Origin of the sequence: Nocardioides piscis, from assembly GCF_011300215.1 — a bacterium.
GTDB lineage: Bacteria > Actinomycetota > Actinomycetes > Propionibacteriales > Nocardioidaceae > Nocardioides > Nocardioides piscis.
Genome location: NZ_CP049866.1, coordinates 791,417 through 906,759, shown reverse-complemented (window position 1 = coordinate 906,759; position 115,343 = coordinate 791,417). Strand labels below are relative to the sequence as shown.

The following is a 115,343-nucleotide window of genomic DNA, read 5'->3' as shown; positions in this document are numbered from 1 at the left end:
CCTGATCGAGTTCACCGCCGCCGTCGCCAAGCTGCGCTCCAGCCACCCGACGTTCCACCGCAAGCGCTTCTTCACCGGAAAGACCGTTCGAACCGGCGACTCCGCCACGGGAGGGGAGCGCCTCAACGACATCGTGTGGCTGGCCCTCGACGGCAGCCCCATGGAGGACGACAGCTGGGAGGGCTCGAAGGCGATCGGGATGTATCTCAACGGTGACGGCATCGCCGGCAAGGACGCCCGCGGCAACACCATCACCGACGACCACTTCCTGCTCTACTTCAACGCAGACGGTCCGGCCGACGTGACGCTGCCACCCGAGGAGTACGCCGCGGCGTGGGACATCGTCATCGACACCGGCGGCTCGGCCGACTCCTCCGAGACGCTGGCGGCCGGCGCAAGCCTCGCGCTGACGACGCACAGCATGGTCGTCCTGCGTGAGCACGCGGAGCCGGAGCAGGAGCCGGACCACTCGGTCGCGGCCTCCCTGGCCTCGCTGGCCGACACCGGTGCCGAGGACAGCACCCCGGCGGCCGACCAGCGGCACCGCGGCGACGCCACCATCTGATGCGCGCCCCCGTCAGCACCTATCGCCTGCAGATCACCGACGACTTCGACCTGCATGCGGCGGCCCACGTGCTGCCCTACCTGCACGACCTCGGGGTGGACTGGGTCTATCTCTCGCCGCTGCTGGCGGCCGAGTCGCAGAGCAACCACGGCTACGACGTCTCCGACCACGGTCGCATCGACGCCGCCCGTGGTGGCGTGGCCGGGCTGTCGGCGGTCGCGGCCGAGGCCCACCGCCTCGGCATGGGCGTCCTGGTCGACATCGTCCCCAACCACGTCGGGGTCGCCCAGGCGAGCGACAACGCCTGGTGGTGGTCGGTGCTGACGCACGGCCCGGCGTCGGAATATGCCGAAGCCTTCGACATCGACTGGGCCGCCGGCGGAGGCCGCCTGCGGATCCCGGTAGTGGGTGACGACGACCTCGCCGAGGACGGCACCATCGCCAACCTCACCGTCGAGGCCGGCCAGCTGCTCTACCACGACAACGCGTTCCCGCTGGCCCCCGGCAGCGCCGACGACTGGACCGACGGGACGGACGGGCACGGGCCCACCGCGCAGGACGTGCACGCCCGCCAGCACTACGAGCTCGTGAGCTGGCGCCTCGCCGACGCCGGCCTGAACTACCGGCGCTTCTTCGCCGTCAACAACCTCGCCGCCATCCGGGTCGAGGACCCCGAGTGGTTCGAGCGCTCGCACGACGAGATCCGCCGCTGGTTCACCGAGGGGCTGGTCGACGGCCTCCGGGTGGACCACCCCGACGGGCTGCGCGACCCCGAGGGCTATCTCGCCGACCTGGCCGAGCTCACCGGCGACGCCTACGTCCTGGTCGAGAAGATCCTCGAGCCCGGCGAAGAGCTGCTCACCTCCTGGGCCACCCAGGGCACGACCGGCTATGACGCGCTCGCCCTCATCGACCGCGTCCTCACCGACCCGGACGCAGCCGAGCGGCTCGGCGCCCTCGACGAGCGACTCCGCGGCGGGCCGATCGACTGGCACCGGATGGTCCACGACAACAAGCGCGACGTCGCTGACGGCATCCTGCGCTCCGAGGTGCTGCGCATCGGCCGGGAGCTGCGCGTCGCCATACCGGACGCCCCGGCCGACACCGAGGACGCGGTCGCCGAGCTCATGGCCTGCTTCCCCGTCTATCGCTCCTACCTGCCGCAGGGCCGCGAGCACCTCGACCAGGCCTTCGCCCTCGCACGCGAGCACCGGCCTGACCTGTCCAAGACCCTCGACGTGCTGCTGCCGGTGCTGTCCGACCCGACCCAGCCGCCCGCGCTGCGCTTCCAGCAGACCTCCGGCATGGTGATGGCCAAGGGTGTCGAGGACTGCTCCTTCTATCGCTGGTCGCGGCTGACCTCGCTCAACGAGGTCGGTGCAGACCCGTCGGTCTTCTCGGTGGACACCGCCGACTTCCACGCCGCCATGGCCACCCGGCAGCGTGAGTGGCCGCAGGCCATGACCGCGCTCTCCACCCACGACACCAAGCGTGGCGAGGACGTGCGCGCCCGCATCACCGCGCTCGCCGAGGTGCCCGACGTCTGGGAGCATGCCCTCGACCGCCTGCTCGACCTCGTGCCGCTCCCCGACGCCGGCTTCGCCAACCTGCTGTGGCAGGCGGTCGTCGGCGCCTGGCCCGCAGCCGGGCTCGATGCCGACCTGCGCGAGCGACTTCACGGCTATGCCGAGAAGGCGATGCGCGAGGCAGGCGACCGCACCACCTGGACGGCTCCGGACGAGGCCTACGAAGCCGCCGTGCACGCAGCCGTCGACGCTGCCCTCGACCGGCCCGAGGTCCGCGCTGTCCTCGACGAGGTCCTCGGCGCCGTCGCCGACGCCGGCTGGAGCAACGCCCTGGCGGCCAAGCTGGTCGCGATCACCATGCCCGGAGTCCCCGACGTCTATCAGGGCAGCGAGCTGTGGGAGCAGAGCCTGGTCGACCCCGACAACCGTCGCCCGGTCGACTACGACTCCCGTCGACGCCTGCTCGAGTCGGTCGAGGCCGGCGAGCGGCCCCGCCTCCTCGGGGGAGTCGACGATCCCGGTCACGCAAAGCTGCTGGTCACCCGGGCCGCACTCCGCGCCCGCCGCGACCGGCCAGAGCTCTTCAGCGACTACACGCCGCTCGAGGCCCAGGGGCCCGCGGCCGGCCACGCCCTCGCGTTCGACCGTGGTGGCGCCGTCGCCGTGGCCACCCGGCTGCCGCACGCACTGGCGACCCGCGGCGGCTGGAGCGACACCGTCCTGCCCCTGCCCCCGGGCGAGTGGGTCGACGAGCTCTCAGGTCGGACCTTCACCGACACCGCGCCGCTCGCGGAGCTCCTTCGCGAACACCCGGTCGCCCTGCTCCTGCGTGCTGCGGCCTCGACGGCGCCGACGACCCGAGGACGCTTCGACGTCTGGGCGCCCCGTGCCTCGTCGCTCACCCTCGTCGCCGACGACACCCGCCTGCCGATGGTCCGCCGGTCCGACGACTGGTGGACCCCTGAGGACCCGGGCGCCGTCCCCCACGGCGAGGTCGACTACGGCTATGTCGTCGACGACGGCGACCGTCCGCTCCCGGACCCGCGCTCACGCCGCCAGCCCGACGGTGTCCACGGCCTGTCACGGACCTTCGACGCCGACGCCCACTCCTGGAGCGACCAGGGCTGGACCGGACGTCAGCTGGCCGGCTCGGTGATCTATGAGCTCCACATCGGCACCTTCACCCCCGACGGCACCCTCGACGCCGCGCTCGGCAAGCTCGACCACCTGCGCTCGATCGGCGTCGACTTCGTCGAGCTGATGCCCGTCAACGCCTTCAACGGCACCCACAACTGGGGCTACGACGGCGTCCTGTGGTCCGCGGTCCACGAGGCGTACGGCGGTCCTGCGGCCTACCAGCGCTTCGTCGACGGCTGCCACGCTGCCGGGCTCGGGGTGATCCAGGACGTCGTGCACAACCACTTCGGCCCCTCGGGCAACTACCTCCCGCAGTTCGGGCCCTACCTCAAGCAGGGCTCCAACACCTGGGGCGACCTGGTCAACCTCGACGACGAGGGCAGCGACGAGGTCCGGCGCTTCATCCTCGACAGCGTGCGCATGTGGTTCACCGACATGCACGTCGACGGGCTCCGCCTCGACGCAGTGCATGCGCTGTCCGACGAGTCGCCCACCCACCTGCTGGAGGAGATGGCGGTCGAGGTGGCAGCGATGTCCGCCCACCAGCGCCGCCCGCTGACCCTGATCGCCGAGTCCGACCTCAACGACCCGGTGATGGTGACACCGCGCGAGGCCGGCGGCCATGGCCTGGACGCGCAGTGGAGCGACGACTTCCACCACGCCGTCCATGTCGCCCTCACCGGCGAGACCGAGGGCTACTACGCCGACTTCGAGCCGCTCGCGGCTCTCGGCAAGGTGCTGACGAAGGGCTTCTTCCACGACGGCACCTTCAGCTCCTTCCGCAACCGTCCGCACGGTGTGCCGATCGACACCGAGACCATGCCGGCGTGGCGGCTCGTCGTGGCCAGCCAGAACCACGACCAGATCGGCAACCGCGCCCGCGGCGACCGGATCACCGAGGCCCTCGACGACGACCAGCTGGCCTGCGCGGCGCTCCTGACGCTGGCCTCCCCGTTCACGCCGATGCTCTTCCAGGGAGAGGAGTGGGCGGCCTCCACGCCGTTCGCGTTCTTCACCTCCCACCCCGAGCCCGAGCTGGGGCAGGCGACGGCCGAGGGCAGGCTGGCCGAGTTCGAGCGGATGGGCTGGGACCCAGCCGTCGTCCCCGACCCGCAGGACCCGGCGACGTTCCAGATGTCGAAGCTCGACTGGGACGAGGTCGCCCACGGGCGCCACGCGACCATGCTCGAGGTCTATCGCCAGCTGGGTCGCCTGCGCCGCGAGCTGCCCGAGCTCACCGACCCCGACCTGCGCAAGGTCGAGGTCGAGGTCGACGAGGAGGCCAGGACCCTGGTCCTGCGCCGGGGCGCGGTCACGGTCGTGGTCAACGTCGGGCCACAGGCGGCCGACGTCGCAGTGGCCGGAGCCAACGAGGTGCTGTTCGCGACGCCGGCCGGCGTCGAGCTGCGCGACGGCGTCGTCGGCATACCTGCGCATGCCGGGGTGCTGTTGCGTCGAGTGGGGTGACGCAGGCGATCAGCCCAGCACCTCGTCGACCCAGGCTGGGACCAGCTCGCTGGCGGGGCCCCGGCGTGACTCGTGGAAGTCGCTCGAGGAGTCGCTGCGGTCGAGGTTGAGCTCGAGGGTCTGCTTGCCGTTGCCGATGGCGTAGTGGACGAAGGCCGCGGCGGGATAGACCACGCCCGAGGTGCCGATCGAGACGAACAGGTCGCAGTCCCACAGTGCTTCCTCGATCGCCTCCATGTCGTAGGGCACCTCGCCGAACCACACGACGTCGGGGCGCAGGCTCGACGACCCGCAGCCGGGGCAGGGCGGGCGGTCGACGAGCGTCCCGTCCCAGGTGTGCCGCGCGCCGCACACCGTGCACCAGGCAGCCCGGAGACGGCCGTGCATGTGGTGGACCCTGCTCGTTCCGGCCCGCTCGTGCAGGTCGTCGACGTTCTGCGTCACCAGGTAGACGGCGTCGCCGAGCGCCGCCTCCAGCCGCGCCAGCGCGTGGTGCGCGGCGTTGGGGCGCACCCTGCTCAGCGCCGCGCGCCGCGCGTCGTAGAAGCGGTGGACGAGGTCCGGGTCGGCGGCGAACGCCTCCGGCGTCGCGACCGTCATCGGGTCGTGGCCCTCCCAGAGGCCGCCCGAGTCGCGGAAGGTGGCCACTCCGCTCTCGGCGGAGACGCCTGCTCCGGTGAGGACGACGATGCGAGTCACGAACCCAGTCCTACCAGCCGTGGCGGCGAGCCCCACCCATGAGGGTCCGCCGGGTTGTGCGGCCGCCCCCCGAACCGATAGGGAAGGCACATGGGAGCTGAGGGAATCGTCGAGTTCGTGGGTGACTGGACCGGACAGGTCGTCGCCACGTCCGTGCACGCCGGCCACGAGGTGCGCCCCGACCTGGCGGAGCTGATGGTGCTCCCCGAGGCCGACCGCTTCCGCGAGGAGGACCCCTACACCGACCGGATCGCGAGCGTCGTGCCCGACCGCGTCATCACCCACCGCTCGCGTTTCGAGTGCGACCTCAACCGCCCCCGCCGCGAGGCGGTCTATCGCACCCCCGACGACTGCTGGGGACTCAAGGTCTGGCGCGACGAGGAGCTGCCCGACGAGCAGTTCGAGGGCAGCCTGGCGACCTACGACGCGTTCTACGACGCCCTCGGGCCGCGGCTCGACGAGGTCGCGAAGCGCGGGCCCTTCGTCCTGCTCGACGTGCACTCCTACAACCACCGGCGCGACGGGGCGGACGCCCCGCCGGCTCCCGTCCAGGAGAACCCCGAGGTCAACGTCGGCACCGGCAGCGTCGACCACGACCTCTTCGAGCCGCTCGTCCAGCGGTTCATGGCGGACCTGCGATCGCGCGAGCTCGGCTGCGGGGCGATGGACGCGCGCGAGAACGTCGCCTTCGAAGGACGCAACCTCGCGTGGTTCGTCCACGACCGCTATCCCCGCATCGGGTGCGTCCTGGCGCTGGAGTTCAAGAAGACGTTCATGGACGAGTGGACCGGCGAGCTCGACCAGGTCGGGCTCGACTGCGCCCGCGCGGCCCTCGAGGCATCCCTGCCCGGGCTGCACGAGGAGCTGGGCCGACTCGGATGAGCGACTCCCCGCTGAGTGCGGGCGACCTCGCCGTCGACCACGCACTGGCCCAGCTGTCGGCGAGCATGAAGTTCCTGCTCGAGATCACGCCCGTCGACGCCGACGACCTGCGCGGGGAGTTCCTCGACGGTGACCTCGACGAGCCGGAGTTCACCTATCGCGAGCTCGAGGCCGAACCCGACGTCGTGGCCGCCGAGCTCGAAGCCATCGACGTCTCGTCGGTCGAGGACACCACGCTGTCGCACCTCCTGCGCGCGAAGCACCGCGAGATGGAGCTGCAGCTGGAGATGCTGCGCGCCCGCGACACCGACGACTTCCTGGCCCTGAGCATCGACCTGTACGGCGGCGTGTCACCCGCCCTGCGCAAGCAGGCCGAGGCCTTGCTGGCCGCGGTGCCGTCCGCCGAGGCCCCCGGCGACGCCCTGCACGCAGAGGAGTTCCTGGCGCTGGCCCTGGAGGAGATCGCGCACTATCGCGAGCAGGACCACGAGATCGAGATGCACGCCGAGGTCAGGCCCGACGTCAACGGCGTGATGGTGTCGGGGGACACCCTGCTCATCGGCCCGGAGTCGACCGTGCAGCGGGCTCGCGCGGAGGCGCTGCTCCACCACGAGGTGGGCACCCACCTCGTCACCCAGGTCAACGGCGCCGCCCAGCCGGTGAAGGTGCTGGGCGCCGGGCTCGCTGGCTATGACGAGACCCAGGAGGGGCTCGCCGTGCTGGCTGAGGTCGCCTGCGGCGGACTGACCGCGTTCCGGCTTCGGCAGCTCGCCGGGCGGGTGGTCACGGTGCACCGTCGGGTCGCCGGGGCCAGCTTCACCGAGGCCCACGACGCGCTGGTCGAGGCCGGCTTCCCGCGAGGCAGCGCCTACACGACCGTGATGCGCGTCTTCCGCGCCGGCGGGATGACCAAGGACGCGATCTATCTCCGCGGTCTCGTCGACCTGCTCGAGCACCTGCGCGACGGCGGCAGCCTCGACCTGCTCTTCCGGGGCAAGTTCGCCCTCGACGACCTGCCGCTGATCGCCGAGCTCGACGAGAAGGGCGCGCTGCACCCCCAACGCATCAAGCCTCGCTACCTGGCCGACCCGGCCGCCATACGCCGCATCGAGCTGGCGTCACAGACCATTGAGCTCCACCAACTCCTGGGAGGGACCCCATGAAGATCGGCTTCGTCGTCAACGACATCGCAACCGAGGACCCCCGCTACACCACCAACCGGCTCGCGATGGCCGCCAAGGAGATGGGCCACGAGGCGTGGTTCATGGGGATCGGGGACTTCTCCTACGAACCGGACGGCTCGCTCAGCGCCAAGGCGAGCATGGGCCACGCCAAGACCTACCGCTCGCTCCAGCGGCACCTGCAGGACGTGCAGAAGCCGGACGTCCAGGAGCTGATCGGCCTCGAGGAGTTCGACGTCGTCATGCTGCGCAACGACCCGGCCGACGACGCCGAGTCGGCGCCGTGGGCCAACAACGCAGGGGTGGCGTTCGGCCAGCTGATCGCAAGCTCGGGGGTGCTCGTGGTCAACGACCCGACCACCCTGGCGAGCGCGCTCTCCAAGGCCTACTTCCAGCACTTCCCCGAGGTGGTGCGCCCCCGGACCCTGATCTCGCGCGACGAGGCGCAGATCAACGACTTCATCAAGGACCTCGGTGGCAGGGCCGTCCTCAAGCCGCTGCAGGGCTCCGGGGGCAGCGGTGTCTTCCTGATCGACCGCAAGGAGGGGCCCAACCTCAACCAGATCATCGAGGCGATCTGCCGCGACGGCTATGTCGTCGCCCAGGAATACCTCCCCGAGGCCAAGAAGGGCGACATCCGGCTGTTCGTGATGAACGGCCAGCCCCTGCAGGCCGACGGCGCCTATGCCGCGTTCCGCCGCACCAACAACAGTGACGACATCCGCTCCAACATGTCGGCCGGCGGCAAGGCGGTGAAGGTCGCCATCACCGACGACATCCTGGAGATGGTCGAGGTCGTCCGCCCCAAGCTCGTCGCGGACGGGATGTTCCTCGTCGGCCTCGACATCGTCGGCGACAAGCTGATGGAGATCAACGTCTTCAGCCCCGGCGGCCTCGGCAGCGCCAAGGAGCTCAACGAGGTCGACTTCGCGCCCGTCATCATCGGCGAGCTCGAGCGCAAGGTGAGCATCCGCAAGCACTACCGCGAGATCGACAACACGACGCTGGCGACCAGCTAGTCGTCACCTGACGAGGCAGGGGCGCTTCGGGTCGAAGGTCCAGTCCGGCACGAGGAACTGCATCGCCGCGGCGTCGTCACGGGCTCCGAGGCCGTGCTCGAGATAGAGGGCGTGCGCCTCGGCGACCCGGTCGCGGTCGAGCTCGACGCCGAGCCCCGGTGAGGTGGGTACGGCGATGGCGCCGTCCACGACCTGCAGCGGCTCCTTCGTCAGGCCCTGCCCGTCCTGCCAGATCCAGTGCGTATCGAGCGCGGTGATCTCGCCGGGCGCGGCGGCGCCGACGTGGGTGAACATCGCGAGCGAGACGTCGAAGTGGTTGTTGGAGTGCGAGCCCCAGGTGAGACCGAAGTCGTGGCAGAGCTGGGCGACCCGCACCGAGCCGGCCATCGTCCAGAAGTGCGGGTCGGCGAGCGGGATGTCGACGGCGTTGGTGCGCACGGCGTCGGCCATCTGCCGCCAGTCGGTGGCAACCATGTTGGTGGCTGTCCGCAGACCGGTGCGCCGCTTGAACTCCGCCATCACCTCGCGGCCGGAGAAGCCGTCTTCGGCGCCGCAGGGGTCCTCGGCATAGGCGAGCACGTCGTCGAGGCCGTCGAGCAGCCGGACTGCCTCGTCCAGCAGCCAGCCACCGTTGGGGTCGAGGGTGATCCGCGCGTCCGGGAAGCGCTCGTGCAGGGCGGTCACGGCGGCGACCTCGTCCTCGCCGGGGAGCACGCCGCCCTTGAGCTTGAAGTCGCTGAAGCCATAGCGCGCTTGGGCAGCCTCGGCCAGGCGCACGATCGCGTCGGGGGTCATGGCCTCCTCGCGACGCAGTCGCTCCCAGTCGTCCAAGCCGTCCGGCTCGCGGAGGTAGGGCAGGTCGGTCCGGTCGGGATCACCAACATAGAAGAGATAGCCGAGCATGGGCACGCTGCTGCGCTGCTGGCCGTCGCCGAGGAGCTCCGCGACGGGTATGCCGAGGGCCTGCCCGGACAGGTCGAGCAGCGCTGACTCCAGCGCGGTCACCGCGTGGATGGTCGTGCGGAGGTCGAAGGTCTGGAGTCCGCGGCCCCCCTTGTCGCGGTCGGCGAACCGCGTGGCCACCTCGCGCAGCAGGCTCTTGTAGGTCGCGAGCGGCTGGCCGACGAGCAGCTCGGCGGCGTCCTCGATCGTGCCCTTGATCAGCTCGCCGCCCGGCACTTCCCCGACGCCCTCGCGGCCGTCGGAGTCGGTGACGATCGCGATGTTGCGGGTGAAGAAGGGGCCGTGCGCGCCGCTGAGGTTGAGCAGCATCGAGTCGTGCCCCGCGACCGGGACGACCTCGACCCCGCTGATCGTGGTGGCGATCTTCGTCATCGCTCGAGCGCTCCGTCGATGCGCCGGGTCAGCCCCCACGGGTTGTCGTCGCGCAGTGCCTCGGGCAGGAGGTCGGCGGGGACGTCCTGATAGGCGACCGGGCGCTGGAACCGCTCGATCGCGCGACTGCCGACGCTGGTGGTGCGGCTGTCGGACGTCGCAGGGAAGGGGCCGCCGTGGACCATCGCGTGGCCGACCTCGACGCCGGTCGGCCAGCCGTTGAAGAGGACGCGGCCGACCTTGAGCTCGAGGACGGGCAGCAGCTGCTGCGCTGCCTTCCGGTCTGCGGAGGCACTGTGGATCGTCGCGGTCAGCTGTCCCTCGAGGTGGTCGAGGCTGGCGGCGAGAGAGTCGGTGTCGGCGTAACGGACGACGACCCCAGCGGCTCCGAAGACCTCGTCGGTCACGCCGTCGAGGGTCGAGGCCTCGGCGACGACCGGGGCGGGGGCGTGCTCGCCGCCCTCGGTGCCGGTGCCGACGACGCTGACGCCGTCGGTCTCCTTGAGCCGACCGGTGCCGGAGGCGTAGGCCTCGGCGATGCCGGGGGTGAGCATCGTCTGGCCGGTCGTCGCTGCGACGGCCTCGGCGGTGGCCCTGAGGAAGGCGTCGCCTGCCTCGCCGGCAGGCAGGAAGAGCAGGCCCGGGTTGGTGCAGAACTGCCCTGCGCCGAGGGTCAGCGAACCGACGTACGCCTGGGCGAACACCGCGATGTCTCGCTCCGCGAGCGCACCGGGCAGGACGACCACCGGGTTGATCGAGGACATCTCGGCATAGACCGGGATCGGCTCGGGGCGCCTGGCTGCGGTCTCGGCGAGGGCGAGCCCGCCGTTGCGGGAGCCGGTGAAGCCGACGGCCTTGATCCGCGGATCCTTGACCAGTGCCTGGCCGAGCTCGAAGCCACTGCCCTCGTCGAGCAGGAACGCGAACGTGCCAGCCGGCAGGCCGCACTGCTCGACTGCGCGACTGGTGGCCTGCGCGACGAGCGTGCCGGTGCGGGGGTGGGCCGGGTGGCCCTTGACGACGACCGGGCAGCCAGCAGCCAGGGCCGAGGCGGTGTCGCCGCCGGCCGTGGAGAAGGCGAGCGGGAAGTTGCTGGCGCCGAAGACGGCAACGGGGCCGAGCGGGATCATCCGCTGGCGGACGTCGGGTCGCGGCAGGGGAGCGCGGTCCGGCAGGGCTGGGTCGATCCGGACGCCGAGGTGATCGCCTCGGCGTACGACCTCGGCGAACATCCGCAGCTGGCCGGTCGTGCGCCCGACCTCGCCGGTGATGCGTGCGAGAGGAAGGTGGCTCTCGGCGACGGCGGCCTCGATGATCGCGTCCTTGTCGGACTCGATCTCGGCGGCGACAGCCTCCAGGAAGGCGCCGCGCTGCTCGGGCGTGGTGGCGCGATAGGCCGCGAAGGCCTCTGCTGCCGCCGTGGTGGCGGCCTCGACCTCGGTCGTCGTGCTGGTCATGCGATCCTCCCGATCAGCTCGCGGAGCTCGGCGACCTCACCCTCGTGCAGGTCGGTCAGCGGCGGGCGCACCCGGCCACCTTCACGACCGACCGCGGTGAGGCCGGCCTTGACGATGGAGACGGCGTAGCCCTGGGTGCGGTCGCGGACGTCGAGGTAGGGCAGGACGAACTCGTTGAGTCGACGGTAGACCTCGACGCGGTCCTGGGCGCGGACGGCGTCATAGAAGTCGATCGCGAACTGGGGCACGAAGTTGAAGATCGCGCTGGAGTAGGTGCTCACCCCGAGCTGGAGGAGCGGTAGGGCGAAGGTCTCCGCGGTGGGCAGGCCGCCGACATACATCAGGCGGTCGCCGACACGGGCATAGGTGCGTGTCATCTGCTCGATGCTCCCGACGCCGTCCTTGAAGCCGATGAAGGTCGGGTTGCGGTCGGCGAGCGTCGCGACGGCCTCGTCGAGGAGGACGGCGTTGGCGCGGCTGTAGACGACGACGCCGAGGCTGGTGGCCTGGCAGACCTGGCTGACGTGCTCGACCAGTCCGGCCTGGCTGGCCTCGGTGAGGTAGGGCGGCATCAGCAGCAGACCGCTCGCGCCGGCGGCCTCGGCGGCCTTGGCCTGGGCGATCGCGTTCTTCGTGCTCCCCGTGGCGGGGGCCAGCACGGGTACGGCGCCGGCCACCTCGTCGACAGCAGCCCGGACCACCCGGTCGGTCTCCTCCGCTGTCAGGGAGAAGCCCTCCCCAGTCCCGCCCGCGGCGAAGAGCCCGGCGACGGGATATTCGGCCAGCCAGGCGAGGTGCTTGCGATAGGCCGCCTCGTCGAACTCCAGGTCGCCGCTGAAGTGCGTCACCGGGAACGAGAGGAGACCGCTCTTCAGCTGGGTCGCGAGGTCGGTCGGGCTGTACTCGGTCACAAGGCGTCCTAGTGTCGTGGCGGGCGGTGCTCACCACGCTAGGAGCGTGAACGATGCCTGTCCAAGGCTGATTTTGTATGCGGTGATGCAGTGCGGGTATGGCAACGGCCGGCGTCACGGCAGGCGGGCGCCAGGCGGAGTCAGTCGATCAGTCGGTCGAGGAGCTCGAACGACTCGTAGGGCTGGTCGAAGTCTCCGTAGTGGCCGTCGTCGCGGACGATCTGGGTGCCGCCGAGCCGTTCGAACATGGCGCGACCCTGCCTGTCGTCGCAGCCGTAGGGATCCGTGCGGGAGTTGATGAAGTAGAGGTCGCGGACGTTGGCCCGGATGGCCGCCCAGTCGTAGGCGTCCTGCAGGACGGGTTCGTCCTCGGTGTTGGGCTGTGTGCAGTAGCCCGCGACGAGGATGGCCTGGTCCACCGGCGTGTCGATGTGCTCGAGGATCGCGAGCAGCAGTGCGGCCCCGCCCGAGTGGCCGACCAGGACGGTGTTCGCGTCGAACCTGTGGTCGGCCAGCACCTTCGGCAGGAACGTGGTGATGGGCTCGACGTTGAGGGTGGGGTAGTGCGGCGCCACGACCGCGTAGCCGCGCGCAGCCAACCGCCCGCGCAGCCACGGAAGCCATGCGACGTCGGGGTGTGCGGCGGTGCCGTGGAAGAGGACCGCCTTGCGGTTCAGTGCCCGACCTGCGACGACGTGTTCTGTCATGTCGCCACCTTGTCAGGGTTTGGCCAACGGTCCACGAGGTCATGAAGGCGGCACGGTGCCAAGCGACGTCACCGACGGCGCCAGCGTGCCCGCCGTCAGTGCCGACTGCTCGGTCGCACGGTCAGCGTCTGCGCCATGGTGCCGAGCGGACCGTCCTCGTCGTGCAGGACGCTGCTGGTGACACCGACGCCGTGAACGCCGAAGGAGACCGTGGCGTCGAACCCGGTCCAGGCGCCGACGGGTTCGCGCAGCAGGTGCGCGGTGAGGTCGAGGTTGGGGAACGCGACGGCGCGGGGGTCCGCCCGGACGCTCATGCCGTTGACGATGTCGAGCATCGCGGCGGTGCGGGCGAGGGTGCTGACGGGCTCGCCGTCGACCAGCGCGACGTCGGTGGTGGTCCACACGACTGCCCGACCCGGCTCCTCCTGCCGGCGCCGGACCTCGGCTGAGGCGATGAAGCCGCCGGGCCACACGGAGGTGGGGTCCCACCCAGGGGTCTCGCGCGGTCCCGGTATGGCGGGGAGCCGGCCACCGGCGAGGGCGTCGGTCTGACCTGGGCGCATCAGCCAGGCTCGCAGCGTGACCGCGGTGCGGCCGTCGTGGCTGAGGGAGGCCTCGACGAGCTCGACCGTGCGGCCGGGACGCAGCACGCGGACCGAGGTGGTGACCTCGTCCATCGGGATGGTGCCCCAGATGTCGTAGGACAGGCGGGTGACGAGCAGGCGGTCCTCGCGGCGGCTGTCGCGGTCCTGCTCGGTCACGTGGGCAAGGAGACCGAGGGCGGGGGCGACGTGCTGTTCATCCGGGTTCCACGCCCCAGAAACGTGCTCGGTGGGTCGGTAGGTCGACAGTCCGGTGCGTTCGAAGTAGGGCATCAAGGTGTCTCCGGGACCAGTTGGCGTGTTAGCGCCAGGACCGCCTGCGGGTCCTCGACGTGCGCGTTGTGCCCGAGCCCCGAGAGCACGACCGGGTCGTCCGCCAGCGCTGCGAGGTCGTCATCACTGACCATCGGGTCGTGCTCACCGCGAGCCAGCACGACGGGACACGGAGCCTGAGACAGCAGGAGGGCCATGTCTGGCACTCCCACCCCGAACGTCGCCGGGTCCTGGGCGACCCGCCACCCGTCCGCGGTCTCGACGACACCGGCAGCAACCCGTGGGTCGTCGCCGGGCACGAGCTCCGAGAGCCCCGCCAGCCGCAGGTGCCGCTGCACAGCCTCGGCGCGAGAAGCGAAGAGCTGGACAGGACGACCAGCCAGCCGCTGCGCCCCGGCCACGTCTGACTCGGGCCAGCTCACCTTCACCCCGAACGCCACGACACCACGCACCCGCGGATCGGTCGCCAGCTCCAGCGCCACGACCCCACCCATCGAGTGGCCGACGATCACGACGTCCCGACCGGCCGGCAGCGTGGAGAGCACGGCGTCGGCGTGTCGCCGGAAGGAGTACGGCGCAGCCCAGTCCGAGCGCCCGTGGCCGGGCAGGTCCACGACCAGCCAGCCACCGGGCCAGCTCGCAGGAAGCAGGGCCTCGACACCGCCATACGCCCCGGCGCTCGCTCCCAGCCCGTGCAGCAGCACGAGCAGCGGTCCGTCGTCGCGACCGCCTGTTCGGGACCAGATCACGCGACCACGCTAGCGATGAGCCTGGGGATGAGTCGAGCGTCGTTGTCGATGGCCTCCTCTAGCGTGCGAAGCACCAGGTCAACCGGCCGAGACGGAGGAGGAGCAGAGGTGCGGATGCCGATGGCGACCCCACCCGCAGCCCCCGCTGCGGCCCCTGACGACTCCCTCCGCGCGATGGCGGGGGCCCTCCTCGCGACCCCGGTGGCCGCCGACCCCAAGGACTGCATCGACCAGCTCGACGCCCTCGAGCGTCTCAAGTCCGCGATCAGTGCTGCGCAGGCGCGCGTCACGCACTCGCTCGACCAGCACCGGCAGGCCCAGGCCGAGGCCCGTCGGATGCTGGAGCCCACACGGCGCTGGCCCAACCCCGACGCCGGGATCGGCAAGGAGATCGGCCTCGCCCGACGGGAGTCACCGCATGACGGCCGCCGCAAGCTCAACCTCGCTCGGGCGCTGGTCCGCGACCTACCGGAGACGCTCGCTGCGCTGGAGCGTGGTGACATCAACGAGCGCCGCGCCGAGATCATCGCCGGCGAGACGGCCGACCTGGAGGCCAGCCGGCGTCGGGCGGTCGACGCAGCCGTCAGCCACGACCTCGCCGGGTTGGGCGATGCGGACCTTCGCGACCGCGTCCGCCGTGAGGTGCTCCGCCGCGACGACGCGGGCTGGCTCGCCCGCCACGAGCGAGCGCGCGCGAAGCGCCGGGTGAGCGGCCGCATCATCGGCGACGGGATGGCTCGGCTCACCGCCCTCCTCCCGGCCGCTGACGTCGCCTTGATCATGACCTCCCTCAGCGACGCGGCTGAGGCTGCCCGCGCTCGCGGAGACGAGCGCAGCCGCGGCCAGCTGGTCGCCGACACCCTGGTCGGGCGCCTGGGTGGCCTGAGCCGCAGCGCTCCGCTGCCCACGGCCCTCAAGCTGATCGTGAGTGCCGAGACCTTGCTGGGCGACGGTCGCGAGCCGGGCTACGTGATGGGAGCGGGCTACGTCCCGGCGTCCGTGGCGAGGAGTCTCGCGCTGGCCGGAGCCCAGCACGCGAGCTCCACGATCCAACGGCTCTTCGCCATGCCGAGGACGGGAGCGCTGCTAGCCGTGGAGTCGGCGTCGAGCTTCTTCCGGGGAGGGCTGGCCGACCTCATCGACCTGCGCGACCGGCGGTGCCGCTCGCCATACTGCAACGCCCCGATCCGACACCGCGACCACGTGGTCTCCCGCGCCCAGGGCGGTGCGACCGACCTCGCCAACGCCCAAGGGCTGTGCGAGGCCTGCAACTACGCCAAGGAGTCACCGGGCTGGCGCCACGAGCCCGTCGCCGACCCACTGACGGTCACCGAGATCGTGGTGACGACCCCCACCGGCCACAGGCACCGCTCCCGGGCTCCCGATCCACCGATCGATCGCAGTGACCCCTCGCCACTCGAGCGCCTGGTCTCTGCGAGGTTGCTCGCGGTCGCTGGCTGATCACGACCTCAGGATCTTCTCCATCGCCTTGCCCCTGGCCAGCTCGTCGACCAGCTTGTCGAGACAGCGGATCTGTTTCATCAACGGATCCGCAATCTCCTCGACCCGATGTCCGCAGATCACACCGGTCACGAGGTGCGCGTCGGGGTTGAGGTGCGCGTCGGCGAAGAAGTCCTCGAAGGTCGTGCCCGCGGTGAGGTGTTCGGCCAGCGCCGACTCGTCGTACCCCGTCAGCCACTCGATCACCTGGTCCAGCTCGGCCTTCGTGCGCCCCTTCTTCTCGACCTTGGCCACGTAGTGGGGATAGACCGACGCAAAGCTCGTCGTGAAGATGCGGCTCACGGTCTCGACCCTAGGTCAGCCGACGCTCAGCTGGGCGAGCCGCTCCAGCGCCGACCTGGTGTGCGTGCTGAGCCGTTGACGTGCGTCGGTCAGTGCCGCGGACTGCGGATGGTCGGGTGGCAGCCGCGCAGGGTTGAGCGCCACGCCGTCGGCCCACTCCTTGATGTCGGGCTCGGCGGAGAAGGACATCGTGGCCCGGGTGCCCAGCACCGTCATCCGCGCCCACCCCGCCATCGTGTCCCCGTATGGCGATGGCGGACACAGTCGGTTCTTCTCGTCGTCCTCGGAGCGGGTCGCCTCGACATAGCCGATCAGGGCCGCACCGAAGCACGGGAACCCTGCCCGGATCGGCTGCAGCGTGATGTCCTCGGGCCGCCAGACCGGGACGAGTGGCGGATATTTCAGACCGTCGGCCGCGCAGTGCACGATGACGGCGTCGTCCGCCACCGCGACCGCCCCGTCGGCGAAGGTCAGCTTGCCCCGGTCGACGGCCACGACGTGCCCGCGGCGCACGACGTTCTCCAGCGTCCGCAGCTGCTCGAGCTCCCAGGTCGCCAGCGTCGGCGTCTTGGCCATCGTCGGCGTGACCGAGCGGTCGATCCGCAGCATCACGCCGGCGTCCTCCATCCGGAGGAAGAGGTCGTCGAGTGAGCTGGCCTCAGCACCCGCCTGCATGATGTCCGCGGCGAGCCCCAGGAAGATCTCCGGATCGGGCTGGACCCTGGCCCGGTTGAACATCCACGGGTCACGAGGCCGCACCCAGCAGATCGCGTCCGGATCGACGCCGTGCGCGAGCAGCCAGATGCACGCATCGGTCGCCGTCTTGCCGGAGCCGACGACGACATATTCGCTCGGCGCCTCCTCCAGGCGCGCGAGGTCGTTGACCGGCACGACGTGTGCGCCGTCGAGGACCTCGAACGGCGGTGGCTTCTCCGCCGGGATGCTGGGCGCGAGGTAGTGGGCATTGACGATCCGACACGTCGCTGGAACGTCGACCGCTTCTCCCGAGATGCGCGAGACGACCCTGTGCTTGTCGTCGAAGTCGCTGTTCGCGGCGAACTCGACCTGACCCGACTGCAGCATCCTGTCGAGCATCCGTGCGTAGTACGACGTGATCTCGCCCTGGGCTGCGCGCTCCTGGAGACCTTGCTCAGGACCGCTCTCCTGCAGGGCGCCGCCACCGAGCAGCGTCGAGGCGACGCCATAGAAGGCCGATGCCTGGTGCAGTCGCACGAAGGGATAGGCCTCCAACCAGTGCCCGCCCGCCCCGTGGCGGCGGTCGACCAGCAGCACGCGGGCGTCGCTGTGGTCGATCAACGCATCGGTGAACGCCATGCCCATGGCGCCCGCGCCCACCACGAGGTAGTCGACGTCCAACCTCCGCGTCATGGATCCACGATGGCACCGCCGAGCCGCCACGTCACCGTCGACATTGGGGATCGTCCCGGCAGTCAGCCGGCGAGCATCACGTCCAGCACGCGTCGGACGACCGGTGGCACCGACTCGCGCGACCAGACCGCATAGAGCTCCACCGGCCGCTCCGGGTCGGTGTCCAGCGCCGTGTCACCGCCGCCGTGGACGAGCTCCTTGAAGACCACGCCGGAGACGGCCAGCGAGGCGGCCGAGGCGGGAGCGAAAGCCAGTCCGCGGTCAGCCGCGACGAGCAGCATCGCGGTGAGGATCTGGTGGACGCGCTGCTCGATACGGGGATGGGCGTTGGCCAGGAAGCGCACCGACAGCTCGTGGAAGTAGCGCGACTGCTGCGGGTCGTAGCCGATGACCGGCTGGCCATCGAAGTCCTGTGGAGTCAGCGGCCGGTCCGACGCTGCGAGCGGATGGTCCACAGGCACGACCGCCATCAGGGCCTCGCGCAGCACGACGCGTGACTGCAGGAGGTCGGTGTCGAACGGTGGCCGGGCGAGGCCGATGTCCAGCTCGCCGCGGCGGATGCCGTCGACCTGGGCCAGTGTCACGCGCTCGGAGAGGAGGACCTCGACGTCGGGGAGGGCGGCGGTCAGCCGCCGCAGCAGCGGACCCAGGATCGAGATGGCCGACACGGCCGTGAAGCCCAGCCGCACCACACCGGCCGCGCCGGCATCGACCCGGCGGGCCAGATCGCCGGCGCCTTCGACCAGGTTGAGCAGCCGATAGGCCTCGTCGAGAAATGCCGCACCGGCACCCGTCAGCGCGACCCGTCGGTTGTCGCGCTCGAGCAGCTGCGCCCCGACGGTCTTCTCCAGCTTCTGGATCTGCCGTGACAGCGGGGGCTGCGTCATGCTGAGCCGGTCGGCCGCCCGGCCGAAGTGCAGCTCCTCCGCGACAGCGATGAAGCATCGCACCTGGTCGAGCGTGATCGCCATACGGTCAAGGTATCAAGCCATGCCACATCGGGCTTGGACGGGCATCGTCGACCAAACCTAGTGTCGGTGGTCACACCCCGGTTTCGAGACGGTCGCAGAGCGACCTCCTCAACCTCCGAATTAGGAGCACAGCATGCGCAAGAACCTCAGCCTTGCAGCGGTCACCACCGCCGCCGCCCTGGCCCTCGTCGCCTGCGGCGGCGTCGAGAACACCGCCGGCGGCGGAAGCGACTCGGGCGACTACCCGTCCGGCGCGGTCGAGATGCCGGTCGGTGCCTCGGCCGGCGGGTCCTCCGACCTGATCAGCCGTCAGGTCGCCCAGGGCCTTTCCGACGAGCTCGGCGGCACCTTCTCGGTGATCAACCGCGAGGGCGCCAACGGCGCGCTCGCCGCGGCCGAGGTCGCCAAGGCCGAGGCCGACGGCTCCACCATCTCGGTCCAGAATGCCTCGCTCTACGCCATCACCCCCCTCGCCGTCGGCGAGGACGAGGTCACCAACATCGAGGACTTCGACGTCGTCCAGGGCGTCTCTCGCGACGACTACGTGCTCGTGGCCAGCAAGGGCAGCGGCTTCACCGCGGTCGACGACTTCGCCAATGCCGACGGCAAGATCACGTATGGCACCACGGGCGTCGGCACCGGAGCCCAGCTCGCCTGCGCGCTGACCTTCAACGTCAACGACACCCCGGCCGAGGCGATCCCCTTCGACGGTGGCGCACCCGCGCTCACAGCACTGCTGGGCAACCAGGTCGACACCGCCTGCCTGCAGGTCGGCGAGGCGGTCGAGAACATCGAGTCCGGCAAGATCGTCCCGCTCGTCGTCTTCGGCCCCGAGCGCGTGGAGTTCCTCCCCGACGTGCCGACCGCGCAGGAGCAGGGTCTCGACGTCGAGGTCTCGCAGTACCGTTTCATGACCGTCCCGAAGGGCACCCCGCAAGACGTCCAGGACGCGATCGCCGAGGCGATGCAGGCGACCTTCGAGACCGAGGAGTACAAGGCCTTCAACGAGCAGAACAACCTCACCCCCCTCGAGGTCTCCGGTGACGAGATCGTGACCATGCTCGAGGAGGACAAGCAGCGCTACGCAGACCTCGTCGAGGAATACGGCATCGACCTCGGCGACGCGAGCTGACGCACCACCGGCGACAGAGGCGAGGACGACGATGACCACGCGCGAGCCTGAGACGGACCGGACCGACGAGCCCGACATCCTTGCCGAGCTCCAGGCCGAGGTCGCCCGGGAGCTGGCCGACGAACGGCCGCCGGCCGGTGGACCGGCCTACCAGCTCGTCTCAGCCGCCGTGGTCCTCGTCCTCGGCATCGGGGCCGCAGTCCTCGCACACGGCTACGGGCTCGGGTCGCTCCGGCGGCCCGGCCCGGGGCTCTGGCCCTTCGCCGTCTCGCTCGTCATCGTCCTCCTCGCCATCGTGCTGCTCGTCATCGGCCGAACCCTGGACGATGCGGAGAAGTTCACCCGGTCCAGCTTCCTGGTGCTGGCCGGTGGCGCGACCTTCGTCGGCCTTGGACTGCTGCTCCCCACGATCGGCTTCGAGATCCCCGCCCTCGCGCTCTGCGTCGTGTGGCTCCGCTTCCTCGGTGGCGAGTCCTGGCGCAGCACGATCGTGATCTCGCTCTGCACGACGGCGGCGTTCTACCTGCTGTTCCTCTACGCCCTCAAGATCCCGCTGCCCCACCTGCTCGCCTTCTGAGCCAGAGAGGAGACCCCCATGGACTGGAACGCCTTCCTCGACGGCTTCGGCGTCGTGACGCAGCCGACCAACCTGCTCTACTGCCTGATCGGCGTCCTGATCGGCATGCTGATCGGTGTCCTGCCGGGTCTCGGCCCGGCCGCGACGATGGCCATCCTGCTGCCGATCGCCTACAACGCCGACGACCCGATCTCCGCGATCATCATGCTTGCCGGCATCTACTACGGCGCGCAGTACGGCGGCACCATCACCTCGGTCCTGCTGCGGATCCCTGGTGAGGCGAGCTCGGTCGTCACCGTCTTCGACGGCTTCGCGCTGGCCAAGCAGGGCAAGGCCGGCACCGCGCTCGGCATCGCGGCGATCGGCTCGTTCTTCGGTGCCACCGTCTCGATCATCGGCCTGACGCTGCTCGGCCCGATCGTGGCCGGTTATGCACTGCAGTTCGGGCCGCCCGAATATGCCGCGCTCGCGCTGCTCGGCGTCCTGCTGGTGGCCACCGTCGGCAACGGCCACACGGTCAAGGCCCTGGTCGCTGCCGCGGTCGGGCTGCTGCTGGCCACCGTCGGCAGCGACAGCTTCACCAGCGCCAACCGCTTCACCTTCGACACCCTCCAGCTGCAGGCCGGGATCGACTTCGTCGTCGTCGCCATGGGCCTGTTCGGCGTCGGCGAGATCCTCTACAACCTCGAGGAACGGCACGGCAAGCCCCACGTCCCCGCCGCCATCGCCAACATCTGGCCCTCCCGCAAGGACCTCAAGCAGGCGTCGCCCGCGATCGGCCGCGGCTCGGTCATCGGCTTCTTCCTCGGCGTGCTGCCGGGTGGCGGCGCAGTGATGGCCAGCCTGGCGGCATACGCCGCGGAGAAGCGCATCGCCAAGGACCCCTCCCGCTTCGGTCGCGGCGCGATCGAGGGCGTCGCTGGCCCGGAGTCGGCCAACAACGCCGCCGCGACGTCGTCCTTCATCCCGTTGCTGACGATCGGCATCCCTGCCAACGCCTCGATGGCCATGCTCTTCGCGGCGCTCCTCGTCGTCGGTGTCACGCCCGGACCCCAGCTCATCGACGAGAACCCGGACCTCTTCTGGGGCGTCATCAACTCGATGTACATCGGCAACCTGATCCTGCTGATCCTGAGCATCCCGCTGGTCGGCGTCTTCGTGAAGATCCTGCGGGTGCGCCCGGCGATCCTGGCGCCGATCACGGCCCTGATCACGATCCTGGGCGTCTACACGATCAACAACTCCGTCTTCGACATCTTCGTGATGATCGTCTTCGGCATCGTGGGCTACCTGATGAAGAAGACGGGCTTCGAGCCCGGCCCGCTCGTGCTCGCCTTCGTGCTCGGATCGTTGATGGAGTCGAGCTTCCGGCGCTCGATGCTGATCTTCGAGGGCGACCCGACCGGCTTCGTCACCCGACCCATCTCCGGCACGATCCTGGCCTTCATCCTGCTCGTGCTCGCCCTGCCGCTGATCAGGCTGGCGTTCCGGCGCCGCTCGCCCGAGACCACTCCCGACCATCCCCCGATCGACCAGACTGAGCGCATTGATCAAGAAGGAGGCAGGCGATGACCGTGCTGATCGGCTTTGTGCCCACCCGTGTCGGCGAGGCAGCCCTCGCCGCCGGACTTGCGGAGGCCGCTGCGCGCGGCGACGACGTCGTCATCCTCAACAGCCCCCGCCGAGGTGCCACGGTCGACCCCGACCTGGTCGACGAGGGCGTCGAGGCCACGCTGCTCGACGCCGCGTCAGCGGTCGGCGTGAGCGCCACGGTCGACCACACCGACCACGGCGCCGACATCGTCGAGGCCTTCGAGTCCGCCATCGAACGCACCGGTGCCCGCCTCGTCGTGATCGGGATGCGCCGCCGCTCGCCGGTCGGCAAGCTGATGATGGGCAGCGACGCCCAGCGGCTGCTCCTCTCGCTCGACGTGCCGATCCTGGCCGTCAAGCCCGCCCGATGACGTCGCGGATCTCCCGGGTCGTCGTCACCCCCGTCGCGTTCGGCGACCCGCCGCTGCTCAACGTCGTGGGCGTCCACCAGCCCTGGGCGCTGCGTGCGATCGTCGAGGTCCACACCGACTCCGGCCTGCTCGGCCTCGGCGAGACGTATGCCGACGAGGCACACCTCGACCGCCTCGCAGCCGTGGCGGCTGCCATCCCCGGCGTCGACCCCTTCGACCTCGCCTCGCTCCGTCGGGTCGTGGTCGAGGTGCTCGGCCAGGAGACCGGCGGCGGCGGGGCCAGCTTCGGTGGCATGCTCGACGTGCGGTCGGCGGTCGAGACCGTCTTCTCCCCGTTCGAGGTCGCCTGCCTCGACCTGCAGGGTCACGAGACCGGCCGCCCGGTGAGCGAGGTGCTCGGTGGGCGGGTGCGCGACCGGGTGCCGTTCAGCGGCTACCTCTTCTACAAGTGGGCAGGCCACCCCGGTGCCGCGGACGACGCCTGGGGCGAGGCGCTCACCCCCGACCAGGTCGTGGCCCAGGCGCGGACGATGGTCGACGGCTGGGGCTTCGGCTCGCTCAAGCTCAAGGGTGGCGTGTTCCACCCCGACCAGGAGTGCGAGGCGATCGAGGCGTTGCGCGATGCCTTCCCCGACCTGCCGCTGCGGCTCGACCCCAACGGTGCGTGGACCCCGACGACGTCGCTCGAGGTCGCCGCTCGTCTGGCGGGTGTCATCGAATACCTCGAGGACCCCACCCCGGGGATCGAGGGGATGGCCGAGGTCTCCGCTGCGACCGACGTGCCGATGGCGACCAACATGTGCGTGATCGCGATGGAGCACCTGCCACCCGCGATCGCCCAGGACGCCGTCCAGATCGTGCTCTCCGACCACCACCTCTGGGGCGGCCTGCGCCGGTCCCAGCTGCTGGCCGGCATCGCCGAGACATGGGGACTCGGCCTGTCGATGCACAGCAATTCACACCTCGGGGTGTCGCTCGCGGCGATGACCCACCTCGCCGCGGCGACGCCGACGCTGACCTATGCCTGTGACACGCACTACCCGTGGAAGACCCAGGACCTGGTCAAGCCAGGCGTCCTGAGCTTCGAGGGCGGCTCCGTCGCCGTACCCTCCACCCCCGGCCTGGGCGTCGAGCTCGACCGCGACATGCTCGCGACCCTGCACGAGCAATACCTCACCTGCGGCGTCCGCCGACGCGAGGACACCGTCTACATGCGCTCCATCCAGCCGGACTTCACGCCCAACACCTCGCGCTGGTAGCCGCGTCTCAGGCCGACAGCCGGCGCCGGGTGTTGCCCAGGTGCACCCGCATGGCGGCGCGAGCGGTCTCGACGTCCCCGGCCAGGACGGCGGCGGCGATGTTGTCGTGCTCGCGCTGGACGCGGTCGACGTGGGCGGCGTCGCTCATCGAGTATGCCGACGCCAGCCGCGTCCGCGGCAGCATGATCATCATCGGGCCGAGCGAGTCGAGCAGGTCGAGGAAGAACCGGTTGTCCGACGCCGCGGCGATCGCGCGGTGGAAGGCGAAGTCGGCCTCGACGGCCCCTTCGTGACCGGCCGCCATGAAGGACTCGTGCGCCTGGGTGATCGCCTCCGCCGAGGGTGACGAGATGCGGGCCGCAGCCAGGGCGGCGGCCTCGCTCTCGACACCGATGCGGAAGTCGACCATCGCCAGCACGTCGTGCTGGTTGCGGATGGCCGAGGTCTCCAGCGTGAACGACGACGGCTCCGGTACGGCGAGCACGAACGTGCCGCGTCCCTGGAACGTCTCGACGAGGCCCTCCGCCTGGAGCCGGGCCACCGCCTCCCGCGCGACCGGGCGGGAGACGGCGTATTCGGCGATCAGCTCGGCCTCGGAGGGGAGCTTGGTGCCGGGAGGGAGGTCGCCGCTGAGGATCTTGTCCTTGAGTCCGGCGACGACGTGGTGGGCGCGGGTCTTCACGGGTGGATCATGCCCTCCGATCAGGCCGAGAAGGTCACGGTGTCCTGGGTGTGGGCGCGCATCTCGTCCGACAGCGTGAACCCGAGGCCCGGGCGCTGCGGCACGAAGATGCGCCCGTCGCGGATCTCGATCGACTCGTCGAAGAGCGGGTCGAGCCACTCGAAGTGCTCGACCCACGGCTCGGTGGGGTAGGCCGCGGCGAGGTGGAGGTGGATCTCCATCGCGTAGTGCGGGGCGAGCGCCAGTCCGTGGTGGGCCGCGATGGTCGCGAACCTGAGGAAGGGTGTGATGCCACCGATGCGCGGGGCGTCAGGCTGGACGATGCCGCGATAGCCCGCGTCGACCAGCGCCATGTGCTCTGGGACGGAGGTCAGCATCTCCCCGGTCGCGATGGGGGTGTCGAACTCGCGCGACAGGTCGGCGTGCCCGACGGCGTCCCACGCGTCGAGTGGCTCCTCGATCCAGACCAGGTCGTGCTGCTCCAGCTCGCGGCACATCCGGCGAGCGCGGGCACGGTCCCACTGCTGATTGGCGTCGACCATGAAGGGGGTGTCGCCGAGGTGCTCGCGCATCGCCGCGACCCGCTCGAGGTCGAGGCGCCAGTCGGGCTGGCCGACCTTGATCTTGATGCCCGCGATCCCCGTCTCCAGCGACGCCGACGCCTTCTCCTTCATCTCCTCGAGGGAGGCCTGGAGGAAGCCGCCGGAGGTGTTGTAGACCCGGCAGGAGTCGCGGTACGAGCCCAGCAGCTTCGCCAGCGGCAGGTCGGCCCGCTTGGCCTTGAGGTCCCACAGGGCGACGTCGAGGGCGGCGACGGCCTGGGTGGCCACCCCGGAGCGGCCGACCGAGGCCCCGGCCCACATCAGCGACTCATAGATCTTGGCGATGTCGCTGGGGTCCTGGCCGATCGCGGCCTCGGCGACCTCCTTGAGGTGCGCGAACTGAGCCTTGCCGCCGGCGCGCTTGGAGTAGGAGAAGCCGACGCCGCTCAGCCCCTGGGTCGTCGTCACCTCCACGAAGAGCAGCACCGTCTCGGTGAGCGGCTTCTGCCGGCCGGTCAGCACCTTGGCGTCGCTGACCGGGTTGGCGATCGGGAGGACGACGTGGGACAGCGTCAGGGAGCGGATCTGGTCGGACATGTGGAGTTCCTTCTCGTCGTGCCAACTTGTATGATGTGTTGTGAACTTATCCGACAAGTTGGGACGTGTCCAGAGATGGCTGCTCAGGCGACCGGCGTGACCAGCTCTCCACGAGCCAGGAACGCAGCGACGTTGTCGAGCACCAGGCGGGCCATGGCCTCGCGGGTCTGCACGGTGGCGCTCCCGACATGGGGCAGGAGCACGACGTCGTCCCGGCCGAGGAGGGCGGGCGGCACGTGGGGCTCGTCGGCGAACACGTCGAGACCGGCTCCGGCGATGCGTCCCTCCTCGAGGGCGGTCACCAGGGCGTCCTCGTCGACGACCGAGCCGCGGGCGACGTTGACCAGGAGCCCCTCCGGCCCCAGCGCGTCGATGACCTCCGCGTCGACCAGGTGCCTGGTCGACGCGCCGCCCGGGGTCAGCACCACCATGACGTCGCTCGCCGCGGCCAGCGCGAGCGGGCTCGTGTGATAGTCCCAGGGCACGTCCTTGGGGCTGCGCGAGTGATAGGCGATCGTCGCGCCGAACGGCTCGAGACGCTGCGCGACCGCCCGTCCGATGCGCCCCAGGCCGAGGATGCCGATGACCGAGCCGCGCACCTCCCGCGTGAGGGGATAGCGGCCGCCAGCGCCCCACTCGCCGCGGCGGACGAACCGGTCGGCCGCGCTCACCTGCCGCAGCACGTCGAGCACCAGCGCCACCGACAGGTCCGCGACCGCGTCGGTGAGCACGTCGGGGGTGTTGGAGACGACGATGCCCCGACGCCTGGCTTCCTCGACGTCGACGTTGTCGTAGCCCACGCCGAAGTTGGCCACCGCGGCCAGGTCGGGCAGCGCGTCCATCTCGGCAGCGCCGACGAGGGTGCCGCCGCCGGCGACGGCAACGGTGAGGCCCTCGGTGTGATCACCGACGTCGGCGAGCGACGGAGCGGCATGGTCTCGCACCAGTGCTTCCTCGAGGAACGGCATCAGGGGGCCGACGCGGACGACAAGGGGGTGGCTCATGCCGCCATCCTGCCTCGGGAGGTGTCGTGGACCTGCTGATCGGCTTCACCACGATCCTGGTCGTGATCGGCTGCGGTGCGGCCCTCGCGCACGTCGGTGTCCTCGACGTCACCTCCCAGCGCACGCTCGGCGAGATCGCCTTCTTCGTCGCCTCGCCGGCGCTGATGGTCGTGGTGATCAGCGAGACCGAGATCGGTGGCGCGGTCGCCAACCTCGCCGCGTCCGCGACGTCTCTGGCCGTCTGCTTCGTCGCCTATGCCGTCATCGTGCGCTGGCGCTGGCGACCGGATGCGGGCTCGCTCCTGATCGGCTCGCTGGCGTCGTCCTATGTCAATGCCGGCAACCTGGGGATCGCGGTGGCGGCGTATGTCGTCGGGGACACGACCGTGGTGGTGCCGACCCTGCTGGTGCAGATGATGGTTGTCCAGCCGCTCGCGCTGATGGTGCTCGACCGCGTCTCCGGGCGCGAGTCGGGTCCGTGGTCGGCCTTCCGGCGACTGACCACCAACCCCCTGACGATCGCCTCCGTGGTGGGGGTGGTGCTGGCCGTCACCGACTGGGAGCTGCCCCGGATCGTCGACTCGCCGCTCCGGCTGTTGGCCGGACTCGCCATACCGGCGATGCTCATCTCGTACGGCGCTGCGCTGCGTCTGTCACCGTGGCCCGGCCGGGCCGGCCACAACGCGGAGGTGCTGGTGGCCACCGTGCTCAAGATGGTGGTGATGCCGATGGTGGCCTGGGGGATCGGGACGGCCCTGGGGCTCGAGGGTGCTGTGCTGCTGGGGGTCGTCATCACGGCCGGGCTGCCGACGGCGCAGAACATCTTCCTGCACTCGACGCGCTACCGGACCGGCGAGGACGTCTCGCGCGAGACCATCCTGGTGACGACGCTGTGCTCACTGCCGGTGGCGCTGCTGATCGCGGTCCTGCTCGGCTAGCGCTGGTGCTGGCTGATCCCGTGGCTGGGCGCTGGGTCGGCGTCCTTCTCGAGCTCGGCGGCGACGGAGACGGTCAGCCCGCCGAGCAGGAAGCCGATGACGGCGGCGGCGAGGGTGTTGGTGTTCATCGTGTGCTCCTCAGGTCTCAGTGCTGGTGGTGGGCGTGGTCACCCGTGTGGCCGCCGTGGTCCTCGTCGCCGGCGCCCATCTGGAACTGGTGGGTGAGGGCGTGCCCCTTGCCCTTGTCGATGAGGTAGCGGTTGACCGGGAAGGCTGCGACGAAGGCAGTGGCCAGCGCGATGATCATTCCGATCCAGAAGATCGGGTTGACCAGGCCTGAGTCCATCGCCCCGGGGATGAGTGCCATCACGGCGTTGTCCACGATCTCCATCACGGCGATCGAGAGGGTGTCGGCGGCGAAGACGACGCTGAGCGCCGCGCCGAAGCCCAGGCCCGCCTTCATGAGCGGCAGGGTCGAGAGCGCATAGCCGAACAGGAAGGCGAGCCCGACCGCGAGCGCGATCGTGGCGCCGGTGCTGAGGCCGATGGCGGTGCCGATCATCAGCCCGGCGATCTCGCCGATGGCACAGCCGGTGAGGCAGTGCAGGGTCGCGTTGGCGGCCATGGAGTTGCGGGCGTCCATCACAAGGTCCTTTCGGTTGGCCATGCCTTGTGTTATATACCCTAGGGGGTAAGGTTGCAAGGACTACGACAGCACGAGAAGGACGACGCGATGACCGAGGCCACCGAGCACCAGCACAGCTACATCGCCAACAACACCAAGGCGGACTACCTCAAGCGGCTGCGCCGCATCGAGGGCCAGGCGCGGGGCCTGCAGCGCATGGTCGAGGAGGAGAAGTACTGCATCGACATCCTCACCCAGGTCTCGGCGATGACGAAGGCGCTCGAAGCGGTGGCCCTCGGGCTGCTCGACGAGCACATGGCCCACTGCGTCGTCAACGCTGTCGCGGCCGGCGGCGACGAGGCGCAGATCAAGCTCAAGGAAGCCTCCGACGCCATCGCGCGTCTCGTCCGCTCCTGACAACCACCAACACCCCTCACCCACATCGACCGAAGGAACCAGCCATGAGCCAGACCGCCACCTACACCGTCACCGGCATGACCTGCGGCCACTGCGTCAGCTCCGTCACCGAGGAGGTCCAGGAGATCCCCGGCGTCGAGAGCGTCGAGGTCGACCTGCCGACCGGAGCCGTCACCGTCACCAGCGCCGAGCCGCTCGACGACGCCGCCGTCAAGGCCGCCGTCGAGGAGGCCGGCTACCAGCTGGCATGAGCACCCCGATCCGGGTCGCCGGGTTCCTGGCTGCGGTCGTCGCGGCCTTCGCCCTCGCGCTGGTCGTCGGTCAGGCCGTCGGCCCGGTCGGCGGCGACGAGCCCGTGAGCGCCCACGGCGACGTCCACGAGCCGGCCAGCGAACCCGTCACGGCGACCACCGACGACATCCCTGGCGGGCTCATGGTGTCCCAGAGCGGCTACACCCTGGCTCTGGCCGAGCCCAGCACGCGAGCCGGGCAGGACAGGCCGGTCGCCTTCACCATCACCGGGCCGGACGGAGCCCCGGTCACCGGGTTCGAGGTCGAGCACGAGAAGCAGCTGCACCTGATCGCCGTACGCCGCGACTTCACCGGCTTCCAGCACGTCCACCCCGTCCTCGACGAGGACACGGGCGTTTGGTCGGTCGACCTCGACCTCACTCCCGGCAGCTGGCGCGTCTTCGCCGACTTCACGGCCACCGGGGCCGACGCGCTCACCCTTGGCGCAGACCTGTCGGTCGACGGCCGTCCCGAGCCGGCTACGCCGCTGGCCGAGAACCACACGGCCACCGTGGGCGACTACGAGGTCACCCTCGACGGCGACCTGCGAGCCGGCGAGGACGCGGAGCTGACCGTGCGCGTCGAGAAGGACGGCGAGCCGGTCACCGACCTCCAGCCCTATCTCGGCGCCTACGGCCACCTCGTCGCGCTCCGCGGTGGCGACCTCGCCTATCTCCACGTCCACCCCGGCGGCAGCACCGAGCCCGGCCCTGAGGTCACCTTCTATGCAGCCGTCCCCAGCGATGGGACCTACCACCTCTATCTCGACTTCCAGCACGACGGCGTGGTCCGCACCGCGGCCTTCACCGTGCGATCAGGAGGACACCCATGACCACGCAGATCGAGCTCGCGATCACCGGGATGACCTGCGCCTCGTGCGCCAACCGGATCGAGCGCAAGCTCAACAAGCTCGACGGTGTGGTCGCCACGGTCAACTACGCCACCGAGAAGGCCAAGGTCACCTTCGACCCCGACGTGGCGCCGGCGACCCTGGTCGAGGCAGTCGAGCAGGCGGGGTATGGCGCTTCGCTGCCCCGGCCGCCGAGGTCCTCCACCGACGTGGACGGGGCCCCTGGCGTCGAGCCCGACCCGGTTGCGTCCCTGCGCCAGCGGCTCCTGGTCTCGGCCGCGCTCACCGTCCCGGTGATCGCGATGGCGATGATCCCTGCGCTGCAGTTCACCAACTGGCAGTGGCTCTCCCTGACGCTGGCGGCTCCGGTCGTCGTGTGGGGTGCGTGGCCGTTTCACAAGGCCGCGTGGACCAACCTGCGCCACGGCGCGTCCACCATGGACACGCTGATCTCGCTCGGCACCCTCGCTGCGCTCGCGTGGTCGGTCTATGCGCTCTTCTGGGGCACGGCCGGCACCCCCGGCATGACGCACCCCTTCGAGCTCACCATCCAGCGCGGTGACGGCGCCGGCAACATCTATCTCGAGGCAGCCTCCGGGGTCACCACCTTCATCCTGGCCGGCCGCTACTTCGAGCACCGGTCCAAGCGCCAGGCCGGCGCCGCACTGCGAGCGCTGCTCGAGCTCGGCGCCAAGGAGGTCGCGGTCCTCGGACCGGACGGCACCACCGAGACCAAGGTGCCCGTCGAGCAGCTCGTCGTCGGTGACCTGTTCGTGGTCCGACCCGGCGAGAAGGTCGCCACCGACGGCGTCGTCGAGCGGGGGACCTCGGCCGTGGACGCCTCGATGCTCACTGGTGAGTCAGTGCCGGTCGAGGTCGGCCCCGGCGACTCCGTCGCAGGCGCCTGCGTCAACGCCGGTGGGCGCATCGTCGTCCGGGCGACCCGGGTCGGCGGCGACACCCAGCTGGCCCAGATGGCACGGCTGGTGGAGGACGCCCAGAACGGCAAGGCCCAGGTCCAGCGGTTGGCCGACCGGATCTCCGGCATCTTCGTCCCGATCGTCATCCTGCTCGCCGCCGCCACCCTCGGCTTCTGGCTCGGCACCGGCGGCGGGCTGTCGGCGGCCTTCACCGCAGCGGTCGCCGTGCTGATCATCGCCTGCCCGTGTGCCCTGGGCCTGGCCACGCCGACCGCCCTGATGGTCGGCACCGGCCGCGGCGCCCAGCTCGGGATCCTGATCAAGGGCCCCGAGGTGCTCGAGTCGACCCGCAAGGTCGACACCGTGGTCCTCGACAAGACCGGCACCGTCACCACCGGGAAGATGACCCTGCGTGACGTGATCGCGGCCGACGGTGAGGACCCGGTCGACGTGCTGCGGTTCGCCGGCGCGCTCGAGGACGCCTCCGAGCACCCGATCGCCCGCGCCGTCGCCGAGGGCGCCAGGGCCAGGCACGGCGCACTCCCCGAGGTTGACGACTTCACCAACGTGGAGGGGCTCGGCGTCCAGGGAGTCGTGGTCGAGGGCGAGACGAGCCACGCCGTGCTCGTCGGCCGGCCGCAGCTGCTGGCGGAGTGGTCACAGCTCCTGGGCGACGACCTGACGGCCGCGCTCGAGCAGGCCCAGGCCACCGGCGGCACTGCCGTCGCGGTCGGGTGGGACGGCAAGGCCCGCGGCGTGATCGTGGTGGCTGACGCGATCAAGCCGAGCTCGGCCACCGCGATCCGCGAGCTGCGCGACCTGGGCCTGCGCCCGGTCCTGCTCACCGGCGACAACCTCGTCGTCGCCCGCCAGGTCGCCGCCGAGGTCGGCATCGACGAGGCAGACGTGATCGCCGACGTGCTCCCCGCCGACAAGGTCGACGTCGTGAAGCGTCTCCAGTCCGAGGGCAGGGTCGTCGCCATGGTCGGCGACGGCGTCAACGACGCCGCGGCGCTGGCCCAGGCCGACCTCGGCCTCGCGATGGGCACCGGCACCGACGTCGCGATCGAGGCCAGCGACCTCACCCTGGTCCGAGGGGACCTGCGGGTCGCGGTCGACGCCATCCGGCTCTCGCGCCGCACGCTGGCGACGATCAAGGGCAACCTGTTCTGGGCCTTCGCCTACAACGTCGCAGCCCTGCCCCTGGCGGCCGCCGGCCTGCTCAACCCGATGCTGGCCGGTGCCGCGATGGCGTTCTCCAGCGTGTTCGTGGTCTCCAACAGCCTGCGCCTGCGTGGGTTCAAGGCGCAGTCGGCCGGGGCGGCACAGTAGCCCCGCGAATGCCGTCATGTGCGCACGCCGCCAACCCGTGTAGGGGTTCTGGCCCTCCCTGCCCGCGTCGAGGGGCCACAAGGCCTACACGTGCACGCCACTGTGCGGTGGCGACGCGCCACCGATCGGTACGGAATTTTCCCGCCAGCATGTCGTTTGCGTCGCCCTGTTGGTCTCGTCCACACTCGGGCCGTCCCCGTCCTCCGAATCGAAGGCTCCTCATGCGCTCTCCGAAGCAAGACTCCGCCGCGTTCACGCAGGCTCCGGAGGCGGTGTTCGAGGCTGCCCTCGGCGTCCTGCAGAACGCAGGCAACATGACGCTCCTGGCCGCGCACAACGGCGGTCGCAGGCTGATCGCGCGGGAGAGGCCCAAGATGTCGAACGCCAAGTTCCTCGACATCCGGGTGGAGGGCGACGCAGGGGCGGCGCAGCTGCATGTGACGGTTGGCACCGACCCTCGGACGCCGAAGGCGATGCTGGACGGGAAGGCCAACGCCAAGGTGTTGAAGAACTATGTCGCGAGCGTGCGAGGTGCCGTCGACGAAAGCAGCCCCGCTCCCGCGTCGCCGGTCGCGGACCACTGCCTGCAGAAGAAGACCGAGGTGCCGTGGGCGGACGCCGGGCAGGACCCGGAGATCGAGCTCGACGGCAACATCCGGGCCGCCTACGGGCTGTAGGTCTGCGCCAGCTCAGTAGTACCAGGGGTACGGCGACCAGTCCGGCTCCCGCTTCTCCAGGAACTGGTCGCGGCCCTCCTGGGCCTCGTCGGTCATGTAGGCCAGCCGGGTGGTCTCGCCGGCGAAGAGCTGCTGGCCGACGAGCCCGTCGTCGAGCAGGTTGAAGGAATACTTCAGCATCCGCTGGGCGGTCGGCGACTTGCCGTTGATCAGCCGCCCCCACTCCAACGCCGTCGCCTCGAGGTCGGCGTGGTCGACCACCCGGTTGACCGCGCCCATGCGGTGCATCGTCTCGGCGTCGTATTCCTCGGCGAGGAAGAAGATCTCGCGGGCGAACTTCTGCCCGACCTGTCGTGCGAGGTATGCCGAGCCGTAGCCGCCGTCGAACGACCCGACGTCGGCGTCGGTCTGCTTGAAGCGCGCGTGCTCGCGGCTGGCGAGCGTCAGGTCGGCCACGACGTGCAGGCTGTGGCCGCCGCCGGCCGCCCAGCCGGGGACGACGCACAGCACGACCTTGGGCATGAAGCGGATCAGTCGCTGGCACTCCAGGATGTGCAGCCGCGCGAGCCGAGCCTTGTCGATCGGGCTGGGCTCCTCGCGACCGGTGTCACCGGCTCCCGCGGAGACGTCCTCGTACTGGTAGCCCGCCTTGCCCCGGATCCGCTGGTCACCGCCGGTGCAGAAGGCCCACTTGCCGTTCTTGGCGCTCGGGCCGTTGCCGGTGAGGATCACGCAGCCGACGTCGGCCGACATCCGCGCGTGGTCGAGCGTGCGCAGCAGCTCGTCGACGGTGTGCGGTCGGAACGCGTTGAGCACGTCGGGGCGGTCGAAGGCGATCCGCACCGTGCCGTGCGCCCTGGCGCGGTGGTAGGTCAGGTCGGTGAGGTCCTCGAAGCCCGGCACCTCGTCCCAGGCGCTGGGGTCGAACGTCTCGGACACGCCTTCGATCGCACTCATGGCCCCGACCGTATCGAGTGGCCGGCCGCGGGCTCGCGTCAGGCGCGGCTGATGGTGCGGGCGAGTCCGAGCAGGTGGCCGAGCCGGGCGAGCTCGGAGTCGAGGAACTCCGGTCCACCGCGGCGACCCAGCACCACCAGGTCGCCGTCGAGCGGCGCGGCGCAGAGCAGGGTCACGTCGTCGGCAGGCAGCCGACAGGGTCGCTCCATCTCCGACCACGGTATGGCGATGGGAGCCGCCCCGGTCGTGCGCACGATCTCCCCCTCGGGGTTCACCCGCACGGCCCAGTCGACGCGGAAGGTGATCGGCAGCAGGTCGATCACCCGGTCGAGCGCGTGGGCCGGGTGGGCGGTCAGCTCCTCGACCACCTCGAGGTCGAGGAACAGGTTGCCGCCAGCGCCATACCTGCTGATCCAGAGCACCATGACGCCGTCCAGCGCGTTGCAGGCAGACACGACCGAGTCGGGCATCGCACCCGGCGTCATCTCGAGCAGGACGTCGTCGACTGCGGTGCCGTCGTGGGACTTCTCCACGATCTCGATCGCTTCGATGTCACCGCCGGCCTGACCGATCGCGGAAGCCACCCGTCCCAGCGAACCGGGGACGTCGGGCAATGCGACGCGCAGGAGGAAGGGCACGACGACAGGCTAGCGGTGGGTGGCCAGCCGCGCCCGCAGCCCGCTGGCGCGCTGGGCCTGGCGTTCGATCGCCGCCCGCACGGCAACCTCTGGCCCGATGATGCGGACCTTGGACCGCGCCCGGGTGACGGCGGTGTAGAACAGCTCGCGCGTCAGCAGCCGGGACTCCTGGTCGGGAAGAAGCACCGTGACCACGTCGGCCTGGCTGCCCTGGCTCTTGTGGATCGTCATCGCGTGCATCGTCTCCACGTCGCCCAGCCGTGACGGAGCGAGGATGAGCGGGTCGCTGCCGGTCGAGACCGCGACCCGCCGTCCCGCCGGGGTGTCGAGGATGACGCCGGTGTCGCCGTTGAAGACGCGCAGCGCATAGTCGTTGGCCGTGACCAGGATCGGACGGCCGAGATAGGCCGCCTCGTGGAGCGGGTCACCGGTCTCGGCGGTGAGCCACTGCTCGATACGGCGGTTCCAGTGACGCACGCCGAAGGGTCCGTCGCGGTGGGCGCAGAGGAGGCGGTGCCGGTCGAGCGCGGCCAGTGCCTTGACGCCGTCACCGGCCGAGGCTGCGTCGCGCACGGCCAGCGCCGCCGGCAGGGCGGTGGCCCGGATCGCTGAGGCAGGGTCGGTGTCGGTGACCCACTCGATCGCCTGCCCGCCGGCTCGCAGGACCTCGATGGCCGCGTCGGCGTTGCCGACGCGCAGCGCGTCGGCGAGGGCGGCGATCTCCGCCCCGAAGCGGCGGGTGGTGGCCAGGGCTGCGACGGGGGAGTCCGGCCGGGACTCATAGCCGCGCACCAGGTCTGTCAGCACCGCACCGGCGTCGACCGACGAGAGCTGGTCGGGGTCGCCCACGAAGACGAGTCGGGCGTCGGGACGCACCGCCTCCAGGAGCCTGGCCATCATCGTCAGCGAGACCATCGACGTCTCGTCGACCACGACGAGGTCGTGGGGCAGCCGGTTGCCGCGGTGGTGGCGGAAGCGGGTGCGGTTGCCGGGGTGCTGGCGCAGCAGGCGGTGCAGCGTCATCGCGCTGACGTCGGCCAGCCGGGCGCGGTCGGCGTCGCTGAACTCTGCGGCCCGGTCGCGCACCGCCTGCTCCAGCCGGGCCGCGGCCTTGCCGGTCGGAGCAGCCAGGGCGATGCGGAGGTGCTCGCCGCGGGCCTGCGCCTGCTCGTGCAGCGCGACGAGGAGGCCCGCGACGGCCGTGGTCTTGCCGGTGCCGGGACCACCGGTGATGACGCTGGTCCACGCACCTGCCGCGTGGGCACACGCGTCGCGCTGCTCGGCATATCCCTCGTCGGGGAACACCCGCGCCAGGGAGGCCGCGAGCAGCTCCGCGTCGAGGCCCGGCCTGGTGCTTGCCCGCGCAGCCAGGTCGTCGAGCACCTGGGTCTCCTGCTCGTGGTAGCGGTCGAGATAGAGCAGGCCGTGCTCCCAGTGCAGCACTCCCAGGCCCACCAGCGGACTGCGCTCGATCGCGGCTCCCCACTGGTCGGCGGCGGGCCAGGGCAGGCCCAGGTCGTCGAGCAGGGTGGCGACGTGGGCCAGCTCCAGGCACACCGATCCGTGGCGTACGGCGCGCACCGCCAGCGCGACCGCGAGCAACACGTCCGGGTCGCTCTCGCCGCCCAGGCGCCCGACCGTGGTGGCGACGTGGATGTCGGCCGCGGTGATGACGCCGGCGGCGTTGAAGGCGTCGAGCGGTGCCGGAGCGCGCAGGGCCAGGTCACGGTCGTGCGCGTCGGTGGGTTCGAAGAGGTCGCTCATGCGGACGCCCCCTGCAGCGCTCCGTCGAGCAGGGCCGAGAGGTCCTCGACCAGCGCGACAGGCGGACGCCAGGCGAAGATGCCGCAGGGAGCGCCGTCGTCGCGCGGCGTGTCCGGTCCGCACATCCCACGGAGGTAGAGGTAGAGGACCCCACCGAGGTGGACCGCAGGGTCATATCCGGGCAGCCGCCACCGCAGGAACCGGTGGAGCACGACGGTGTAGAGGAGCGCCTGCAGCGGGTAGTCGGAGCTGGCCATCGCCTCGTCGAGCACCGCTGGACGGTAGTCGTGGGAGGTCAGCGGAGCGTCGAGGTCGCCGAGCCAGTTGGTCTTGTAGTCGACCGTGACGAAGCGCTGGGCTCCGTCGACGTCGACCCGAAGCACGACGTCGATCGAACCGGTGAGATAGCCGAGGAGTGGCTGGGCGGCCAGGTCGGCGTCGGCGTCCAGGCCGTCTGCATAGGTCCGGACCGGGTCCGAGTCGGGCAGGTGTCGCCGGAGCAGGGGCGCGAGGTCGCCGAGCCTGACCTTGTGGACGGGGTAGGACACGTCGTCCCCACCCGCCAGTGGCAGCTCGAAGTCGAGCTCGCGCAGGCGGTCGGGCAGGCCGATCTCCAGCAGGGTGCGATCGCCGGCCAGCGGTCCCAGCGGGCTCGAGCACACCTCGACGAGCGCGTCGGCGAGGTGCTCGGGGTCGATCTCGACGGGCCACCACACGAGCTGCTCGTGGATGTGGCCGAGGAGCTCGGCACGGAAGTCGACGGCCGCCGGGTCGGCGTGCTCCAGCACGGCGTGGACCAGCGAGCCGAACGTGGCTCCGACCGGCAGCTCGGCCATCGGTGAGGCGACGGCGGTCGTTGCCAGCTCCGCCGGATCAGGGGCATCGGCGGCGAAGAGGGACTCGGCGTCCTCGACCTCCGGCACCTCCTCCGGCTCCGAGAGCGGAGCGAGGCCGGCGTCGTGGGCGTGCGCCAGCGAGGCCGCTGACAATGAGGAGTAGGACGTACGGCGCCACGCCGTGTCGACCACGCGGGTGAAGGCGCGGACCGCGAGCTCGTCGGTGGAGCGGGTCAATGGCGCCGGGTCTGGCGGCACGAGTGTCGCGAGCTCGAGGCTGGGCCCGCCCGCCTCTCGCCAGTGGCCGAGGATCTCGGGGAGTCGGTCCTCGGCGACCAGGGCCTGCTCGTCGGGCACCACGTCGGCGCCCGGCCGGCGCCCGAACAGCATCCGGTGCAGGGGAGAGGCAGGCGTGTTGTGCTCGGCAGCGGAATACCAGGCAACGACCTGCGACTGGGCGCGGGTCAGCGCGACGTAGAGCAGGCGCAGCGACTCGCCGGCGTCCTCCCGGCGATAGCGGGCGACGGCCTCGCGGTGGAACGGGCTCGGCCCGCCCACGTCGAGACAACGCCGTCCGGCCTCGTCGTGGAACAGCGGGATCTCGGGATCCCGGCCGACGTAGCGGTTCCACAGCGTCGGGAGGTAGACGACCGGGTATTGCAGGCCCTTGCTGCCGTGGATCGTCACGAGCTGCACCGCCGCGGCGTCCGAGTCGAGACGCCGCGTCCGCTCGGAGGCGACCTCCAGCTTGTCGTCGGCCATCTGCTCGCGCAGCCAGCCGAGCAGGCCGACGATGCCGAGCCGCTCCTCGACGCTGACCCTGTGCAGGGCCTCGCCGATGTGACGGATGTCGGTGAGGGTCCGCTCGCCCCCACACGGGCCAGGACCCGAGCCGTCAGGCCGGCGACCACGGTGACCTCGAGCACGGCCGCGACCCCGCGGGTGGTCAGGACGTCGGTGAGGGTGCGGACCTGGTCGGCCAGGTCGTCGGTGAGCTCGTCGCCACCGGTGTCGAGCCCGGCTGCCGTGTGGCCGAAGAAGGAGGTCAGCGCCACGGCCCGGACCCGGTCGGCACGGTGGGGCTGCTCCAGCGCCTCGAGCAGGGTCAGCCACTCGGTGGCGGCCTCGGTGTGGAAGACGGAGCCGCCGGCATTGATCACCGACGGCACGCCGACCGCCGCGAGCGCGACCTGTGTCGCCTCGAGCTCGTTGCGGCGCGCAGCCAGGACGGCGATGTCGCCGGGGACGAGGTCTCTCCCCTCGAAGGTCGCGCCGGAGCCGATGAGCCTCTTGATGTCGTGGGCGGTGTCGGTGATGACGTGGTCGCGCCACACAGCCACGGGCGGCTTGGACCTCGGGCCCTTCCCCAGCTCGTGACGGCGCACGACCCGCAGCCGGAACGGCTCGCCCGCGCCGACCAGCCTGGACTCGGGGTGCCGTGCTTCGACCGGGTGGACCACGATGCGGGGGTCGCCGAGGGCCGCGCCCTCCAGCATCGCCTGGAGAGAGTCGAGCAGGGGCTTGTCGCAGCGCCAGTTGACCCCGAGCGTCTGGGTGACGTCGGCGGCTGCCCGGGCCTCGAGATAGGTGACGATGTCACCGCCGCGGAACGCATAGATGGCCTGCTTGGGGTCTCCGATCAGCACCATCGTGGTGGTGTCGGCGAAGGCGCGCTGGAAGACCTGCCACTGGACGGGGTCGGTGTCTTGGAACTCGTCGATCAGCACGAACTTCCAGCGGGCCCGCATGCGCGCGCGGGCTGGGGCAGTCGTCGCCTCGAGTGCGTCGGCGAGCTGGCCGAGCAGGTCGTCATAGCTGAGCACGCCGAGTCGGCGCTTGCGGCGCTGGACCTCGACGAGCACCTCGCGGGCGAAACCCACCCGCATCGCGGGCGTCGAGTCGGGGGCCTGCTCGAGGACCTCGAGGGGCTCGATCGCGGCGCGTGGGTCGCCGACGACGGCCCGCGCCAGCTGCAGGGCCTGGTCGCGCGTCCAGGGGGGCCGTTCGTCGCCGCCGAAGCGGGCGAGATAGAGGTCGTCCACGACCTCACCGGTCAGGTCCTCGAGGTCCTCGACCAGGGTGGCGTCGGCGTCGGTGTCGCCCGCCACCCCCAGGCTCCGCAGGACCTGCTGGCAGAACTGGTGGATGGTCGCGATGGTGGCGCCGTCGAAGGAGACCAGCGCCGCGGTGAGCCGTCGCCGACGGTCCTCGAGCGTGGCCGCGTCAGCGTCGAGGAGCCAGTCGTGGAGCCGGTTGTCGGCCTCGCGGACCCCCTCGTCCGCGAGCACCTCGACCGCCTCGTCGAGCTGTCGACGACAGCGTTCGCGCAGCTCCTGGCTCGCCGCTCTCGTGAAGGTCACGACCAGCATCTCGTCGAGGGTGAAGCTGCCGTCAGCGACGTGCTTGGTGACCAGGGCTGCGATGGTCCAGGTCTTGCCCGTCCCGGCGCTCGCCTCGAGCAGGGTGATGCCCGGCTCGAGGTCGCGGGTGATGTCGAAGGTCTCCAGCATCAGATGCCCCGGATCTGTTCAGTGCCCGCAGTGTCGCCGCTGCCGATGAGCGGTGACCACAACCGGCAGGCGTAGTGGCCGAGGCGGTGCGGAGCCGGGCCGGTCTCGTGGGGACGCAGCGGGGCGGCCAGCAGCGCGTAGTCGCCGTGGTGGCCGAAGGCCCGGACGTGCCAGACGTCGGCGTCCTCCTTGGGGAAGCCGGAGTCGTTGAAGCGCGGGGTCTCCCACTCGGCGCGGGCCTTGGCGTCGGGGTCGCCGTCGGTGCCGGACTGGACGCGCCGGAACTCCTCTGCCCACGCCAGCGACGTCTTGACCGGCAGGGGCAGCGGCTCGCACAGGCCGGCCTCGTAGATCGCGACGAGGTCGCGCAGCCAGTCACGCGCCTCGTGCTGGGGCAGGGGCCGGATCATCGCGATCTGACCACCGGAGCGGTGCTTGCCGATGGTGTGGGCGGTCCAGTTCTCGTCGGGGTGTGCCGCGGCGAGCGCCAGCGAGTCGAGCCAGGCCGCCAGCCGGTGCTTGGCCCCGAGGTTGGAGAACGACACCGCGACCAGGTTGTTGCCGAAGACGTCACCGACGGTGCCGGTCAGCCGCCGGTCGCCCAGGTCGATGTCGAGGTCGAGTGTGCGAACGGGACCGACCTGGAGGGCGCGCGCAGCGAGCACGAGGGGTCCGGCCTTCTTCTTGATGTCCTCCAGCACTGCACGCCCGAGCGCTCCGGGGGGCAGCTGACCGCTCACGCGCAGCGCCTCGAAGACGGCGCCTGCGTCGGCTCCGCCGAGCACGGCCGTGGCGAGATGGTCGCCCACCGCCCACTGCTCGAGGTTGTCGAGCATGATCGGGATCGAGTCCTTGACCTCACTCGCGTCGGCCGGCTTGGTCACGCGGAGCCGCCGGCGCAGGAAGCCCTGGACCGGGTGGCGGAAGAAGTCGTGGAGGTCGGCGAGCGAGACGTCGGTCGCGGTCGGCACGGGTGGGGCGAGCGGCGTCGGCACGAGCTCGCGCACGGCCACCCGTTCGCGGCGCGCGGCCCGGGCGCCGGCCAGTGCCGAACGGTCGAAGGTGAAGGGAGTGGTGCCCCGCAGCCTGCCGGGGACCAGGTTGGACTCGTCGAAGGGCTGCAGCGGGTGGTGGGTCACGACGTGGTCGCGCACCGGCGCGGCGGCCGTGCGGTCGAGGGCGTCGATCAGCTCGCCGAGGGGCACGGCCGGCGGGCGTTCGGCGCCGTTGTGCTCGCCGCGGCCGGTGTAGGTGATCACCAGGGTCTCGGTCGCCGCCCCGATGGCGTCGAGCAACAGCTGGCGGTCCTCCGAGCGTGCGTCGCGCTCGCCCGTGCGCGGACGACGGGCCAGCACGTCGTCGCCGTCGATGGTCGTCGCGCGCGGGAAGACGCCGTCGTCGAGCCCGACCAGGCACACCACCCGGTGGGGGACCGACCGCATCGGCACCATGGTGCAGACGGTGAGCGTGCCGGTGCGGAAGTTGGACCGGGTGGGCCGACCCCGCAGGCGCTGCTGGAGCAGCGCGCGGACGTCGGACTGTCTCAGCAGGGTGTCGCGGTCGGCAGCCCCCGCCGAGATCCGGGAGAGCTCCCGGTCGAGCTGCGCCACCTGCCATACCTCCGACGGAGGTGTCCACGTCAACGCGTGGACGCCGCTGGCGAGCGCCGAGGTCCAGTCGGTCACGGTGCGCGCGGCCTCGGCCGCGGCGAGGAACGTGTGGAGCCGGTCGATGAGCTCGGCGAACCGGCCGGCCGTCTCGAGGTCGCTGTCGCTGACGTCGTCGACCGGCAGGGCGCCACCGACCTGGCGGTGGTCGAGACCGGACATCGCGGCCCCGAGGAGGACGCGGCGCAGGCCAGCGGCCCAGGTGTTGGAGTCGAGGCTCCCCAGTCCGTATGGCGCTCGGTGCTCGGCGTCGTAGCCCCACCGGATCTCCGCTTCGCCGACCCACTGGGTGATGCGCTCGAGCTCGTCGTCGCCGAGGCCGAACCGCGCGCGCACGGGCTCGGCACCCGCCACGTCGAGCACCTGGGTGGCACTCAACCGGCCGTGCACCAGCTCGACCAGCTGGGCTGCGACGCCGAGCAGTGGGTTGGTGGCACCGAGCGCGCGGTCGGCCAGGCGCACTCGCAGCTGGTGGGCCGGGTGTCCGTCCCGGCCGCCACCCCCCTGGTCGGTGATGTCTGCCAGGCCGAAGCCGGCCGAGATCAGCGGGGCGTAGGCCTCGATGTCTGGACACATGACCAGGATGTCTCGCGGCTCGAGGCTGGGGTCGTCGGCGAGGAGCCCGACGAGGACCTCCCGGAGCACGTCGACCTGCCGGGCCGCGCCGTGACACGCGTGGATCTGGATGGAGCTGTCACGTCGGGTGCGGCCGGCCCGGACGGCGGGCGACGGGGTGGCGTTGGCGCGCAGGTCGGCCTGGAGCCAGCCGAGCAGGGTGTCTGCGGGGGGCGAGGTGTCGGCCAAGGCCTCGGAGGGGTTGAGCCCGAGGGTGCGTCGCAGCTCGCGGGAGTCGCGGCCCAGCGATCCGAGCAGCGGATGGTCGACCAGGCCGGCGGACCTGTCGTCGGCGCGGGGAACCGGTCCTCCTTGGGTGGTCGGCTCGAGCGAGCGCCACAAGGTCGCCGACGCCTGCGGGAGCCAGAGGTGGACGTCTCGCAGCGCTGCCAGCGCCTCGAGCAGGGCGACCTCGGTCTCGGGCAGCCTGGTGTGGCCGAAGAGCGAGAGTCGTGGCGGGAGGTCGAGGTCGGCGCCGTCACCGGAGCGCAGCCTCTCGAGGGTCTGTGTGTGCCGGACGTCGGGCGGATCGGCTTCGATCCGCCCGAGCAGTCGTCGCCACAGCTCGGCCTGCCACAGCAGGTCGCCGTCGAGGGTCGCGCCCGTGCCGTCGGTGTCGCGACCCTCGCGCCAGTCGGCGATGAGGCCGGGGCGCTGGACGGCATAGGAGCTGAAGAGCCCGGCCAGCCTGCGGGCCACGGCATAACGTCGGTTCGACCGGTCGTCACCTGCGTCACCGCCGCCGAGGTGGGCGGTCAGGTCTGCGAAGCCGGGGGCGCCCATCACCGAGTCGATGGTCTCGAGCAGCGGCCAGGCCAGCTGCTCGGGCTGCCAGGGGTCTTCGCTCGTGCGGTCGAGGAGCATCGAGACCAGGGAGCCGGGAGTCACGAAGTCGACCCCGGCGCAGACCCCGTCGCCGGCCCGCGGCCCGACGCCGAGCCGGTGTGAGAGGCGCTGGGTGAGCCACCTCTCCACGCCGCGCGCCGGCACGACGACGACCTCGCGCGCGAACGGGTCGGCCAGCGGGGTCGCGAGCATGTCCGCCAGCCCGTCGGCCAGGACGTCGGTCCGCTCGGCGACGTGGACGTGCAGGGTCATGGCCTCACCCTGTCATCCGGCACCGACAGCCGTGCCGACACCACCACCGGGACTGCTCGGTCCGGAAATGCCGAACGAGACACCGAACTGCGCAAGTCGGTGTCTCGTGAGGCGTTGTCGCAAGGCGACAACGGAGAAGGTCAGTGCTTGAAGGCGTCCTTGACCTTTTCGCCGGCCTGCTTGATGTCCGAGGACATCTGGTCGCCCTTGCCCTCGTTCTCGAGGCTCTTGTCGTCGGTGGCCTTGCCGGTGTGCTCCTTGGCCTTCCCGGAGAGATCCTCGGTCTTGTTCTTGATCTTGTCGTCGAGTCCCATGAGCTTCCCTTCGTCAATAGCCCGAACGGGCTATGTCAAACCTGCCACTTCCGCCTGATGACAACCAACACCCCTGTGGGTGAAGGTCGGCGTTGGCCAGCGGCCGGCGCACGCCCCCGTCTCGAGCGCCGGCCGCTGTGTCATGGGCCCCGTCAACGAACGGCCGCGGCCGCGGCCACGACGTCGACCAGGCCGTGGCCCTTGTCGAACGAGGTGCCGTCGACGTAGGCCGCGCCGTCGGCGTACTTGTGGGCAGTGGTCGTGATCGCCTGCTCGACCTGGGCCGGGGTGGCGCCCGGGTTGGCCTGGAAGAGCTGGGCCACGATGCCGGCGATGTGCGGTGCGGCCATCGACGTGCCCGAGATCGTGTTGAAGGTGCCGATGTCGAGGAGACCGGGGCCGTTCTCGGGAGCGAAGCCGGTCGAGCAGATCGCGAGATAGAGGCGGCACGACGACACGATGTCCTCCCCGGGCGCCGACACGTCGGGCCAGGTGCTGGTCCGCGCCGCGTCACCGCGCGAGGAGAAGTCGGAGACGACGCCGTCGCGGGTCCCGGTGTTCTGGTCGAAGTAGGAGGCGACGCTGATGATGCCGCCGGTCGGGTCCTGACCGGGCGGGTTGGTCAGGCTCTCGGAACCGTTGCCGCCGTCGTTGCCGGCGGCCCAGACCGTGACCACGCCCTCGGCCGCGAGCGCACGCTGGAGCTTGACGGTCGCCGACTCCGGGTCGAACTCGCCGCCGCCGCTGGGGCCGTAGGAGTTGTTGGTGACCTTGATCGGCGGGCAGGTCGTGGCAGGGACGCCGGCGCCACAGGGGGTCGAGTGGTTCTCCAGGACCCAGTTGAGCGCGGCGTCGGCGCCGATGATCACGATGCCCGCGCCCGTGGAGACCGACACGAGCTTGGCCCCGGGGGCTGCTCCCTGGAGCTTCTTCCCGCTCGTCAGCGTGGTCGGTCGTCCCGCGACGATCCCGCTGACGTGGGTGCCGTGGCCACCCACCGACAGGGTGTCGGTGTCGATGGAGCTGGGAACCTTCTGGACCGAGCAGAACGCCTCGAACGGGTCGCACACCGTCTTCAGGTTGGCCACCACGGCGCTGCTGCCGTCGGCCTGCTTGAAGTAGGGGTGGGTCGGGTCGACGCCGGAGTCGATGACGGCGACGCTCACGCCGTTGCCGGTCAGCCTGGTGCCGTCCGCGCCGGTCAGCGTTTGTGTGGCCTCGAATCCGCGGGTGGCGACGTTGGAGCTGTCGGAGAAGAACTCGATCGGCTGGTTGCCCTCGACATAGGTCACGCCGGGCTCGCTGCGCACTGCCTGGATCTGGGAGGTGGTGCCGGTCGCGACAACGACGCCGATCTTGTCGAAGCTCGTGACCGCGCGCATGCCGGCGTCACGCACAGCTGCCTGCGCGTCCTGCAGGGTGGCGCCGTGCACCATGACGGCCGCGCGGGCGCCCGCTGGGAGAGACGTCAGCTCGGAGGCCAGGAAGTCGGACACGTTGGCCCGGTCGTCCGCGGCGGTGGCCATGGTGGGTGCCGCCAGGCTGGCGGCTGCGGCGAGGGCGGCCGCCCCCATGGTGAGAGTGGTCTTGAGTCGCACGGTGTGGTCGGACCTCCGAGAGATGGCTGGCGCCGCGCACCGAGGGCGCGCGGCATTGCGTGCCGTGACCAACGACACAACCGTGGCCAGGTCACGCCACCGCGTTCGTCACGGCCGCCCGCTCAGTGGTTGCGCAGCGCGTCGATGAGCTCGCTCTTCGACATCGACGAGCGTCCCTCGATGTCGAGCTCCGCTGCCCGTTCGCGCAGCTCCTCGACCGTGCGGTCCTCGTAGTCACCGGCGTGCCCACCCCGTTCGCCGACCGCGGAACGGCCCTCCGCGGCCGCCGCGTTGGCGATGCGCGCCGACTTCTCCTTGCTGTTGCCCTCGTCGCGGAGCTTCTCGTAGAGCTCGGGGTCCTTGACGGACGGACCTGGATCCTTCTTCTTCGCGGGCATGAGTCCTCCTTCGTTGATCAGCTGGCCGCGATCTCGCGGAGCGCGGGCAGCACCTCGGCGCCGTACGTCGTGATCATCTCGGCGTAGTTGGGGCCCATGTTGGCGACATAGACCTCGTCGAAGCCGGCCTCGACGGCGGCGCGCAGGCCCTCCACATGGGTCTCCACGTCGCTGCCGCAGGGCACGCTGTCAGCGGTCATCTCCTTCGTGACCAGCTCGGAGGCCTGCTCGAAGTGCTGGGGGGACGGCAGGACCTGCGCGAGCTCGCCGGGCAGGCCGCTGTTGGCCCACAGGCGATGGGCGATGTCGACGCCCTCGTCGCGGGTGGCCGCCCAGCTGACCTTCTGGCCGATCTGGGCCGGCTTGCCGCCCGAGCCCTTCCTGAAGCGCTCGAGCAGCTCGGTGTCCGGGGAGGTGGTGACATAGCCGTCGCCGATCCGCGCCGCGAGATCGGTGGCGTGCGGGCCGAAGCCGGAGATGTAGATGGGCGGCGGCTCGTCGGGCAGCGTGTAGATGCGGGCCGTGTCGACGGTGTAGTAGCGCCCTTCGTGTCGCACCACCTCACCGGTGAAGAGCTGGCGGATCACGTCGACCGCCTCCTCGAGCATGTCGAGCCGCTTCTGCGCCGTCGGCCAGGCCTGGCCGAGGATGTGCTCGTTGAGTGCCTCGCCCGAGCCGAGCCCCAGGGTGAAACGGCCCTCGAGCATGACGGCGCTGGTGGCTGCTGCCTGCGCGATCACTGCGGGATGGATGCGGTACGTCGGACACGTGACCGCCGTCGTGACCGGCAGGTCGGTCGCCTCGGCGATCGCGCCGATGACCGACCACACGAAGGGACTCTGTCCCTGCTCGTCGTTCCACGGATGGAAGTGGTCGCTGATCCAGAGCGCCTCGAACCCGGCCTCCTGGGCCAGCTTGGCCTGCTCGACCAGCTGTGCGGGGGTGTATTCCTCGCTGGAGAGGAAGTAGCCGAACCTCGTCGGTGATTGCCTCTGCTCGTCCATGCTCCTCACTATTGGTCGGCGCCCACGACTCCGACCACCCCCCTCAGGGGGAGGAGCGCGGCTGCACGCGCTCCTAGGATCGCCGGATGGACGACGAGCCCGCGAACAGCAGGAACGAGACGCCGCACGAGCGGGCCGATCGGAACTGGGGAGACCTGCTGCAGGAGCTGAGGGTCAGCCAGACGGGGGTCCAGATCCTCGCGGGGTTCTTGATCTCGTTGCCCTTCCAGTCCAGGTTCGACGACCTCGACGCCTTCCAGAAGCAGTGGTATCTCGGCGTCCTCGGTCTGGCCCTGCTGACGGTCGGAGTCATCCTCTCGCCCGTGGCCATCCATCGCCTGATGTTCCAGGGCGGCGCCAAGCCGCAGATCGTGGCGGCGGCGCACGTCCTGACCGGCCTCGCTCTGGCACTGATCGCCTTGCTGCTCGCCAGCAGCGCCTTCCTGGTCGTCGACGTCGTGATCGACCGGACGGTCGCAGCGGTGGCCGGTCTCGGCGTCCTGACCGTGCTGATGGTGCTCCTGGTGCTGGTGCCCCACGTGGTGGCCTCGAGGGCGCGATCCGGATCGAGGGAGAACACGTTCCACTAGGGTGCGACGCGTGAGCCGGACCGAGTCGCTCGTGCGTGTCCTTGTCGCCTACGTGCTCGCGCTCGGCGCGGCCCTGGCCTGGCTGCTGGTGGGTCCAGACACGGCCTGGCTGTGGCTGGACGGCCTGGTCGCCGACCTGATCGCGACGCTGGTGGTCTTCGCCGCCAGCCGCGCACACCACAACTCGAGCTTCTATGACGCCTACTGGAGCGTCCTGCCGCCCTTCCTGGCCGTGTATTGGTGGGTCGCAGCCGACGCCGGCGTCGACCCGGTGCGCGTCGCGCTCGTGCTGACGGTGATCGGTCTCTGGGCGGTGCGGCTGACCGCCAACTGGGTGCAGACCTTCCCCGGGCTGCACCACGAGGACTGGCGCTACCCGCTCCTGCGTGGGCGCGCAGGACGCTACGAGCTGTGGGTCGACCTGGGCGCCATCCACGTCTTCCCGACCCTGCAGGTCTTCCTCGGGATGCTGCCCGTCTATGTCGCCGTCGCCCGGCCCGGACGCGACCTGGGCTGGCTCGACCTGGTCGCGGCGAGCGTCGGTGTCGGCGCTGTGGTGCTCGAGCTGGTGGCCGACGTGCAGATGCATCGGTTCGTCCGCACCCGCAGCCCGGGCGAGGTGATGGACCGTGGGCTCTGGGCCTGGTCCCGGCACCCCAACTATCTCGGCGAGATCGCGTTCTGGGTCTCCTTGGCCCTCTTCGGCATCGCGGCCTCGCCGGGGGACTGGTGGTGGCTCCCGGTCGGAGCAGTGGCGATGGTGGCGATGTTCCTCGGAGCCAGCATCCCGATGATGGAGGAGCGCAGCCTCGAGCGACGACCGGCCTACCAGGACGTGGTCGACCGCGTGCCGATGCTGCTGCCCCGCCCGCCGCGGCGCGCGCGGTGAGCTCCAGCCCTCCACGCGTGGTGATCGCCGGCGTCGGGGACACCGGTCTGCTGAGCGCCATCCACCTGTCGCGTCACGCCGACGTGGTCGGCATCTCGACCAAGCCCGGGCTCCTCAGCGGCCAGGAGCTCGGGATGCGGCTGGCCACGCCTCAGCGGTGGGCGCGGGACTACTGGGTGGAGTTCGGGCGCTATCGACGCCTCGACCGGGCCAGGCTGATCCACGGGGAGGCCGTCGGCCTCGACCCGGCCGAGCGGCGCGTCGTCGTACGCCGAAGTGATGGTGTGGAGCAGGTCGAGCCCTACGACGTGCTGGTGGTGGCCTCGGGTGTCACCAACGGGTTCTGGCGCCGTCCCGACGTGCAGACCGCCGACGAGGTCTCGGCGTCCCTGGCCGCTGCCCATGAGCGGCTGGCCTCGGCCGGGTCGGTCCTGGTCATCGGCGGCGGGGCGGCCGCCGTCAGCAGCGCCTTCCAGCTCGCCACGCGGTTCCCGACGACGCGGGTGGCGCTGTGCTTCCCGGGCGATGCCGCCCTGCCCCAGCACTCCCGGCGTGTCTGGACACAGGTCAGCGCCCGGCTGGCAGCGGCCGGCGTCGAGCTCCGAGCCGGCCATCGCGCCGTCGTGCCGGAGGGGTTCGCCCTGGACGCCGTCACTGACGCTCCCGTGTCCTGGGCCAGTGGGCAGGCGCCGAGCACGGCGGACGCCGTGGTCTGGGCGATCGGACGCGTCCGTCCCAACACGGCCTGGTTGCCACCGGGGCTGCTGGACGAGCGCGGGTTCGTCGTCGTCACACCGAGCCTGCAGCTGCCGGGCCACCCGGAGATCTTCGCCGTCGGGGACGTCGCCGCCACCGACCCGCTCCGCTCCTCGGCTCGCAACCGCGCCGACCGACTGGTGGCACGCAACATTCGCGCCCACCTGGCTGGCGGTCGGCTCGCCAGCTTCGAGCCGCCCCGCCGGAGGTGGGGGTCGGTGCTGGGTGTGGAACCCGACGGGCTTCGCGTCTTCGCCCCCGCCGGCCGCGCGTTCAGGTTCCCCGGCTGGAGCCTCGACAGCGTCCTGCAGCCCTGGATCGTGCGCCGCGGCATCTATCGCGGGGTGCGCCGCTAGCAGCCGGCCGCCGGTGCCAGTCTCGTCAACTCGCCACGCGGCGCGCTCCTGGCGGCTAGCGTCTGTGGTGAGCGACCACATTCAACTAGTTGAGGTGAGTCCTCGCCGTTTCTGGCCGGATGCCTGAGTGACGGCACCCGACCACTGAAGGGTTGGCGAATGGCTGAGCGCATCGGTCTTGCCGGCGACTGGCACGGAAACCAGACATGGGCGCGCGCGTCCATCCGTCGTCTCGCCACCGACCACGGCGTCACGACGCTGTTGCACGCGGGCGACTTCGGCATCTCGCCGGGCCCCGACGGTGAGGCCTATCTCGATGCAATGGAACGGGTCTGCGCCGACTTCGGCGTGCGGGTGCTCGTGACGCCCGGCAACCACGAGGACTGGCGCCACATCAACCGGGTGCCCATCGAGGAGCGCGACACCGTCGGCCGGGTCGGGTGGCTCACCAACCACATCGCCGTACTCCCGCGGGGACATCGCTTCACCCTCAACGGACGATCCTTCGTCTCCCTCGGCGGAGCTCCGTCGGTGGACTTCCAGTATCGCTCGCAGGGGCACGACTGGTGGGCGGAGGAAGCGATCACCGAGCTCGAGGCGGCAGCCGTCGCGGCCGCCGGTCCGGCCGACGTCATGCTCACCCACGACAGCCCCATGGGGCCGTGGTGGACACCCAGGGTCGCCGAGCTCTGCGCGACCAACGACTGGGGCTGGCCACAGGAAGCGCTCGCCTATGCGGCCCACGGCCGACGGGTGCTCACCATGGCCGTCGAGGGCGTCAAGCCGTCCCTGCTCATCCACGGTCACTACCACCTCGTCGACGAGACCGTCATCGAGCACGACGGCCGGTCGTGCCGCATCGTCTCGCTGCACGCCGACGGCCAGGGCGGCAACCTCGCGCTGCTCGACACCGAGCGGCTGGGTGTGAAGTGGCTCGGCGTCGCCCGCGTGGCTGACCAGTGGAAGAAGGTCTGAGGACCCTCAGGCGCGCAGCTCGGCCCACGCGACCTTGCCGCCGGGCGTGGACTGGCAGCCCGACCGCCGGGACAGGGTCGCGATGATGGCCATGCCCCGGCCGTCCTGGTCGCCCGGGAGGGCGTCCTGCAGCTCGGGCCAGGCGCTCGACCCGTCCTCGACCGCGACCAGCACGCCGCCATCGGCGCGAACCAGCGTCGTCCTGAAGGGGGAGGCGCCGTGCTTGACGGCATTGGTGGCGAGCTCGGAAGTGATCAGCGCGACGTCGCCCGCGAGGTCGGCGAGACCCCACGTGGTCACGGCGTCGCGGACGAAGCGGCGGGCGGATCCGACGGCTGCCGGGACCGGCAGGTGCACGCTGGATGTCGCGGTGTCCGCATCGACCCGGATCTCACCGGAGTCCGGGTGTGCGCCGAGGAGGCTGACCTCGTCGTGGAGGTCGCACATGCGGGACACGTCGTGCAGGTCCGCCCCTGCGAGCAGGGTGGACGGGTACGCGCACAGCAGGCGGATGGAGTGCGCCTCGATGGCGCTGTTCCACAAGGCCTCCAGCTCGAGGGCGGCGATCACCTCGCCCCGCTCCCAGAGCACCGCCACCATCTCGCCGAAGGCGTTGACGGGGCGTCCATCAGCCGGCACCAGGTCGTCGACGAGGCGCGCGAAGCGCACGGGGTCGGGTCGCCCGTCGACCATGAACGACCGCAAGGTCTCCTCGGCGTCGAGAGCGAGGAAGGCGGCATCCGCGCTCGCCCGGACGGTGTCGACCCCGCGCTCGACCAGCCGGTCGTCGACGGCACGACGCAGGGCGGGCCGGCAGACCGTGACGACCGGGACGTCATCCGCCAGCGACTCCGCGACGAAGTCCGCGACGCGCTCCACCAGCGCGGCGACATCGTCGTACGCCGCAACCTTGTGCTCGCTGTGGAGCATGCAGGACCTCTCCGCCATCGCGGGACCGTGACCGGTCCCGCCTGTTCCGCACCGATTATCCGATTTTCAACCGATCTTGGGAAGGGTGGGGCGTATGTGGACGAATCGGACCGGTCCTCACGCGCTCCGCGGCTGGTCGGGCTGCTGCTCGGTGAGAGCGGCCTCGACGTCGAGGTCGCGGACCGCGGCGATGACCTGGTCCAGCGCGGCCGCCGGGAGGGCGCCAGGTTGCGAGAAGACCAGTGTGCCGCCCTTGAAGGCCATCAGGGTGGGGATCGAGGTGATCTGCGCGGCGGCCGAGAGGGACTGCTCGGCCTCGGTGTCCACCTTGCCGAACACGATGTCGGCGTTCGCGAGGGACGCCTTCTCGTAGATGGGGGCGAACATGCGGCATGGGCCGCACCAGGACGCCCAGAAGTCGACGAGCACGATGTCGTTGCTGGTGATGGTTGCTTCGAAGTTCGCTGCACTGAGGTCGGTGGTGGCCATGAGGCCCTCCTTCGCTGTCGTAGTCTGCGTCGGCACAACGTGCATACCCCCCAGGGTATTCCGCGGCTCCGTCGGGAAACAGAAAACCGCAGGTCAGCGGGCTGACCTGCGGCTTCTCGATCTGCGCGCCTGTAGGGATTCGAACCCCAAACCTTCTGATCCGTAGGGAGAAGGTTGCAGCCCCATTCCGCGCTTGATCGAGCGAGAGCCACGTGCGGCCGCGAGCAGATCGAGGCAGATTGACGCAGATCGAGGTAGTGCAGTGTGTCCAGGGTGTGTCCAACATCGACACTCGCAGCACGACACCAGGGCTGAGGAGGCGCCGCTGGCATAGAGGCCGGCGCGGACGTTCGAGCTCCGTTTCTGCGGCACGAGTGGAGCTCGTTCATCGGACCATGACGGCGGCGCGGCATTCGTGGCTAGCCGAGTCCACGTAGATGTGGAGGTTCGACGCGTCGTACCGCGATGCCGCACCGCAACTACGTCATCGGCGGGCCATCGCATGAAGAGAAGGATACGCTATGAGCGTAATGCCGCAACGGAAGGGGGTGTCCTCGGCGCCACACGGTTGAATGCGAGGGAGCGATGACCGCGGATGCGCCCGGGACACGACGCTGTGCCCGGCCGAGGGCGGGTCGCACGCCTCCACCAGCTTCGGGGCGCCGCTCCTGACAGAGTGCTCCGTCAGCACGATCACCCGGCGCGCGCCGCTGACGAGGTCCATCGCGCCGACCATGCCCGTGATCATGGAGCGCCGGACCATCTAGTTGGCGAGATCGCCAGCCATCGCCGTTACTCGACACCTAGTTCGGAGTGGTGTCGAACCACATGACGATCTCACTCGGGTTGTACTCGGCGGCAGTGCTCAGCTTCTCAGCCGGGACCGCGTGGAGAGAGTCAAGAAACTCTTCTGGCAACGCCTGGCCGAACGGGTTGGTCACTAACGCTGGTGGAGGGAACTGTCCCGGTAGGCCGTAGTCGAGCAGGTGCTGACGTCCATCGCCCAGCTTGCGTCCAGCAAGACCCTCGATCACCTGATGCTGGTGACGGACTAGAAGTGCGGCGTCGACGTTTGGGAACTCGACCGGTTTCCCGTTGTTCTGGAAGAACGAGTTCGGGGTGAATAGCCCTGACCCGGGAGCCATCAGCGCGGTTAGCGGCTCATTCACGAAGTCGTCCCACACGATGACGAGCACCGAACGGAAGGCCGGATCGGCCGCCCGGAACCCGGCGAACTTGGCGTCCGCGCTGATGAGGAAGTCCTTCACCGGGTTGTCTCTCGGAAAGGTCACCCCACCATCGAGGTCAGCAAGATCTGCGGGGACTCGACCGACCAGTTGCCAGTCATTCGTCTTGCGATTGAGCTGATGCCGCCCTAGGTCTGGAGCCTTGACCTCAACTCCGAGAGCGCCGACGTCGTCAAGACGTATGAGGATCTCGGGGTTCTTCTCCGACTCACCTACAACCGGTTCCATGGCGAACGTCACTTCAGCCGGCCATTGGTAGGACGCCAGGTGACCAATCACCAGCATCTCGCAGTACCAAGACATGATCTGGCGGTAGTGCCCCATGTCTCGGTCGGTCCCACCGAGAGACTCCAGCCTCTTCACTTGCTCTGCAGCGAACCCCGGCATCACTGCGTCGCCGGCCGCCAGAGCCATGGCGGTTGGGTGCGCGACCGAGACGAATTCGGGAGTCCCGGGCGTGAAGTTGTAGTTCAGCCAATGCCAGCCTGTCCGGATTGGACCGTCCTGGATGTCCTTCAGCAGGTGGGCAGCGTGCTTGGCGAATGCGTCGGTCATCTTGATTGCCTTTCGTGTAAGCGCGCGCTGACTTGGACAAGCACCTTGAACGCTGACACCGGGTGCTCTAACTGTGGAGCTGAGGGGCACCGGCCAGCGCGCGACACTAACTGACACCAGCGTCTACAAACTCCTCAGCGGTCAGACCGACACCCGCCGCGTCCCGCACCAACCTCGGCGGTCAAGACACCGTCGATATCCACAGCGAGTTCGAGGAGCAGTACACATGGTCAGGACGGTGCCTGTCGCGGCCTCAGTCGTGACGTTCGTCCTTGGACAGTCGGGCGCGCGCATGGCTGGGGTCAACGTTCCGGATGTTGGCGCGGCGACGCAAGTAATTGTCTGCCTGCTGGGCGCCGTGGTCGTCGTGGTCGTCGTGGTCGTCGCGCTCATTGAACTTGCCGGCAAACTCGCCGAGTGCGACAGCGACCGGTCCGTCTGGTTCTACTTCAGGCGTTCCCGCCGCCGCACACCACCAGGCGTCTGAAACACATTTCTAACGGGCGCCGCTGCAGTGCATCCACGGGGAGTGTCGCGTCAGCTCGGAACCTCATGAGGTCGGGGAGCCCATCGTGATGAAGACGACTCCGGCGAGGCGTTCGAGTAGTTCCGCGGGAGGTTCTCCACCATCACGCAAAGCTTGAAAGCCGGCGGGCAGCGACTTGCGAAGACCGTCAAGGATGTGCGGGTAGTACGCACCTGGAAAGTGGCCCTGATCGTCCGGCAAGTCATGAAACATCTGCCCGAAGTCGGTCGAGTCGAGCACTTCAACGTCCACTGAGTACTGGAGCGCCCGCATCCGACTCACGGCTCCGAAGATGCGTTTCGCTACCTCCTTCGGCCCCTCCTGAGGGCGGGATAGGAACTCGCGCAGCTCGAAGGACAGGTCCGACCGGTTCAGGTCCCAGACGTCCCCAGCCGGCCTATCGGGATCGGCCAGGTCCTCAAGCGGAACTCCGTCGCCCAGAATCTGGGCAGCGCTGTCTGCCGGACTGCTGGTGGCTGAGAGCTCGTACGCAGAGATCACTGAGATGGCCGAGCGATCGCACGAGACGCATTCCGGAGGACTCTCGGGTGAGTGCGAACAGTCCCGTTCAGCTCGCAAGATCTTGCCGCCAAGGTAGACGGTGTAGATGGCAGGAACCTTGAAGTACCCAGCGGCAGCTAACAACGCCCGATACTGCTCCCCATTCCTGTACCGAACATCAACCGTCCAACGGCTGCCCTCGTGCTTGAGGCGCTTGGCCTGGATGAGCATCCCGAAGCATTCGCCGGAACTGTCATCAACCCACCACCACAGCCAATCCGCGCCAACGACACCCTCCTGCGGCTGGGTGAAGGGGACGACCTTCAGAACCGGCCAGCCAGCTGACCAGCACGTCTGGGTGATGTGGTCCTCGTGCCAGGTGAGACCTTGAATGTCGAGTTTGTCCATCTCGGCCTCGGCCGACTGGCGCACCGTCACCAGTGCCTCGTGCAGCGTCTCGATGAACGGGGACGGGTCCGCTTTCATGTACAGACCTCTGCGCGTGCCGCTCGCCGCGAGGTAACCAGTTGCCGTCCGGGTGCGCCGCGGGTGCCAGTCGGCGCCGGGGAACGGCTCAGTGTGTTGCGATACCCGTTGTCCCAAGACACGACGATGCCGAGCATCAGTTCGATTCGCGGTTCGGTCATCTTCCGAACGCTATGCGGCGTCCGGCGTCTGGGAGATCGGAAAGCCCGACGGGCCGCGGGCCGAAAGGGCCGGGAGGGCCGTGAGGGATTGAACACACAGACAGAGGAGCTCCCTGGCCTGGCCGTTCAATACTCCATGCGACGAGCCCCATAGGCGGCGGAGATACTTCAGTCCCTGCTGTCGGTGAACCCCAGTGGGCGTTTGCCCGGATAGTGTCTTGAGTTGTGGCTAGTCGAATCGATGCGGGTCGAGTTGCTCTTGGCGTGCGCATCCGTGAGGTCCGCGAAGCTGCTGGTGTCTCGCTGGCGGACGGTGCGAGGCAAGCCGGCATCTCCTACAGCTATCTGAGCGACGTTGAGCGGGGTCGTCGGTTGCCGAGCCTCGAAGTGCTCGACCTGATTGCCGTCGCCCTGGGGACCACGATCATCGGCCTGCTCAAGGGCACATACCCCTGGGACGCAGTCGAACTCATCGAAGCTCCCATGCCCCCACCCGACGCGCGGAGAAGGCTAGGTTCAGGTTAGCCAGGTTCGGGACCCTGTCTCCAAGGTCGACTCCTTCTTGCTGCAGCTACGGCAGAGTAGAGCTCACGAGAAGCGCCGTCGGTTTGCGCAGCCTCACGTGCGCAGGACGCGTGCAGTCCGAGCAGCGCTATGCGTCGGCGCAGAAAGCGCGAGGCGGTCGACTCGTCCACAAGGAGCTCTCGTCCACAATGAGATCGCACACCGTCTCGCCGAGTAGAACGGGGGCCGGCCAACTCGGCGATCGATTCGGTGGCGTCGGCTTCTTGCGGTGCGTCACCGGTCAGCCCTCGGGTCGGTTGCCAACATTCGGAATATGCAGCACGCGCACGTCGATCGCTGCCCGCGCGAGCCGGCGGCTCACTTGACGAGGGTCCATGGTGACGACTTGGAGCTCGCCCGGTGGGGCCAATGCGGAGAACCTGCCATCGTTGCTTGCCACTACGAACCTTCTGGTCCCGAGGCCGAGGAGATGCCGTCCTCGCTTCAGGAGTTCTCTGTCGGCCCCGGAGGCGCGTCGGCCACCCGAGAGCACCTCGAATCCGTGCTCGGACAGCAGTAGCCGGTAAGCCAGATACCGGTGGCGGTGCGCGGCAGCGATCCGGGGAGCACCGGAATCGACCAACGCGCCAAGCGTGGAAGCGAGTTCTCGGAGGTGCGCCTTGCCGACGATCACGTTGTCGAAGTCCCAAAGGAGCGCAGTCTGAACCATGTCCCGGGCCGTACTTCCGACGATTGCTGGTGACTCGACCAGCCGACGTGGCTCATCCGACGAGTCAGTGGTGGCGCAGGGACGCGTTGGGCTCAATCAAGGCTCCGTGCTGGGAGTCTTGGATGACGAACCGTCGGACTCAAGGACCAGCGAGACATACAAGTATGCCCAGAGCCGTGCAACACGATCTTTCGATGCGGAGATGGCGGGAGGATGCATGCCTCGAATCTACGCCTGTTACGCGGAGAGCGTAAAGAGGCGTGGATTCGAGTTGCCCACTCACGGCTAGAACGGTGGTTCGGAGCCGTCGACTGCCCAAGGGTGCGTACCCGCGGGCGATGGCGCATTGGCCCAATGCGTACGGTTGCGTTCTTCGATGAGCCGCCTCGCCTCAACTGCGAGCGACCAGGCATCCTGACCGGCGGTCTCGACGTGAACAGTTGCGAGTTCCGGTGTGAAGTTGGCTCGCAGGATGGCCCGGATGTCTTCGTCGGCGATCCCGCACGCGAGTACCACTGCCTCCCACTCGCGCGCTTCTTCAACCGAGCAGTGATGTGCGTAGAGCCGCCCTCGCTTGAAGGGAAAACCGGAGGCGATCCAAGGGTCGACGTCGAAGGCCCCCTCCCACCACTTGGGTGTCTCAGAGTCACGAATGTAGGAGTGTGCTTCGTCTGGAGTGCCGCCAACGGCGTGAGCAGCGATGGCCAGTGGCGGCTGAATCCCCATGGCGAGGTACTCGCAGGCGGCAAGCGCGGGTACACCACCAGTGGTAAACCGCTGCAGGATCTCCACGGCTGCATGGGGGTCGTATCGGTAGCGACGGTTGTTGGCCCCCTTCGCTAGCGCGTCCCAAGCCTGGGCCACTTCTTCCGAGTAGCCCGCCCCACGGAAGGCGTCGATCATGTCGGGAGCGAGGCTCTGCGAGTTCAGGATCTCCCAGAGAAGTTCGGTGACGGCTCCCTCGGATGATTGGGACTCCCCGGCCAGCCCAACGAACTGCGGACTCATAGCCACGAAACGCGGCCCACCCCAATCGTCGCTCTCTGCGGCAGTTCGGACCAGGTGGATCGTGAGTGGGCTGGGCAGGTGGTTGTCGTCTTGCATCATGTCTCCGTCGTCAGATGGCCCTTGAGGGCAGGCGGCACACCTGATGTGAACCGCTCTGACATCGCTATCGGCATCCGCGCGACCAGGACGTACGGGTAGCCGTCCGAACACAGGGACGTCGTCGCCAAGGACGCATTTGCGCCCAGCCACGAAAACTGTGCGCGCCGGCGTCCTGAAGCGGGTCGCCTCAACCGCGACGCTCGACACCTCGTAGTGCAGCTGTTATCGGAGCTGGGAAGCACCCCCTGGCGGGCAGGCACACCCAGCCCCAAAGGGAACGCGTTCGGCCGACGTTCCGGTGACGGCGTCACCATGCCGATCACCATGTCATGACCCTCTCTCCCCTCCTCCTCGGCCCAGCCACCACAGTCCACGTCGGCGATGCACTCGACGTCTTGGCCTCACTGCCCTCGACATCCGTAGACGCCGTTGTCACTGACCCGCCCTACGCCCTCAAGCGCGTCCCTGCCAGTCGGTACACACGTCCCGCGACCCGTCGCCCCCAATGCGTCATCGACCAGTGCTCCGCCGATCGTGTCTGCTCCGAATGCCTCCGCGCCGACGCCGTAGCCAAGTTCTCAGCGGCACCGATGCTCGGACAGCAGTCGCAGAACTGGCACGCTCAGGAAACTCACTCGCGTGGATATGCCGACAACGATCCCGTCCAGTTCCAGTACTGGTGCGCACTCTGGCTCCAGGAGTGCCTCCGCCTCCTAAAGCCCGGCGGCCACCTAGTCGCCTTCGGCGGCACCCGCACGTGGCATCGACTCGCCACCGCCGCCGAAGACACAGGCTTCGAGATCCGCGACAGCCTCGCATGGCTCTACTCAAGTGGCATGCCCAAGTCCCAGAACGTAGAACGGGCCCTGGCTACGGCTGGCCAGAACGCATCAGCCAGAAACTGGTCCGGCTGGGGAACAACCCTCCGACCCGCCTTCGAACCAATCGTCCTCGCGCGCCGACCTCTCGAAGGCACAATGGCGAACAACGTCACGTCCTGGAACCTCGGCCCAATCAACCTCGCCGGAGTGACCGAACAACCCGGCGACGCTGACGCAATTCCGCGATGGCCCTCGAACGTCCACATGGACGACTCGTCCGCCCGCGCCCTCACCCATCACACAACCCAAGACCCGCGACGCGTCTTCTGGGTGTCAAAGCCAAACAAGCACGAGCGCGTCGTCGTCGATGGCGTCGCACACCCAACCGTCAAGCCGCTAGACCTACTGCGCCGCATGGTGCGGCTGACCGTCCCCAAGGGTGGCCTCGTGCTCGATCCATTCGTCGGCTCTGGAACCACCCTCGAAGCCTGCCTCCTCGAGGACGTGCACGCCGTCGGTATTGAACGTGACCCGGCATACCTGCCGCTCATTCAGAAACGAGTAGCACGCCAGACGCGCGACGAACCCCCGGCGACCAGTGACGACGTGATCCATCTCTTCTGAGCCGTCGCGCCCTAGCCACTGATCTGGCCGCGGTGAAACCCCTGCAGTGAGAGCTGAACCGGCACCGACCAGCGGATCGTCACACAGGTGACCGCCTACCCGAGCCCTACCATTCTGTTGCGCCTCAAACCCGCGGTCCCAACGCCGAAGGGGCTGAACTGCACCAGGTCGACGGAAGAGCGCCATCGACTCGCCCGGCACAGGCGCCCAACCGCGAGTGCGACCATTGACAGCCCAACCCATCAGTCCCGGCACACTTGCGGCAGTTCCGGCCCCAAAGAAGAAGTGAGTACGAAGTGTCGCCGAGCATCCCGATGCCCGACCCGCACGAGCCGTCCATGGCCGAACGGCAGGCGGCCGCCACCGACCCCGAAGAACGTGACCGCCTGTTTGAGAAGGAGTTTGAGGAAACCCCAGTTCCTCGCCTCAAGGTGGTCAACATGGTCGATGAGTTGGTGCACCAACGATCCGACTGGGAGACGTATGACCCAGAGGACGCCACCTACGGGGACCACATCGGCGAAGTCGAGCTGCTCGGGGAACGGCGCTGGTTCGTCTGGACAACCGAGGGCTACGAGGTGACCCCCGGCAGCGTCCACATGTTCGCCAGCCAAGAGGAGGCCGAATCGGGGTGGCGGCGGCTGTGCGCGTCCCACGGCGACGTCTACTTCGACGACGAGGATTACGAAGACGATCCCCACAAGGAGCCCATGACCTCCGGAGTTCTCGAGGCTCGAGTTGACCGCCAGTGGGGCTACTTCGCACGGGCGACCGGACTTCCCGAGAACGTGTCACGAGCTCTGATGAAGGGTCGCATGGACGCCCTAGTAGTCGCCGCCGCGACCGGCGGCCACCCCACTCCAGAACAGCTCGCCGCCTACGAAATGCTGGCAGCCCTTCGCCTCTGATCTCTTGGCCCACTCTCAACAGGGACGGCGAGTTCGGCCAATCGCGCGTCCTATCTGCTCGGGCATGCCGCGGTTCGAGGCAAGGCAGCCCCCGAGGAGTCGAGCTACATGTGCCCGTCAGCAGCGGCCGCGAGCAGAGCTCACCGTCATCGAAGTCCTTGGGTTGGCCTCAGCGTCGGCGCTCGTCGTGTTGCCCCATCGCACGGCGTCGCCATCTCTGCCAGGGAGCACTCTTTGACGACGGTCCTCACCCTGCCTACGACGCTAATACTCAGTGGGCAGGCTCTGCTACTGCCCAAGTGGGTCGAGCACTAGGTGGGCGGCCGTGCGCCGACGCGGACCGGCGTTGTCACTCCTTTGTCTGAGTCGATGCATCGCGCGCGGCTACATGAGGGGGCGTGACGCGACGCTCCGCAGCGTGGCCGCGGGGCGGGGTATCGTGCGTGCTGTCCCGGTCTCGGGAGCGCCTCTCCACTGCGTGGAGGGGCTTCTGTCATTTCCTAGGGACTGCATACACGCCGTCAAGCAAGGAGCGACTCTTCGATGTGTCCAGGAGACAGCATCGGCTGCCGTGCGTTTGCGCAGCGGCCGTCCCGTCCACCCCGCCGGTTCGCCGGTTCGACACAGGGGACGGGCCAACGCGGAGCGCTGACCATTTCGAGGCTGCCTGCTACGAGTGCGACGCCGTCACCAGCTACGCCGACTCGAAGGGACTCCGCTCGCGGGCGTGACAGCGCATGTCTGCTCGGACGAGCCCGTGCCCGATACCAGTAGTTGGAACCCAAGCCGTACAACTGATCCCCGCAAGCGGTGGCATCCGCTCGGCGAGATGCCGATGACAGACCAAGATTCCCACGACGAAGGAGCAACGATCATGAAGCTGTCCGGCCTTACCAGTATGAGCTTTCTGTTGGAGCCCACCGTCACCTCAGGAGGTGACGTTCTTCTTCGTCCGCTCTGTCGCGAAGACGGCTTCAACGAGCCCCACTACGCGGTCGGAGAGGCCATGGGTGAGGCTTTTCCTTGGACCCACAACGAGATCGTGGCCGCCGCCAGATGGTGGCGGGACGTCGCAGCAAACGTCGAGCCGGAGGACGAGCGTCACGTCTGGTTTGGAGGCGGCATCGCGTTTGGTCGCGTTCACCCCCATAGCGGAGCTGACTATGGCATCGACGTCCTCGTCCTGAGCAACCCCGACGCAGCACGCCCAATCATCGACTACGACTACGACCATCAAGGCCACGTCGCCGTCGACGATCGACGTGACCCGGGTGGTTCCTACGTCACGATCGACACGACCGCCGAGGAAGTAGAGCAAGCGGCCGCGTGGTGGGACGCACTGCGCGGTCAGTCCAAGCGGCCGTAGAGGCAGGCCCGGCGCTCCACTGCGAAGAAGTCCCGTCGCCTAAGCGCGCGGCGGGGGTTGAAAGCCGCCTTGCCCGCCATGTTGTGAGCGTTAAAGCAACCTTGGCTACGTCTACGCCTTGAGCTCATCCCGACTCGAATCCAGCCACCAGCAGCGGCGTCACACTCGATAGAAGAGGGTCCCATGAGCAGTCCCAATGCTTATCAGCACGACATGCAGCGTCGGGTCACGCCGAGCGACGGATGTCATCGGTTCCCGGCGGATTCCGACGGCTCACCCACGACGGACGTGTTCGCGATGATCGATCAGACGTGGGAGAGGGAGTTTCGAAGCGTTTGTACGGATGAGAGCATCGAACCATCCATTTGGCGATACTGCGGCGCGGGAAGCGCAGCCTTTCTCGGCACGCTCGCCATGGATGGGGTTGAGCCGCAAGAGGTCTGGGCGTGGGTCAAGGCCACCTCCAATGGGCGCGGGGCGCACGGGATCACACAGGGGGACCGGGTCTTGCGGCGGATCGCACGGTGGCGGGTAGAGGGATTCGCGTCTGAGGAAGCTCTCGCGTTCTCAGCAGCCGGAGTGACGGTCGCCGAGGCGAGCAAGATGGCCGTCCGTGACACCGACGGCCGACTTGCGCGCGAGATGATTGAAGGGCTACACCTGCTGGCAGCGCTACGGGCCTGATCGTGCCTCGACGGAGAAGTGAGGCCGCCCCCAGCGGCGAGCGGACAGCATGAACGGACGGCGCGGCGGCGTCGTTGCGCGCGGTTTTTGTTCGCGAACGTGACTGCCCACGACTCAATCCGACGCCTAGCTTGACCGCCGCCGTCGGCCAAGGTGTGTGAAGATGGTGCCTGGTGTCGACGCTCCTCGAAACCTAGGCCAGTAGCGCTCTTCGAAAAGTAGGCCACCCGACCACGATGGATTGGGTGATGACAGTGGAGGACTGGGCTGAGATCCGGCGGCTGCATGCGCAGGAGCAGTTGTCGATCAGGGCGATCGCGAAGCATTTGGGGATCGCGCGCGACACCGTTGCCAGGGCGGTGGTCGCGCAGCGGCCACCGCAGTACGTGCGGCCACCGGTGGTGTCGCGTTTCGACGCCTACGAGCCACGGGTGCGGGAGCTGTTGAAGGACTTCCCGACGATGCCGGCCACGGTGATCGCCGAGCGGGTCGGCTGGGACGGGTCGGCGTCGTGGTTCCGCAAACGGGTCGCAGGCCTGCGGGTCGACTACGCGCCCCGTGACCCGGCCGATCGTTTGGAGTACCGCCCCGGGGACCAGGCCCAGTGCGACCTGTGGTTCCCGCCGGTCAAGATTCCGCTGGGGTCGGGGCAGTGCGGAACGCCGCCGGTGCTGGTGATCGTGTCGTCCTACTCCCGGTTCATCACCGCGATGATGCTGCCCTCGCGGACCACCGGCGACCTGCTCACCGGGATGTGGGAACTGATGTCCAGCCAGCTCGGCGCGGTCCCGCACCGCCTGATCTGGGACAACGAGGCCGGCATCGGACGGCGCAACCGCTACGCCGAAGGTGTGGCCGGGTTCTGCGGCACCCTAGCCACCAGGATCGTGCAACTCAGACCTTTCGACCCTGAGTCCAAGGGCATCGTCGAACGCGCCAACGGCTATCTGGAAACCTCGTTCCTACCCGGGCGAACCTTCACCAGCCCAGCCGACTTCAACACCCAACTCACGAAGTGGCTCCCGGTCGCGAATGCACGCATCGTGCGCCGCTTGGGTGCCCGTCCGGTCGAGCTGGCCGGGATCGACCGGGCCGCGATGCTGGCCCTGCCACCGATGCCGCCAGCGACCGGTTTCAGTGCCCGGGTCCGGCTCCCGCGTGACTACTACGTCCGGGTCGCCGGCAACGACTACTCGGTCGACCCGGTCGTGATCGGGAGGATGGTCGAGGTCCACGCCGACCTCACCTCGGTGGGGGTGACCTGCGATGGCCGCGCCGTCGCGACCCACCGGCGGTGTTGGGCCACCGCCCAGACGATCACCGATCCCGACCACGTCGCTACCGCACGGCGGCTGCGACAAGCGATCTTGGGCCCACCAGCCGTCGCGCCCGACCCGATGCTGCGGGACCTGGCCGACTACGACACCGCGTTCGGTGTCGACCTCGACCCTCGCGCCGAAGCTGATGGGCAGGTCGCCTGATGGCCACGAACCCCGCAACCTCAACGACACCCACGACGACGGTCACGAAGGACACGGCCAAGCAGATCGAGTACCTCTCCCGGGCACTGAAGGCACCACGGATCCGTGAAGCCGCGGCCAGGCTGGGTGATCAGGCGCGCGATGCGTCGTGGACCCACGAGGAGTACCTCGCTGCCGTGCTGTCGCGTGAGGTCTCAGCCCGGGAAGGATCCGGTGCCGAGCTCCGGATCCGGGCCGCGGGGTTCCCGGGCCGCAAGTCACTCGAGGACTTCAACCTCGACCACCAGCCCGCACTCAAGCGCGACACGATCGCGCACCTAGGCACCGCGACCTTCATCGACGCCGCCCAGAACCTCGTGCTCCTCGGCCCGCCCGGGACCGGGAAGACCCACCTCGCGATCGGGCTCGGGATCAAAGCAGCCCACGCCGGACACCGGGTCCTGTTCGCGACCGCGACCGAATGGGTCACCCGACTCCAGCACGCGCACGCCACCGGCCGGCTGAGCCACGAGCTCGCACGGCTACGCCGCTACGGCCTCATCGTGGTCGACGAAGTCGGCTACATCCCGTTCGAGCAAGACGCCGCGAACCTGTTCTTCCAACTCGTCAGCAGCCGCTACGAACACGCCTCGCTGATCCTCACATCGAACCTGCCCTTCGCCCGCTGGGGCGACGTGTTCGGCGACCAGGTCGTTGCCGCCGCGATGATCGACCGGATCGTCCACCACGCCGACGTCCTCACCCTCAAAGGCAGCTCGTATCGACTCAAGGACAGCGGCATCGACACGCTGCCATCCGCCAGAGCCGAGAACACGGCACAATGACCAACACCGAAGTGGCCTAACTTTCAAAGAGCAGAACCGGCCGAACTTTCGACGAGCGCTGACACCTGGGTCAGCCGTTGACCGGGCTAGTCGACCTCGAGCAACGCCCGGTAGGCGTGTGGATACGTGATGCTGTCGGGTGCGGGTGTTCGCAGGCAAGTGGAGCAGAGGAGTCCTCCAGGGACTTCGGCGTTCCAGACGACGATGTCGACCGGCATTGGGGTGCCCGTTTCGGCGCAGTGGGGGCAGGGTTGCAGCACGTAGCCCGACAGGTTCTTCATTCGCTTGCCGTGGCGGGACAATCCGGACACGTCGATCCTGCTGAGGAGGTGCGGCAGGTTCTCGCGTTTGAGTGTGGCCCAGACGCGGGCTCGTTGATACCGCCCTTTGGGGTCGCTGTCAGTCGCTAGCCCCAAGTGGTCGGCAATCTCGGTGGGTCGCCAATAGGGGAGCGAACTGTTTCGTATGGCGTTGAGCAGTCGTTGCATCTCGGTTCGGCTAGACAGCATCGGTGCCCTGAAAGGAAACGTCGAGTTGGGTTGCAGATAGGTCCGTCGGATGACCTCGACGTATGCCTCGCTGGTTCCCAGCTCGTGATGGTCGATGGGGATCCCCTGGGCGAGGTTGTAGGTCACGGTTCGAGGGAGGAGAAGCGTGGTTTGCAGAAGGTAGCGAGCCTGGCCTTGGGTGAGGCCACGGCTGATGAGGTGCTGTGCAGCGTGATAGGCGACGTACGACTTGGCAGCGAGCCCGTCGTTTACGAGTGACGCTCCGTGACGTGTGGCCTTGGTGTCCTCCATAGTGAGTCGCCGGTACGCGAGTTCCTCACACTCAGCATGTGACCAACTCTCGTAGCCGGGCGGACGTACGCCGGCTGTTGGGACCGTGAAGCGGATAGGCCCAACCGGGAGACTGGTTTCACTTGTCGTTGGCAGGAGCAGGTCGATCTCGAACTCCACTTCAAATGCTGTCACTCCAATGACCCGCATCCTCGGGATGAGAGCCTGAATGGCTCGGACCTGTTCGCTGCGCGCGGTGACGCGAGTACGCAGGGCCACCAAGGTGCGAAGCGCGAGGTCCAGGTCATCCAAGTCGGGCATCACTTCCGGCAGAGTCGCGCTCGCCTCGTCATGCAGGCATGTGAGGTCTTCTTGGAGACGCTTTTCCCGTGCGCGAGCCTGCACCTCTTCCCGAAGCGCCGCTCGCTGGACATCCTCGTTGACGGCTTGCCAGGCGTCTTCGGCTCCCCCTGGTGAGTTGGACTGGGCTTGTCCATAGTCCGTGAGCAGGCGCACGCGGCTTTCGGCGCTGCGCACCTCCCGTCGTGCAGCATCGAGGTTTTGAACCAGCCGCTGACGTCGAAGGGTTCGCTCGGTCTGGAGGTGCTGGCCGGCTTGGATGATGCCACTGGCTGCGGCGCGTTGCCCAGAGAGAACGCTGACGCCCTGGTCGATGTGGCTCGCTGCTGCGTCGGCGATTGCGGCATGGAAGGTCTGGCATCGAATCTGGGCCACGGCATGCTTCATTACCCCCTTCGAGCCACTTGCGATTCCCCACGCGCGGTTGAGCGACTCCGTTGGTTTGAGTTGTGAGTCTGAGGTCCGTCGCAGGACGGCGTACGTGTCGCCTAAGTGGCAAGCGATCTTGAACTCAGTCCCGTCTTCCTGACTCCAGGCCGAGTATCCGGAGAAAAGACGCGCGGATTCAGGGATGCTCGTGTTGGAGTTGCTACGCGGTTCCTCTCCGGTCACCAAGGACAGGATTTCTCGCACGCGGGCACTGCGAGAGTGCTCTGGACCGGACCCGATCGGACGCGACATCTCCAACGTCAGTTGGTTGCGCTTTGCTGTCTCCCGGGCGTCTTGGGAATCAACTGGTGCCGTCAGGTCAGCCTGGATCCGCTCGCGCTGTTCGCGTTCGTGGACCCAGAGGCTGGCACGCTTTCCGGCTCGGATGCGTTTGCGCGCTGTTGTGATGAGCGCAGCGTCAAGGTCGGCCTGGTTGACGTGGTCGAAGATGTCCGGCACATCCCACACGAGCACATGCTGCCAAAGGTTGCGGGCCGACTTCTCGCGGCGTACTCCACGGTGGGTAAAGTTTGTGGAAGCGGGTTCAGTCACTTCCATGACGTGCTTGCCCATGGCCAGGTCGAGCATGCGCCCCCGAAAGAGCCGAACGGCACGTTGGACGCGGTTGTGCTCGTTCTGGTCCAGAATGAAGACGGCGGAGCCCTGTGTTGACTTGCGCATGGTCTTTCGTCTGCGAAGCAGTCCCTGCTGTACGAGTCTCCGCGCGATGGCTGCATCCGTGTCCCCCGCAGCGAAGCCCTTGACGATTACTTCCACTGCTGCGCGGTCACGCTGATCGACAATTAGGCGGTTCGCATCGTCCGTAGTGAGCCCCACCGGAGTCGAGCTTTCGCCCAGGAACCACAGGTTGCGGCGCGCCATGCTGACCTTGCCGCCGGTGGTCCGTTTGACCGTCACCTTGCAGTTCGTGGCTGCGCTGTTGGACAGGGAGTACCAAGACTGCTCAGCATGTTCGGTGTCGAACCAGATCTCGCCGGGCTCGTCCTCTAGGTAGAGCACCTCCACATTGGCGGCTTTGAACGCTTCTAGAGTCTTGGTCGCATAACCATGAGCGCGATTGACACGATCGAACGGCCCGATGAAGACCTCAACGGGACGCAACGCTGACAAGACGTGGCTCATCAGATTGACGACAGCGTTCTCGTTCTTCTGGTCGATCTCGGTGCTAGCCGCGTTTCGTGCTGCGGCGGAACCCAGGATGAGCAGTACCCAGGTCCCGTCCACTTCGTAAAGGCAAGCGGCTCCGCCATCCGGCAATGTCCAGTGCTGGTCTGTCGTGCGAGGGTTGAGGACAGGCTCGATGCCAAGGCGGCCGATCTCATCGCACCCGGGCAGAAACGGATACAGGGACAGGGTGCGCTCGAGCAGCGTTCGCAGATCCGAGTGCGCGGTCACGCTCGACTGGCGAACAATGATCAGCCTCAAGGCTCGCACCGCATCGTCAAATGCGGGTGGCTGGATGGCGTACATGGCGGTCATGGCAGTCCTTCAGTGGGGGATGGCATGACCGGTATCGGCACCTCACCTGACCACTTGACCTTGAAACGATTACGCAGTCAGCGTAATCTGTCAAGCGGTGGCACTTGGGCGAGCAGCGCGATACATCTCGAGGGAGAGCTGTCATGAGTGAGCCGAACGCCATGGCCGAACTTGTCGGCCCGTTCTACGACAACGACGGAGTTTCGGAACTCCTCGGGCTTCCTTCAGAGGCGCTGCAAGTCGCAAGAGAGGAAGGTGCGCTGCTGGGAGTGCTGACATCCGACCAAAATTGGTGCTACCCCACATTCCAGTTTTCCCAGGGTCGCGTCGATCCCCGCGTCCTCCCAGTCCTTCGTGTTCTTCGTGACTCGCCACCCTGGAGCGCAGCGGTCTGGCTCTCCACTGCGGACGACGACCTGGGCGGCCTGTCGCCAGTCGAGTGGATCCGGGCCGGCCGTCCGCACGCCTTCGTGCTTCGACTGGCACGGCACGCAGCCCACCGCTGGGCAAGCTAGCTGCGCAAAGACGCGATTGGGCCGCGGCGCCTTCGGGCGAGCGCGCTCAGCTCCTGGTCACCCCCATCTTCTACGTAGGTAGGCGCGTGCACGCCTGCCTGCAGCAGTACGCACCGTGGAGCCGGCTCATCACCCGGGTGCGCGCAGCGTTCCGCGATCCGGGGCCGTCGTGAGCGTGGCGCTCCTGGCCGCGACGGTGCTCGTAGTCATGCATCAACTTGCCGAGGCGGTGGCCGCCGGTGCGCCTGGCGGGCTGAACTTCGTCGTTCTCATCCTTGCCTGGGACGCGCTCAACTTCCGTGTACTCGCCGTCCACGAACTCGTTCGCATGACGCTTGCCAAGAAGGATGCCCGAGGACGAGGCTCCGCTAGGGGAAGGGCCCGTTGGTGAATGGTGCGTGCGGGAAAAGGACGCGTATGCTCACACTTGAGGAAATCATCAACTAACCCTGATAGCGAGTAGACAGCATGGCGAACGCGCTGTACCGGTGGGGGAGTGCTGCCTTTGGGCACCCGTGGAGAGTCATCGTCGCGTGGCTGGCGGTTGTTCTGAGTGTCGGAGTCATTTCGACCGTGGTTTCTGCCGGTACGAGCAACACGTTTGAGGTGCCGGGGACCGAGAGTCAGTCGGCGTTGGAAGCGTTGGAGCGAACGTTTCCCGAAGTTGCTGGTGCAACCGCGCAGGTCGTCGTGTCCGTGCCCGACTCGACGATGGTCTCCGACGGCGCGCGCCGCGACATACGCGCGCTGGTGCGTGAGCTGCGCACGGTGGAGGGAGTCGTTCAGGTCCTCTCGCCATACGCCGAGGGCGGACTGATCTCCGGCGACGAGCGCACTGCTCTGGTCCAGGTCCAATTCGACGTTGCGGCAGCGCAGGTGTCGCAGAGCCAAAAGCAGGCGCTGCAGCAGGTCGCCTCGGAGTTGACGTCCGAGGGATACACGACCGCGGTGGGCGGTCAGGCGTTCATCAGCACCGGGCCCGGTCTGTCGCCAACCGAAGCCCTGGGCGTCGTGGTTGCGTTGCTCATCTTGCTCGTCACGTTCCGCGCCATCGTGCCGGCAGTCCTGCCCGTGATCACCTCGGTGGTCGGTGTGGGACTCGCGACGGCTCTGACGATGGGTGCGACGGGTTGGATAGACGTCTCGTCCACGACGCCGCTGCTCGGGCTAATGGTCGGTCTGGCGGTTGGCATCGACTACGCCCTGTTCCTGGTCTGGCGTTACCGCGAGCTTCTCGGGGAGGGTCTTGCGGGTCAGGAGGCGGCCGCGCGCGCCAACGCCACGGCCGGGTCCGCGGTCGTGTTCGCCGGTGTCACCGTGATGACTGCCCTGCTTGCGTTGGCCGTCCCTGGCATCCCTTTCCTTCGCACGATGGGTGTGTTCGCCGCGCTCGCGGTGGCGACCGCGGTCGCTGCTGCAGTCACCCTCCTTCCGGCGTTCCTCGGGGTGTTTGGTGGGCGTCTGCTTCCAGCCCGGACCAGCCCTGGTTGCCGGCCCGGTCAGACCCTGATGACTCGGCTGCGGCGTGGTCGCAATGCCAGTGCGCACACCCGCGCCCGGCAGGGGCGTTGGGTGCGCGCCGTCATCCGCTGGCCGGCCGCGACGATCGTCGTGTGTGTCGTGGGTCTGGGTGTGCTGGCCTATCCCGCCGTTGACCTCCGGTTGGCCCTGCCTGACACCGGTTCGGCTGAGCTAGGTTCGTCCGAACGCACGGCTTACGACCTCATCAGCGCTGAGTTCGGTCCCGGCTACAACGCTCCGTTGCTGGTCTATGCCGACATTCTCAGCACCACCGACCCACAGCGTGTGATGCGGGATCTCGGTGAGGAGATAGCGGGCGTTCCCGGGGTCGCCGAGGTGGTGTTGGCGACCCCGAACGAACGTGGTGACACAGGCGTAGTCGTCCTCATTCCGACCAGCGGCGGCAGCACTGAGGCCACTGCCAACTTGGCCCGCGACATTCGCGACCGGTCGACGAGGTGGGAGGAGAGGTGGGGTATCAACAGCGCAGTGACCGGTCAGACGGCGGTGCAGATCGATGCCTCGGCTCGGCTCTTCGACGCTCTCATTCCGTTTGGTTTGCTGGTGGTGAGCGTGTGTCTAGCCCTGCTCACCGTGGTGTTCCGCTCGGTCCTCATTCCGCTCAGTGCCGCAGCCGGTTATCTGCTCTCGGTCGGGGCCGCGTTCGGTGCGGTGGTGGCCGTGTTCGAGTGGGGCTGGTTCGCCGATGTGTTGGGTGTGGAACGGACGGGACCGGTGATCAGCTTTCTGCCGATCATCTTGATGGGTGTGTTGTTCGGGCTGGCGATGGACTATCACATCTTCCTCGTCTCGAGGATGAAGGAGGACCACGCGCGCGGCGCGGCCGCACGTGAGGCCGTCATCAGTGGCTTCGTAGGGGTTGCCCCGGTTGTAGCTGCTGCGGCGCTCATCATGGCGAGCGTCTTCGCGGCCTTCGTCCTGGGTGAGGACGTGACAGTTAAGCCGATCGCACTCGGGTTGGCTGTGGGCGTCGTGGTTGACGCGTTCGTAGTGCGGATGACGCTCATCCCGGCGGTGCTGGCGTTGGTCGGCGAACAGGCGTGGCGCCTGCCCGCTCGCCTGGACGGGCTTGTACCGCACGTCGACGTCGAGGGCGCGGCGGTTGAGGAGGCGATGGAGCTGCGCTCGTGGCCGCGCCCGGGAACACCACCGGCGGTTGCCGCGCAAGGACTCACCGTCTTGGACGAGGACCGCGAGGCAATGTTCGATCCTGTTGATCTGACGGTCGAGCGCGGCCAATGGCTGCTGGTCGAGGGCACCCAGGGAGTCGGCAAGACGTCGCTTCTGCTCACTCTTGCCGGCCGCATGGCCGCTTTCGAGGGTCGTCTCAAGGTCAGCGGCCATTTGCTGCCGCACGAGCGTGTCGCAGTGCGGCACCGGGTAAGCCTTGCCGAGTTCGCACTGGTCAATCCGCTCGAGGAGGCGTTGAGCGTTGACCAGCACATTGCCGAGCGGCTCGGTTCGGCGAGCCTGGGACTCTGGGTGCGGCGCCGGCGCGTCGACGCGGTCCGCGACAGCCTCAACGACTTGGTTCACGACGCGGCGTCCGCCACTGGCAACGACACGTTCGAGGCCCTCGCCGGCGACTGCTTGGTCAGCCAGTTGACCCCGTTGCAGCGGTTGAGCCTCGGCGTGGCCCTCGCGGGCCTGTCCGATCCCGATGTGATCGTCGTCGACGCCATCGACGTGGTGCGAGACCCCGATGACCTGGACACGTTCTGGCGCGTCTTGGACCTACTGACCAGCCCTCACGACGTCGCCACCGGATCACCAACGGGTCGTGCGGCAGCGGCCATCGTCTTGTCCGCCCAGCCGGGGCTGCTGGCTCCCGACCACGTTCGGCGTTGCGAACTTGTCGCCACCCGCCGGCCGCGGACCGGCCGGGCGGCTGACCGAACGACCACCACCCGACCGACGGCCAGCCCCGGCCCCGTCTCGACCACGAGGTGACTGACTGATGTTTCCTTCCCCGTCCGTGCCCTGGTTCGAGCTTGCGCGGTTCCGCAGGAGCCGTGCGACCAAGGGCGCCGTGGTAGCCATTGTGCTGGTGCCGCTGATCTACGGGTCGCTGTACGTGCTGGCGAACTGGAATCCTTCGGACAACCTGGATCGACTGCACGCCGCGGTCGTTAACAACGACGAGATCGTCACCGTCGGGTCCGGCAAGGACGAGACCGATGTGGCGCTCGGTCGTGTCCTGGCGGCAGAACTGGTGTCCAGCGACGACGAGAACAACTACGACTGGCGTCTGACGAATGCTAAGGATGCCGCAGCCGGATTGGCTGACGGTGACTACGCGGCCGTCTTGACCATTCCCGCGGAATTCTCCGCCGACGCGGTCTCGGTCAGCGGCAACGATGCGACCGATACACGAACCGGCCACCTCGGGTGGGAGACCAACGACGCGTACAACTACATCAATGGCAACATCACATCATCGCTGGCTGCTAGGGCTACCGGCTCGCTGTCGGACCAGGTCACCGAGCAGTACCTCGACGGCCTGTACCAAGGGTTCAACGATACTCACAAGTCTTTGAAGCAGGCGTCTGTCGGTGCGGCGGATCTGGCCGCCGGGAGTGTCAGCTTGGCCTCGGGGGCGGGCCGAGTCAGTGACGGTGCCAGGCAGGTGTCCATAGGTACGACGGAGCTAGCCGTCGGAGCAGGGACGCTGGATGCCAGCGCGCGTCAGCTCGCAGGCGGGTCCGGCGAACTCAGTGATGCGACGACTCAGTTGGCTCAGGGTGCATCCGCGCTGAGTTCGAGTGCCCGTCAGCTCGATCAGGGAGCCACCAAGGTGAGTCGGGGAGCCGGCCAGGTCGCGGCCGGGTCACGCAAGCTGGCCACCAACGCTGACGCGTTGCGCGACGGTGCAACCAACGTCGCCAGCGGCGCGGACCAGTTGAGCAGGGGACTCGACACGACCAGTGGTTCGGCGAACCAGGTGTCCGCAGGTGCCGGCAGTTATGCCGCACAAATGCGTCAGCTTGCGGATGCATGCCCGCCCTCTCCGGCATTGGCCACGTACTGCGCGAACGTGCGGCAGGCTGCTGCGGGAGCCGACCAACTGGCTGTGAGCACGACCGCGCTCGCGACGGGAGTAAGCACGTTGGCCACCGGGGCCGACCCGCTCGTGGCAGGGTCGGCGCGGGTTGCCTCCGGCGCCGACGATCTGGCCGACGGGGCGGCGACGTTGAGTGAGGGTGCCAGTTCGGTGGCGAGCGGAACTCGAGACGTGGCCGCGGGCGCCGGGCGGTTGAGCCAAGGGGCGCGACGTCTCAACGAGGGTGCTGGCCGCACCGATGATGGCGCCGCACAACTCACCTCGGGCCTCGGTCAGTTGCAGCAGGGCACGGGAACGCTGGCCAGCAAGTCGACCCAGCTCGCCGCGGGCGGCGTCGAGGTTGCCGCCGGCGCGGACGAGGTGGCCGCCGGAAGCGATGATGTCGCCACTGGGAGTCGCGATCTGGACGCGGGATTGGCGCAAGGTGTGTTGGACGTGCCGACGTACAAGGCGGAAGATCGGATCACTTTGGCGCAGGCAGCTGCCGAACCGGTGCAAGCGGACGTGGTGCGTGCCCATGCGGTGAAGAACAACGGAGCCGCACTGGCGCCGTATTTTTCGTCGTTGGCCCTGTGGGTCGGTGCGTTGGCGATCTACTTGATGTTGCGCCCCCTGTCGGCACGGCTGCTCGGCACCACAACGCCCGCGTGGCGTGTCGCGCTGGCTGGGTTCGTGCCCGGCGCCACGCTGGCGCTCGTGCAGGTAGGCCTGCTCGTCGGGGTCCTGGAGCTTGTGGTGGGAATCGAGGCGGCCGATCCTTGGCGTCTGCTGGGTGTCGCTGTGGTCACGAGCGTCACGTTCGTAGCCATCAACCAGGCGTTGATCGCGCTGTTCGGGTCCGCGGGACGGTTCTTGGCGCTCATCTTCGTCGCCTTGCAGCTGACGGCGGCCGGTGGGACGTATCCGGTAGAGACCGCACCGGGGTTCTTCTCCGCCATCAGTGCGTGGATGCCGATGACTCATGCCGTGCAGGCCATGCGGAACGCGATCGCCGGCGGAGACGCCGCGATGGCCGGGGATGTGGCCGCACTGGTCTTGTGGATGGTCGCGGCGCTGGTGGTCTCGACGCTGGCCGCGAGCAAGCGCCGCAACGTGACGCAGCATGCCCTGCACCCGGCGTTGGTGATGTAGTCAGGCGCCATCTGGGTCTGGGGCGCAGCGGATTGCGGGCTCATGGACCGCAGCGGTCGTGAGGATGCGCGGTGCATCGGCGAGTCGGCGCCCCAACGGGATGAAGAAGTCCTTGTGCCTGCGGCGCAGGAGCCGGACATCGCAGCCCGAGGTACGCAGTCGCGCTTCCGTGTAGATGTCTGCGCGCGGCAGTCGTGCGGCGGATCCGGCACTGCTGGGCGTTGGTGACCTCTGGTCCTGGGCCGCGACGCCGCGAACCGTCACACAAAGTTGACTGGGGAGGAATGCTGCCGGCAAACCCGGAGCAGTCGAACGCGCTGCGCCTGAGGACATCCTCGGCGAGTGACGTCGGTAGTGGTGTACACATTGGATTCGGAGCCTTGGCAGGTCGGTGTTCGCCAAGACGAGAGGAGTAAGTCTCCTCTTCTTCGTCGCTCACATCGTCTTCGACCGCGCCGAGCAGCGCACCTGCGATCAGCACGCCTCCCACATCCAGGGACACCTCATCGGTCTCCGCCTGCTCGCTGTGGGTGCCGCGCGGGAACTGGTTGGGGGGTGAGCGTCGTCACGGCCGTCATCGGCACGCTGGCTTCGCTCGATCTTGAGCGCGCCGGCCATCGGTCTTTTGAACCGATCGCGAGCGAACCCACGGTCGGATGCATCTGTCATGGATGTTCAGCCGTTTGGTCGCACACGGGACTGCGTGTTCGGTGTGTCGTGAGTTCAGGTCAACTGCGGGGATCGAGTCCGGGCGCACGCGGCGCCTCCAGCGATCCTTGCACGGATCGAATGAACCGCCTCGGAACAATGAGGCGAGTTGTTGAGAGAGCGGGCAGCCGACTTCGGGGGTCGGCCGGCTGCCCGCCGTTCGGGGGAGAGGCGGCCTAGAACGCGGCCTCGTCGAGGTCCATCAGGGCGAGGTCGGTGGCCTCGGCGATGGCGCGCTCGGCGGTGATCCGCGGCAGGTTGGTCTGCGCGAAGAACTGCGCGGCCGCGACCTTGCCCTCGTAGAAGGCCTTGTCCTTGCCGGGGTCCCCGGCGAGCTTCTCCAGGGCGATCTCGGCCTGGTGCAGCAGCAGCCAGGCGCACACGACGTCACCGAGCGCCATCAGCAGGCGGCTGGTGTTGAGGCCGACCTTGTAGATGTTGCGCAGGTCGCCGCCCTCGGAGGAGGTGTCGGCCGACATGAGGTCGTTGATCATGTGGGCGACGATCGCGTTGGCGTCCTCGAGCGCGGTGGCCAGCAGCGCGCGCTCGTTCTTGAGCAGTGCGTTGCCGGACTCGGCGCCGATGAACGACTCGATCTCCTTGGCCAGGTGACCCAGCGCGCGGCCCTGGTCCTTGACGATCTTGCGGAAGAAGAAGTCCTGGCCCTGGATCGCGGTGGTGCCCTCGTAGAGGGTGTCGATCTTGGCGTCGCGGACGTACTGCTCGATCGGGTATTCCTGGAGGAACCCGGAGCCGCCGAAGGTCTGCAGCGACTCGGTGCCCAGCAGCACCCACGAGCGCTCCGAGCCGTAGCCCTTGACGATCGGCAGGAGCAGGTCGTTGACCGCAGCCGCCAGCTCGTCGGTCTCGCCGGCGTGCTCGGCCAGCATCACCTTGTCCTGCCAGGACGCGGTGTAGAGCACCAGCGAACGCATGGCCTCGGAGAACGACTTCTGCGTCATCAGCGAACGGCGCACGTCGGGGTGGTGGGTGATGGTGACGCGGGGTGCGGTCTTGTCGGCCGCCTGCGTCAGGTCGGCACCCTGGACGCGCGTCTTGGCGTAGTCGAGGGCGTTGAGGTAGCCGGTGGAGAGCGTGGCGATGGCCTTGGTGCCGACCATCATCCGCGCGTTCTCGATGACCTGGAACATCTGCGCGATGCCGTCGTGCACCTCGCCGAGCAGCCAGCCCTTCGCGGGCTCGCCGCCGCCGACCTGCGGGTCGCCGAAGGTGACCTCGCAGGTGTTGGAGACCTTGATGCCCATCTTGTGCTCGACGTTGGTGACGTAGACGCCGTTGCGCTCGCCGGTCAGCTCGCCGGTCTCGTGGTCGAAGTGGTACTTGGGAACCAGGAACAGCGAGAGGCCCTTGGTGCCCGGCCCGCCCACGCCCTCGACGCCCTCGGGGCGCGCGAGGACCATGTGCATGATGTTTTGTTGCAGGTCCGATTCTGCGGATGTGATGAAGCGCTTGACGCCCGTGATGTTCCACGAGCCGTCCTCGTTGAGGGTGGCCTTCGTGCGTCCGGCGCCGACGTCGGAGCCCGCGTCCGGCTCGGTCAGCATCATCGTCGAACCCCATTGCCGTTCGATGATGTGCGCGGCCATCAGCTTGTCTCGCTCGATGCCGTTGCGGAACAAGACGTCCGCCGATCCGCCACCGGTCGCGTACATCCAGATGGCGGGGTTCGCCCCAAGGAGCATCTCGTTGGCAGCCCACAGCACGGAGCTGGGGACTTCCATGCCGCCCAACGCGGCGGGTGCGTTCATGGTCCAGAAGCCGGACGCAATCCAGGCGTCGTAGCCCTTCTTGAACAAGGGCGGTACCGGGGCTGTGTGCGTGCCAGGGTCGAAGACGGGCGGGTTGCGGTCGCTGTCGACGTAGGACGCGGCCAGGTCATCACGCGCCAGGCGGTCGACCTCGGCGAGGATCTCGCGGGCGGTTCCGCCGTCGATCTCGGCGAAGGGGCCCTGCCCGAGGATGTCGTCGCGTCCGAGGACCTCGAAGAGGTTGAACTCGATGTCACGCACGTTGCTCCTGTAGTGACTCACCGGACTTCGGTTCCTTTCTCGTGAGCGCCGCCGCGGCGCCAGACCTTGACGAAACAGCTCGCCTGGGGCGACGTCATGACCCACGCTGATTGCGGCAACGTGATGACAGGCGTTGGTGGCAATATATATCACTAATGAGGATTTCATCATGTCAAGAAGCCCGCCGCCTTCTGGAAGGCACCCCAGCGCGTCGTTCGCGCTGCGCCGACTGGCGACGCGGGCGGCGCTTCGCGGGTTCCATGCAGGTGCGCGTCCCGACTGCTCCGATTCGGCAGGAACCGCAGTTGCGGCGGGCGCCCGCGCTGCGATGACGATCATTGATCGGGCAGCGGCACCCTCAGGAAGCGTGGGCGGTACTGCATCGGGTCGTTCACGATGCTGCCCACGTCCGTTCGATTGCGGCTGTAGGACACCACGACATCGCCGGGCCGCGCGAACAGGTCGGGGTGCGCCAACGGCATGTAGCGCAGTTGCCCGGTGACGATGTTGGACTCCAGGTGGGCAACATCGCGGCCCACATCGAACGGACCCCAAGGATGTGGGCCGGTCCACACAGTGACCTTGGAGCCGAGGAAGTCGTCGCGCTTGCTCAACGCATACCAGGTGCCATCACGCTCGAAGACCGACAGGGTTTGCGAGGTTCCCGCCTGATTGTCGATCAGTGCCACTGCCTCGTGCTCCGCGCGGGACCAGCGTGTCCCGGTCCAGTACTCCCAGGCTTGCTGGTCGTGAACGCTGTCAGGGCGAACGCGCGCCAGGTGCAGCGAGTAGCCGAACGTGAGCTCTTCTGTGCTGCCGGCTGTCCCGTACAGGTAGGTCCACCCTGCCTCGACCACCGACGCTGCCCCCCATGTCGGGCGCGTGACGTCGGCGTCGTCCGGGCCGAGGTCAGTAACCGAGATGAGCTGCGGTGCGCCTTCGCGAGGCACGATGAACACCGCGACCGCGGGTCCGATGTTCTCGAAATCGAAGGGACCGCTACCGGTGCTACGAACTCGCTGAGCCATGACCGAGACGAGGTCGTATCCGGGCCGAGTGGCGACATTCACCGACATGGGCCAGTAGCCGACGTCGACGCCGGTACCTGCGCGGTTCGGGATGAGAGCACCGGAGTCGGCTGGCAGCACCGCCTGGATGCAGCCCGGGTCGAACAGCAGCATCGAGTTGCGCACGAACGTGCGCTGACCGGTGGGCAGCCTACGCAGCGTGTCGCCGAACACGAGTAGCCGACGACCGTCTTGCAGGGCGGCGCTGGCGCCGACATCACCGCCCTCGAACTGACCCTCGCCCCGTAAGCGGGCAGAGATCCGGTTGAGGTCCGAGACCGAACTCACCCGACCCGTGGCCACGCACGGGGTTTGCATAGCGCTGTCGACGACGACAGCAGCCGAGGGCGATCGATCGCTGGGGATGAACGCGACAAGTCCGGCCACCATGATCGCGCTGGGAAGTACGACTGCGGCCACGCGCAAGCGCCAGCGACGTGTAAGGCGTCGTTTCGGCGGCGAATCTGCATCCCCTCGGGGGCTGGCGCCAATGGATGATGCGGCCGTAGCCAAACCTTGAGGTGACGTCTGCTTGCGCGAGCCGATGATGCCGTCACCGAGGGTGACGTGAGCGCGGACTCGTTCGCGCCGTGCCACCAGCATCGCCACGACGGCCACCACCAGCCACCCCATCAACACGGCCAGAGGTTGACGCAGCCCCGTACCGGTGAACAGCACCACGCTGTCGAGGGCGTTCACCGTCGCACCCGCTGGCGTCCAGTCCACGAGCTTGTTGAACGGTTCGGGAAGCAGGTGCGAGTCGATGCCCCACAACAACGGGGAGGCGACCACCACGAACAAGGTCAAGCCCACAGCCAGTCCGGCCAGACCCGCGAGCGCCCCCAACGCCAGCGTCAACAGCGCAGGCATCAAGATGCTGAGGCCCACGACGGCCGCCATCTCGATTCGTCTCGCCGTGGAGGGGGGCGAGAGCCACGACGCTCCGACCAGGCCCAAGATTCCGCACACCAACACCAACGTCACGACTCGTCCGGCACCCAGCCGCAGCCGGTTCGGTGCCGGACCCAACAGCACCGACACCAGCAGCGCCATGGCGAAGCCCGCCGCGCTGCTCGCCAACGCCGCTGCGGACACACGCTCACCACTCATGGTGGTAGCGGACACACGCGTGACCTGCACTCTCCGTCCGTTGCTGGCCAACACTTGGCGGACGTGATCCTCCACCGCGCCGTTCAGTTCCTCGTCACGGCTGGCGTTGAGGACGAGACGGTCAGTAGTGCCCGACAAATCCATCACCAGAGCGGCAACCACCACACCCTCGATGACCTGGTCTTCAGCGGCGTCGACACCGTCGCCGGCATCGCCGGCCAAGACGGCCAATGGACGGTCAGGCAGCGCGTTCGCTCGCTCAGCCAACGCCGAGCTCACCACGGGCGACGCCACAATCAACAGTGGAGCCTCGTGCAGTCTCGCGTCCTGTCCAGGACCCACCAGCATGCTCACCAGTACGGCGTGTGCCCCAAGAAGCAGCACGCACCCGGCGACCACAGGTGCGGGAAAGGCACGCCGCACCCAACGATGCCCCCGACAGCCCGCCGTCGACCGATTGTCGTGGCGGGTAGATCGCAGTCTGTCGAGAAGTTTGTCCATGCTGCTGAGGTCCTGGGCTCTACACGACAGTGTGCGCGGCGCGACTGAATGTCATCGGCGTGCGCAAGGACTCGTCGCCGCCAGCGGCCGCGAGCACGACTCCGTCAACGCGCAACGCCATCGCGCACACCTCCTCGCGCCTCGTCCATGCCACGACACGGCCTCCTCATCCACTGGAAGTGATGAAATCATCAACTTCGCCTGGGTGATCTGTCAAGGCAGGTCCGACCCTCGGCCACTTGGCAAGACAGCCCTCATGGACCGAGAGCGGATGTGCGGCTCCCGGGCGCGGGGCGCGGGCGCTGTCGTTCGCCCAGGGGGCGCTCCTTGTGATCTTTGAGAACTGATGATTTCCTCAGTTATAGATACTATCGTCACCGTGGATCCACGATTCCGAGCAACGCGAGAGGCCACACATGTTCGGCAGCCACCTGCACAATGACACCGACGACCACCGCGAGCCCGCTGCAACACAGCGCAGCGCCTCGCGTCGGGTGAGAGTCGGAGTCGTCACCCTGATCTTGATCGGGACCCTCGGTTGGGCAGGAGCCCAGGCGCTAGGCGGCGACGAAAGCGCAGGCGTGAACTGCCAAACCTCCAGCGTCAACGTGGCCGTGGCCCCAGCCATGGCGGACCTGGTCGAGGAGGCAGTGGACTCCCTTTCCACCGACAGTCGATGCGTCGAGATCAACGTCACGACCGCTACGGTCGCTGACGTCGCGGTAGGTCTGGAGGAGGCTCCCGACGACGACAGTGCGCTGCCCGATCTTTGGGTCCCCGACTCTCCGGCTTGGCACAGCGTGCTTGTGACCCACGACCGCGCCGGCACCGTCCTTGTCCCAACACTCGCGACGACGCCGGTCGCGCTGGCTGGTGGAATCAAGGAACAAGCGGGCGCAGCCTGGTCGGACGTCCTCGCCTCACCTCACCTGGAGATCTCTGACCCCAGCAGTGACGGCGCGTCTGCCATGGCGCTCGTCACACCCTTCGGCGAGGGCGACCCGACGGCGGCGCAGGAAACCATGGTTCCCCTTGCCCAACGGTTTGGCGACAACCTCGCCTCGGGCACCGTCGGCAAGGTGACCGTTGACAACCTCGAGCTCGGGAGCGCCAAGATGGTGCCTGTCACGGAGCGTGATTTCCTGATCGCCAAGCGCGGCAACGACTCCCTTCAGTGGCGCGTGCCTGGCGACGGGTTCGCCGTTCTCAACTACCCGCTCGTCCAGGTCGCCGAACCAGTTGGCGTCAGCTTCGCGATCAACAGTGCGGCAGGGGTGGACGTAGTGGCCCGCACCGGTGAGCGGATTGCTGATTGGTTCAAGACCACGGAGGGCGTGCGGGCCATTGCCGAAGACCACCTCCGAGGCCCCGATGGCGCTCCGCTCCCTGAGAGTCAGGACGCAAGCGCAGAGAAGCAGTTGGCTACGGTGCCGCAAACACAGGTCGACGCGGTGATAAAGCGCTTCAACGCACTCAAGGTCCCCTCCAGCATCCTGGCACTCGTCGAGACCTCGGACTCCATGGCAACTCAGTTCGGAGTCATGAGCAAGATCGAGTTGGCGGCTGACGCCTCCAAGACCGCACTGGAGGTCTTCCCAGACGCGGTGCGTCTCGGGTTCCGGGTCTTCTCGACCAACCAGGCGCCCAACGGCCAGGACTGGCGCGAGGTGGCCCCGCTACGTCGACTCGATGCCCCGGTGGGGCCTGGGCGCATCCACAAGGACCTCCTCAAACAACAGATTGATGCTCTCCCCAGCCAGACTCGCGGCGGAGCCGGTCTCTACGACTCCATCTTGGCCGCTTACCAGGAGGCCGTGCGGCAGTACAACCCGTACTACCAGAACTCCTTGGTGATCTTCACCGACGGCCCCAACGACGACCCGGCCTCGATCTCACTCGAGGAGCTCAAGCTTGAGCTGCAGAAGATGCAGAACCCCGATAGGCCAGTGCGCATCATCGCTATCGGCCTCAGCGCGGACGCAGACCTGGGGTCCCTGCAGCAGATCGCCGCGACTTCGGAAGAGAACGCATATTATCGAGGCGCTCATCAGGTACTGCAACCAGGAGACATCCTCAACATCCTGGCTTCTACCTTGTTGAGCCGCTGAGTCCTCGCCCGAGTGTTGGGGACCCAGCGGTAACGAACCAATGCGTACGCGCTCGCCCTGCTTCGTCGAGCGCATGCTGCGGAGGACCGTGACGGGGGAACGTCGACCCCAGGGCCTTGGGCATCCGACTCGTATCGGCAATCCGTGAGTGTGGAGGTCGACGCTGGCGACGCACGCCCATAGCTAGTCGAGCGCCCGTAGATCAGACTGACGACAGCCGAACCCTCAACCCGCCACACGCGTAGAGCACCTGCCTGGTCACGAGCGCCGTAGCATCGGCGCAAAGGAGTTCGGGGGTGGGTACGTCGTCCTCGTAGCTGCCCCGCCTGAGCGTCACAACCTTCTGGGCGGTCGCGTGAGTCAGGGACGATGCGCGTGCGTTCGCCGCGAGGTGCAGGTCAATGGCGACCGGACCAGGTTTGATCGCATGGACGCTGACGCCGTGGTGGCCAAGCTCTAGCGCCCAAGTGCGGTCCATCATGCGCGAGTGCGGCTCGGATGGCGCATACGCCGTCCGTCGCTCCTTCCCGGGTGTTGCCCCGGCGGAGACGCTCACAATCCGACCGAATCCACTCGATGTCATCCCGGGCAACACGGCTCGAGCGCATTGCACGGCGAGCTGCACACTCTGCTGGTGGATTCTTTCGTTATCCTCGCTCCACCGTCCCTCAAGACGTGCCGAGAGGTCAGGGTGAACGCTGTTGACGAGTCTTGTGACCCGCCCAGCGTGGAGAACGGATTCCAGTGCCTCGTTTACTTCATCTGTGTTTGTGAGGTTGACCCGGACAGACGTCCCGACGCTCGCCCGGTCGTCGCTCAGTACGACGACATCCCAATCCCGCGCAATCCCGAGTCGGGCGACGCTCACTGCGATGCCCGCGGCGCCGCCGGTCACGAGCATTCGGGGTCGTTGAGACTTCACGGTGACTTCTCGTACGGCGAACAGCGTGGAAGCGTCATGCGTCTACTGGAAGTCCCAGACGCTCGATGATCGCTTCGCGCGTGATTCCGAACGTATCGACTACGCGTACCCGACCTCTGGTCAGGTCGAAGGTCGCAAGCTCGGTGTATATCCGAGAGACGCATCCCAGTCCGGTCAGTGGATAGGTGCACGAGGGCACCAGCTTCTGGTCACCGTCGCGAGTGAAGAGCGACATCATCACGAACACCTGCTTGGCGCCGACCGCGAGCTCCATAGCCCCGCCCACAGCGGGGATCGCATCGGACTCGCCGGTGTGCCAGTTCGCGATGTCGCCGGCATGCGACACCTGAAACGCGCCGAGAACGGCAACGTCCAAGTGGCCACCACGCATCATGGCGAAGGAGTCGGCATGGTGGAAGTACGACGACCCAGGCAGCTCCGTCACCGGCGCCTTGCCGGCGTTGGTGAGATCGCGATCGACCTGGTCACCGATGGCCTCAGGTCCCATGTTCAGCATGCCGTTCTCGGTGTGGAGGACGATGCCGGAGTCTGGTGGAAGGTAGTTGGCGACGCTGGTGGGTTGGCCGATACCAAGGTTGACGAAGGATCCTGGCGGGATGTCCCGGGCAACGGCGCGAGCCAGCTGGGCGCGTGTGCGGGGGGCAGTCATCTGGTAACGACCCGGTCGACATAGATGCAGGGCGTGACAATGGTCTCGGGGTCCAGGGCGCCGGTAGGAACCACTTGGGCGACCTCGACGATGACCGTCGCGGCGGCGGTTGCCATGACGGGTCCGAAGTTGCGGGCGGTCTTGCGGTATACGACGTTGCCCAAGCCGTCAGCTTGATGGGCGCCAATGAGGGCGACGTCTCCCCGGAGCGGGTGCTCGAGGACATGGATGCGGCCGTCGATGAGCCGCGACTCCTTGCCCTCGGCGAGCGGGGTGCCCACCGTGACGGGGCAGTAGAAGCCACCGATCCCGGCGCCGGCGGCACGCATGCGCTCGGCCAGATTGCCCTGTGTCACGAGCTCAAGCTGGATCTTGCCCGTCCGGAAGAGATCGTCGAAGACCCACGAGTCTGCTTGGCGCGGGTAGGAGCAGACCATTTTGCGGACCCGCCCCTCGGCAAGCAGCGCGGCGAGGCCCGTCGTGCCGTTGCCGGCATTGTTAGACACGACGGTGAGCTCGGTGGCGCCCTGGCGGATGAGTGCGTCAATGAGGGTCTCGGCCATACCGGCTGGTCCGAATCCGCCGACCAGCACGGTCGCTCCATCGGCGATGTCTGCCACTGCCTCGTCGGCGTCTTGGCAGATCACGGCTCTCATCGGGGACCTCCGGTCCTGGCGACGTTCTCCAGCACAACTGCGAGGCCCTGTCCAACACCAATACAGATAGCTGCGACTCCCCATCGATCGCCGGATTCACGAAGCCGATGCGCCAAAGTGCCGATGATTCGGCCGCCGGATGCGCCCAACGGGTGTCCGAGTGCGATCGCTCCGCCACAGGAGTTGACCAGGTTGGGGTCGCGAAGGCCACGGTCCAGCCAGGCGTCTATGCAAGCCAAAGCCTGGACGGCGAAGGCCTCGTTGAGCTCGACCGCGGAAACCTCACCCCACGAGATCCCGGCGCGACGCAGCGCCTTCTCGGCTGCTTCCACTGGGGCATAGCCGAAATCCTGCGGTGCCAGCGCGTGGGCACCCCGGCCGGCGACGCGTGCGAGCGGGTCTACGCCCAGATCGATCTGGCCGGAAGCCAGAAGGAGAGCGGAGGCTCCATCGCTCAAGGGAGAAGCGTTCCCAGCGCTGATGGTGCCACCTGCACCTGCGGACCGAAAAGCGGTGGGAAGGGTGGCGAGCATTTCGGCGGTCGTGCCGGGCCGTATGCCCTCATCGCGAGCCAACTGCTCCATCGGGACGATCAGGTCAGCATAGAACCCGCCCTCCCAGGCTTCGTGAGCCAGGGCCTGGGACCGAGCCGCGAACTCGTCCTGTCGTGCCCTGCTGATGCCGAACTTCTCGCCCAATAGCTCGTTGCACTCGCCCAGGCTTGTGGTCCATTCGAGCGGCATCGCCTCGTTGACGAGTCGCCAGCCAAGAGTAGTGGAGACGGCGGACACGTCGCCGGCGGGAAATGGGTGAGTCGGCTTTGGCAGGACCCATGGTGCTCGGGTCATCGACTCGACGCCGCCCGCAAGCACTATGTCGGCGTCGCCTGTCTCAATCGTGCGGGATGCGACAAGGGCAGCCTCCAGCGAGGAGCCGCACAATCGATTGACGGTCGTGCCCGGAACGCTGGTTGGGAGACCAGCGAGGAGCGTAGCCATCCGGGCAACGTTGCGGTTGTCCTCGCCCGCCTGGTTTCCACAACCAAGGACGACGTCGCCGATGCACGCGGGGTCGAGGCCGGGAGCTCGTGCGACCACTCCCCGAATCGCCACAGCCGCCAGGTCATCGGGACGTACGCCGGCCAGCGCACCGCCGAAGCGCCCGAAGGGGGTGCGAGCCGCCGCGTAGACGTAGGCGCTCTGGGTCATGGCTGATCCGCCTCGGACGAGGGTGGGTGGGATCGATCGATCACCACAGGCAAAGAACTCAGCCTGTCGGGCATGCGCGGCGTCCTCCGGGAGCTCGGCGACACCATTCGGCGGAGAGCACTTCGCGCCCCCTGGCCGTCTCGGAACGATGACGCCACCGTGCATCTTCTCGAGTTCACAACTCGGGTCGTGTCGGCGCTCATGTCGAGATGCGCCTACGCTCCGCTGCCACCAGACCGCCACCGATGATGAGGCGTTGAATCTCGCTCGTCCCTTCGTAGAGGCGCATCAGGCGAACGTCGCGGTAGATGCGTTCGACGGGGGTCTCCCGCATGTAGCCGGTTCCGCCGTGAACCTGAACGGCGAGATCTGCTACTCGACCGACCATCTCAGTGCAGAACAGTTTGGCGACCGAAGGCGCGATTCGGATGTCCTCCCCAGAGACGTACGTGCGAGCGGCATCACGAACCAGCGCGCGACCGGCGGTCAAGTCCGTGCGCTGATCGGCCAGCATGGCCTGTACGAGCTGGAAGTCGCCGATCGAGGCGCTGCCTTGCTTCGCGGACGATGCGTACCTCACGGATTCATCGTGGGCGCGCTGAGCTGCTCCGACCGCGAGAGCCGCGAGGTGGATTCGACCCCTTGCCAACGAGGTCATCGCTGCCCGATAGCCGGCATTGGGCTCAGTGCCCACCAAGGCTTCGGCGCTGACTCTCACGCCAGTGAACGTGACGTCAGCGGTACGCGAGCCTTCTTGGCCCATCTTTGAATCGTGGGGTCCGACCTCAACTCCAGCCGTATTCGCCGGCACTAGAAAGACTGCGATGTCGCTCCCGCCCCCCGTGGACGTGACCCGAGCGAAGGTCACGAACAGTCCGGCGTCCGGCGCGTTGGTGATGAAACGCTTGGCGCCGTTCAAGACCCACTCGTCGCCCTCGCGGCTGGCGGTCGTGCGCAACCCAGACGGGTCGGAGCCGGCTCCCTGCTCGGTCAGGGCGAACGACGCGACGATCCCGCCGGCTGCGAGACCGGGTAGCCATCTTTTGCACTGCGCCTCGGTCCCGAACCCGACAAGGACCTGACCCGCGATCCCGTTGTTCGTTCCGAACATGGACCGCAATGAAAGTGACGTGTAGCCGAGCTCCATCGCCAACTCGACATCTTGGACTAGGTCGAGGCCAAGGCCGCCCCACTCCTGCGGGAGTGCGTAGCCGAACAAGCCCATGTCGGCAGCACGGGTCCGTAGGTCGGAAGGGATCTGGTCGCCGCGCATGATCTCGACTTCGCGTGGAACGACGTGCTGTCGCACGAACGCCCGGACCTGGTCGAGCACGTCAACGAAGACGTCCGCCGGGACGTGGGGGTTGCCGTTGTACATGTCTGTTCCTCCGCGCCGCTTACAGGATGGTTCGGTCTGACGGGCCGGATCAGCGAAAGGCTGCGTGGCCTGTGAGCGCTTGTCCAACGATCAGTGTGTGCATCTCGACCGTGCCCTCGTAGGTGAGAACCGACTCGAGGTTGTTTGCATGGCGCATGACCGGATACTCCGCCGAGATGCCGTTGGCCCCCAGCACACTGCGAGCCGTCCTGCAGGTCTCAAGTGCTGATCGGACGTTGTTGAGCTTGCCAAGGCTGACCTGCTCCGGCCGCAGCGTCCCGGCGTCCTTTCGTCGTCCCAGGTGAACGGCTAAGAGGACCGCCTTCGTGTACTCGAGGGTCATCTCGACCAGCTTCTGCTGGGTCAATTGGAATGCGGCGATCGGTTGACCGAATTGCACCCGGGAGCCGGCATAGTCCAGCGCCGTGCTGAGGGCGGTCCGTGCCGCTCCTGCAGCTCCCCAGACGATTCCATAGCGCGCCTCATTGAGGCAGCTGAGTGGCCCCTTGAGCCCAAGGACGTCAAGAGCTGCCGAGTCCGGCACCCTGACGGCGTCGAGGACAAGCTCACTGGTCACTGAGGCGCGCAGCGACTGCTTGTGTCGAATCTCCGGAGCAGAGAACCCGGGTGCCGTAGTCGGCACGACGAATCCTCGTACGCCATCGCGAGTCGTCGCCCAGACGATGGCGACGTCAGCGATGGTGCCGTTGGTGATCCACATCTTCCGGCCGGTGATGACCCAGTCGGCTCCATCTCGTTCGGCTCTGGTTCGCATGCTGCCAGGGTCCGAACCGGAGTCAGGTTCCGTCAGGCCGAAGCAGCCGATCGCCTTACCGGCGGCCATCTGAGGCAGCCACTGTTCTTTCTGCTCCTCGCTTCCCCATCGCCAGATGGCGTACATGGCGAGTGAGCCTTGGACCGAGACAAGGGACCGCACGCCAGAGTCCGCCGATTCGAGCTCGAGGCAGGCCAACCCGTAGTCGACCGCCGACATCCCGGCGCATCCGTAACCCTCTAGGTGCATCCCGAGTAGGCCCGCGGCGCCGAGGTCCTCAGTCAAGCCGCGGATGTCTTCAATCTCGCCGCGTTCGAACCAATCGGCGACGAAGGGAGCAATTCGACGCTCGCTCAGGTTGCGGACCGAGGCCCGCACTGCCTTTTCGTCATCGGTCAGCAAATCGTCGAGGCCTGCAACGTCCAGCGGATCGACCCGGGCTGTGTGAATGCCGTCTATGTTCACTCGGTCGACGCCCCTTCAGTGACGAAGTCGGCCACGAGGCGGTTGAACTCTTCAGCGTGCTCGATCTGGGCCCAGTGTCCGCACCTGTTGATGAGAACAAGTCGGGAGTTGGCAATCATCGAGACGAGACGCAGGGAGTTCTCGAAGTGCACGACTCTGTCGTCGCGCCCGTGAATGAGTAGAGCGGGTACGCCGATGCTGCGGACCTCGCTGGGCGATGGCGGTCGCGACACCGGTCCGGGCTTGCCGACGCCTTTCAGGAAGTTCTCCAAGTGGTCTGGTCGCGCACGGGCGGCTGCGGCCCTCATCTCAGCGAGCTCCACGGTGGCGAACCTGGGGGAGTAGGTCATGATCTCTACGAGACGTCGCATGGTGTCGGGGGTCGGGTTGCGGTAGCCCTCGACGAGTACCTTCAGGCCCTCGCTCGGCCCGTCTCCGGGGCCGAACATGGGGGGAACGTCCGGAAAGCTGGCGCTGCCCATCGTCACCAGGTGCGAGATCCGGTCGGGGTAGCGCGCAGCAGTAGCGACCGCGACCGCACCGCCCATGGAGTTCCCGACGAGGGCGACCTTCTCGATGCCGAGCTCGTCCAAGAACTCAATGACGGCGGCAGGATGGTCGTACTCGGCCGAGGGTGCAGAGTCGGACTTCCCCCAGCCTGGGGCATCCCAAGCCAGTATCCGGAACCGCTCGGCCAGCGGACCGATGTTCAGGTGAAAATTGCTCCACCCGGTTGCCCCTGGTCCGCTGCCGTGCAGAAACAAGATGGGGGTTCCCTTGCCAGCGTCGTGGTAGTGCAACTTCCAGGACGCGGTCTGGACGAAGTGGCTGGTGGAGGACTCAGTGAGTGCGTGCGTGGTAGTCATGGGCGGTGCTCCTCGGGGTGGCTGGCTTGTGGTCGACGGGACCTCAGGGCTACCGGGCTGGGATCGCAGTGGTGACTGAGAACCCGGCAATCCACTCGGGGACAGCGCGATAGAAGGAGGAAGTCACCTCGTACGTTCCGCGGCTGGCGAGCGCTGCGTAGGCTGCGATCCAGGTGCGGACCTCGTGCGAGGAGTGGCCGGCTTGATCGACGCACCACTCATTGCTCCACGTGTCGATGTCGGAGAGCCGGTTCTCGGCGAGGAGCGCGAGGAAGTCGGCGTCCCAATCAGGATTGAGCGGCGCGATGCTTGCAGTTCCAGCAGCCAGTTCGCGCCCAGTACGCAGGACTTTCTTCTCGCGGGCTGCACGCTCTTCCGCCGTAGGATTCCGACCAGCAATGAGACGCTCGGCGATCGCGGGCGGCGCGGTCGCGAGTTCAGGAACTGGCGGGTCGTGCGAAAGCCCTCCGGATCCCACTAGCAGGACTCGCTGATCGAGTTCTTCCAGGAAGCTGCCCATAACGTGACCGAGCTGGCGTGCGCGGCTGGCTGGTCCCAGGGGGACCGCGACCGAGTTGATGAAGACTGGGATGGTCGGCATCGCGGCGATGTCACCGAAAAGGATCTGAAGGGGCTGGGAGAACCCATGATCGACGTGCATCCGTTCGGACATGGCGACATCCACCCCGCTGTGCAGGACGTGCTCGACTAACGCGCGCGAGAGATCTGCGGGCACGTTCAGTGGCCCCGACTGGGTTCCGTAGTCGCCCACCGCACTTGCTTGCTGGCCGACGCAGAACGGCGGCATCATGTCGTAGAAGACGCCGTTGTAGTGGTCCGGTGCGAAAACCACGACAAGTTCAGGATCACAAGCCGCGATGAAGTTCCGGGCCCGCTGAAATTCGTTCTCCACCGCTGCTTCTACCTCGGGCGCTGGATGGTTCACGCCCATCAGAGGGGAGTGTGACGTGCCGACGAGTCCGACCAGCATTGGTTCCTCCGTTGAGTGGTGGCGGCTGTCACAGCAACCTAAGTCGGTAGGATCATGAGGTCTATGACGAAATCTTTGAGAGATAGATAGGCTCGTAGTTATGGATGAAGCGCCCCAGCCGGTCTCACACGACAAGCCCCTCGACAACGCCTTCACCCTCCAAAAGCTGGAAATTCTCTGCGCGGTGGTCGCTCACGGCGGCGTAGGCCGGGCCGCCGACGAGCTGTTCGTGTCCCAGCCCGTCGTCAGCGCCCACATCCGTTCGCTTGAGGACAAACTCGGGACGCGGCTCTTCGAGAAGGACGGTCGTGGAATCAGATTGACGGAGGCCGGAGAGCAGGTCCACCGATGGGCGCTGGACGTCTTGCGCAGTCGTCGGGAGCTTTCGCAGACCCTGCAGCATCTGCGTGGTGGGACTGCAGGCTCAGTGGCGGTCGCGGCCAGCATGTCAGCCGCGAACAGCGTGTTGACACCGATCCTCATAGACTTCCGGCGCGCCTTTCGAGATGTGCGGGTATCCGTCACGAACTCTTCGGTCGAGGTGGCGCTGGAGTTGACCCAGTCGGGCCGCGCGGACTTCTGTCTGGTCGGTAGCGATGCCGTTCTCGACTCGCGCGCCTATGAGGCAGAGCTGGTGGGCAGGCCGAGCTTCGTCCTGATCGCCTCGGTCGAGGACACCACCGTGCCGGATCGGGTTTCGGCGACGGACTTGGCGACGCTTCCCTTCATCACCCCGCCCGCTGGTCTCGCTATACGCCGAAGCCAAGAGGCAGCACTCGCGGAGCTCGGCGTTCACAATCGACGCGTCGAACTGGAACTGGGAAGCGCCGAGGCGATCATGCAGGCGGTGGTCGCTGGGCTAGGCGTCGCGCTGTTGTGGCGCATCTCCGCCGCGGCTGAGTTGGCCTCAGGCGCACTTCGCGAGGTGCACATCGACGGCACTTTGCAACCCGACAAGCTTTACGTCGTGACTCGCGCCGGCAAGCGGTTGACGCCGGCGCAGCGTCAGTTGAAGCAGGCCATCGTGGTGCGAACGCCGGGCCTCGTGGACTTGTGATGCCAGGCGTAGACCGGGCTGACCGAGCTGGGGTGACGACGTCAGCTGGCGGTCCGCCCGCCCTTCAGTGTTGGTTGGAGGGGTGAAGGCAACCCCAGATGAACCGCTCGATTTCGGCCAGCTGGGGGCTGTGCTGAAACTCCTCAGTCCGCGGTCGGGGCTGATCAATGTCGACGATCTGCTTAACCATGCCGGGGTGTGCCGACATGATGGCTACTCGGTCGGCCATAAAGACCGACTCGCGGATATCGTGGGTGACAAGGACGGCCGTCGTCCTGATGCTCGAGAGGATCGAGGCCACGTCGATCTGCAACCGCTCGCGTGTCAGGGCGTCGAGCGCGCTGAACGGCTCGTCCAGTAGCAGAACATCGGGACGTACAGCCAAAGCCCTCGCCACGTTCGCACGCTGCTGCATGCCACCTGAGATCTGACTCGGCAGGTAGTCTGCATATTGGCTCAGGCCGGTCAGCTCAAGCAACTCATCGACGGCGCGGTCGCGGGCGCTCCGAGAGTCGTAGATATCGCGGCCCGAGCGGAGCGATAGCCCGAAGGCGACGTTCTTCCTGACCGTGTACCAGGGCAACAGCGATGATCGCTGAAACACGTAGGACAGCCGTGGTGACTTACCAGACTGCGTGGGAAGGCTGACCTGACCCGAGGTGGCTGTGTCGAGTCCCTGGATGATGCGCAACAGGGTGGTCTTGCCACAGCCGGAGGGTCCGACAATGGCCAGGAACTCCCCTGCCTGAACGCTGAGAGACACGCTCTTGAGGACCGCCTGTTTGGCTGGGTCGAACACCTTGTCGACATTGTCGATCACCAGAGCTGGCTTAACCGCGTGAGCGGGGCTGGAATGAGTGGTGGGTGTTGTGGTCATGCCATCCCCCTATAAGCGCGGCGTTCGAAGAACTCAATGATGGAGGTCAGGGCGATGCCGAGGAACGCCAGCAAGACCGTGACAGCGAAGATGTTGGCGGTGTCGAAGGACTGGGCGGACCGTTGGAGATTGAGGCCAAGGCCAGCCGACGCACCGAACAGGTCTGCGACCACGACTCCGATCAAACCCCGACCGATGGCCAGCCGTAGTCCCGTGAGGATGAATGGCATCGCTCCAGGGAACAGAACCCGTCCAAATGTCTCCAATTTGGAGGCTTGAAAGACGACCGCCAGCTCCTTGTGGTCCACGCTGACCGCCCGCGCGCCTGAGACCGTGTTGATAAGGATGGGGAAGACACACAGCGCAACAACAACTGCGACCTTGGCCTGTAGTCCGAAGCCGAAGATGATGATGAATAGCGGTGCCAATCCCACGATGGGCGTGGCATACAACGCGTTCACCCAAGGATTGGCCCACCGGTAGGCGAGGGTGCTGGCTCCGATGAAGAGCCCTAGCGGAATCGCCACGGCGGCAGCGAGGGCGTAGCCAGCCGCGAATCCTTGCATGCTGATGGTGAGATCGGGCCAGATGCTTCCGGTCCGAAATACCTCGGACAGGGTTTGCCCGATAGTCGTGGGGGCTACGACAGTCAAAGGGTCAGGCTGGAAGACCCTGACCAAGATCTCCCACAGCACAAGGCCCGAGAGAATTGACACGAGGCCGTAGGGGGTTCGGTCGACGACGTGGCGACGCCAGCGACGGACCCGGGATGTGGGCACCCCTTGGTCAGACGGTGGTCTCTCGGTCTCTGATGCTCTCGAGATGTCCGTGCTGGTGACTGGCATCAGTCCTCCTGCGCCTGCTCGAGGTAGCTGTAGTCCATGTAGTCCTCTTCCGAAACAGGTTCTGAGAGGATGCCGAGGTCCATGTAGGCCGCGACCGTGTCGTCAAAGACGGCCGGATCGTGACGGTAGTTCTCGGGGAAGTAGGCGTCCTCTACTACCGGGTCATAGAAGTATGTCTCTAGACCGGCGAGTACGGCCTCGGGCGGGTTCTCGCTCAGCTCGGAGATGATGCGCACGGCCTCCTCTCGGTTGGTCTCGTCCTTGACCCATTCGGTCGTGCGGATCATTGCCCGCAGATATCCGGAGGCAACCTCCGGGTTGTCCTCGGCCCAACTACGCGACGCCTCGATGTCGGTAGTCATGATCCGGGGAACCTCACTGCCTTCCGGAGCGAAGCCCAAATCGTTGACGGCTCCGGACGCGATCACTGTTTCGACAGGAGGGTAGGTAGCGATCGTTGCCGCGGCCTGCCCGTTCTGAACTGCTGCAATGCGATCTGGTGTGGCGCCCAGTGCCACGTACGTCAGGTCCTTGGCTGGGTCTAGTCCAGCCGCCTCGGCCAACCGATCGAAGATCACCGTAGTGATGTCGGAGGTGCTGCCGAGAGCGATGGTTTTGCCCTTGAGTTGATCCCAGGACGTGATATCGGGATTGGCGATGACCGTCCAGATCGAGGCGTCCATCTGGGCAGCCAAACCGACGACGTCAGCTCCCTTGGATACTGCGGAGATGCCCTCGACGCCGATGTGCGAGATCTGCACCGCGCCTGACTGCATCCCACTAATGGCATCTGAACCCTTGGTGACGCTGATGTACTCCTTGACGGTGATGTCTTCGTCCTCAAGGTATCCGAGTTCCTCAGCCAGATGAGGCCAAAGTCCGGTCGTCATGCCGGCGACGGATTGCTCGGCGATAGTGATGCTGGAACCGCCAGGGCTTGCGGACTCCGAGTCTGAACCGCAAGCCGTCAGGCCGGCTACGGCCAGCGCGAGCGTCGCGAGAAGAGCGCTGGTGGTCCGCCTCGTGTTGTGGCGCTTCATTGCGTTCATTTGGTGGTTTCTCCTAGGTAGGCGGTGCGTCGGTCGGGTTCGGGAAGAGGTCGTCCGAGAATGGTGCAAAAAAGGTGCGTTGGGTCGGTGGGCGGTTCGGAACCGCTCCATCCGACGACGTGGTCGGGTCGAACCAAGACGAGTGAACGACCGGAGTAGACCCGCGGGTCAACCGGCTCCTCGAGGTGGAGGACCTCAAGCGGAATGTCGAGCTGCCCGGCGGCGGCTGCAAGCCCCTCGCCAACGGAGGGGTCGTCTCCGACGACGATGAGGGTGAAGTCGTCGCCGAGGCTGTCAAAGAGCGAAGAGCCGTCGGCGCGCCAGTGGTGCGGCACCCGGGCGCCGGGGTCCACAGATGGCACGTACTCGTCAATCGCAGTGATAGCGCTGACGCTTTCTGGGGTTTGCTCGTCCATGACGATTCCGGGGGATCCGATGTAACGGGCACCGAACTGGACTCCCTGGCTGAACCATTGCTGCCGGTCGACCTGCTGGATGCGGCGACCGACCTCGGCTCGGAGGCCATCGGCTTCGCTTCCGGTGTCTCGCAAAGCGGGGTCGCGCCCGACGCTGCTCATGTCGACGTCGATCTTGAGGGCGGCCCTGCTGGTCGCTTCGCCTACCGACCGACGCTCGGCGGCGTAGTCGTCGAGCACCCGATCATCCGCCCAGCCGCCCAGCAGAGCATTCAAGCGCCAGGACAGGGACATTGCGTCAACGATGCCTGTGTTCATGCCGAATCCGCCCAGTGGCAACCACAAGTGGGCGGCATCACCCGCCAGGAGGACACGTCCACTGCGGAACGTGTCGGCCACCAGTCGTCGAGCGGTCCAGCGCACGACGCTGAACACCTCCACATCGAACTCGGCGCCCAGTGCTTCGTGGAGGACGACGGTGCTGTCGACGTCGTCGGGGTCGGACCCGTGAGGCACCTTCGCGTGACACAGGAAGAGTCCTGAGCCGTCGAGACGTAGACAGCTACCTCGGTAGGTCTGGCCGTACCACCAATACATCCAGCCTGGTCGCTCGCCGAGTCGCGCGGCGAGGGCCGGCGATCGGAAGTAGATCGAGTGGCGCCGCTCGCTGGCTTCGCCGTCTCCTTGCAGTTGAGCGCCGATAGAGCGGCGCACCACACTGGTGCCGCCGTCACAGCCGGCGACGTAGTCAGCCTCGACCTCATAGACATGGCCGGTCGCAACCTCGCGGACGGTGACCATGGCCCGGTCCTCCGTTTGAGTCACAGCCACGACCTCATGCCCCCGGCGCAGTTCGGCATGCTCGGCGCTTGCCACGGCTCCGTCGAGGATGGGCTCCAGGAAAATCTGCGAAATGCGGTGCTGGGGCTCCGGGGTGGGCCAGTCGCTGAACTCGTGGGCGGTGCCAGCGAGGATTTCGTTACTGGAAGAGAACCGGAACCGAGTCAACTCATGTCCGGTCAGGCTTGTGCAGTAGACGACGTCGGTGGCGTGATCACCAGGCAATCCAGAGCGACGAATGGCATCGGAGAGTCCGAGACGACGGAAATACTCCATGGACCGAGCGTTCGTTGTGTTGCATCGCGGGTTGACCGTCGTGGTCTCGGAACTGTCGAGCACGAGCACCCGGGTACCTCGACGGGCAAGATCGAGCGCCAGGGTCATACCCACCGGGCCCGCGCCAACGACGACGACCGGGTAGCGCTCGGTGGAGCGAGCAGCCGGCTCACGTGTGATGGAGGTCATAGAAGAAGGCTAGGTAGCGTTCACCACATAGGTCCAAGACAAAAATCATACGCGTTCCATTGCCCAAAGCCTATGAGTCTGTCTATGGCACAAGGAGGAGTGGGATCGCCCACGCGTAGAGGTCGGGCCAACACGATGGGGGGGCGAGCCCCCTGGGCGTGTCCATGGTCTTCGGTCGTGATGAACCCGGTCTTGCAGATAGCTCAGTGACACGACCAGCCCTGAGCTAGGCGCGTCGGAGCCCACGAGAGGGCCGGAGTGAACTGCCATCGACGATCCGTGCGTGGCTAGCGCGTCATCGTGGTATCGACCGGGGGCGGCGGCCAACTGATCGCTGAGATCTGCGTGCCAATCCGACAACATGCCGAGTGCTGCGCTGGCATTGGTGGACCGCTGTGAACAGCGGTTGGGCTAGGCGTTCGCCAACAGAAAGAGTGCAGCGTCGCCAGGCTGTACGGCAGCGCCGCGACCCGATCTGGCGACGACCATAGGGACGGTTGTTGGCCGCACGGACTAACCCACTGGTTGTGTTGCCAGGTTGAGCGCGATGTCGTAGATCAAGTCCTCTTGGCCGCCAACGAGACGGCGCCGACCGCACTCCATCAAGAGATCACGAACGTCCACACCGTGGCGTTCGGCAGCGATTTCGGCGTGCCGGAGGAACGACGAATAGACCCCGGCGTACCCCAGCGTCAGGGTCTCGCGGTCGACCCGGACCGGACGGTCCTGCAAGGGGCGCACGATGTCGTCGGCGGCATCCTGGAGTCGGAACAGGTCGCAGCCGTGCTTGAAGCCGAGCAAGTCGGCGACCGCGACGAACGGCTCAATGGGGCAGTTCCCTGCCCCCGCGCCGTGGCCCGCGAGCGAAGCGTCAACCCGAAAGGCGCCGTTCTCGACAGCGACGATGCTGTTCGCCACCGACAGGGAGAGGTTCTCGTGGGCGTGGATGCCGATCTCGGTCTGCGGGTCCAAAACGTCACGATAGGCCTGAACGCGGGTTGCGATGTCGTTCATGGTGAGTCGGCCGCCGGAGTCGGTGACATAGACACAGCTGGCGCCGTAGGACTCCATTAGCTTGGCCTGGCGCGCCAGCTCCTCCGGCGGCGCCATGTGGGAGAGCATCAGGAACCCCGCGACGTCCATGCCCAGCTCACGGGCAGCGGCGATGTGCTGAGCGGAGATGTCCGCCTCGGTGCAGTGTGTCGCGACCCGGACCGACCTCACCCCCAGCTCGTAGGCCTTTCTCAGCTCATGGATGGTGCCCACGCCTGGAAGCAGCAGGGTGGTGAGTCGAGCGTTCTTCAACACCGAGGCGGCCGCCTCGATCCAGTCCCAGTCGGTGTGGCTACCGGGACCGTAGTTGAGCGAGGACCCGGCCAGCCCATCTCCATGGGCGACCTCGATGGCATCGACTCCGGAGTCGTCGAGAGCGACGACGATCCTCTGCACGTCCTTGGGAGTGATCCGGTGCCGAACAGCGTGCATGCCGTCACGCAGTGTGACGTCCTGGATGAAGATGGGGGTGCTCATGCTGAAGCCTTTCGTGCAGCGATTCGCTCGGCCACCTGCAGCGCGGCGGAGGTCATGATGTCGAGGTTGCCCGCATAGGCCGGCAGGTAGTGCGCAGCGCCCTCGACCTCGAGGAACACCGACACCTGGTGAGTGGGACGAGGAGTTCCCTCGGCAAGCAACGTCTCAACGGGCTGGTCGTCCGGGATCTCGCTGATCTGTACCTGCTGCTTGAGGCGATAGCCGGGCACGTACGCCGCTACGTCGGCGACCATCTTCTCCACCGACGAGATGATCTGCTCGCGGACCACGGGGTCGGGCGCGTGCACGAGGGCGAAGACGGTGTCGCGCATCATCAGCGGGGGTTCGGCGGGGTTGAGGATGATGACTGCCTTGCCCCGCTCTGCTCCGCCGACCTGGGTGATAGCAGCCGAAGTGGTCTCGGTGAACTCATCGATGTTGGCTCGAGTGCCGGGCCCGGCCGACTTGCTGGCTATGGAGGCCACGATCTCTGCGTATGCCACCGGGGTGACTCGGGCGACGGCTGCCACCACCGGGATGGTGGCTTGGCCGCCGCAGGTGACCATGTTGACGTTGGGTGCCTCCAGGTGATCCTCAAGGTTGACTGCAGGTACGACGTACGGCCCGACCGCGGCCGGAGTGAGGTCGATGAGTCGCTTCCCCAGCGGCGCGAGCAGTGCTGCGTTCGCCTGGTGGGCCTTGGCTGAGGTGGCGTCGAAGATGATGTCGATCTCGTGAAAGTCCGGCAGTGCCATCAGTCCGGCCACTCCTTCATGAGTCGTCCGGACGCCCATCCGCGCGGCACGGGAGAGCCCGTCGGAGGCGGGGTCGATGCCCACCATGGCCCCCATCTCAAGGTGCTGCGCGTTGCGTAGCACCTTGATCATCAGGTCGGTGCCGATGTTGCCCGAGCCGATGATGGCAACCTTTGTCCTGCTCATGATTCCTCCTGGGTGAATGTGCACGACACGGATCCGAGATCCGTGACTGATGCGGTGACGAGGGCTCCAGCGGTGACCGGCCGCATGGGGCCGAGTGCGCCGGAGAGGATGACCTGACCGGCGCCAAGCGGCTCACCCAGGTCGCGGGCCTTGCGGGCCAGCCACTGAAGGGCCAGTAGTGGGTCGCCCATACAGGCCGCTCCTGTCCCGGCGGATTCCTCCTGATCCGTGACCGTCATGGACATCACGACGTCACGTGGGTCGAACTCGTCGAGGGTGCGACGGTCAGACCCGAGCACATATGCGCCCGATGAGGCGTTGTCAGCGACAGTGTCGGTGAAAGAGATGTTCCAGTCGGCGATGCGGCTGTCGCAGATCTCCAGGGCTGCCACTGCGTAGGCGACCGCCGCACGGACCTGTTCGATCTCGAGGTCACCCTCGGCCAGCTCGTGCTCGAGGACGAAGGCGATCTCCGCCTCCACCTTGGGTTGCAGGAACGCGCGGATAGGGACCGCGGCGCCGTTGGCGTGTGCCATGTCGTCCAGGAGGACACCGAAGTCGGGCTGGTCCACGCCAAGCTGTTCCTGCACGGCGTCAGAGGTCAGGCCGACCTTGCGACCGGTGATCCTGGCGCCCTCGGCTACCCGTCGGGCGACACCCGCGCGCTGCACCGCGTAGGCCGCGTGGACGTTCCCTCCGATGAGGTCTCGCACGGGTGTGCAAGGCGCCCTCCGGAGAGTGGCGTCACCAAGTCTGGCCGCAGCGGAACGGATCTGCTCGTCCATGGGCGCGTTTGTGGTCATGTCACGAAGCCTGCCGGCCATGGTGCCGCCGTGTCGCCAAGTACGTTCCAGTCAGTGGAACATGGATCGCTTCAGCTCCTGGAGAGCTCTTGGCGGATCAGCGTGGCGGAAATTCGCTGGGCGGTCGAGCCGACGCGAGTCGCGTGCAAACGAGGGTTGAACCGGGTGACCGGGCCTGCCACGCTCACGGCAGCCACAACGTCGTCGTCGGGGCCGAACACTGGCGCACCGACGCAGACCAAGCCCACGGTCGACTCCTCAAACTCGAACGCGACTCCGGTTTCACGAACCTGCTGCAGCTGAGCCATGAGAAGGCCGGGAGCCGTCAGGGTCCGAGGTGCCCGGCGCTGCAGGCCATCGGCGATGACGTTCTCCACCACCTCGGGTGGGGCGTGCGCGAGAAGTGCCTTGCCGACCGCTGTGCAATGCAGGCCGAGACGCCCTCCTGCGCGCGACGGTGCAGTGACCTGGCGATGACCCACCACCTTGGCGACATAGACGACCTCCGCTCCTTCGCGCACCCCCAGATGAACGGTCTCGTCCACCGCTGCCCGCAGCTCTTGGAGGTAGGGCATGGCTACCTCCAAGAGGTCGCGCTCGACAGATGCCCGCATTCCGAGCTCGAACATCAGTCGACCCAGCCGGTAGCGGTCGTCATGACGCTCTAGGAGGCCCGTCGCCACGAGGTCACCGCAGAGTCGGTGCAGGGTGCCTTTAGGCAATCCAGTGCGACGACCCAGCTCGATCAGACGAACGCCACGATCCTCAGGGGTGAAGGCCCGGAGAACAAGGACGGTCTTGCCGAGCACCGTCGTCACGTCCGGCCCTGGATGTCTCGGCGACGTCATGAGTCTCACTCAAAGTCGGGAAGCTCGGGGAGAGGCCGCCGACAGATCTCCGCTGCCTCCGCTGCGGTCATACCCAAGGCCCGCAGGACCCTCTCGGTGAAACGGTCCGAGACATCTGCATCGTCCAGGGTGGGGTCGGATTCGAGCATCTGCATCAGCCCGAGGAGTGCCCCACCTACTGCCATGAGGCCGAGTTCGACGTCGTCGAGGTCGAAACGTCCCGCATCGAAGGCGACCTTCAGGTCGTGGCGCGCACGCGGTGCGAGGCCCTCCTCGTGGACAAGGAGCTGGGTTCCCTTGTGGAGCAGGACCCTCACCTGTTCGGGCAGGCGGCGCTGCAGCCGACCGGTGAGCCTGAAGCTGGCCGCAAACACTTCAGCAGGGTCCTCGATCCCGGCCACCAGTTCGTCCCGCAGTAGCGCGTAGGCCTGGAGGGTCGAGGTAACGGCCTCCTCGAACAGCTCATCCTTGGACTCGAAATGGTTGTAGAAGGAGCCAAACCCCACATCGGCTCGGTCCGTCAGGTCCTGGATGCTCACCGTCGTGCGCCCCTCGGCGAGGAAGCCTTGAGCCGCCGCAATCAAAGCCTGGCGGGTGCGCGCCTTACGGCGGTCCACCCTGCCAGGAGCAGGTGCGCTCTGCGCATCTGGTCCAGCGCTCATCGTCGACCTTCCAGTGGGCACTCGGACCTGCTCATCCTACCGAGCCACGGCCCGGTCGCACGGCGCCCCCGGCCGGCACGCCAAGGCTCGCCCGGGTGCCGACCTCTCGCCCACCATCAGGCGCTCTTCCCGCCACGGAGTCGATAGGCCAGGTCGTCGATGTCTCGGGGCAGAGCGTCGGCTCGCCACACGACATGTGTGTCGGCACGCACAATGAGCAACTTGTGCTTGAACGCCGGGTCGGCTGGGACGGGCACATCGACGACCGTCAGTGGTAGACGCGTGTCAAGCAGCGCAGTGAGATCCACTTCCGGTGCGAAGCGGATGAGGGTGTAGTCAGGGCCGAGGAAGTCGAGGATGCTCTTGTCGCCGATCCAAAAGTGAGGAAGCCGGCAACCCGGCACTGTGGAGGGGACGTGGCCGCCCATGTCGTAGGCGGGAGCATCCTCGCCGTCGCTGACGATGATCGGCGAGCTGGCGTAGTAGTAGCCGAAGTTGAGGCCTTCGGGGGACATCTGCGCGAGGTTGATGTTAAACAGCTTCTCTCCGAGACGTCGCCGCATGAGGCGTCCGACCACGTGACGTGCGCCCAGAGCCTTGGGGATGGACCGAGCGGAGATGGCCACAGCGTTCTCCTCCAGCTTGCCCATCGCCAGGCGCGAGACCTGGTCGGTGATGGGGAGCCGCTCGGCTTCGTAGGCTTCAAGGATCGTCGGCTCGGCCCAGCCGTTGACGACGGCGCTGAGCAACCACGAGAGGTTCATCGCGTCGGCGATGCCAGCGTTCATGCCGTACCCGGCGTAGGGAACCCACAGGTGGGCGGCGTCGCCCGCAACGAAGACACGACCGTCTCGGAATCGATCCGCCACGAGGCGGCGGCCCACCCAGTCCTCGTGCCGGAGCACTTCGAAGGCGAAGTCGGGTCCGACGCCAAGCACGTCGCGAATCGACTGTTCGAGGTCGACGACCTCGAAGTCGGTCTCTCCGGCAGGCACGGCCCGGTGGATCAACCAGAGGTCATCGCCATTGATTGCCACGACGACGCCTCGGGCCTTGTGGTTCACGACCCAGCTCATCCAGGCGGGGCGGCGGTCCCCGAAAAGGCTCCTGATCTCTCCCGAGCGCACCAGGCTGGTGCGGGTCCGGGCGATCTCGGCGTCCCCGGTCAGCTTCACCCCCATGGTCTTGCGAACCTGGCTCGAGCCGCCGTCGCACCCCACGAGGTAGCCCCCGCGCAGGTCGAAGGCTCGGTCATCGTCGAGTGCCCGGCAGTGAACGGTGACGCCGTCGTCGTCCTGGGTGTAGCCCTCGATCTGCGTGCGCGGCATGAAGCGCACGTTCGGCAGGCTGGTCAGCTTGGCGCGCAGGATCGGCTCGAGCCACAGCTGGCTCTCACGGACCATCGGCTCCGGAGTGGGCCACTCACTGTCGTGGAACCCGGGCTGGGAGCGCTCGACACGAGACGGCATGACGATACGAGTAAGCTCGGGCCCGGAGAGGCTGGACGCGTAGATCGTGTCGGTCGGGTAGTCATCGGGCAGACCTGCTGCGCGCACCTGGTCGGCGATGCCGAATCGCCGGAACGTCTCCATGGTGCGGGCCGCGATGGTGTTGCACTTCGCGTCCGGCGGGTCCCAGGCGGCGCGAGGCTCGACGATGATCACCTCGACGCCACGTAGGGCCGCGTCTATCGCCAAGCAGGTGCCGACGGGCCCTGCGCCGGCGACAATGATAGGGGCGTGCGTCGGTCGCACTTGTACTTCTTCGGCCATGGGACCGCTCCGCTCGGTTCGTGCACGTTATGTCCGTGCTTGTCATTGGTCAGGTGTCAGCGTGCTCGGGCCATCCGGGCAGCGAGTGCCGGGAAGTGCTCCAAGGCGTTGGTGCGAGTGACTCGGCGCAGCTCGGCTTCGTTGAAAACTTTTCGCAGGGCTGGTTGGGTCGCTCCCCGTCGGGGTGGTGCGGGCGCACGGAGTGGCCAGTCGGTGCCGAAGAGGATCTGCTCGACCGGCACGACTTCGCGGACGCTGGACATGGCAGCAGGTGCTGCACTTGCTGCCGTGTCGAAGGACAACCCGCCGTAGTCGATGTTCTGGTCGTCGAGGTCGCTGAGCCCGAGGTTCTGGGCTGCGGCCGGGTACAGCTGCAGCAGGCTGGTGCGGTAGGCGAGGTAGGGCAGAGCCCCGCCCGCCTCTCCCATCAGCCAGTGGATGCCTGGGTGGGCCGTGAACACCTGCAGGTAGCTCATGGCCACGATCGCGCGGGTCATGTTGAACGCGCCTTCGAGCAGGTACGGCGGCATGATCGTCGCAGGGATCGGGCCAGCTACGTTCGGGTGCACCGCGACCCGGGCCCCCAGGTCGCTGAGCGCCGCCAGCAAGGGAGCGAATCGGGGGTCACTGAGATAGGTGGCGCCGTAGTTGCTGAGCAGGCTCACTCCGTCCAGGCGCAGCTCAGTGAGGGCGCGTCTGGCTTCTGTCGCCGCGGCCATGATTTCCTCAGGCGTGCTGTCGGCGGCCAATGGCAGCACGGCAAGCCCGCCGAAGCGGCCGGCCCAGCGGCCGTGGGAACTGGTTGCAAGGGCGGCCATGGTGTCGTTGAGACGTCTCGCCATTTCCACCCTCGCTCCGGGAGTGCGGAGGAACGAAACAGCTGGGTCGGGGACCGAGAGCACCTGGGCGGCGATGTGCCATGAGTTCATGAACCGCAGTGCCAGACGAGGCGACCACACCGGGACGGGGAGACCAGACACGCGCCTGACGCCGTGGCGGCGCAGGGCCTCGCGGTAGTAGTCCGGCAGCAGATGAGCATGGACGTCCACCGTGCCCGGACCGCGGGGGTGTCGTGGGTGTTCCGAGCTGGGGGCCACTCCCGACGCAGACCCGGGCGGGGCGTGCAGCGCGGTGGCGGATATCGGGACAGCAGCCGCGACCGCGAGCGCGGTGCGGCGTCGTAGAACGCGAGGATGGTACGTCATGAGTTCTCCAGCCTTCGGGTCAACCGTGGCATCAGCGTCAGCGCGTTTCCGCGTTCGACCTCCCGACGTTGGCGGGCGTCGAAGCTCTCGGACAACTGGGGTGCCGGGTCGCCCGGGACCACGAAGACAGGGCCCGCGAAGGGCCAATCGGTGGCGAAGAGTAGGTGGGAACGCGGCGCGACCCTGACGGCTGCTTGCACGGCCGACCGCGCCGGTGAGAGCGCCGTGTCGTAGTAGTGGGTGCTGAAGTCGAGGTTGCGCCCGTCGAAGCGTCGACGGAACAGTGTCGGCGCGAGCCCGCGGCGACGCTGGAGATCGCGGGCCCGCGTAGCGACGAACGGGAGCGTGCCGCCAGCGTGGGCGAAGATCCATCTGATCCGCGGCCAGCGGGTGTAGACCTGTCGATAGGCCATGGAGACAGCTGCGCGGGTGGTGTCGAACGGGAACTCGTACAAGAAGGTGGGCAGGCGTAGGTCCGGGAAGTTGGGTGGAGTCACTGGGTGCACGAAGACCAGCGCCCCGAGCTCGTTGAGCGTCCGCATGAGGGGCTCGAGACGGGGGTCGCCCAGGTAGTGGGGTCCATAGCTGCTGAAGAGCCCGACGCCCTCCATGCCGAGGTGGGTCACTGCCCGTCGTGCCTCGTCGGCCGCGTTGCGCACATCAGCGCGGCTCAGGCTCCGGCCCAGGGGCAGGACGGCGAAGCCGCCGAAGCGGTCCTTCAGGAGAGCCGACCCGCCGATCAGCGTGTCACGCGTGTAGTCGTTAACCTTGCGAGCCATGCTGAGCCGCTCCGCTGCAGCAGGGAGGTAGCCCACCCCCGGCTCAGAGAGCGACACGACCTGCGTCTGAATGCCGTACTCGGTCATGAACGCCAGCGCATACTCCGGCGTCCAGGCCGGGACCGGGATGCCGCCGGCGGTGACGATCCCATGTTCGGCCAGTGACAGGCGGTAGAAGTCCGGGATGTGATGGCAGTGGACGTCGATGCGGTATGGCGCCGCCGGGATCAACGACGGCAGCGAGTCTGCCGGGAGCGCACTCATCGCTGCGGCTCGGCGTAGGACTGTTCGGCAACACCCAAGGGCGATTGCCCCAGGGAGCCCTGTTGCGCCGCGGCGAAGATGATCCCGTCCGGGCGCACTGCGATGGCCGTGATGGACCGTTGGCGCATCCAGGGCACGAGGACGTCGTCATCGTCGACGACCGCCCCGGGCATCGGCGCACTCCCGGCCGGCAGCACGACAACATGTGCGGTGCCAGCGACCTCCCAGGAGGCGTCGTGATACGCCTGAGGCAACGCGAGCACTCGCCAGTCGTGACCGGTGGCGTCGTCGAGAAGGATCCTGTTGCCGCGCTCGTCAGTGACGTGGGGCTGAGGTAGGAGACGACCTATCAGTGTTGAGGCGCCAAGGCGGCGCCGAGTCACTGCTTGCGCGAGGAACCCGTCGGCGTACGCAGTGGGGGGCACCCAACACGCGTTGCCGATGGCCCTGCGCACCGGATCGACCCGGTCGGCGAGTCCGAAAGCGACGTTGCGTGTGCGAGCCAGCCAAGTGCGTCGTTCAGTGATGAGGCGCCCCGCAAGGACCGCCTTCTTCGTCACGGCTCGTACGTGCGGCTTGCGCTCGATCTCGTAGGTGTCCAGGACCGACTCGGGAAGTCGCCCTGACAGCACGTCAGCAAGTTTCCAGCACAGGTTGTCGACATCGCGGACCCCGGACGCCATGCCCTGGCCGATCCACGGAGGCATGACGTGGGCGGCGTCTCCGGCGAGGAATATGCGTCCCACTCGCCACCGGGCGGCGAAGCGGACGTGATGGCTGTAGATGACAGCACGCAGGATCTCGACGTGCTCGCGACCGATTCCTTGGTCGTCGAGGAGCTGCCAGATGTGCTCCTGACTGACGAGCTGCTGCTCGTCGTCGCCAGCCAGCACGGGGAACTCCCACCGGTGGTGGCCCAGGGGAGTGGGACAGTCGACTGTGGGGCGGCTCGGATTGCAGTGGAACCGCAACCGGTCTACTTCGGGCCATTCGTTCTTGACCTTGGTGTCGATCACGACCCACCGGTCTTCGTAGGTACGTCCTTCGAAGCTGATGCCGAGCTGCCCCCGTGTCGGGCTGGAGCCGCCGTCCGCGGCGATTATGTATCGGGCGCGAACTCGCTTGACCCGGTCCGCCAACAGGTCGAGCAGCGTGAGGTCGACTCCGTTGTCATCCTGGCTGAACCGAACGGCCTCGTGCTGAAGGAAGACCTCGACATTGGGGAAGCGCGACGCGCCGTCACGGAGCGCCGTCTCCAACGCGGGCTGATAGATGAAGAGCTGTGCGGGGTGCCCGTTCCCCCGGTAGGGCGCCGTGAACCTGAGGAACGAGATCCCATCTTCGTCTACGAAGTCGATCGGCCGGTCGGTGAGCATGTCCGTCTTGAGGTGCTCCGCGAGGCCGATGCGTTGCCAGATGCGCAGCACCTCCTCGTCGGTGGAGATGGCCCGTGCGCGGTCGTAGATGTTGGCATCACGCTCAGCCACCAGCACTCGCAGCCCGCGTTGCCCGAGGATGTTGGCGGCAGTGACGCCGACCGGGCCGTAGCCGACGATCGCGACGTCGTAGATGTCCTCGGTCATCGGTGGTTTCCACTGAGGTGAGTGCTGGCGTGGGTGGTTGCGACGGCGGCCGCGATCTCGCTGAGGGCTGGAACGGTGTGCTCGGTCTCGCGTAGTGACACGACAGCGAGCCTGAACTGGTTCATCTTGGTCAGGACGGTCTCACCGACGGGGGTGTGACCCCAGATCGAGATGCCCTGGTAGGTGACGGGCTCCCACGTGGCTTCGAGTTCGGGGGTTATGAGCACCGGATTCCATCCGACCTCCCACTCGAACCCGGAGGGCGTGACGCAGTAGTAGGAGAGCTCGCGGTCATTGGTGTGCTGCCCGACGCTCCAGGCCATGTGGAAACCGAGGGCCTTGACCCGCTCGAAGGAGGCGACCATGTCCTCGAGCGTGGCGACCTGGACGTTGAGGTGCTGGATGCTCGTCCGGATCGGATCGATCCGCAGCCCGCGGATGTTGGCCACTGCGATCGAGTGATGACGTTCGTTGACGCGCAGGAACCGGATCTTGAGCTTCAAGCCGCTGATGTTCTCGTCGATGAGGTCGCTCAGCCGGGCGTTGAACACGTGGTTGTAGTAGTTGCGGAGCGCTTCGGGCTCCTTGGTCGTGATGGCCAGGTGACCCATGCCCGAGGCGCCGGTCACGAAGGCGGAGTTCAGCATCTGGAGCGGCGCTGCCGTGGTGACAGCCTTGATGAAGATCTCGGTCGTGATCCCCTTGGGTCCTGGGAAGCGCCAGAGCCGATCAACTCCGCGAAGCGCACATTCGTCGGGTGTGCCTTCCGTGACGGCGACTCCAGCAGCGGTGGCGCGACCCAGGATGGCGTCGAACGTCTCATGGTCGTCGACCTGCCACCCAGCCCCCACCACGTCCTCGGCGGGTCCACGGGTCAGCAGGAACCGGCACTCGTGCTCGTCCATCCTGAAGCGCGTGACGTTCGGGCTGAGCTCATCGACGTGCAACCCGATGGCGTCGGCGCCAAACCGCCGCCAGTCGGAGAAGCGCTCCGTCTCGACCACCACGTACCCGAGGTGCACAGCGCCGAAGGCATCGATACCCGGCGCCCGCCCCTCGCTGAGGACGGTCACTGGCGATGGCCCAAGAAGTCAAGGGCCAGAGCATTGAAGCGATCCGCCTGCTCCCACTGAGCCCAGTGCCCGGTCCGCGACCACAACACAAGGTCGCACTCCGGCATCGTCTGGGCGAGCAGGGGGCCGCCACTGGGGCGGTTGACCTTGTCGGCAGTTCCCCACACCACCAGGGTGGGGACTCGGCAGGTCGCAAGTCGCTTGTCGCGGGTCAGGTCCATACGCAGCAGTGTCCGCAGGCCCGCCGGCCCTGGCTTGGGACGCCGAAGGGGCGGATTCGCCACGACGTCGGGGTCGATGCTGGCCTGGTAGCGAAGATCGATCAGCTCGTCGGGGACAGAGGTGCCGTCGTAGACCAAGTAGTCGCGGATGAACGTCGCAACCTTGTCCCGCGACGGCCCTTCGCCGGTGTAGTACGAGAGCAGTGCGGACAACCCCGGGGTGGGCAGAGCCCTGGTCGTACCGATCCCACCCGGGCCCATGAGGATGAGGCTCCGTACCTTGTCAGGACGATCGAGGGCTAGGCGGAGCGCGGCGGCGCCCCCGTAGGAGTTGCCGACGAGGTGTGCGGAGCCGAGGTCGAGCTCGTCGATGAGTCCACGCACGAAGAAGGCCAGGTCGCCGAACGGGTCGGACTGGTCCAGTTGTTTCGACGAGCGGCCGTAGCCTGGCATGTCAGGCACCACGACGCGGTATCCAGCCATGGCCAGGACGTCTATGTTGCGCGTGAAGTTGGACTCGCCCGTTGCTCCCGGGCCGCCCCCGTGCAACAGCACGACGGGTTGGCCTTCCGTGGGACCTGCCTGGGTGACGAAGATGTCGCGGAGGCCTACTCGGAGCAAGAAGACCTCGCGTTCCGCCTCGCCCACGACCCCTGTGCCGTCCTGCTCCATGCCGCCGTGCGCGTATGGCTCACTCGTTCCACTGGTCACTACTTCTCCATCCGCATCGAGTGAAGGTCGTCACTAATGATGAAATCATCAAACACCGACACAGTCCTGTCAACCCCCCATGGAGGTCCCTGCGGCCCTAAAGGGGGTTTGGCTGCCGTGGATGGCCCGCCCTCGGAATCCTTTGGTGAGGCTGCACGACCCTGAGTAGACGCAGCAGGCCGCCCGGCGCCAATGCTGAATCGGGCGCCTGTTGCCAGTGATCTGGACTAGCCTGCACTGGTGACAAGCTTGGGTGACTTCCTCCTCAAGCGATGTGGTATGGCACCACTGCATGCTGCCGGGTTGTTCGCCCTGACCTCGATGCTGGTCGTGGCGGCGATTCCGATCTACCCAGAGAGGGCGCCGATCCAGATAGTGCTCGGGACGACGAGCCTCGTGGTGGCCGCAGTGGTCTTGGCTTGTCCGTGGAGGTCGTGGCCGGAGAGCCGTACCTTGGCCCTGGTGTGGCCAGCGTTCGCCCTACTTGCGTTGTCCACGTGGTCGTCCGGGTCGGCTGCTCTCACGGGGCCGTTCTTTGTGCTCTGCTTTGCGTGGCTCGGACTGCACCATGGAACTCGGCAGGTCTTCTGGTGCGCAGCTCTGGCAACCGCCGTGTACGCGGCGCCGCACGCCGTCGCGGGCGACGTCTCTCAATTGGTCGAGTCGATTTTCACCCTGGTCCCCGTGTCCGTGTGCGTTGCGCTACTCATTCACGCTCATGTTCGCCAACTGGCCGAGGCGCGCGAGCAGATGGCATTTCAAGCAACCCATGACGGGATGACCCACCTGCCAAACCGCGCGGAGTCCATGCAGCTGCTACATGCGGCCCTCAGCCGCGGCCGACGGGACAAGGAATTGGTGGCGGTGCTCTACCTGGACCTCGACGGTTTCAAAGTCATCAACGACACCATGGGGCACCGGGCTGGAGATGCTGTTCTGCGTGCAGTTGCGGATCGTCTGCGCGCTGAGATTCGGGCCGGAGACATTGCGGGCCGACTCGGTGGGGATGAGTTCGTTGTCGTGATGGAGTCAGTCACCACCGAAGGCGTTGCCCTCGAAGTTGCCGAGCGCATCACCGGCGCAATCTCGGAACCGATTGCAGTAGCTGACGATCGAGTGGTGCGAATCGGAACGAGTGTGGGGATCCGTTTCAACCTTGACGGGTCGAGTAGCGCCGATGTCGTCCTCCACGAGGCTGACCTCGCCCTATATGAGGCCAAGAAGAGCGGGCGCGGGCGGGTCGTCGTGTTCGGCGCGGCGCCCGACCCGTCGGCGGACCCGTCGCCTAGGAAGTGGAAAGCTCGATGGCTCTGCGCCTGAAGTTGGCACGTCCCTGTAGCGAAGGGAGGAACCCCGAGACCGTGGCGAGTGCCGAGCGCTGATCGGTGCTCAGGGCTGTACGGCACCGCAGGCAGAGCCGCTACTACGGCAGTCGCTCGGTCGAGATCGCGCGTGCCTCGACCGGGTCCACGCCAAGTGCTCGAAGCACCAGCTCAGCGGCGTCGGTGCCCGCGTCGCGCCATGCCTGGTGGCCTTCGAGCACCATCCAGATCGCGCTGACCGTCGCGCCCATGATCAGGGACGCGATGCTCAGGTCCCGATCCGCCGAGATCGTGTAGCGGCCGGCTTTGATGCCGGCCTCCACGTCTGCCATTGGCGGTCCAGCAACCATGCTGCGCAACGACTCATCGGTCAGCGCGAACCGAGCGAGGAACCGACCGAGAGGCGGGTCTTCGTGCGCTCCACGCACGAGTATCCGCATGCCTACCGCAAGGCGCCGCGGGGGATCGGTAATGCCGGCGGCGTCCATCACCTCGACGTTGGCCTGGTGTAGCTCGACGGCCAGATCGCCACGGACCTGGTCGAACAAAGCATCCATCGATCCGACGTTTCGATAGAGCGTCCCGCGGGCTACGCCAGCCTCCGCTGCGAGGTCGCTGATCGAAAGGTCGGCATGACCGCGCTCCGCGAACAGCCTCATGGCGGCTGCGCGGATGCGGCGTTCGGTCGCGGTCATAGGAAGAGTGTGACACGTCGAGACTGTATGAAACACAGTTGACACTAAATGAACATAGGTGTTCAATCGGCGCTTGTGAACAAGGTTCCTCGGCCGTGCGGGACACGTCAACGCTGGAGGAAGCTCCAGCCGCAGTCGCCCTGCCGCTCGAACTCGTCGCCGTCCGCAACCCACGCCCGTGCTCGGTACGGACGGGACCTAGTCATCATCCGCCGGGACCAGCAGGTCGCCTGGCGTGGAGACGCATCGCCCAACGAACCGGGCTCCGTCATCGACCTCGTCACAGGAGTCACCGCATGAACACCGTCCTATGGATCCTTCAGATCGTGCTCGCCCTGATCTTCCTCGGCGCCGGTCTGCTGAAGACCACTCGATCCCTGGCTGCGCTCGAGACCCGGGTCGGTGGCTGGGTGCACGACGTACCTCTGCCCGTCATCCGCCTGACCGGCGTCGCCGAGGTACTCGGCGCCGCCGGGCTGATCCTGCCCCGTGGACTCGATGTCGCTCCGGCCCTCACCTACCTCGCTGCCGGAGGGCTTGCGATCGCCATGGTCGGCGGGATGGTGGTGCACGCCAAGCGCGGAGAGCACAAAGAGGTCGCCGTCAACGTCGTCCTGCTCCTACTCACCCTCTTCGTCGCAGTCGGCAGATTCTGATGGGAACCCACAACGACCTGCATAGCGAGCAGGGCGCCTTGCGCGACGAACACCCGGGACGCGCCGCCAACCCGATCATCAAGGTCGTCGACCTGGCATGGCTCGAGTTCGAGAAGACCGACTTGTCCGCGGCGGAACGGTTTGCGAACGCCTTCGGTTTCGTGACCGTGAGCCGGACCAGCGAGGAACTTCAGCTCCGCGGCGCGTACGCCGGTGCTCCGGCCGTCATCATCCGCCACGGGATCCGTTCACGCTTCGCTGGCGCCGCCTTTCGAGCTGCCGAGAGCAGCGACCTTGTGCGGCTCGCGAACGCCACCGACACCCGGATCGACGCGTTGCCCGAGAGTCTTGGCGGCGCAGTTGTTGACCTCACGGCACCCGACGGCGCGGGGGTTCGGGTCATCGCCGACACCCACGAACTCCCTGCCCGGGCGATCCAGGAACCGTTGGTCCTCAACACTGGTGGAGGAGTGCGCCGGACCAACGCGACCCAGCGGGCGCCGCGCGTCCCGGCCGTTGTCGAACGCCTCGGGCACGTCGTGCTCCAGAGCACCCGTTTACGCCAGAGCTTGGATTGGTATCTCGAGCACCTCGGCCTGATCGTCAGTGACTTCCTCTACTACCCGGGCCAGCGCGAGCGAGGGCCGACAATGAGCTTCATCCGGTGCGACCGCGGCTCCGAGCCGGTCGACCACCACGCGCTTGCGATGACGCTCGGCCCCAGCAACAGGTACGTCCACTCGGCCTACCAGGTCAGTGACCTCGATGCCCTCGCGGCAGGTGGCGAGCACTTGCTCGACCACGGCTACCACCGATCGTGGGGGATCGGCCGGCACATCCAGGGCAGCCAGATCTTCGACTATTGGCGCGACCCCGACGGGTTCCTTGTCGAGCACTTCACCGACGGCGATCGGTTCGACAGCTCCCTCGCCCCAGGTTGGGCGCCGATGACGGCGTCGGGCCTCGCGCAATGGGGGCCGCCGGCGAGCAAGGACTTCCTCGGGATCTCCCCCGGAAGAGATTCGCTGCGCGAACTGCGCGCCACGGCCACCGCGCTGCGCGCGGACAACGAGTTCGACCTGTCCCGCCTGCGGGGCCTGATGAAAGCGGCAACCTCATGAGCATCTCCATCCTCCGCACCGCCGACGCGTGGTGGGCGCAGACCCAGGCGGGCGCCGTCCGCATCGACACCCACGCGACGACGACCGCCGAACTGCTGGCGGATAGGGCGGCCATCGAGACCGCCCGCACCGGAGGGGAGGCCGTCCCCGTCGAGTCGCTGGACCTAGCCTCGCCGGTGACCGCGCCCTGCCGCGTGGTCGCGCAGATGACCAACTTCCGCTCGCACGTCATCGATTCGGGGATGGACCCCGACACCATCCCTCTTACGTTCTTCAGGAAGGCATCCGGCTCGATCTCCGGACCGTACGACGAGATCGTCCGCCCCGCCCACGTGCGATTCCTCGACTACGAGGTCGAGGTAGGCCTTGTGATCGGCCATCCGCTGACCGTAGGTTCCGAGGTCCACGCAGCCAACCTCGAGGACTACGTCGCAGCGCTCGTGGTCACGAACGACGTCAGTGCGCGGGACCTGCAACTTCCCAAGACCCAGTTCTTCGAGGCGAAGTCCTACCCGACCTTTACCCCTGTTGGCCCCGTGCTCCTGCTGCTGGAGCCCGGTGAGTTGAACCGGTTCGCCGACCTGCGCCTGCACCTTTCGGTCAACGGGGGAACCCGCCAGGACAAGCTCATCTCCGGAGACATGATCTTCCCGCCGATCGAGGCCCTGCAAGCACTGTCGCGTTTCCAGCGGCTCGACCCGGGCGATCTCGTCCTCACCGGCACCCCAATGGGCACGGCGTTGTCCGCTCCGTCCAAGATCGTGCAACTCATCGGCAACTTCCTGCCGGCGCACGTGAAGTGGAAAGCATTCTTCGACAAGCAGGCAAAGAACCCGAAGTACCTTCAGCATGGTGACTTGGTCACGGCCCGCATCGCCACCGACGACGGCGCCCTAGACCTGGGGACCCAGCGCACCACCGTCAGAAGTGCATGAGGTCAGCGTCACGATCCACGTCGGGATGCGACATGGGGTATGGCGTTGGCGACGACTGCCAGTCGAAGCAGCTCGCGTGCCATCAGCGTACGGAGCCCCTCGCGACGTACGAGGCCGGATCCATGCACCCCGCCCTCACCTAGCCCGGTTCCGCTCTCCCGCCCAACCGTGGTCGCCGGCCATCCCTTGGCGGGTCCGTTGAAGAGAGGCTCAGCCAGATGGCGCGACGGTCGCCTCGACACCGCTAAGCGCGAGCTGGTCGTGCACGAAGCCTGCGACCTTGAGGTCTTCGACGAGTGCTGCCACGGCGGCAACGGCGTTCGCGTCAAGGGCGCGAGGGAGACCCACCGCCTGGTTGATCTGCATGAAGGCTGGCTCGAGGATGCGACGGCCAGTGGCGACGACGTACTTCTCCATCGGCTGTCGGACGCCCGCGGCGACGTCGAGCCCCTCCTGCTCGTAGACATCTGTGGCCTCGCGAGCACGAACGATCTCGGCGTTGGTCAGTGATCGGGTAAGGAACAGGTCGTACGCCGAGCCCTCCCGAACCCCAATTCGGATCCCGTCCCGATCCACGTCGTCGGACGTGCGGATGGGCGAGTCTGCGTCGGTGACAAAAACGCCCTCGATCACGATGTACGGCGCGGTAAAGGCGACACCTTCTTCCCTCGCTGGCTCGTTGGCCAGGAAGCACAGGTCAACCATCCCCTGGGTGATCGCGGCGTACGCGTCGCGGGCTGCGTCGACGCAGACGAGCTCGAGGGGCACGCCAAGCGAGTTGGCCACCTCGCGCGCTATTGCGACAGTCACTCCGCGGGGATCGTCGGAGGTGCCTTGGGCAAGGACCGGGTTTGCCCGGGTTGATGACTGCGCGGAGCGTGCCAGTTGGCGCAACGCGTGCGGCCAAGGTGGATCGGTCATTGGTGTCTCCTTGGAATGCCTCCAGTACGCGGAGCACCGGGACGGTGACCGGCATCGTGGTGGGCTTGTTGCCCAGACGGGGTGTCTCATCGACCTGCACCTCACCACTGCTGCGACACGCTGAGCCCGTGCCGCTGTCGTGTGGTCAAACATGACTGCATCTCGGGTGCTTGTTCCATTGACCTACGACCAGATCCGGTGACATCTGCACGTGCCGATAGGCGGCGGTAAGACGCGGCGGACCCGAGTTCCGCGGATCCACCTAGCGAGGTTGGCAGGTGCAGCCGAACGAGATATCGCCCAGTCGTTCGGCGCTGATCTTCCCGCAGCGGCGGCACTCCGTGCGGTGCGGGTCGCTGGGCATCGACGGGGTGGTGAGGGGGCCGAGGTAGATGAAGCCGTTCTCCTCCGCGATGCCCTGCGCCTTCTCATACGACACGGGCGTGATGCGGGCATAACTGCCTTGGAGCTCCCGCTCTGAGCACGCCCACTCTCGCCAATAGCACGCGCGGCACGTTGCCTCTTTCCAGCCATTCTTCTCTTGGACGTATTCGAAGCGGTAATGCGCCACGTTCCCACAATGAAGGCACCGTGTAAGAAGCCAGTCGGTGGTCCGAGTGAAGGACTCCAGTGGTTCCAGGCCCCCAACTCGCAGGATGACTTCGATGTGGCCGTCGCAGTAGGTCGGCTTGCTGCGCGTTTTGAACGCGGCGAGTTCATTGCAGCCATCAGCCGAGCAGACCTGATCCGTTGGCACCCGCTCTCGCCGCAGTGGCCGTGGTGGCTTTGGTGGCGCCGGGACTGGCCGCTCGTCTAGTGGGACGGACCGAAATCGGTCGCGCGTTGGTGCGGCCGGTGGGGTCGCCTCCCCTTCCTCGGCCAATAGACCTTCGATAACGGTGAGGGCCTTGCCGTCGAGACACCGCAGAAAGTCGTCCTCGGTCATGACCTCGATCGCTCGACCCTTGTCCTGCAGGTCGAAGGCCTTACGCGTCTTGCCGGTCACGTTCGAGTCGGGGCGAAGGACGGCCGGGTTGATGTCGCCAACGACGAGAACATTGGTCTTCTTCGTCGTGTTCTGCTCGGGGACGGCGCCAACTCGGGCGCACTCCTGTCGCGCGACGTCGCGCGTCATCGACATCAGGGTGCCTGTGAACACCACCACGCGGCCGTACAGGTAGCCGTCCTGATCAGCGTCCGGATTCACCACGATGGGTGTGAAGTTCCGGCTTCCCGTCCCCACCGCCACGCTGCCGGCATACACGCCGCTGCCCATACGCCCAATGCTCATGCGGTGGGCTGACGCAAGCTCTGACAGGTCAGACGCTCCCGCCTCGCGGGCAAGCGCCCTCACGATGCCAACGACGCCGTGCGCGTCGGCCAAGGGGTCATGATGGTCACCCATCGTGAAGCCGCAGGACTCGGCGACGTACGGGAGGCGATACGACGGCAAACTCAGGGCCCGGCGCGCCATGACCATCGTGCACAGGAACCGCAGTTCTGGCCACTCAGTGTTGTCCACCGCGCAGGCGTAGCGGATCACGCCGATGTCGAACCCTGCGTTGTGCGCCACGACCACGTCGTCTCCGATGTACTCCACTATTGCCTGGAGAACGACGTTCCACCGCGGGGCTTCGCGGACCATCTCGGCGTCGATCCCGTGCAAGGTTGAGTTGAAGGCATCGAAGTAGTCCACACGAGTGGGAGGTCGAATGAGCCAGCGTTGCTCGTCGACCGGCTGTCCGTTCCTCACCCGGACGAGGCCGACTGCGCAGGGCGATCCGCGGTAGGCGTTGGCGGTCTCGAAGTCGATTGCGGTGTAGTCCAGCATTCTCAGACCAGCCCTTGCTCGTGGACCCGCGGCACGAACGCTTCGGGGAAGAGACCGACCTGCGGTGAGTTCATTGATGGAGGCATGATCCACGGTGTCTCACCGGTTCTTGGCCTGGCCGTACGACGGCGACGTTCTTCGTCGGTCTTAAGCCACGCGGTCCACGCCCGGGCGAGGAAGTTCGCGGTGGCGAAGGCGCGACGGCTTGCGGCTTCCTCGTCCGTCACGAAGTCGGCAGCTTTGGGGCTGGCAAGAAACGTTGGCTGTTTGACCGACGCAGATCTTGAGCTGCGCTTGAAGTCCTTGATCGCGAGCAAGATGGCGTCTTGTTGGGCCTGAGTCGCCACCACGAGGTCCTCGATGTCCGACACCGTGAGTGGAGTTCCATCCACCGGCAGTCCGTCGAGGCGGCTGCCCTCCGTCACGAGAACCGCTGTGCAGCGCGTCAGCGAGGACACCGCTGCGTGGACTTCGTCCTCGTCGTCGGCCTCGATGTCTACTGCGTTGACGTGCCACGCCTGTGTCCCTCTGGCGGTGGTCACCCAGACAGCGATGGCGTCGCCGCCAGGCTGCCGGTCGATGGTCGCAATCCCCCGCATTTGCCCCGTCCCCCGTTTTCGCGACCTAAGTTGCCCGCAGCGCGACGCTAACTAGTACTTCGACTCAGGGTCAGGTATTCAAGAAACTCGACCCGACAGGCGGCAGTTGGACACACCGATCGTGGTTCGCACCGGCGGCGAAACAACCCGGGACTGCTGCACGAACGGGTGACAGTTTCGGTTATGCCGCTTGGGTGGCGGTTGTCGTCATGATCAGCTCGTATTCGACCGGGGTCAATCGTCCGAGGGCAGCCTGTCTCCGTCGACGGTGGTAGGTCTTCTCGATCCACGTGACGATGGCGATCCGCAGCTCCTCTCGGGTGTTCCAGGCTCGTCGGTTAAGGACGTTCTTCTGCAGCAGCGCGAAGAACGACTCCATGGCTGCGTTGTCGCCGGCAGCTCCGACGCGGCCCATGGACCCGACCATGTCGTGACGATTGATGGCGTGGACGAACTTCCTGCTTCGGAACTGCGACCCGCGGTCGGTGTGCAGCACACAACCGGCCACATCGCCGCGACGTGCCGCCGCGCTGTGCAACGCCGCGACGGCCAACCGGGACTTCATCCGTGAGTCGATCGAGTAGCCCACGATCCGGTTGGAGTAGACGTCCTTGATCGCGCAGACGTAGAGCTTGCCTTCCGCGGTCCAATGCTCGGTGATGTCGGCCAGCCAGAGCTGGTTCGGACTGTCAGCCTTGAACTCGTGGCGGGTCACGCCGTGCGTGTCGACGAAGGCGCACAGGTCGTCGTGGACCGGCGGGCCGGGCTTCTTGCCGTTGGCGCCGCGCTTCTTGCCATGAGAGGACCACCACCCCAGCTCCGAGCAGATCCGCCAGGCGGTCCGCTCGGCCATCGACTCGCCAGCCTCCTTTGCTTCGTCGACCAGGAACCGATAGCCGAAATCAGGGTCGTCGCGATGCGCGTCGAACAGGGCGTTGGCGCGGTAGGCGGCGGTTAGTTCGGCGTCGGTGACCGGGTTCGCGCGCCAGCGGTAGTAGGGCTGGCGTGCGATGTTGAGGACCCGGCACGTCACCGTGACGGGGACACCGTCAGCGGCCAGCTCGCGGACGAGCGGGTACATCATTTTCCCGGCAGGTTGGCCTGCGAAAGATACGCAGCAGCGCGACGCAGGACCTCGTTCTCCTGCTCGAGGAGCTTGAT

The 115,343-nt window shown here is 67.6% G+C and carries 99 protein-coding genes (2 of these 99 running past the window's edge); 37 read left to right on the top strand and 62 right to left on the bottom strand.

What is annotated here, in order from left to right:
• Nucleotides 1-565: the 3' end of a glycogen debranching protein GlgX gene (gene glgX, locus G7071_RS04480; RefSeq protein WP_166315414.1), read on the top strand. The gene continues 1,658 nt to the left of window position 1, outside the view; the window shows 565 of its 2,223 coding nt (coding positions 1,659-2,223); its start codon lies off the left edge, out of view; its stop codon occupies nt 563-565.
• Nucleotides 565-4,695, top strand: coding sequence for a malto-oligosyltrehalose synthase (treY, locus tag G7071_RS18995; RefSeq protein ID WP_246210383.1), 4,131 nt, complete (start codon nt 565-567; stop codon nt 4,693-4,695). The genes glgX and treY overlap by 1 nt, the downstream gene beginning before the upstream one ends.
• A 9-nt stretch (nt 4,696-4,704) precedes the next feature.
• On the opposite strand, the gene G7071_RS04470 is transcribed toward treY, so the two are convergent.
• Nucleotides 4,705-5,394, bottom strand: a complete 690-nt coding sequence (locus G7071_RS04470) for an NAD-dependent deacylase (protein ID WP_166315411.1) — start codon at nt 5,392-5,394, stop codon at nt 4,705-4,707.
• A gap of 90 nt (nt 5,395-5,484) precedes the next feature.
• On the opposite strand from G7071_RS04470, the gene G7071_RS04465 reads away from it, so the two are divergent.
• From G7071_RS04465 to G7071_RS04455, 3 genes are read left to right on the top strand one after another with little or no spacing between them, the layout of a single operon-like run.
• Nucleotides 5,485-6,276, top strand: a complete 792-nt coding sequence (locus G7071_RS04465) for an N-formylglutamate amidohydrolase (RefSeq protein ID WP_166315409.1) — start codon at nt 5,485-5,487, stop codon at nt 6,274-6,276.
• Nucleotides 6,273-7,439: a peptidase MATCAP family protein gene (locus G7071_RS04460; RefSeq protein ID WP_166315406.1), complete on the top strand. Its 1,167-nt coding sequence runs from the start codon at nt 6,273-6,275 to the stop codon at nt 7,437-7,439. Before G7071_RS04465 ends, G7071_RS04460 begins: the two co-directional genes overlap by 4 nt.
• A complete protein-coding gene (locus G7071_RS04455; RefSeq protein ID WP_166315403.1) occupies nt 7,436-8,476 on the top strand; it encodes a glutathione synthetase in 1,041 nt (346 codons plus the stop codon). The genes G7071_RS04460 and G7071_RS04455 overlap by 4 nt, the downstream gene beginning before the upstream one ends.
• A 3-nt stretch (nt 8,477-8,479) precedes the next feature.
• On the opposite strand, the gene G7071_RS04450 is transcribed toward G7071_RS04455, so the two are convergent.
• The 6 genes from G7071_RS04450 to G7071_RS04425 all read right to left on the bottom strand — a co-directional run bounded on the left by G7071_RS04450 (nt 8,480) and on the right by G7071_RS04425 (nt 14,510).
• On the bottom strand, nt 8,480-9,811 hold the full coding sequence (locus tag G7071_RS04450) for an enolase C-terminal domain-like protein (protein ID WP_166315400.1): 1,332 nt from the start codon (nt 9,809-9,811) through the stop codon (nt 8,480-8,482).
• A complete protein-coding gene (locus tag G7071_RS04445) occupies nt 9,808-11,268 on the bottom strand; it encodes an aldehyde dehydrogenase (NADP(+)) (RefSeq protein WP_166315397.1) in 1,461 nt (486 codons plus the stop codon). The genes G7071_RS04450 and G7071_RS04445 overlap by 4 nt, the downstream gene beginning before the upstream one ends.
• Entirely contained in the window at nt 11,265-12,179 is a 915-nt protein-coding gene (gene kdgD / locus G7071_RS04440) for a 5-dehydro-4-deoxyglucarate dehydratase (protein WP_166315394.1), read from the bottom strand. The genes G7071_RS04445 and kdgD overlap by 4 nt, the downstream gene beginning before the upstream one ends.
• A gap of 140 nt (nt 12,180-12,319) precedes the next feature.
• A complete protein-coding gene (locus tag G7071_RS04435; RefSeq protein WP_246210368.1) occupies nt 12,320-12,886 on the bottom strand; it encodes an RBBP9/YdeN family alpha/beta hydrolase in 567 nt (188 codons plus the stop codon).
• 95 nt (nt 12,887-12,981) lie between these two features.
• Nucleotides 12,982-13,761 carry a thioesterase family protein gene (locus G7071_RS04430; protein WP_166315391.1) on the bottom strand — a complete coding sequence of 260 codons (780 nt, stop codon included), beginning with the start codon at nt 13,759-13,761 and terminating at the stop codon, nt 12,982-12,984.
• Complete coding sequence (locus G7071_RS04425; protein WP_206062901.1) at nt 13,761-14,510, bottom strand: alpha/beta fold hydrolase; 750 nt, start codon at nt 14,508-14,510, stop codon at nt 13,761-13,763. Before G7071_RS04425 ends, G7071_RS04430 begins: the two co-directional genes overlap by 1 nt.
• A gap of 120 nt (nt 14,511-14,630) precedes the next feature.
• Between G7071_RS04425 and G7071_RS04420 the strand changes: the two genes are divergently transcribed.
• Entirely contained in the window at nt 14,631-15,971 is a 1,341-nt protein-coding gene (locus G7071_RS04420) for an HNH endonuclease (RefSeq protein WP_166315388.1), read from the top strand.
• Here the strand turns inward: G7071_RS04420 and G7071_RS04415 are convergent, their stop codons facing one another.
• The 3 genes from G7071_RS04415 to G7071_RS04405 form a co-directional block, all read right to left on the bottom strand.
• Nucleotides 15,972-16,313, bottom strand: coding sequence for a DUF2200 domain-containing protein (locus G7071_RS04415; RefSeq protein ID WP_166315385.1), 342 nt, complete (start codon nt 16,311-16,313; stop codon nt 15,972-15,974). It abuts the gene before it with no gap.
• Between the two features lie 15 nt (nt 16,314-16,328).
• Nucleotides 16,329-17,702: an NAD(P)-binding protein gene (locus G7071_RS04410; RefSeq protein ID WP_166315382.1), complete on the bottom strand. Its 1,374-nt coding sequence runs from the start codon at nt 17,700-17,702 to the stop codon at nt 16,329-16,331.
• 62 nt (nt 17,703-17,764) lie between these two features.
• Nucleotides 17,765-18,673, bottom strand: coding sequence for a LysR family transcriptional regulator (locus G7071_RS04405; RefSeq protein ID WP_166315379.1), 909 nt, complete (start codon nt 18,671-18,673; stop codon nt 17,765-17,767).
• Nucleotides 18,674-18,806: 133 nt separating this feature from the next.
• On the opposite strand from G7071_RS04405, the gene G7071_RS04400 reads away from it, so the two are divergent.
• Genes G7071_RS04400 through G7071_RS04380 form a run of 5 tightly spaced genes read left to right on the top strand, consistent with a single transcriptional unit; the run spans nt 18,807 to nt 23,605 of the window.
• Nucleotides 18,807-19,805, top strand: a complete 999-nt coding sequence (locus G7071_RS04400) for a Bug family tripartite tricarboxylate transporter substrate binding protein (RefSeq protein ID WP_166315376.1) — start codon at nt 18,807-18,809, stop codon at nt 19,803-19,805.
• Between the two features lie 31 nt (nt 19,806-19,836).
• Nucleotides 19,837-20,382 (top strand): tripartite tricarboxylate transporter TctB family protein, encoded by a 546-nt coding sequence (locus G7071_RS04395; protein WP_166315373.1) that lies wholly within the window; start codon nt 19,837-19,839, stop codon nt 20,380-20,382.
• An 18-nt stretch (nt 20,383-20,400) separates the two neighbouring features.
• A complete protein-coding gene (locus G7071_RS04390) occupies nt 20,401-21,954 on the top strand; it encodes a tripartite tricarboxylate transporter permease (protein ID WP_166315370.1) in 1,554 nt (517 codons plus the stop codon).
• On the top strand, nt 21,951-22,346 hold the full coding sequence (locus G7071_RS04385) for a universal stress protein (RefSeq protein WP_166315367.1): 396 nt from the start codon (nt 21,951-21,953) through the stop codon (nt 22,344-22,346). The genes G7071_RS04390 and G7071_RS04385 overlap by 4 nt, the downstream gene beginning before the upstream one ends.
• Nucleotides 22,343-23,605: a glucarate dehydratase family protein gene (locus tag G7071_RS04380; RefSeq protein WP_166315364.1), complete on the top strand. Its 1,263-nt coding sequence runs from the start codon at nt 22,343-22,345 to the stop codon at nt 23,603-23,605. The genes G7071_RS04385 and G7071_RS04380 overlap by 4 nt, the downstream gene beginning before the upstream one ends.
• A 7-nt stretch (nt 23,606-23,612) precedes the next feature.
• Here G7071_RS04380 and G7071_RS04375 read toward each other — a convergent pair whose 3' ends face one another.
• From G7071_RS04375 to G7071_RS04365, 3 genes are all read right to left on the bottom strand, one after another.
• Nucleotides 23,613-24,287, bottom strand: coding sequence for a FadR/GntR family transcriptional regulator (locus G7071_RS04375; protein WP_166315361.1), 675 nt, complete (start codon nt 24,285-24,287; stop codon nt 23,613-23,615).
• Nucleotides 24,288-24,307: 20 nt separating this feature from the next.
• The gene (locus G7071_RS04370; RefSeq protein WP_166315358.1) at nt 24,308-25,426 is read right to left on the bottom strand and encodes an L-talarate/galactarate dehydratase; all 1,119 of its coding nucleotides are present in this window, start codon (nt 25,424-25,426) and stop codon (nt 24,308-24,310) included.
• A gap of 83 nt (nt 25,427-25,509) precedes the next feature.
• Nucleotides 25,510-26,430 carry a 2-hydroxyacid dehydrogenase gene (locus tag G7071_RS04365; protein ID WP_166315355.1) on the bottom strand — a complete coding sequence of 307 codons (921 nt, stop codon included), beginning with the start codon at nt 26,428-26,430 and terminating at the stop codon, nt 25,510-25,512.
• A 26-nt stretch (nt 26,431-26,456) separates the two neighbouring features.
• On the opposite strand from G7071_RS04365, the gene G7071_RS04360 reads away from it, so the two are divergent.
• Nucleotides 26,457-27,368 carry an AEC family transporter gene (locus tag G7071_RS04360; RefSeq protein ID WP_166315352.1) on the top strand — a complete coding sequence of 304 codons (912 nt, stop codon included), beginning with the start codon at nt 26,457-26,459 and terminating at the stop codon, nt 27,366-27,368.
• Here the strand turns inward: G7071_RS04360 and G7071_RS19565 are convergent.
• Both G7071_RS19565 and G7071_RS04355 read right to left on the bottom strand, forming a co-directional pair.
• Nucleotides 27,365-27,496 (bottom strand): hypothetical protein, encoded by a 132-nt coding sequence (locus tag G7071_RS19565; protein ID WP_281351729.1) that lies wholly within the window; start codon nt 27,494-27,496, stop codon nt 27,365-27,367. The genes G7071_RS04360 and G7071_RS19565 overlap by 4 nt on opposite strands.
• A gap of 17 nt (nt 27,497-27,513) precedes the next feature.
• Nucleotides 27,514-28,035, bottom strand: coding sequence for a DUF4396 domain-containing protein (locus G7071_RS04355; RefSeq protein WP_246210366.1), 522 nt, complete (start codon nt 28,033-28,035; stop codon nt 27,514-27,516).
• A 66-nt stretch (nt 28,036-28,101) separates the two neighbouring features.
• On the opposite strand from G7071_RS04355, the gene G7071_RS04350 reads away from it, so the two are divergent.
• From G7071_RS04350 to G7071_RS04330, 5 genes are all read left to right on the top strand, one after another.
• Nucleotides 28,102-28,410 carry a metal-sensitive transcriptional regulator gene (locus G7071_RS04350; RefSeq protein WP_166315349.1) on the top strand — a complete coding sequence of 103 codons (309 nt, stop codon included), beginning with the start codon at nt 28,102-28,104 and terminating at the stop codon, nt 28,408-28,410.
• 44 nt (nt 28,411-28,454) lie between these two features.
• Nucleotides 28,455-28,661 (top strand): heavy-metal-associated domain-containing protein, encoded by a 207-nt coding sequence (locus G7071_RS04345; RefSeq protein WP_166315346.1) that lies wholly within the window; start codon nt 28,455-28,457, stop codon nt 28,659-28,661.
• Entirely contained in the window at nt 28,658-29,533 is an 876-nt protein-coding gene (locus G7071_RS04340) for a hypothetical protein (RefSeq protein WP_166315343.1), read from the top strand. The genes G7071_RS04345 and G7071_RS04340 overlap by 4 nt, the downstream gene beginning before the upstream one ends.
• Nucleotides 29,530-31,803 (top strand): heavy metal translocating P-type ATPase, encoded by a 2,274-nt coding sequence (locus G7071_RS04335; RefSeq protein WP_166315340.1) that lies wholly within the window; start codon nt 29,530-29,532, stop codon nt 31,801-31,803. Before G7071_RS04340 ends, G7071_RS04335 begins: the two co-directional genes overlap by 4 nt.
• Before the next feature lie 221 nt (nt 31,804-32,024).
• Complete coding sequence (locus G7071_RS04330; protein WP_166315337.1) at nt 32,025-32,480, top strand: hypothetical protein; 456 nt, start codon at nt 32,025-32,027, stop codon at nt 32,478-32,480.
• 12 nt (nt 32,481-32,492) lie between these two features.
• Here G7071_RS04330 and G7071_RS04325 read toward each other — a convergent pair whose 3' ends face one another.
• From G7071_RS04325 to G7071_RS04285, 10 genes are all read right to left on the bottom strand, one after another.
• Nucleotides 32,493-33,437: a 1,4-dihydroxy-2-naphthoyl-CoA synthase gene (locus tag G7071_RS04325; protein WP_166315334.1), complete on the bottom strand. Its 945-nt coding sequence runs from the start codon at nt 33,435-33,437 to the stop codon at nt 32,493-32,495.
• 38 nt (nt 33,438-33,475) lie between these two features.
• Complete coding sequence (locus G7071_RS04320) at nt 33,476-34,075, bottom strand: ACT domain-containing protein (protein WP_166315331.1); 600 nt, start codon at nt 34,073-34,075, stop codon at nt 33,476-33,478.
• A gap of 9 nt (nt 34,076-34,084) precedes the next feature.
• Nucleotides 34,085-35,839: an exodeoxyribonuclease V subunit alpha gene (gene recD, locus G7071_RS04315; protein WP_166315328.1), complete on the bottom strand. Its 1,755-nt coding sequence runs from the start codon at nt 35,837-35,839 to the stop codon at nt 34,085-34,087.
• Entirely contained in the window at nt 35,836-37,437 is a 1,602-nt protein-coding gene (locus G7071_RS18990; protein ID WP_246210365.1) for a 3'-5' exonuclease, read from the bottom strand. Before G7071_RS18990 ends, recD begins: the two co-directional genes overlap by 4 nt.
• Entirely contained in the window at nt 37,359-39,185 is a 1,827-nt protein-coding gene (locus G7071_RS18985; RefSeq protein ID WP_246210364.1) for a UvrD-helicase domain-containing protein, read from the bottom strand. Before G7071_RS18985 ends, G7071_RS18990 begins: the two co-directional genes overlap by 79 nt.
• A complete protein-coding gene (gene recC / locus G7071_RS04305; RefSeq protein WP_166315325.1) occupies nt 39,185-42,565 on the bottom strand; it encodes an exodeoxyribonuclease V subunit gamma in 3,381 nt (1,126 codons plus the stop codon). Before recC ends, G7071_RS18985 begins: the two co-directional genes overlap by 1 nt.
• Nucleotides 42,566-42,705: 140 nt before the next feature.
• Nucleotides 42,706-42,879, bottom strand: coding sequence for a CsbD family protein (locus G7071_RS04300; protein WP_166315322.1), 174 nt, complete (start codon nt 42,877-42,879; stop codon nt 42,706-42,708).
• A 152-nt stretch (nt 42,880-43,031) separates the two neighbouring features.
• The gene (locus G7071_RS04295) at nt 43,032-44,477 is read right to left on the bottom strand and encodes a S8 family peptidase (protein WP_246210363.1); all 1,446 of its coding nucleotides are present in this window, start codon (nt 44,475-44,477) and stop codon (nt 43,032-43,034) included.
• A 122-nt stretch (nt 44,478-44,599) separates the two neighbouring features.
• Nucleotides 44,600-44,875 carry a DUF7218 family protein gene (locus tag G7071_RS04290; RefSeq protein ID WP_166315319.1) on the bottom strand — a complete coding sequence of 92 codons (276 nt, stop codon included), beginning with the start codon at nt 44,873-44,875 and terminating at the stop codon, nt 44,600-44,602.
• Between the two features lie 17 nt (nt 44,876-44,892).
• Nucleotides 44,893-45,879 (bottom strand): TIGR03557 family F420-dependent LLM class oxidoreductase, encoded by a 987-nt coding sequence (locus G7071_RS04285; protein ID WP_166315316.1) that lies wholly within the window; start codon nt 45,877-45,879, stop codon nt 44,893-44,895.
• 86 nt (nt 45,880-45,965) lie between these two features.
• Here G7071_RS04285 and G7071_RS04280 point away from each other — a divergent pair, with 86 nt between their 5' ends.
• From G7071_RS04280 to G7071_RS04265, 4 genes are all read left to right on the top strand, one after another.
• Nucleotides 45,966-46,469 (top strand): DUF6328 family protein, encoded by a 504-nt coding sequence (locus tag G7071_RS04280; protein WP_166315313.1) that lies wholly within the window; start codon nt 45,966-45,968, stop codon nt 46,467-46,469.
• Between the two features lie 10 nt (nt 46,470-46,479).
• A complete protein-coding gene (locus G7071_RS04275; RefSeq protein ID WP_166315310.1) occupies nt 46,480-47,358 on the top strand; it encodes a DUF1295 domain-containing protein in 879 nt (292 codons plus the stop codon).
• Nucleotides 47,355-48,470, top strand: coding sequence for an FAD-dependent oxidoreductase (locus G7071_RS04270; RefSeq protein WP_166315307.1), 1,116 nt, complete (start codon nt 47,355-47,357; stop codon nt 48,468-48,470). Before G7071_RS04275 ends, G7071_RS04270 begins: the two co-directional genes overlap by 4 nt.
• Before the next feature lie 159 nt (nt 48,471-48,629).
• Nucleotides 48,630-49,445 carry a metallophosphoesterase family protein gene (locus G7071_RS04265; RefSeq protein ID WP_166315304.1) on the top strand — a complete coding sequence of 272 codons (816 nt, stop codon included), beginning with the start codon at nt 48,630-48,632 and terminating at the stop codon, nt 49,443-49,445.
• Nucleotides 49,446-49,451: 6 nt separating this feature from the next.
• Here G7071_RS04265 and G7071_RS04260 read toward each other — a convergent pair whose 3' ends face one another.
• The 3 genes from G7071_RS04260 to G7071_RS04250 all read right to left on the bottom strand — a co-directional run bounded on the left by G7071_RS04260 (nt 49,452) and on the right by G7071_RS04250 (nt 52,666).
• Nucleotides 49,452-50,393: an MEDS domain-containing protein gene (locus tag G7071_RS04260; protein ID WP_166315301.1), complete on the bottom strand. Its 942-nt coding sequence runs from the start codon at nt 50,391-50,393 to the stop codon at nt 49,452-49,454.
• 99 nt (nt 50,394-50,492) lie between these two features.
• Nucleotides 50,493-50,864, bottom strand: a complete 372-nt coding sequence (gene trxA / locus G7071_RS04255; RefSeq protein WP_166315298.1) for a thioredoxin — start codon at nt 50,862-50,864, stop codon at nt 50,493-50,495.
• Between the two features lie 803 nt (nt 50,865-51,667).
• Nucleotides 51,668-52,666: a hypothetical protein gene (locus tag G7071_RS04250; protein WP_166315295.1), complete on the bottom strand. Its 999-nt coding sequence runs from the start codon at nt 52,664-52,666 to the stop codon at nt 51,668-51,670.
• 226 nt (nt 52,667-52,892) lie between these two features.
• Here G7071_RS04250 and G7071_RS04245 point away from each other — a divergent pair, with 226 nt between their 5' ends.
• Nucleotides 52,893-53,153 (top strand): hypothetical protein, encoded by a 261-nt coding sequence (locus G7071_RS04245; protein WP_166315292.1) that lies wholly within the window; start codon nt 52,893-52,895, stop codon nt 53,151-53,153.
• Between the two features lie 63 nt (nt 53,154-53,216).
• Here the strand turns inward: G7071_RS04245 and G7071_RS04240 are convergent, their stop codons facing one another.
• Complete coding sequence (locus G7071_RS04240; RefSeq protein ID WP_166315289.1) at nt 53,217-54,179, bottom strand: DUF6615 family protein; 963 nt, start codon at nt 54,177-54,179, stop codon at nt 53,217-53,219.
• Nucleotides 54,180-54,604: 425 nt separating this feature from the next.
• On the opposite strand from G7071_RS04240, the gene G7071_RS04235 reads away from it, so the two are divergent.
• Nucleotides 54,605-54,865, top strand: coding sequence for a helix-turn-helix domain-containing protein (locus G7071_RS04235; RefSeq protein ID WP_166315286.1), 261 nt, complete (start codon nt 54,605-54,607; stop codon nt 54,863-54,865).
• 280 nt (nt 54,866-55,145) lie between these two features.
• Here G7071_RS04235 and G7071_RS04230 read toward each other — a convergent pair whose 3' ends face one another.
• The gene (locus tag G7071_RS04230; protein WP_166315283.1) at nt 55,146-55,574 is read right to left on the bottom strand and encodes a hypothetical protein; all 429 of its coding nucleotides are present in this window, start codon (nt 55,572-55,574) and stop codon (nt 55,146-55,148) included.
• A gap of 285 nt (nt 55,575-55,859) precedes the next feature.
• Complete coding sequence (locus G7071_RS04225) at nt 55,860-56,681, bottom strand: hypothetical protein (protein WP_166315280.1); 822 nt, start codon at nt 56,679-56,681, stop codon at nt 55,860-55,862.
• A 329-nt stretch (nt 56,682-57,010) separates the two neighbouring features.
• On the opposite strand from G7071_RS04225, the gene G7071_RS04220 reads away from it, so the two are divergent.
• The 6 genes from G7071_RS04220 (at nt 57,011) to istB (ending at nt 63,389) form a co-directional block, all read left to right on the top strand.
• Nucleotides 57,011-58,126, top strand: a complete 1,116-nt coding sequence (locus G7071_RS04220) for a DNA-methyltransferase (protein ID WP_166315277.1) — start codon at nt 57,011-57,013, stop codon at nt 58,124-58,126.
• Nucleotides 58,127-58,464: 338 nt separating this feature from the next.
• Nucleotides 58,465-59,034 carry a hypothetical protein gene (locus tag G7071_RS04215; RefSeq protein ID WP_166315274.1) on the top strand — a complete coding sequence of 190 codons (570 nt, stop codon included), beginning with the start codon at nt 58,465-58,467 and terminating at the stop codon, nt 59,032-59,034.
• Between the two features lie 874 nt (nt 59,035-59,908).
• Entirely contained in the window at nt 59,909-60,400 is a 492-nt protein-coding gene (locus tag G7071_RS04210; protein ID WP_166315271.1) for a hypothetical protein, read from the top strand.
• Between the two features lie 183 nt (nt 60,401-60,583).
• Nucleotides 60,584-61,084, top strand: coding sequence for a hypothetical protein (locus G7071_RS04205; protein ID WP_166315268.1), 501 nt, complete (start codon nt 60,584-60,586; stop codon nt 61,082-61,084).
• Nucleotides 61,085-61,329: 245 nt separating this feature from the next.
• On the top strand, nt 61,330-62,565 hold the full coding sequence (gene istA / locus G7071_RS04200) for an IS21 family transposase (RefSeq protein ID WP_166315265.1): 1,236 nt from the start codon (nt 61,330-61,332) through the stop codon (nt 62,563-62,565).
• The gene (istB, locus tag G7071_RS04195) at nt 62,565-63,389 is read left to right on the top strand and encodes an IS21-like element helper ATPase IstB (RefSeq protein WP_166315262.1); all 825 of its coding nucleotides are present in this window, start codon (nt 62,565-62,567) and stop codon (nt 63,387-63,389) included. Before istA ends, istB begins: the two co-directional genes overlap by 1 nt.
• Before the next feature lie 86 nt (nt 63,390-63,475).
• Here the strand turns inward: istB and G7071_RS04190 are convergent, their stop codons facing one another.
• Nucleotides 63,476-66,457, bottom strand: coding sequence for a hypothetical protein (locus G7071_RS04190; protein ID WP_166315259.1), 2,982 nt, complete (start codon nt 66,455-66,457; stop codon nt 63,476-63,478).
• Between the two features lie 983 nt (nt 66,458-67,440).
• Here G7071_RS04190 and G7071_RS04185 point away from each other — a divergent pair.
• Together G7071_RS04185 and G7071_RS04180 are read left to right on the top strand one after the other, a co-directional pair.
• Nucleotides 67,441-70,464, top strand: coding sequence for an MMPL family transporter (locus tag G7071_RS04185; RefSeq protein WP_166315256.1), 3,024 nt, complete (start codon nt 67,441-67,443; stop codon nt 70,462-70,464).
• Between the two features lie 25 nt (nt 70,465-70,489).
• Entirely contained in the window at nt 70,490-72,706 is a 2,217-nt protein-coding gene (locus G7071_RS04180) for a YhgE/Pip domain-containing protein (RefSeq protein ID WP_166315253.1), read from the top strand.
• A gap of 884 nt (nt 72,707-73,590) precedes the next feature.
• Here the strand turns inward: G7071_RS04180 and G7071_RS04175 are convergent.
• Both G7071_RS04175 and G7071_RS04170 read right to left on the bottom strand, forming a co-directional pair.
• Complete coding sequence (locus G7071_RS04175) at nt 73,591-75,465, bottom strand: acyl-CoA dehydrogenase (RefSeq protein WP_166315250.1); 1,875 nt, start codon at nt 75,463-75,465, stop codon at nt 73,591-73,593.
• Nucleotides 75,466-75,779: 314 nt separating this feature from the next.
• Entirely contained in the window at nt 75,780-77,969 is a 2,190-nt protein-coding gene (locus G7071_RS04170; RefSeq protein ID WP_343043563.1) for a DUF4185 domain-containing protein, read from the bottom strand.
• A 569-nt stretch (nt 77,970-78,538) separates the two neighbouring features.
• Here G7071_RS04170 and G7071_RS04165 point away from each other — a divergent pair.
• Entirely contained in the window at nt 78,539-80,230 is a 1,692-nt protein-coding gene (locus G7071_RS04165) for a VWA domain-containing protein (RefSeq protein ID WP_166315244.1), read from the top strand.
• A gap of 202 nt (nt 80,231-80,432) precedes the next feature.
• On the opposite strand, the gene G7071_RS04160 is transcribed toward G7071_RS04165, so the two are convergent.
• From G7071_RS04160 to G7071_RS04125, 8 genes are all read right to left on the bottom strand, one after another.
• Entirely contained in the window at nt 80,433-81,131 is a 699-nt protein-coding gene (locus G7071_RS04160) for an SDR family oxidoreductase (protein ID WP_166315241.1), read from the bottom strand.
• 55 nt (nt 81,132-81,186) lie between these two features.
• Nucleotides 81,187-81,822 (bottom strand): 3-oxoacid CoA-transferase subunit B, encoded by a 636-nt coding sequence (locus G7071_RS04155; RefSeq protein ID WP_166315238.1) that lies wholly within the window; start codon nt 81,820-81,822, stop codon nt 81,187-81,189.
• Complete coding sequence (locus G7071_RS04150; protein ID WP_246210362.1) at nt 81,819-82,442, bottom strand: 3-oxoacid CoA-transferase subunit A; 624 nt, start codon at nt 82,440-82,442, stop codon at nt 81,819-81,821. The genes G7071_RS04155 and G7071_RS04150 overlap by 4 nt, the downstream gene beginning before the upstream one ends.
• A 32-nt stretch (nt 82,443-82,474) precedes the next feature.
• Entirely contained in the window at nt 82,475-83,686 is a 1,212-nt protein-coding gene (locus tag G7071_RS04145; RefSeq protein WP_166315232.1) for a thiolase family protein, read from the bottom strand.
• Nucleotides 83,687-83,885: 199 nt separating this feature from the next.
• Nucleotides 83,886-85,064, bottom strand: coding sequence for an acyl-CoA dehydrogenase family protein (locus tag G7071_RS04140; protein WP_166315229.1), 1,179 nt, complete (start codon nt 85,062-85,064; stop codon nt 83,886-83,888).
• Between the two features lie 49 nt (nt 85,065-85,113).
• A complete protein-coding gene (locus G7071_RS04135; protein WP_246210361.1) occupies nt 85,114-86,304 on the bottom strand; it encodes an acyl-CoA dehydrogenase family protein in 1,191 nt (396 codons plus the stop codon).
• Nucleotides 86,301-87,104, bottom strand: coding sequence for an alpha/beta fold hydrolase (locus tag G7071_RS04130; RefSeq protein ID WP_246210360.1), 804 nt, complete (start codon nt 87,102-87,104; stop codon nt 86,301-86,303). Before G7071_RS04130 ends, G7071_RS04135 begins: the two co-directional genes overlap by 4 nt.
• Before the next feature lie 115 nt (nt 87,105-87,219).
• Nucleotides 87,220-88,161, bottom strand: coding sequence for a 3-carboxyethylcatechol 2,3-dioxygenase (locus tag G7071_RS04125; RefSeq protein ID WP_166315223.1), 942 nt, complete (start codon nt 88,159-88,161; stop codon nt 87,220-87,222).
• Nucleotides 88,162-88,261: 100 nt separating this feature from the next.
• Here G7071_RS04125 and G7071_RS04120 point away from each other — a divergent pair, with 100 nt between their 5' ends.
• Nucleotides 88,262-89,218: a LysR family transcriptional regulator gene (locus tag G7071_RS04120; RefSeq protein ID WP_166315220.1), complete on the top strand. Its 957-nt coding sequence runs from the start codon at nt 88,262-88,264 to the stop codon at nt 89,216-89,218.
• A gap of 64 nt (nt 89,219-89,282) precedes the next feature.
• Here G7071_RS04120 and G7071_RS04115 read toward each other — a convergent pair whose 3' ends face one another.
• The 15 genes from G7071_RS04115 to G7071_RS04045 all read right to left on the bottom strand — a co-directional run bounded on the left by G7071_RS04115 (nt 89,283) and on the right by G7071_RS04045 (nt 106,063).
• On the bottom strand, nt 89,283-90,095 hold the full coding sequence (locus G7071_RS04115; RefSeq protein WP_166315217.1) for an ABC transporter ATP-binding protein: 813 nt from the start codon (nt 90,093-90,095) through the stop codon (nt 89,283-89,285).
• Nucleotides 90,092-90,748, bottom strand: a complete 657-nt coding sequence (locus G7071_RS04110; RefSeq protein ID WP_166315214.1) for an ABC transporter permease — start codon at nt 90,746-90,748, stop codon at nt 90,092-90,094. The genes G7071_RS04115 and G7071_RS04110 overlap by 4 nt, the downstream gene beginning before the upstream one ends.
• 191 nt (nt 90,749-90,939) lie before the next feature.
• The gene (locus G7071_RS04105) at nt 90,940-91,989 is read right to left on the bottom strand and encodes an ABC transporter substrate-binding protein (RefSeq protein WP_166315211.1); all 1,050 of its coding nucleotides are present in this window, start codon (nt 91,987-91,989) and stop codon (nt 90,940-90,942) included.
• Nucleotides 91,986-93,710, bottom strand: coding sequence for an FAD-dependent monooxygenase (locus tag G7071_RS04100; protein ID WP_166315208.1), 1,725 nt, complete (start codon nt 93,708-93,710; stop codon nt 91,986-91,988). The genes G7071_RS04105 and G7071_RS04100 overlap by 4 nt, the downstream gene beginning before the upstream one ends.
• A 513-nt stretch (nt 93,711-94,223) precedes the next feature.
• The gene (gene dmpG, locus G7071_RS04095) at nt 94,224-95,240 is read right to left on the bottom strand and encodes a 4-hydroxy-2-oxovalerate aldolase (protein ID WP_166315205.1); all 1,017 of its coding nucleotides are present in this window, start codon (nt 95,238-95,240) and stop codon (nt 94,224-94,226) included.
• A complete protein-coding gene (locus G7071_RS04090) occupies nt 95,237-96,181 on the bottom strand; it encodes an acetaldehyde dehydrogenase (acetylating) (RefSeq protein ID WP_166315202.1) in 945 nt (314 codons plus the stop codon). Before G7071_RS04090 ends, dmpG begins: the two co-directional genes overlap by 4 nt.
• Complete coding sequence (locus tag G7071_RS04085; protein ID WP_246210359.1) at nt 96,178-96,894, bottom strand: 2-keto-4-pentenoate hydratase; 717 nt, start codon at nt 96,892-96,894, stop codon at nt 96,178-96,180. The genes G7071_RS04090 and G7071_RS04085 overlap by 4 nt, the downstream gene beginning before the upstream one ends.
• Before the next feature lie 161 nt (nt 96,895-97,055).
• Nucleotides 97,056-97,802 (bottom strand): IclR family transcriptional regulator, encoded by a 747-nt coding sequence (locus G7071_RS04080; RefSeq protein WP_246210358.1) that lies wholly within the window; start codon nt 97,800-97,802, stop codon nt 97,056-97,058.
• A 35-nt stretch (nt 97,803-97,837) separates the two neighbouring features.
• Nucleotides 97,838-98,449, bottom strand: a complete 612-nt coding sequence (locus G7071_RS04075) for a TetR/AcrR family transcriptional regulator (protein WP_246210357.1) — start codon at nt 98,447-98,449, stop codon at nt 97,838-97,840.
• A 161-nt stretch (nt 98,450-98,610) separates the two neighbouring features.
• Entirely contained in the window at nt 98,611-100,266 is a 1,656-nt protein-coding gene (locus G7071_RS04070; protein ID WP_166315190.1) for an FAD-dependent monooxygenase, read from the bottom strand.
• Nucleotides 100,267-100,322: 56 nt separating this feature from the next.
• Complete coding sequence (locus tag G7071_RS04065; protein WP_166315187.1) at nt 100,323-101,471, bottom strand: amidohydrolase family protein; 1,149 nt, start codon at nt 101,469-101,471, stop codon at nt 100,323-100,325.
• Entirely contained in the window at nt 101,468-102,514 is a 1,047-nt protein-coding gene (locus G7071_RS04060; protein WP_166315184.1) for an amidohydrolase family protein, read from the bottom strand. Before G7071_RS04060 ends, G7071_RS04065 begins: the two co-directional genes overlap by 4 nt.
• Nucleotides 102,511-104,097 (bottom strand): bifunctional 3-(3-hydroxy-phenyl)propionate/3-hydroxycinnamic acid hydroxylase, encoded by a 1,587-nt coding sequence (locus tag G7071_RS04055; RefSeq protein WP_166315181.1) that lies wholly within the window; start codon nt 104,095-104,097, stop codon nt 102,511-102,513. Before G7071_RS04055 ends, G7071_RS04060 begins: the two co-directional genes overlap by 4 nt.
• Nucleotides 104,094-105,170, bottom strand: a complete 1,077-nt coding sequence (locus G7071_RS04050; RefSeq protein ID WP_206062898.1) for a VOC family protein — start codon at nt 105,168-105,170, stop codon at nt 104,094-104,096. Before G7071_RS04050 ends, G7071_RS04055 begins: the two co-directional genes overlap by 4 nt.
• On the bottom strand, nt 105,167-106,063 hold the full coding sequence (locus G7071_RS04045) for an alpha/beta fold hydrolase (RefSeq protein WP_166315178.1): 897 nt from the start codon (nt 106,061-106,063) through the stop codon (nt 105,167-105,169). Before G7071_RS04045 ends, G7071_RS04050 begins: the two co-directional genes overlap by 4 nt.
• Before the next feature lie 342 nt (nt 106,064-106,405).
• Between G7071_RS04045 and G7071_RS04040 the strand changes: the two genes are divergently transcribed.
• Entirely contained in the window at nt 106,406-107,422 is a 1,017-nt protein-coding gene (locus tag G7071_RS04040) for a GGDEF domain-containing protein (protein WP_166315175.1), read from the top strand.
• A 103-nt stretch (nt 107,423-107,525) separates the two neighbouring features.
• On the opposite strand, the gene G7071_RS04035 is transcribed toward G7071_RS04040, so the two are convergent.
• Nucleotides 107,526-108,119 (bottom strand): TetR/AcrR family transcriptional regulator, encoded by a 594-nt coding sequence (locus G7071_RS04035; protein WP_166315172.1) that lies wholly within the window; start codon nt 108,117-108,119, stop codon nt 107,526-107,528.
• 296 nt (nt 108,120-108,415) lie between these two features.
• On the opposite strand from G7071_RS04035, the gene G7071_RS04030 reads away from it, so the two are divergent.
• Genes G7071_RS04030 through G7071_RS04020 form a run of 3 tightly spaced genes read left to right on the top strand, consistent with a single transcriptional unit; the run spans nt 108,416 to nt 110,831 of the window.
• Nucleotides 108,416-108,775, top strand: a complete 360-nt coding sequence (locus G7071_RS04030; protein WP_166315169.1) for a DoxX family protein — start codon at nt 108,416-108,418, stop codon at nt 108,773-108,775.
• Nucleotides 108,775-109,896 (top strand): VOC family protein, encoded by a 1,122-nt coding sequence (locus tag G7071_RS04025; protein WP_166315166.1) that lies wholly within the window; start codon nt 108,775-108,777, stop codon nt 109,894-109,896. Before G7071_RS04030 ends, G7071_RS04025 begins: the two co-directional genes overlap by 1 nt.
• A complete protein-coding gene (locus tag G7071_RS04020; protein ID WP_166315163.1) occupies nt 109,893-110,831 on the top strand; it encodes a fumarylacetoacetate hydrolase family protein in 939 nt (312 codons plus the stop codon). Before G7071_RS04025 ends, G7071_RS04020 begins: the two co-directional genes overlap by 4 nt.
• A 210-nt stretch (nt 110,832-111,041) precedes the next feature.
• Here the strand turns inward: G7071_RS04020 and G7071_RS04015 are convergent, their stop codons facing one another.
• From G7071_RS04015 to G7071_RS04000, 4 genes are all read right to left on the bottom strand, one after another.
• Nucleotides 111,042-111,752 (bottom strand): transporter substrate-binding domain-containing protein, encoded by a 711-nt coding sequence (locus G7071_RS04015; protein ID WP_246210356.1) that lies wholly within the window; start codon nt 111,750-111,752, stop codon nt 111,042-111,044.
• A gap of 262 nt (nt 111,753-112,014) precedes the next feature.
• Nucleotides 112,015-113,583, bottom strand: a complete 1,569-nt coding sequence (locus G7071_RS04010) for an exonuclease domain-containing protein (RefSeq protein WP_166315160.1) — start codon at nt 113,581-113,583, stop codon at nt 112,015-112,017.
• 2 nt (nt 113,584-113,585) lie between these two features.
• Nucleotides 113,586-114,008 (bottom strand): hypothetical protein, encoded by a 423-nt coding sequence (locus tag G7071_RS04005; protein ID WP_166315157.1) that lies wholly within the window; start codon nt 114,006-114,008, stop codon nt 113,586-113,588.
• A 355-nt stretch (nt 114,009-114,363) separates the two neighbouring features.
• Nucleotides 114,364-115,343 (bottom strand): IS3 family transposase gene (locus G7071_RS04000; RefSeq protein ID WP_166315155.1). Its coding sequence is split into 2 segments (ribosomal slippage): nt 114,364-115,269 and nt 115,272-115,343, totalling 1,191 coding nucleotides; it runs 213 nt beyond the window's last position; the frame shifts between segments, so codons are not numbered across the junction.

Excerpts from the sequence above, each read along its gene's own strand:
- G7071_RS04140 (WP_166315229.1), bottom strand. The coding sequence starts at position 85,064 with ATGTACAACGGCAACCCCCACGTCCCGGCGGACGTCTTCGTTGACGTG.
- G7071_RS04335 (WP_166315340.1), top strand. The coding sequence starts at position 29,530 with ATGACCACGCAGATCGAGCTCGCGATCACCGGGATGACCTGCGCCTCG.
- G7071_RS04455 (WP_166315403.1), top strand. The coding sequence starts at position 7,436 with ATGAAGATCGGCTTCGTCGTCAACGACATCGCAACCGAGGACCCCCGC.
- G7071_RS04290 (WP_166315319.1), bottom strand. The coding sequence starts at position 44,875 with ATGCCCGCGAAGAAGAAGGATCCAGGTCCGTCCGTCAAGGACCCCGAG.
- G7071_RS04340 (WP_166315343.1), top strand. The coding sequence starts at position 28,658 with ATGAGCACCCCGATCCGGGTCGCCGGGTTCCTGGCTGCGGTCGTCGCG.
- G7071_RS04240 (WP_166315289.1), bottom strand. The coding sequence starts at position 54,179 with ATGAAAGCGGACCCGTCCCCGTTCATCGAGACGCTGCACGAGGCACTG.
- G7071_RS04465 (WP_166315409.1), top strand. The coding sequence starts at position 5,485 with ATGGGAGCTGAGGGAATCGTCGAGTTCGTGGGTGACTGGACCGGACAG.
- G7071_RS04170 (WP_343043563.1), bottom strand. The coding sequence starts at position 77,969 with ATGCTGGTGGGTCCTGGACAGGACGCGAGACTGCACGAGGCTCCACTG.
- G7071_RS04030 (WP_166315169.1), top strand. The coding sequence starts at position 108,416 with ATGAACACCGTCCTATGGATCCTTCAGATCGTGCTCGCCCTGATCTTC.
- G7071_RS04185 (WP_166315256.1), top strand. The coding sequence starts at position 67,441 with ATGGCGAACGCGCTGTACCGGTGGGGGAGTGCTGCCTTTGGGCACCCG.
- G7071_RS04045 (WP_166315178.1), bottom strand. The coding sequence starts at position 106,063 with ATGGAGCAGGACGGCACAGGGGTCGTGGGCGAGGCGGAACGCGAGGTC.
- G7071_RS04115 (WP_166315217.1), bottom strand. The coding sequence starts at position 90,095 with ATGACCACAACACCCACCACTCATTCCAGCCCCGCTCACGCGGTTAAG.
- G7071_RS19565 (WP_281351729.1), bottom strand. The coding sequence starts at position 27,496 with ATGAACACCAACACCCTCGCCGCCGCCGTCATCGGCTTCCTGCTCGGC.
- G7071_RS04460 (WP_166315406.1), top strand. The coding sequence starts at position 6,273 with ATGAGCGACTCCCCGCTGAGTGCGGGCGACCTCGCCGTCGACCACGCA.
- G7071_RS04405 (WP_166315379.1), bottom strand. The coding sequence starts at position 18,673 with ATGGCGATCACGCTCGACCAGGTGCGATGCTTCATCGCTGTCGCGGAG.
- G7071_RS04285 (WP_166315316.1), bottom strand. The coding sequence starts at position 45,879 with ATGGACGAGCAGAGGCAATCACCGACGAGGTTCGGCTACTTCCTCTCC.
- G7071_RS04435 (WP_246210368.1), bottom strand. The coding sequence starts at position 12,886 with ATGACAGAACACGTCGTCGCAGGTCGGGCACTGAACCGCAAGGCGGTC.
- G7071_RS04350 (WP_166315349.1), top strand. The coding sequence starts at position 28,102 with ATGACCGAGGCCACCGAGCACCAGCACAGCTACATCGCCAACAACACC.
- G7071_RS04430 (WP_166315391.1), bottom strand. The coding sequence starts at position 13,761 with ATGCCCTACTTCGAACGCACCGGACTGTCGACCTACCGACCCACCGAG.
- istB (WP_166315262.1), top strand. The coding sequence starts at position 62,565 with ATGGCCACGAACCCCGCAACCTCAACGACACCCACGACGACGGTCACG.
- G7071_RS04400 (WP_166315376.1), top strand. The coding sequence starts at position 18,807 with ATGCGCAAGAACCTCAGCCTTGCAGCGGTCACCACCGCCGCCGCCCTG.
- G7071_RS04250 (WP_166315295.1), bottom strand. The coding sequence starts at position 52,666 with ATGACCGACGCATTCGCCAAGCACGCTGCCCACCTGCTGAAGGACATC.
- G7071_RS04395 (WP_166315373.1), top strand. The coding sequence starts at position 19,837 with ATGACCACGCGCGAGCCTGAGACGGACCGGACCGACGAGCCCGACATC.
- G7071_RS04220 (WP_166315277.1), top strand. The coding sequence starts at position 57,011 with ATGACCCTCTCTCCCCTCCTCCTCGGCCCAGCCACCACAGTCCACGTC.
- G7071_RS04065 (WP_166315187.1), bottom strand. The coding sequence starts at position 101,471 with ATGACGTACCATCCTCGCGTTCTACGACGCCGCACCGCGCTCGCGGTC.
- G7071_RS04100 (WP_166315208.1), bottom strand. The coding sequence starts at position 93,710 with ATGACCTCCATCACACGTGAGCCGGCTGCTCGCTCCACCGAGCGCTAC.
- G7071_RS04445 (WP_166315397.1), bottom strand. The coding sequence starts at position 11,268 with ATGACCAGCACGACGACCGAGGTCGAGGCCGCCACCACGGCGGCAGCA.
- G7071_RS04090 (WP_166315202.1), bottom strand. The coding sequence starts at position 96,181 with ATGAGCAGGACAAAGGTTGCCATCATCGGCTCGGGCAACATCGGCACC.
- G7071_RS04300 (WP_166315322.1), bottom strand. The coding sequence starts at position 42,879 with ATGGGACTCGACGACAAGATCAAGAACAAGACCGAGGATCTCTCCGGG.
- recC (WP_166315325.1), bottom strand. The coding sequence starts at position 42,565 with ATGACCCTGCACGTCCACGTCGCCGAGCGGACCGACGTCCTGGCCGAC.
- G7071_RS04105 (WP_166315211.1), bottom strand. The coding sequence starts at position 91,989 with ATGAACGCAATGAAGCGCCACAACACGAGGCGGACCACCAGCGCTCTT.
- G7071_RS04190 (WP_166315259.1), bottom strand. The coding sequence starts at position 66,457 with ATGACCGCCATGTACGCCATCCAGCCACCCGCATTTGACGATGCGGTG.
- G7071_RS18990 (WP_246210365.1), bottom strand. The coding sequence starts at position 37,437 with ATGGCCGACGACAAGCTGGAGGTCGCCTCCGAGCGGACGCGGCGTCTC.
- treY (WP_246210383.1), top strand. The coding sequence starts at position 565 with ATGCGCGCCCCCGTCAGCACCTATCGCCTGCAGATCACCGACGACTTC.
- G7071_RS04370 (WP_166315358.1), bottom strand. The coding sequence starts at position 25,426 with ATGTCCGACCAGATCCGCTCCCTGACGCTGTCCCACGTCGTCCTCCCG.
- G7071_RS04020 (WP_166315163.1), top strand. The coding sequence starts at position 109,893 with ATGAGCATCTCCATCCTCCGCACCGCCGACGCGTGGTGGGCGCAGACC.
- G7071_RS04410 (WP_166315382.1), bottom strand. The coding sequence starts at position 17,702 with ATGACGCGGAGGTTGGACGTCGACTACCTCGTGGTGGGCGCGGGCGCC.
- G7071_RS04210 (WP_166315271.1), top strand. The coding sequence starts at position 59,909 with ATGAAGCTGTCCGGCCTTACCAGTATGAGCTTTCTGTTGGAGCCCACC.
- G7071_RS04125 (WP_166315223.1), bottom strand. The coding sequence starts at position 88,161 with ATGCTGGTCGGACTCGTCGGCACGTCACACTCCCCTCTGATGGGCGTG.
- G7071_RS04035 (WP_166315172.1), bottom strand. The coding sequence starts at position 108,119 with ATGACCGCGACCGAACGCCGCATCCGCGCAGCCGCCATGAGGCTGTTC.
- G7071_RS04420 (WP_166315388.1), top strand. The coding sequence starts at position 14,631 with ATGGCGACCCCACCCGCAGCCCCCGCTGCGGCCCCTGACGACTCCCTC.
- dmpG (WP_166315205.1), bottom strand. The coding sequence starts at position 95,240 with ATGAGCACCCCCATCTTCATCCAGGACGTCACACTGCGTGACGGCATG.
- G7071_RS04345 (WP_166315346.1), top strand. The coding sequence starts at position 28,455 with ATGAGCCAGACCGCCACCTACACCGTCACCGGCATGACCTGCGGCCAC.
- G7071_RS04380 (WP_166315364.1), top strand. The coding sequence starts at position 22,343 with ATGACGTCGCGGATCTCCCGGGTCGTCGTCACCCCCGTCGCGTTCGGC.
- G7071_RS04215 (WP_166315274.1), top strand. The coding sequence starts at position 58,465 with ATGGCCGAACGGCAGGCGGCCGCCACCGACCCCGAAGAACGTGACCGC.
- G7071_RS18985 (WP_246210364.1), bottom strand. The coding sequence starts at position 39,185 with ATGCTGGAGACCTTCGACATCACCCGCGACCTCGAGCCGGGCATCACC.
- G7071_RS04390 (WP_166315370.1), top strand. The coding sequence starts at position 20,401 with ATGGACTGGAACGCCTTCCTCGACGGCTTCGGCGTCGTGACGCAGCCG.
- G7071_RS04155 (WP_166315238.1), bottom strand. The coding sequence starts at position 81,822 with ATGACTGCCCCCCGCACACGCGCCCAGCTGGCTCGCGCCGTTGCCCGG.
- G7071_RS04355 (WP_246210366.1), bottom strand. The coding sequence starts at position 28,035 with ATGGCCAACCGAAAGGACCTTGTGATGGACGCCCGCAACTCCATGGCC.
- trxA (WP_166315298.1), bottom strand. The coding sequence starts at position 50,864 with ATGGCCACCACCGACCTCAGTGCAGCGAACTTCGAAGCAACCATCACC.
- G7071_RS04165 (WP_166315244.1), top strand. The coding sequence starts at position 78,539 with ATGTTCGGCAGCCACCTGCACAATGACACCGACGACCACCGCGAGCCC.
- G7071_RS04245 (WP_166315292.1), top strand. The coding sequence starts at position 52,893 with ATGGTCAGGACGGTGCCTGTCGCGGCCTCAGTCGTGACGTTCGTCCTT.
- G7071_RS04060 (WP_166315184.1), bottom strand. The coding sequence starts at position 102,514 with ATGAGTGCGCTCCCGGCAGACTCGCTGCCGTCGTTGATCCCGGCGGCG.
- G7071_RS04230 (WP_166315283.1), bottom strand. The coding sequence starts at position 55,574 with ATGGTTCAGACTGCGCTCCTTTGGGACTTCGACAACGTGATCGTCGGC.
- G7071_RS04385 (WP_166315367.1), top strand. The coding sequence starts at position 21,951 with ATGACCGTGCTGATCGGCTTTGTGCCCACCCGTGTCGGCGAGGCAGCC.
- G7071_RS04070 (WP_166315190.1), bottom strand. The coding sequence starts at position 100,266 with ATGGCCGAAGAAGTACAAGTGCGACCGACGCACGCCCCTATCATTGTC.
- G7071_RS04205 (WP_166315268.1), top strand. The coding sequence starts at position 60,584 with ATGAGCAGTCCCAATGCTTATCAGCACGACATGCAGCGTCGGGTCACG.
- G7071_RS04225 (WP_166315280.1), bottom strand. The coding sequence starts at position 56,681 with ATGATGCAAGACGACAACCACCTGCCCAGCCCACTCACGATCCACCTG.
- G7071_RS04160 (WP_166315241.1), bottom strand. The coding sequence starts at position 81,131 with ATGCTCGTGACCGGCGGCGCCGCGGGCATCGCAGTGAGCGTCGCCCGA.
- G7071_RS04260 (WP_166315301.1), bottom strand. The coding sequence starts at position 50,393 with ATGGCGGAGAGGTCCTGCATGCTCCACAGCGAGCACAAGGTTGCGGCG.
- G7071_RS04015 (WP_246210356.1), bottom strand. The coding sequence starts at position 111,752 with ATGACCGATCCACCTTGGCCGCACGCGTTGCGCCAACTGGCACGCTCC.
- G7071_RS04365 (WP_166315355.1), bottom strand. The coding sequence starts at position 26,430 with ATGAGCCACCCCCTTGTCGTCCGCGTCGGCCCCCTGATGCCGTTCCTC.
- G7071_RS04025 (WP_166315166.1), top strand. The coding sequence starts at position 108,775 with ATGGGAACCCACAACGACCTGCATAGCGAGCAGGGCGCCTTGCGCGAC.
- G7071_RS04265 (WP_166315304.1), top strand. The coding sequence starts at position 48,630 with ATGGCTGAGCGCATCGGTCTTGCCGGCGACTGGCACGGAAACCAGACA.
- G7071_RS04055 (WP_166315181.1), bottom strand. The coding sequence starts at position 104,097 with ATGACCGAGGACATCTACGACGTCGCGATCGTCGGCTACGGCCCGGTC.
- G7071_RS04120 (WP_166315220.1), top strand. The coding sequence starts at position 88,262 with ATGGATGAAGCGCCCCAGCCGGTCTCACACGACAAGCCCCTCGACAAC.
- G7071_RS04010 (WP_166315160.1), bottom strand. The coding sequence starts at position 113,583 with ATGCTGGACTACACCGCAATCGACTTCGAGACCGCCAACGCCTACCGC.
- G7071_RS04145 (WP_166315232.1), bottom strand. The coding sequence starts at position 83,686 with ATGACCCAGAGCGCCTACGTCTACGCGGCGGCTCGCACCCCCTTCGGG.
- G7071_RS04280 (WP_166315313.1), top strand. The coding sequence starts at position 45,966 with ATGGACGACGAGCCCGCGAACAGCAGGAACGAGACGCCGCACGAGCGG.
- G7071_RS04450 (WP_166315400.1), bottom strand. The coding sequence starts at position 9,811 with ATGACGAAGATCGCCACCACGATCAGCGGGGTCGAGGTCGTCCCGGTC.
- G7071_RS04325 (WP_166315334.1), bottom strand. The coding sequence starts at position 33,437 with ATGAGTGCGATCGAAGGCGTGTCCGAGACGTTCGACCCCAGCGCCTGG.
- G7071_RS04330 (WP_166315337.1), top strand. The coding sequence starts at position 32,025 with ATGCGCTCTCCGAAGCAAGACTCCGCCGCGTTCACGCAGGCTCCGGAG.
- recD (WP_166315328.1), bottom strand. The coding sequence starts at position 35,839 with ATGAGCGACCTCTTCGAACCCACCGACGCGCACGACCGTGACCTGGCC.